Source organism: Caballeronia sordidicola, assembly GCF_002220365.1.
Lineage (GTDB): Bacteria > Pseudomonadota > Gammaproteobacteria > Burkholderiales > Burkholderiaceae > Caballeronia > Caballeronia sordidicola_C.
This window is the reverse complement of the sequence record NZ_MTHB01000110.1, coordinates 228,513-326,816: the sequence shown is the minus strand read 5'-3', so window position 1 is coordinate 326,816 and position 98,304 is coordinate 228,513. Positions and strand designations below refer to the sequence as shown.

Here is a 98,304-nt window from a genome sequence, read left to right as displayed (position 1 = left end):
ACTGGGTCTCAGACCGGCGATTTGGCGGCAGATTCTCGTTCGCGGGTCCGTTGAGCTTTCCAGGCTTCACGTCATCTTGCTCATGACCATGGGGTGGGACGGTGGCCACGTGCATGAGTACGTCATTGGAGACAAAAACTATGGGGAGGTCGATCCGCTCTTCCGACCCGATGTCCCCGACGATCCGCCTGTGTTAGACGAAGCCAAGGCAACCCTCGCGGTGGCACTTGGTGATCGGAAATTGTTCACCTATATCTACGACTTTGGCGACAATTGGCAACATCGCGTCAAAGTCGAAAAGATCTTGCCGCCTGATCCCGACTTACGCTCGCCGATCTGCTTGGCTGGCCGCAACGCCTGTCCGCCCGAAGACGTCGGTGGTGGACCCGGGTATATCGAATTCTTAGAAGCTATAGCCGACCCGTCTCATGAAGACCATGAGCAACTGCTCGAATGGTGTGGCGGCAGTTTCGATCCCAATGCTTTTGACCTCGCTGCCGTCAACGAACGACTAGCGGAATTTGAGTTCTGAACGGTCGGCGCGGCCTCTGCATGACGCTTACGAAGTAACCACCCCAAGGCTGGACGGCAAGCGGGGTGGTGACGTTCGCGCCCTGGCTTAGTCGTTCGAATAACTGGTTTGTCTGGGCGCGGTTATCCAACATGAGGATGTGCGCCGAGCCACGCATGGGCTCGGCGTCGTCATTATCTGAGGCGTAGAAAAGAACACCCGGCCCTTCGAACCTGGCATGCATGATCTTGCCTCGCATCGACTCATTCGTGTGGGGCAAGTCGGCTGTGCCGTAGCGCAGGACTTCGACGACCTTGCCCAGACCGCACTGAGTGTAGAAGTCGAGGGCTTGCTCGCACGCCGTAGTGAAGAACAGATAGTTTGATAGCTGCATTACCGTTACTCCCGGAGTGTGTCTCATTGCATCCGACAGGCACGTTTCATCTCGCGCCTTGCTGTATGGCCTCGCCGATCTCGGCGTTGGAATACGCTTTACCCCCGATGCCCCAGGCACCATCAACCGCATACGTCACGTTGACAAACGTCCGGTCACGCGGATGAGCGGCGGCCTTGAACTGGTCGATGATGTCAGTGACCGCGCCAACAAACGCCTGCTTGACCTCGGCATTCGGAAAGGTTGCCGACGGAACCTTCACCTCGACAATGGCCAGCGACTGGTGCTTGCCGCCGACATAACTCCCCGACTGCGGGCTCACAACCAGATGACCGATGACGTTCGGGGTCATGAACCGGTTGCCAATCAGGCCGTGTGTGCGCAGCAACGCGTCCGCAACGAGCGGGAATACTTCACGCTCGCCTTCGCGGGTGAGAAGACCTTCGGTAACGTAGATTGAAATAGGCATTTAAGCCACTCCTTGATGACGGCGGGTCGAATCAGAGTTTTCTCACTTACATAACGGTCGTTATATAACGATCGTGATGTGGCGATAGTTTCATATCAATCGTGATATCGTCAAGCATCAAATATCGATCGTTATCTGGAGGGCGTGGACATGGCAAATCGGGCGGATCAGAAGGAAGAAAGCAAGCTGAGGATTCTCCAGAGTGCGGGTCGGGGGTTTCGCAGCCTTGGATTCGGCGGCGCGGGCGTAGACGGACTGGCGAAGGATGCCGAGGTGACATCGGGCGCGTTCTATGCGCACTTCAAGTCGAAAGCGGCTGCGTTCCGCGAGGCGGTGACGGTTGGGCTTGAAGAACTGAAAGGGGGTATCGAGCAGACACGCGAGCAATTGGGAAGCCGCTGGCGCGAGGGGTTTATCAACTTCTACCTGGGAGACCGCCGTACCTGCGATCTGGCTGAAAGTTGCGCGTTACAAAGCCTTTCGAGCGAAGTCGCTCGCGCCGATGACGAGACCCGGCAAGCCTACGAAACGCAATTGTGCGCGATCATTGAAGCAGTGGCTGGCGGACTGGAAGGAAAACCTAAGGCCCGGCGCGAGGAAGCGACCGCGCTGCTCGCGATGCTGGTTGGCGGGGTAACGCTCGCTCGCGCAGTGCAGGATCCCACCATCAGCAACGACATTGCCACCGCCGTTCGCAAGGCCGCGCTCAAGCTCGGCGTTCAAGCTTAGAGCGAGATAGCCGTTTCGAATGGGCGCTAGGTAAGCAAACCTAAATCACGGAACGGCTTTTCCCATCGACGTGGCGGATCGGGACCTTAGTCGGAATCGCATACCACGAGTTGATCAACATCAGCTTGCAGCGAGAACTTGATGCTGCCGCAATGGCATGAAGCGAGATACTGGTTCATCATCACCCCTTGTCCGCAGGCGTATTTCCATGCCGCTGCGCAAGCTCAGGACCATCGCAACACACCGTCGCGAACATATTGTGCGAATGCCCGCGCCGCCGCTCCACAGTTGGACGGTAAATGCAGACTGATCGCAAAGTTCGGCAGCGCCGGCATGCCGGTACCCGCATCGAGGATATCCAGGTCGGCCGGAACGGTGGACGCCAACCATGCGGTGATCGCCAGATCGCTTCTCACGGTCGCGGTCGTCGCCTCGATGTTGCCACTCTCGAACACGCTTCGCCATTCGAGGTTCTTTTCGCGCAGCGCTTGTAAAACCACCGGCCTGAACGCGCAGGATTCCGCCACGATAGAGACCGGCAACGGCCGCTTCAGATGCGCCATTCCGCCTCTTGCGCCCACCCAGACAAGTCGTTCGACCCGCAGGCATTCGCCCGCCGCTGCGTCCGTGGCGGCTTCTATGACTGCCAGGTCGAGCGAGCCGCTCGCAAGCGCTTTGGAGAGATCTGGCGACGTCGCGCACATGAGCGATATCTCCACATAGGGGCAGGCTTCCGAGAACGCCTTGAAGATGGGCGGGAAGCACGTTCCCACGAGGTCATACGGCACGCCGATCCGCAGCGGTCCCTGCAGCGCACGCGTTGCCATATCCGCCCAGATTTCGTCGTTCATTCCAAGCAGGCGTTTGGCCTTGCCCAGAAAACGTTCGCCGATACGGGTCAGCTCCAGCCGGCGTCCCTCTCGCTCGAACAGACTGCAATCGAACGATTCTTCAAGCCGCTTGATCTGCTGGCTCACCGCCCCTTGTGTCAGATGAAGGCTGTTCGCGGCCACGGTCATGCTGCCATGGTCCGCCACGGCGACGAAGGTCCGGACGAGATTGATGTCGAGATTCTGGGTCATGGACACATTATGTCTCGTAATGCGTTGCATCAATAAGTATCGTTTTTCTAATGCGACAGGGCGGAATACAGTGCGATTCACCTAAACAATTCGGCGGATGGACCATGACAACACAGACGGTCGGTTTCATCGGACTCGGCGCGATGGGGGAAGCGATGGCGCTGAATCTCGCGAAAGCCGGCACGCCGCTAGTGATCTGGAACCGCACGCCGGCGAAAACCGGGACCGTCGTCGCGGCCGGGGCCCAGCCTGCGCATGATGCGGCCGAGGTGTTCGCGCGTGCCATGACCGTCATCCTGATGCTGGTCGATGGCGCCGCCATTGACGCGGTCCTCGACCGCCGCGGTCCCACCTTCGCGTCCCGCGTGCACGACCGCACGATCGTCCACATGGGCACGACTTCCCCAGCCTACTCGCGTGGCCTGGAAGGCGACATCCGCTCGGCTGGCGGGCGCTACGTCGAGGCGCCCGTCTCGGGATCGCGCAAGCCCGCCGAAGCGGGGCAGCTCGTCGCCATGCTGGCGGGCGATGCGGATGCCGTAGAAGCCCTCCGTCCGCTGCTTGCCGCGATGTGCCGCGAGACCATGGTGTGCGGACCTGTTCCGAACGCCCTTCTCATGAAGCTATCGGTCAATCTGTTCCTGATTGCACTCGTCACCGGGCTGGCCGAAGCCGTTCATTTCGCCCAGCGCAACGGCCTCGATCTCAGCCGATTCCTGGCCGTGCTGAACGCCGGCCCCATGGCGAGCGATGTATCACGTGTGAAGGCGCCGAAACTCATCGACCAGGATTTCGCGGTGCAAGCCGCAATCTCCAACGTGCTGGAAAACAACCGCCTGATCGCCGAGGCGGCGCGTGAAAGCGGTATCGCCTCCCCGCTGCTGGACGTCTGTCACGCACTCTATGGGGAAGCACTTGAACTTGGCCTGGGGGAAGCCGACATGGTTGCCGTGCTCAGGGCAATCGAAGCGCGCAGCGGCTCGCAACAATGATCGGTTTCTTCCTGCTCAGCCTGCCGGTCTTCGGCGTCATCGGGGTGGGATGGGCAGCAACGCGCGCGCATCTCCTGGGCTCGGGCGCGCTCGATGCGCTGAACGTCTTCTCATTTCGTTTTGCGCTCCCAGCGCTGGTTTTGCGGCTCATCGCGGGGCAGCCGTTGCGTCAATCGTTCAATCCCGGCTTCTATGCGGGCTACCTTGCATCGGGTGTGGTTGTCTTCATGCTGGTTCTGGGCGTGTCGCGTTTGACCGCCGCGCCCACTCTCGCGGCGGCCGGCGCGCACGCGACTGCGGCCACGGTGAGCAACCTGGGTTTCCTTGGGCCGCCATTGATGCTCGCCTTCTTCGGCGAGCGTGGAGCGGGCCCGCTGGCAATGGCGATCCTGGCGGAGATCATGGTGCTTCTCTCCCTCGGCGGCGTGCTCATGGGCGCGAATGGCGACGCCAGGCGCGGCATCGGTGCTCAGATCCTGCGAGGCACCGCGTTCAATCCGGTTGTTGCGGCAATCGTGTTGGGCGCCGTGCTGGCGGGCACGGGACTCGCGCTGCCTGAGCCGATTACGCGCTTCCTGGCGTTCCTCGGTGGCGCGGCGGGTCCAACGGCGCTCTTTGCGCTGGGCGGTGCCCTCGCCTTGCAGCGTCTTGATCGCGGCACCGCTGTGGCTTCATGCCTGATCAGTCTGGTGAAACTTGTCGTGTATCCGCTGTTCACGTGGCTTGTTCTCAGACACGTGATGACGCTCGATCCGTTCTGGGTGCAGGCGGGCGTTTTGATTGCGTGCTTGCCCTCCGCCGGGAATATCTATGTGTTGGCGCAACGGTATGACGCCGATCCACGGCGGGTGTCGGCGGCCATTCTCCTGTCCACTATCGCCAGCGTGGTGACTTTTCCATGCGCCGCGTGGCTCGTCCTTCGCTAAGGCTCACGTGAACCTGCGCAGTAAATTGGTGAGCGACCGTATATTCAAGCTATCGACGAACTCGCCCGATAAGAGCGTCAGGCCGACGCCCGCGGCTCCCACGCCAGCTCCATGAATACTTGGCACAGCGCTTCCATTCCCTTGGCATCGTCCGCGTCGAAGCGGCCAACCGAAGGGCTGTCGACATCCCAGACGCCGGCCAGGCTCCCGTCCTTGGCAACCAGGGGCACGACGACCTCAGATTGCGAAGCCGAGTCGCATGCAATGTGTCCGGGAAACGCGTGAACATCCTGCACAACCTGTGTAAGCCGGGTTTGCGCGGCAGTTCCGCATACGCCTTTTCCCAGCGCGATGCGAACGCACGCCGGTTTGCCCTGGAAGGGACCGACAACGAGTTCGACGCCATCGAAGAAATAAAAACCGCTCCAGTTCAGGTCGGGCAACGTGTGATACACCAACGCCGAGAAGTTGGCGGCATTAGCAATGCGATCGGTTTCATCGCTGAGAAGCGAGCGCGCCTGAGCGATCAGTTCGTCGTATTGCGCAGCTTTTGAACCAGTGGATTGGTGAACGGTGAAGGACATGATGGCGATGGTGTGCGCCATGACCGGCTGGGTCATGGCTGTTGAAAGAAGGAAGTCATTCGACCATAGCACGGCGCGCCAGATCCGGCTTACATGCGCCTTCAGGACCTGGAAGTGACGCCGATCTATTTCGGCGCTTGCAGCGTTACTGTCGTCATGCCCGGATCGGCGGCTATGGCTCCTTCGGTGAACGGAAAACGCAGCCATTGCTTGCCAGCGAAGCGCCGGGTTGCATCGCCGAAATGGGGCGAGGCGGGGTCGTCGGATTCCGAATGCGCGAGCATGGTGTCCGCCTGCACGCCGTTCGCGTCAAACGAAACCACTTGCAAGTAACTCGCGCCGTGGCCGCTGCGATCGACCGCGTAGCCGCCTGCATCGACCGGATGAAGCACACACACCACCGTGAAATAACCCGCTTCGTCGCAACCACCAAAGAGCGGCACACGCTCACCGTTCCGGTCGGCGTGCAGCAGTTCGCCCCGCGTGGAGTCGAGCGCAAAACCGTAACGCTGCATGGCGAGCACCGCGCCGCCGAGCGCCTGCTGAAGGGCGGGTTTAAGCGCGGGATTGGAGGCATCCAGACCGCGCGGCGTCGCAAGCGGCGCGGCCGGATCGAACGCCACTCGGTAGAAATGCTCCAGCCCTGCCCCGTTCAGGCGACGCCAGAATTCGTCCCAGAGATTGGCGCCGCGCGCTTGGGTGTTGGCAGTGCCGTCCCATTTACGCAGGACCTTGCACGCCGGCGCCAAGTCCACCGTTTGGGATGTATTGCCTGGCGTGACTGGCGGAACTGAAACCACTGAAGCTGACGCATCGGTGCAGACCGCGTCGAGGATCGGCTTGCGGAACAATTGCTCCGACATCGACCGGCTATCCAGCACCTTCGTCTCGAGTGCAAGCCGCGTCACGCCACCCTTCTGCGCCTGCAACTCAGCCGCGAGCATGTGGCCAAAACGCGTGCGCAGCGACTGCTCCGTGCCGGTAATGCCAGCCACGTGCGGATAACCGGTCGTTGGCGCATTGGCGTTGGTCAGCCAGTAACTGCCGTTGAAGTTGCCCACATAGTCACCGCGCGCCATGCCCGGCAGCTCGGAGACCGGCAATGCTTTTGCTTGCACGCTCGAAGCTTCGACGCGCCATTCGCAGGCACTTTTCGAACCATCGAGAAACGGCACGCCGGGCGCTTTCGCATCGAACGCCCGGCCAAGCGGCGTCGTGCAGGCCGCTGCCAGCGAATCAGGCACGTCAGGCACAGCGCCGAAGTCGGCGAACCAGACACGCGGATCGTCGCGACCGATCGCCAGAGTGTTGACCCACGGCGTGGCCGCGAGACGCTTCTGGATCGCGATGAAATCGTCGAGAGAGCGCGCCTGATCCCACGCCAGGAAGTTCTCGAAGGCACGCGTGTTGCCGGTATTCACGTCACGCAGCGCGAACGCGTGTTGCGCGTTCCATGCGAGCGCCGGTGACATCGACGAGAGATCCACGAGCGGACCAAACCGCGAGCGGTAAAGCGTGCGGGTGATCGGTGTCAGGCTGCCGTCGGCGTTTCGGCTCTGGACCGTGACGGGCACGGGTGTCATCGGCTCGCTGACGCCGTCGTAAAAATAACGCGTGGGATCGGCGGGATCGAGCGACAACTGGAAGATGCCGAAGCGCCGCGCGCTCGACACGGTATGCGTCCACGCGATGTCGTTATTAAAGCCGATCATCACGACCGGAACACCAAGAAACGACGCGCCCGCTACATTCAACCGGCTCGGGATGGTTAGCTGTGCTTCATAGAATCGGTCAGGCCCGCGCCAGAACCAGTGCGGGTTGCCGAACAGGAGGCTGCGGCCTTCCTGCGTGAGCGGAGCACCAAACGCCAGTGCATTGCTGCCGATACCCCGCTGCCCGCCTAGGTCGAATTGCGAGGGCGCGATGTCGACGGCACCAGTCTGCACGGCTGGCGCCGTCGGTGCGGGTTTCGCAGGAGGCTGCGCGCGAGCTATCTGCGGCAAAAACCGTACGGCGCCCCCTGCGAGATTGGCTGCCACGAGCCGCCGGTACACGTCGTCGGAGCTGATCTTGCCGACCCAGGGCTTGCCTCTGCACACCGCGTTCTCCCCGCCCATGCGTCCCGCGTCCAGCTCGTCGACGTAGCGGTCATAGCCCGCCGCGAAACCATCTATCAACTCGCGAATGGGCGCGGACTGAGCGGATCGGTATCGCTCGACCGTGCTCGCGTCGTCGACAAAACGAAAGAAGAAATCGGCCTCGAGATTGCGCGGCTGTCCGAAGGAAGCGGCCGTTGGCGGCCGAGCATCAGCACCGAAATTCGCGGAGCGCTCGCCGCGAAACGTGATGAAACCATCGGCGAGCGTGCACAGGTTGTCTTGCGCCTGAACGTAACCGTAGCCATAGCCGAGGCTGGCCCAATCGTCGGCCTTGATATGCGGGATACCGTCTTGCGTACGGCGTATCTCGACGCTAAAGGGCGCCTGCGCGCTCGCCAGGTTTCGGGGCGACTGCATGCAGCCGCTCAACGTGACTGCGGCGAACACCAAGGCCGCCGCGAACCTGACAACTTGCTTCATGAGATCGAACCTTGAATCAATGGGCGAAGCTGATTGGTGAACCGCCGTGAGGGTGCGGGACCGTGCCCATCGGAATACCATAAATCGCGCCGAGTGTCTCAGCGTGCATCAACTCCGCGGGGGTGCCCGATGCCAACAGGCGGCCGCCCTTGAGCGCCAGGAGATCGTCACAGAAACGCGCGGCCATGTTGACGTCGTGCAGCACCACCACCACGCCGAGCCCGCGCTCGATGCTCAAGGTCCTTACCAGTTGCAATACCTCGATCTGATGCGCAATGTCCAGCGCCGAAATGGGTTCGTCAAGCAGCAGGCATTCGCTGTCCTGCGCAACCAGCATGGCGAGCCACACGCGCTGACGCTCACCGCCGGACAGGCTGTCCACCGTGCGGTGCGCAAAGCGCTCGACGTCGGTCAGCCGCATGGCCTCTTCCACCTTCGCGCCGTCTTGTGCACTGAAGCGGCCGAGCGCGCCGTGCCACGGATAACGCCCCAGCGCGACGAGTTCGCGCACCGTCATGCCGTCGGCGGCGGGCGGTTGTTGCGGCAGGTACGCGACCTGGCGAGCGAACGCGCGGCCTTCCCAGTCGTCGAGCGGCTTGCCCGCGAAGCGCAGCGTGCCGCTGCCGGGCGCTTGCTGGCGCGCGAGCAGTTTCAACAGCGTGGACTTGCCGGAACCGTTGTGCCCAATGAGCCCGCATACGCGGCGCTTGGGCAGCTCGAGCGACAGCGGATGCAGCAGCACCCGCTCGCCAATCCTGAACGAAACTTCTTCGAGCGAATACATGGACTCTCGATCGGTCACGCGTTCTGCGTCCTGATCGAGAAATGCAGGGATGGCGTTCATATTGGTTATGCCGATGCAACGGGCGCAGACGCAGATGCAAATGCATGAGCCTGCGGATGAATCGCATTCGGATGATCGACTTGCAGGTCTGCGCCACGGCCAAGTTCAACAACCTGACCGTAGTCGAGCTTGATATAGCGATCGGCAAGATGGTAATAGCGATCGTCGTGCGTGATGACCACGACAGTCTTACCCTTGGCCTGAAGCTCCGGCAGCAACTGCTTGTAGAAAACTTCTTTGAAGGTCGGGTCCTGGTCGGCGGCCCATTCGTCGAAGACGTAAAACGGCCGGTCTTCCAGATACGTGACCAGCAACGCAAGACGCTTGCGCTGACCCTGTGACAGATCGGTCGTGGAAAACGCGCCGTTCTTGATCGTAACCTTGTGATCGAGTTGCAGGTGTTCAAGCAACAACTTCGCTTGGGCGTCGAGCCCTTCCACCTTCATGCCGAACAACGTGTCGAACAGGTAGAAGTCGTTGAAGACGACCGAGAAATGCTGGCGATAAATATCGCGGTGCGATTCATCGACCGGTTTGCCGTTGAGCAGGATCTGCCCGCCTTCGGGTGCGTAGAGTCCCACGAGCATTTTCGCGAGCGTCGTCTTGCCGCTGCCGTTACCGCCGATCAGGTAGATCAGTTCGCCCGGCTTGAACGTCAGGTCGATGGGACCCAACGTGAAGACTTCGTTCTCTTTTTCGCGGAAGTATCGATGCGTCACCTTGTCGAACACAATGCTGTCGAAGGACTTGGCCGGTGTTTCATGCAAGGTATCTTCGAGTGGCAATTCGGCATTGACCTGTTCAATGCGCTCCATCGCAACCTTTGCCGAACTGATGTTCGGGATGGCGGACAGCAGCCCTTCGATCGGCATGATCATGTACAGAAAGATCATGGCGTAGCCGGACATCACGTGCGTGCTCACCGGAAACAGTCGCGCGAGCACGAACAGCGTAATGCCGATAAACGCAAACAGGATGAAGCTGCCCCAGCTCGCGGCCGCTGAGTACAGGATGTAACCGCGCGTGCGCTGGACGCGTACTGCCTCCACGTTGGTTTCCAGCGTGTCGGTCACGAACGCATTCTTGCGCTCGCGATGCAGCTTGAGCTCTTTGGCGCCGTCGAAGAGCGCGCGGAAATGCTTGACGAGATCGTCCTCCTTGCGCCGCGACCCGCGCAGATGAAACAGCGCTTTCGTGTTGGCAATATGAAAACCGAGAGAGCCGATGAAAATCGTCAAGACGGCGAAGAGCAGGATCTGCCATGACAGATAGCCGAGATACGCGAGGCAGCCGGCGATCACCGCGCCGTGCATGGCAAGCGCGGGCAGGCTCACGAACAGGATGACGATCGTATCCAGGTCTTGCGTCAGCACGGTGAGCGCCTTGGAAGCCCCCTGCTTTTCCAGATGCTGATACGACGCTTCGGCAATGCGCCGGATGGTACGCATGCGCAGCGTTGCCTTGGCGCGCTGGCCGAGCTGCATGAATAAGGTTTGTGACAGCGTTCGTGTGCCGAGCACCACTACGCCCACGATCAGGAATTGCCAGCCGAGTTCGACGAGCGTCGTATTCGACGCCCCAAGTGCCTGGTTAATCAGTGCTATGAGGGCCGCATTGCCGAACCCGCTGACGAGGCTCGCCACCACCGCGACAGCCAGCACCCAGCGTGAATTGCGGACAAGATACAAGAACAGCGACATGAAACTCCTTGTGGGGCAACGAGTGAAAACCGAACGTAATCCCGCGAGCGAAAGGGCGGCCCGAAGACGGTCCGACCGCGTCACAGAATAATAAATTTGACAAGTGAAGTCAATTAAATGCGAATCATTTGCATTTGACGAGGTTCGCCGATACGGGAGAAAGGTCGCTGTGGAGTGGCGCGAACTTCCAAGCAATCACCTTCGACTTTGCCCAGCTAGATCGTTGGTCTATCGTCAAGCCAGGCCGCCCGCAGACGGAAGTGCATGCCGATGTTCGCCCTGATGAGGCGTTTAGCTTGGTCGATTTCCAGAGATTTTCCTGCGGCTTCGACGGAGTTGGAGCCCGGCCTCGGCTATTGACGACCGGCTAGGGGAAGTGTGGGTCGGGAGAAGGTCATCGGGACTATCGATGACCTTTGAGCACTACATCACTCAGCATTCCTCATCGAGCGCGTTCTGCTTTCGCCATGACCGCTTCAACGATGCTCATGATCTGCTGACTCGCGACTTTCACGTGGGTCTCGAGCAACCTGGTACCGAGTTTTACATCGCGATTACGGCAGGCATCAATGATCGCCATGTGTTCCGCATGCGATTGCTCACGGATCGGTACCTTCACCACTTGAAAGCGGAAATAGCGATCGCAACGGTCATGTAAGACGCGAAGCATCTGAAGCGTGATTTCGCAACGTGCGGGACGATAAAGCGTTTCGTGAAGCTTCCAGTTCAACGAGCCCCACTCTCCACCTGTCGCCTTGTCCATGTCCTTGACGATCCGCTCTGCCTTGCTGATTTCCGCGTCTGTGATCAGAGGAATGGCCTCGGAAAACACCCACGGCTCGAGGCGCAGACGAATGTTGAATGTCTCCCGCACCTCGTCAACCGACAATTCCTGAACGTACGCTCCCTTATGCGGGACCACATTCAAAAGGCCCTCGGAATGGAGTCTGGAGATCGCTTCGCGGACCGGCACGCGGCTCACGCCCAGCTCTTCGGCCAACACTTCTTGACGCAGAACACTGCCCGGCGAGATCCGCCCACTCAAAATCATCTGCCGGATTTCGTCAGTGACAAGTTCCACCGCGGTAGGGCGAACGATCTTTCGCGTTACGCGCTCCACAACGTCCGGTTCCGGAGAAATCATCGTCTTGGAAGGTCTTTTCTTGTGAGTTGCCGTGGCCATTGCGGACTATCTGATTGGAGGGACAATCAAATGTACCATGAATGGGCTTTCGTATCCAAAATCCAATCAGGACGCTTTGAATGCCGCGCGTCGTATCCACGAACCGTCTTTCATGACGGCTGCGATCCGTTCGCCTTGGCCCGTCAGCACGCTGATATCCTCCAAAGGATCGCCATCAACAATCAGCAGATCAGCGAACGCGTCCTTCGCAACAACGCCCAGCTTGCCTTCCATTCCAACAATTTCGGCGCCGATCCTGGTTGCTTGGCATATGGTCTCAAACGCACCTACGATTGCGGCGCGAATGGACAATTCGTCGCTTTGGAACTCATGCATGTCACCCAGCAGATCCGTTCCCAATCCAATCTTTACGCCGTTGCGTTTAAGAATCTCAAGCGCTCGCAAGCCCTGTATTCGTACGTCCTCGTTCTTCTTCAACGCGCTCTCGGGGACACCGGACTTCGCTCCGACTTTACTCATTGCGTCGTAGGTCACCAAGGTCGGAACCGCATAGGCACCGTGTTTCGCCATCACGGCAGCCGCTTCATCGTCGATCAAGTTGCCGTGCTCAATGGTACGAACACCCAGTTCAACCACGCGCTTGATGGCAGCACCGGTGTAGGCATGCGCCATCACATAGGTCTGATGCGAATGAGCTTCTTCTACTGCCGCCTTGACTTCGTCCACGGAAAACTGAAAATTGCCGATCGGATCTGTGGGCGACGCGACACCGCCTGACGCCATGATCTTGACGTGGTTTGCGCCGGCGCGCATTTCCTCGCGCACAGCTTTGCGCATTTCGTCCACGCCATCCACGATGCGTCCAATTGCGCCGAGATTGCGATTGCACCCGCACGGATCAGGATCGGTGTTATCGAAACGATCGCGAAAATCTCCATGACCGCCTGTTTGAGACAGCGCTTTCCCGGCAATGAAAAGGCGCGGCCCCGCAATGACACCTTCATCGATCGCTTTTGCCAAGGCATAGTCCGCACCGCCGGCGTCCCGCACGGTCGTGAAGCCCCGGTTCAGCATGCCTTCAAGGATTGGCACCGCCTTGAGCACCGCAAAGGTGTTGGGCAAGCGACTGTTGGAGCCTAAATGCGCTACTGACGCAATCACGTGTACATGGCAGTCAATCAAGCCAGGCATGACCGTGCGACCAGCCACGTCAATGATCTCCGCGCCTTGTTCCGGAACCGGCTCGCGCGACACGTCGGTGATCAGGTTTCCCTCGATCACGATCGAATACAAGGCCTTGTCGAGTTCATGATTCGCATCCAACACCCGCGCGTTCTTCAAGATGATCATTCGATACTCCATTGCAAGCAGGCCGCTGAGCCCACTTGATTTATTTGAGCAAGAAACCCTTGGCAAGCGGGTCCCGATCATCCACAAAGATAGTGTTAAACCCTGTGACCCGGGCCCAGCCTTCGATGCTTGGAACAATCGCGTCGTAGTCCCCCACCTTCGTTGCCTCGGTCGCAATGCCGTTGAAGAGTGTGCCAATAATGCTTTCGTGGACGAAAGCCTCACCAATCTTGAGCCTGCCCTTGGCCACCAGGTGCGCCATGCGAGCGGACGTGCCGGTTCCGCAAGGCGACCGATCGATCGCCTTGTCGCCGTAAAACACGGCGTTGCGTGCGCTTGCGCCGGCAACTGTCGGCTCACCCGTCCACATCACATGGCTTAAGCCACGGATCTCAGGCTTTTCTGGATGAACGAACTGGTATTTTTCATTCGCCTTCTGCCGAAGAATCGGGCTTAGCCGCTGGATATCCGTTGGGCGCAAGGTGTGCATGCCCGCGAAGTTCTCTTGTGGCTCGATGATGGCGTAGAAATTTCCGCCATAGGCCACATCGAAACGGATCTCACCGAGCCCTTCCAGCTCCACGTTAAGGTCGGTCGAGTGCAGGAACGAGGGCACGTTTGTCAGTTGGACTGAGTCGACGTTATCCCCGTTTAACTTGTAGCGAGCGACCACAACCCCGGCTGGCGTGTCGAGCCGAACGACGCCTGGCTCACGCGGACGCACAAGCCCGTTCTCGATCGCGGTAGTGACCGTTCCTATCGTTCCATGGCCGCACATTGGCAGACAGCCGCTGACCTCGATGAACAGAATGGAGATGTCGCAATCCGATCGAGTCGACGGATAGAGAATCGAGCCAGACATCACCTCATGCCCGCGTGGCTCAAACATCAGGGCTGTGCGGATCCAGTCAAACTCCTGCTCGAAATAAGCCCGTCGCTCAATCATGTTCGCGCCCTGGAGCACGGGAGCGCCACCCGCGACCACGCGCACGGGGTTACCGCATGTGTGACCGTCGATACAGAAGAAGGTACTTTTCATTGCATGGTTCCAGTTCATCGTTCAGGCTTCGGTCGAGGCCCTGCTACCGCTTGCCGCGACGCTCAACCTCGAATCGTCGTTGCCATGTCTACCCAGGCATAGCAGAGAGCACTTTTAAGGACAAGTGCCAGGGCGAAAGAGATCCCCTTTTTGCCTGCGCGGCCCGGGTGCACCGCTATTCCCGGGACCGTTCCAACGCATGCGTGAAAAACTTACGCGAAAGGCTTACGCGAAAGGCTTACGACAACGCCTTCAAGTCGTTCATCGTCTTCTCGATGATGGCAACAATCTTTTGACGCTCTTCACCTTCAAGTTTAAGACGCGGAGCCTTCAGATTTTCCGAGTAGCCAGCGGTGATATTTTCAGCGAGCTTGATGTATTGAACCAGCTTGACATGGACGTCAAGGTGAAACAAGGGCGTGAGCACACGATACAACTTGCGAGCCTTCTCGAAGTCGCCCTTGACTGCCAGATCGAGTAGCTCAACCGATTCCTTCGGCACAGCGTTGGCCATACCCGACACCCAACCCGTTACGCCCAGCGCAGCCGATTCAAGCACCAGATCATCGACGCCACAGAACACGATGAAGCGGTCCCCAAACTGGTTGTACAGATCGGTCACGCGCGTCGTGTCGTACGACTCTTCCTTCACGGCGACGATATTGGCTTCACCCTTCAGTTGCTCAAGCAGATCCGTGCGCATGTCCACGCCGTAGCCGCGCGGATTGTTGTAGATCATGATGCCAAGTTTGGTCGAGCGGGCGATTGTGCGATAAAACTCAACCGTTTCACGATCATCGGACTTGTACGTCAGGCCCGGGAACACCATCAAACCCTGTACGCCAATCTTTTCGGCATCTTGCGCAAATTGAATCGCGCTGTCCGTATTCGTTTCAGCAAGACCCGACACGATCGGCACGCGGCCGTTGACCGTTTCAACGGCGATCTCAAGGACGGTGCGCTTTTCGTCTGGCGTCAGTTGGGCGTTCTCGCCGACCATGCCCATCATCACAACACCGCCCACACCATTGTCGATCAGGCGATTCAGACCAGCCTTGATAGCTTCCTGATCGAGCGAACCATCGTCCTTCAACTTCGTCGTAACTGCGGGGAAAACACCTTTCCAATTAACTTGCATGACAACACCTCTGAGAATGAATGAAAAAGCTTAAACGGGTTTGTCGCGAAAAACCGAGGTCACGTGGACGCCTCGCTTATTTCCGGAACCGTTCGATGGAATACTCGTCGAGCGATGTCCGTGGTGTTCTGTTCACTAATAAGTCTGCTACCAATGCGCCCGTTGTTGCAGATTGGGTTAGCCCGAGATGCCCGTGACCGAACGCATATATCACTGACGGTGCCGAAGGCGATTTGCCAATGACAGGTAGCGAGTCCGGTGTGGCCGGCCGATGTCCCATCCACTGCACCGCGCCTTGATCTTGAATTCCGGGCAAAAATCGCTTTCCTAGTTTGAGCAACGCTTCGCTACGCTTGTAGTTGGGCTCCGCCTTCAGACCGGCGAATTCCGCCGCTCCTCCGATCCGGATACCGATATCAAGAGGCGTTGCCACGAATTTGCGCTCCGCAAAGATCACCTCTCGCGACAGGGAGATGCCTGGTTGGGGCAACGTCGTGTTGTACCCGCGCTCGCTATCGAGCAACACCCTGTCCCCGACAGACTCTGCCAACGACGCCGACCATGCTCCTGTGGCGACCACTATCTGCCGCGCTGCGATTGATGCTCCGGTCTGAAGAACTGCAAATGGCGCCTCCGGTTTCGTTACGTCCAGCTTGGTTACCCCCCCTTCAACGAAACGAGCGCCCAGCGCCTTAACCCGTGCTCGAATCTGCGAAACCAATTGCTTCGGATTCCCAATATGCGACCAGTCTTCAAGGAACACTCCGTGCTTGAACACAGGCGCAAGCGCAGGTTCTAATTCTTGAACCTCTTGTTGGTTCAGGGCGCGCCAGCGAACGCCGAGATCCTTTTTAAACTTCCACTCTTCTGCGTCAGCCTTGAACGCCTCGTCGGTTTCATATAACGTCAACGCGCCGCGGCGATAGAACGCACTCATTGCGCCAACATCTTCAAATAGCGGAATCAGATCGTCGTAGACGCGGTTGTTCAGCGCGGCCAGTGCTAATGAAATCTGCTTGAACCTCGCAGGACTGCTAGCACGCCGAAACTCCATGAACCACGGCAGAGCACTTGGCACATGTTTCCAATCAAGTGCGAGCGGGCCCAGTGGATCGAATAACCACTTCGTCGCTTTGAAGAAAAGGCCTGGCACCGAAATCGGCGTACTTTCGGTCACTGCGATACCACCCGCGTTACCGTGGGAAGTGCGATCACCGTCGAAATCGCGATCAATGATCGTGACGGACAACCCCTCCTTGAGTGCAGACCATGCGCAAGCAAGCCCGACCACCCCCGCTCCAATTACGAGGACGTCTGAGGTGCTTGCGGTCAGCGTCATTTGGTGAGCCATTACTTGTTCAGCCCCAACAAGACATTCTGAGTCTCGGCGTGCGCGCTGCCGACAACACCCAGTGCACTGATTGAAGCAACTGCTATCAAGGACAATTGAGTGACCATTGTTGAGTTTCCGGAAGTTCTGTCATTTCGACCAACAGTTGCGTCTGAATCTGTTTTTTGGATCCAGGATACTCTTAGAAACTTGATGATGCCGCCCGTGGTCACTGATGTCAATTGGATTGTTCAACAACCACTGCTTGGCGACCAGCGCTTCCGGCCGCGTACTCGGAAATTTACACATGCTCCAGATCGCCGCTGTCTGTGCTGTCAAGTTGGAGCGTTTCGCGGCATGCTTCCAACGGGGTGACCGCGAGCTGAGCGAACACGTAGGCCTGCTCGATCCGCGCTTCGTTATAGTGCCCCGCCTTATCGAGGAGATTGAGCGAGCCGATGACAATTCCTTGCTTACGGATCGGGATATTCAACACGCTCTCACAGCCGATCGACCACAACACCTCGTAATCAGAGAAGACCGCCTTGATGTCTTCGCGCGTTGCCCCACGAAAAATTTTCCCGTCCTCAAGCACTTGCTTCGTCCAAGTGCTCTTCGTCACACGCTTTCGGCCACCCACGGGGTTGATTTGCTGCTGCGTGCTGTACACACGACCCAGCAGCCCGCTCGAAGCGTCGTACGCCAGTACCGTGAAGAGTTTGTGGCCAAACGCATCCTGCAGGCCGCGATCCAGCTCTTTCCAGAAAGTCTCAACCGGCTCGCCCCGATGCAAGGAAAATGCTAGCGAGCTAATGATCGACATCGAATTAGGTTCATCCATATCTATACCCTCGCCTTCGCTTGCCGGAGGCTTGCGCCACGTTCGTTACCGATGCCATATTCATCCGCCGTGATCTCTTCCAGCGTTTTCCCGCTGGTCGACACGCCCAGAAAGATGACTGCGAGTGCCCCGATCATCAAAATGACGGTAGTCATTCCAAATACGCCTGCGAAGCCCCAGATCGGGTAGATGTAGCCCACCAGCATTGGGGAGCAGATCGCGCCGATGCGACCAAACGCGGATGCCGTGCCCATGCCCGTCGCCCTGAGATGCGTCGGGAAGACTTCAGGCGTATAGGCATATTCACCAGCATTTACGCCATTCATCGCGAACGACATGAAGATGGACGCGAGCACGACGGCGGTGTCGCCCTGCGCGAACGCCAACCAGATGCCGGCGAGGCAGGCAAGTCCCATATAGGTGACGATCGTCCCCTTGCGGCCAATCTTCTCGCAGAAGTAGGCGGACGAGTAGTAGCCCGGAATTTGCGCCAGATAAATCAGGATCGACACGGAGAAGCTCTTCGTAATCGTCATGCCGCGCGCCACCAGCAGTCCCGGGATCCACACGAAGAACGCGTATGAGCAGAAAGTGACGGCGAGCCACAAACACCAGGACATGGCAGTCGTCTTGGCCAGAGGCGGCTTCCACAGAAGCTTCAGATTGCTAAAGAAGGAGCCCGACTCGCGAGGTTGAAAAATGTACCCCGGGACCGGAACAACCGGAGGCAGTGCCACACCAGAGCGTTCAATACGACGTTCGATGTCCGAGACAACGGCATCCGCTTCGTCGTGCCGTCCACGCATTTCCAACCAGCGCGGTGATTCGTGCAGCGAACGGCGCCACCACAGCAAAACGACAACGGGCAATGACACGACTATCAGCGAAATGCGCCAGCCTTCGGGGCCGAGCGGAATCACAAAGTAGCCAATCAGTGCTGCGGCAACGAAACCGAAGGAGAAAAATCCTGCGAGTGCACCCGTGAAAGCGCCGCGATAGCGGTTGCTCACAAACTCGACAAGGAAGGGGGCGATGATTGCGCCTTCGGCACCCATGCCGATGCCCGAGATGGCGCGCAGCAGAGCGAATGTGTGCCAGTCATTTACAAACGCATTGGCAAACGTAAGCACGCAGAAGAACGTCAGCGCCCACATCATGACGACCTTGCGACCAAAGCGATCGCCAAGCAACCCAGCAAATAGCGCACCTACCAAAAAGCCTACGTAAGTGCTACTGCCGAGGATGCCAGTTTCAAAACTGGTCAGATGCCACTTGATGCGTACCACGGGAAGAATGAAAGCGATGATGCCGGCATCAACGGCTTCGAACATGAACCCCAGACCACCCATGATGAGCAGTATGAGGTGGAAGCGGCTGAACGGGAGCCGCTCGAGCCGCGCTGCTATTGGTGACATAAAGACTCCGCAGTGAAGGAATCGCTGAACAATCTTGAACAACGACTGCCGGATCAATCATTAGTGCGTCCAATATCTTGGATCCAAAATCCGGTGTCAAGCTGGGGCACGCCCTATTACACTTTTAACCGGGTAAACCCTTGTCAATCAGAGGCTTTGGAGAAGCTGACCTTCGTGCAGGGAATCGTCGTACTAGAACGTGTGACGCACACCAACGCGAACAGCGATCTGGTTTGCCGTGCTTGAGGGCGTCAGGAACGACAGCGCAGCGACGGCTTGCTTCCCCGTCGAATCAGTGCCGGTAGCATGTTCCCAGGCCGTAATCGCGTAAAATAAAGTCCGCTTTGAGAGCGAGTACTCCGTGCCGAAATTTACTTGGCTGTACTTCGCCGTCTCTGCCTTCGTATAGTCATACGAGACACCCATCAGCCACGCTGGCGTGATGTTGTAGGCGCCGAGCGCCTCGAAATTGTTGAAGGTCGCAGTCCCTGAAAAAGGCGTCGACGATGTGCGAACGACGTCTTCGAAGCGGGTATTGGTGTAAATAAATCCGAGCTGTGCCGCCCCGATTTTGTAGTTCACGCCCGCTCCTGCCACCTGCAGGGTCTGAGCAGAGGTATAGCCGCTAAATGTCGGATTCGTGATTGGATTGACGAACGTCGTGCCTGCGGCCGGATTCGCGGTAGCGTCGTAAATAGACGTGCCCGGGTTCCTAACGCGCGAAAACACGGCGCTTGCGCTCAGTGCGTTATAGCCGTAGGTGACGCTCAGTGATTCCTTGCGGCCATTAGCGAAATCGCCCGCCACCCCACCTAAGCTGAACAAAGCCGATAGCTTGAAGCCGCCGTAAACTGGCGACAGATATTTGATCGAATTGCTAAGCGAATAGTCGCCCCACATGTTGTCGACGTCTGCTGCGTGAGTTCCCAGAATGCCGGCGAACTTGAAGGCGCCCGACAGCGGAAGCAAGGAATCCAGCACGAGGTCATATTGCCGCCCGAGCAGGACCGATCCAAAGGGGCTACCAAGACCCACGTAGGCCTGCCGCCCGAACTCGCGGCCGCCGTTGTTGAACTTCCCGGTGTTCACGTCGAACCCGTTCTCAAGGCGTGCCACCGCGCTGTAGCCGCCCCCCAGGTCCTCGTTCACGAAAAAGCCCCACTTACTGCTCCCCAAGGCTCCGTTGGATGCCTGGTAGTCCTGGTGACCGCCTTGGTTGTTGGTAAAGGTAATACCGTCGTCCACGACGCCGTAAAGCGTGACCGTACTTTGCGCATGGATCGCGGCGGAAGAAGCCATCAGCACAGTCATTCCAACAAGCTTCTTTTTCACAAATTTCTCCTGGAGTTTGACAAGATTAATTGAGGATTACTGTGTTATTAAGGTGGCTCGAACGAGACCTTCACATCCTTCCTGAGCGCTCGAAACTCGCTTGGAAGCAAGTATTTCCGGTTACAAGTTATGCGCGCTTCGCCGGCTTGACTGTCGCAAGAGGATTGGACTGAAGCGTTCATAGGGGGACGAAATTTTCATTTCGCGTTCAATATCTTGGATCCAATATCAATGGTCAAGTAATTTTCGCCGGGCGTTTTCGCTAAGTTGTTTTTGGACGAAATAAGCGAATATCACGTATCCTGTGAATGGTAACTCGCCGTTTGGAGCGGTCGCTGGTCCTGCGCAAACAACCAATTTTTGTCAATTGCATATTGTATCCAATGTTACATGAAACCGATTTACCGCTTGAATCACTCTTTGGATCGACATGGACAACATGGTTAATTTGACTCTGGCGGAGCTATCCGGGCTCTCCAACCGGGTGCTCACGGCAAACGGAATGGCGGCCGATCACGCTCAGGCGATCGCGGAAGTGATCGTCGCAGGACAGCGTGACGAATGTCAGTCACACGGAATCTACCGGTTGATTGTCTGCGTCAACACGTTGCGCAACGGCAAGGTGGTTCGCGATGCAAAGCCTGAACTGATCGATGTTTCGCCAGCGCTGGTTCGTGTCGATGCCAAGTTCGGCTATTCCCAGCTGGCGTTTCAGATGGGAAGCAAGGTGCTGGTTCAAAAGGCTCGGCAGGTCGGAATCGCAGCGTTGGCGATTAACCATTGCTTCCACTTTTCGGCGCTGTGGCCCGAGGTGGAATATCTCGCCGGCGAGGGCCTCGCAGCTTTGGCAATGACGCCCAGCCATAGTTGGGTTGCACCGGCAGGCGGGACCAAACCTCTGTTCGGCACAAACCCAATCGCCTTTGCGTGGCCTCGACCAGGGCGCTTTCCCTACGTGTTTGACTTCGCGACAAGCGCAATCGCGCGCGGGGACATTGAGCTCCACCGGCGGGCCGGCAAGACAATCCCTCTGGACTGGGCTGTAGACGCAACAGGTCAGCCGACTGACGATCCCGCCGCTGCCATGCGCGGCGCAATGATGACATTCGGAGGCCACAAGGGCTCCGCCCTCTGCGCGATGGTCGAATTGCTAGCTGGACCACTCATTGGAGACCTTACGTCTGCCGGGTCGACGGCCTACGACCAAGGCGTTGGCGCAACACCGTGTCACGGCGAATTGATCCTTGCGTTTAATCCATCCATGTTCTCAAGTGGCAACAGTGATGACGACCTTCAGCGTGCCGAAGCGCTTTTTGGCGGCATTGTCGACCAGGGTGCTCGCTTGCCATCACAACGGCGGTTCGACGCTCGTCTTAGAAGCGAAGCAAACGGTGTAGAAGTGCCCCGCCAACTTCTCGCCGATGTGTTGGCCCTGATACCGGGCTGACCCATTGTTGTCTGCACGCACGCGTTGTCCTTCCCAACGATTTCGTTATGAACCGGACGCATCACGCGGGTTGCGTTTGAACATCGTGATAATCAGGTACACGCCGCCCAGCAGTGTCGCCATCACGCCCGCCGGCATTTCCTGCGGGAACAGGACCCAGCGGCCGAGCCAGTCGGACGCGACCATCAGCGCCGCGCCCAGGGCCGCCGAAATGAACAGCAGCGGCACAGCCCGCCGGATACCGAGCATGCGTGTCATGTGCGGCGCCATGAGGCCGATAAATGACAGCGGGCCGATCACCAGTGTCGCCACCGCCGTCAGCAGCGCGCTCAACAGCAGCAGCGCAAAACGCGCGACGGCAACGTTTACTCCCAAGCCTCGCGACACGGCCCCGCCCAACGGCAAGATTTCAAGCCAGCGCCGGCAAAACGGCACCGCGCCAAGCGCCGCCAGCGCAACCACGGCCACGAAACCTGCTGCATCCGCGCTGACGTTATATGTCGACCCTGCGAGCAGGTTGTAGAGAACGATCACGCGGGGATCGTCGCTGGCGACGGCAATCGTCGACACTGCCTGGAAGACGGCGCTGATTGTCACGCCGGCGAGTATCAGCGTGTCGGGTGCATAAGAAGATTTGCGTGCAAAGAGCAGCAGCGCGCCCAGCGTAATCACAGATCCGCACGCGCACCAGACAAGAAACGTCGGCAGCCCAGGACTGGCCGTGAGGAAAAGTGCCCCGGTGAGTCCCATCGAGCCGCCGGCCGTGATGCCGAGCAGGTCGGGACTCGCCATCGGATTGCCGGTCATGCGCTGGACAATACCGCCCGCGAGCGCGAGCAGCACGCCTACGCCCATTGCCGCGACTACGTGTGGCAAGCGCAGGAACAGCAACGCAGCGATCTCGTCCGGGCGGCTGACATGCCAGCCTTCCAGACCTCGCCCCACACCAAGCGACAAGCCGATGACCACCAGCAAGAGCAGTACGCAGACGCCCGTCGTGAAAACCAGCGCGCGCGATGACAGCGCCTCTGAATGGATCGCGGGCGCATGGTTCAGGTCGGGCCGTCCACGCAAGCGCCGCAACATGACCAGCAGCAGCGGTGCGCCCAGCAACGTGGTGATCGCGCCGGCCGGAATCGTGGTTCCGTACCGCCCCGCGAATTCCCGCGCGATCTGATCCGCCAGCCACAGCAGCGCTGCGCCAAATAACGGCGACCACAACATCCGGTCGCGCAAACGGCGCGCGCCAGCAAGTCGCGCAAGCGTCGGTGCAGCGAGTCCAATGAAGCCGATCACACCCACTGCGCTCACCACGAACGCGGTCACGAGCAAGGTCAGGAAGAGCGCCGCGCCGCGAGTCATACGCAACGACACACCCAGGCTGCTGGCGACGGTGTCACCCAGATCGAATACGGCCATGGGCCGCGTGCACAGCAGCAGCAACGCCACGCATGGCACGAGTCGCACGAGCAGCGCCAGCGCGACGCTCCAGTCGTGCTGGCCCAGCGAACCGCCGCCCCAGATCATCAGGGCGCTCAACAAGTCATAGTGGGAGATCGCGAGCGCGAAACTCAGCGCGCCGCAGCACAGGTTGACGATCATGCCGCCGAGGATCAGCGCGAGCGGCGAGATGCCGCGTCGCGCAGCCAACGCGAAAACAATCGTCAATGCCACTGCGCCACCGGCCAGCGCAACCCCGTCGCGGCCCGATATCAGCAAGCCGGGGGCGTAGACAGTCGTTATCGAGAGCGCAAGATAGGAGCCGGAGAAGATCCCGAGCGTCATCGGTTCGGCAAGGGGGTTGCGCAGCACCTGCTGGGTGGCCACGCCCGCAATCCCGAGCGCCGCGCCACACAACCACGCAACCGCGATGCGCGGCAGGTCGCCGTAGTGGACAAGCAGCTGCCGCAGATCCGTGGGCGAAGGAGCCGTCAACGCTTGCCACCACAATGACGCCGGCAAGCGCTCCTCCAGCCTGTGCAGCGACAACAGCGCGGCCAGCACGATCACAAGACAAACCGGAAGGAGTGGCCAGCCTCGTGCGGGCGCCCCGGGGACGGTCGCGACGCTTTTCATGCGTGCTCCTTCGCGGCAGTGGTCTGCTCGCCGGTCTGCTCGAAGGCATCGACAAGCACGCGGGCGAAGAGCATCGCGGATAGGACGCATCCGTCGGGCGGAACACGCGGCAGGCCCACCATGCGGCCCTCGTTAGTGAACGGCATGGCGTGCCACAAGGGACTGGTTTTCATCATGTTCGCAACGGAGGACGCAAGCGGCTTCATGTAGAGCAGGGCCGCGTCCGGCACGCTGCCCAACACGTCGAAACCGGTGGTGGAGTAGGCGCCCGAGTGGACCGCGTTTCGTAGTCCGAGCGTGGCCATCAGTTCGCCGTAGAAGCTGTTCGGACCGAACACGCGCACGTGCGCTTCATCGATAAAATTCACCATGTAAAGCGGCCTGCCCTTTTCACTACCTGCACCACCTGCGCCGCCCACACTACTTACACCTGGCAGCGCGGCAAGCGCCGTGCGCGCGTGGTCGAGCGCCGTGTCCGCTTGCATGAGCAGTGCTTCGGCACGCGCTTCACATCCCAGCAAACGCGCGAGCTGCAGCGTTTCGGCACGTGCCGCGCAATAAGGTGCTTCACTCGAACGGTAACGCCCGAGCGTGACGGTAGGCGCAACCTGCTCGAGCGCGGTCCGAAGTCTCGCATGAGCCGGCGAGATGACGATCAGGTCAGGCTTTAACGCGAACAGCAATTCCATGTTGGGCTGGAACATCAGGCCGAGATCGACCACCGACGCGGGCACATCGCATGCCGTAAAATTTCGGCGAAAGTCCCGGGTATTCGCGATCCCGACCGGCACCACGCCAATCGACAACACCATCTCCGTCAGTCCCCAGTCGAGCACGACAATACGGCGCGGCGTAGCGGCGGAACCCTCACCAGCAAGTGCAACATCGGACAGTGCGGTTGCGGCAAGTGCGCCGGCGCCCAGCAGCGCGGAAAGCATGGCGCGTCGGTTCATTGCATGAGGTCGGAAAGGATGGATTGCATGTCGTCGGTCAAGCGGTCTTGTCCTTGTCCTGCTGCCGCCGCGCGCGCTCGCGCCGTCGAGACGACGGCGGCAAATGCCTCGAGCGTCGGCGCAGCGAACAGCGCCGCGAGTTCAACTTCGACTGATAACTGCCGCGAAATTCGCCGCTGGACCTGGAGGCTGAAAATAGAGTCACCGCCGAGTTCGAAGAAGTTGTCGCGGCGGCCTACCCGTTCAATTTGTTCTATACCAAGCACGTCGGACCAGATCCCCGCGATAACCGCTTCTACTTCGCCTTGCGGTGGTTCGTAATGCCTCGCGACGAGAAGTTCGGGCGATGGTAGCGCATGCCGGTCCACCTTGCCATTGGGCGTCAACGGCAACGTGTCGAGCACGACTATCAACGCGGGAACCATGTAGTCGGGCAGGACGTCGTGCAATGCGGCTTTCAGGGCCGGCCCGTCGATCACCGTATCGGTCTGTGCGCTCACGTATGCAACAAGACGCGTGTTGTCGTGAAGGATTGCTACCGCGGCCCGCACGCCGGGTAACGCAAGCAGCGCCGTCTCGATCTCGCCCAGTTCAATACGGAAGCCGCGCAGTTTCACTTGATGATCGATGCGTCCGAGGAACTCGAGCTGCCCCGAGCTGTTCCAGCGTGCCAGGTCACCGGTCCTGTATAAGCGCCCGCCTCTGTTGGTCTTATCTAACGGATCGGGTACGAACCATTCCGCCGTCAGCGCCGCACGGCTCAGATAACCCCGCGCCAGTCCCGCACCGCCCATGTAGAGTTCGCCCGCCATGCCCTGCGGCACGAGACACAGCGCCGCGTCCAACACATACGCTGTGCGCTCGCCGACAGGGACGCCGATCGGTGCATACGCGCTGTGGAATTCCGACGCCCCGTCGGCGCTCCACACAGTCGACGTGATCACCGTTTCCGACGGCCCATACGCGTTGAAAATCCGCTCGGGTTTCAGGTGTTTCTTGACGGTTTCGAAGCCGCTTCGCGACCAACCTTCCCCACCGACAATGCACGTTCTGACCGACACCGTTTCGGGCTCGATCTCCTGAGCAAACGCATTGATATACGCAGGCGGCAAATCCAGTATCGATATGTTTTGCGCCTCTATCTCGGCCGCGAGCCGCTGAGCCGGCCAGACGGTGTCATCGCGCAATACGATCGCCGCGCCACTGAGTAGAGGAGCCAGCCACTGCTCAGCGGCGGCATCGAAGCTGATAGAAGCGAAGTGAAGTTGCCGGTCTTCCGGGGTGATGCCGTAGCGAGATGCAATCGCCATGCAATGCATCGACAGCGCTCTGTGTGCCACCGCCACGCCCTTGGGCTTGCCAGTAGAGCCCGATGTGTAGATCACATACGCCAGGTTCCCGCCGGCGAGCTTTACCGACGGATTGCTTGCCGGCTCCGCCGATACATCCAGCGTGTCCAGATCGAGCCGTGTGAGTCCCGTTTCCGAAGGCAACCGTCCATGCAAATGCGACTGCGTGATCAGCAAAGTGATCGCGCTGTCGGCCACCATATGAGCGAGACGTTCGACGGGATACGCCGGGTCCAGCGGTACGTATGCGCCACCCGCTTTCAGGACAGCCAGGAGGCCCACGATCATATCAACCGAACGCGCGACTGCAAACCCGACCCGCACCTCCGGTCCCACGCCTTCCCGCATCAAACGATGCGCGAGGCGGTTTGCCCGTGAATTCAGTTCGCCGTAACTCAAGCGGAGATCACCGGCCACGAGCGCGAGTGCATCGTGTTGCTGCTGTTCGCGCGCTTCAATCAACTTGTGCACCGGCTGCGCGTTGTCTGTTGACGCAGCCAATGTGTCGGCATTGCCCAACGTCAGTAACGCATGCCGCTGCGCGCCATCGAGCAGGTCGAAGTCAGCAAGCAGCCGGTCCGCTGCGCCCGCAAACGCGTCCAGCAGGCGACCCGTTTGCTGTGCAATGCCTGCTATGTCGCGGTCGGAGAATGCCTCATGCGCAAACCGGCAGTCCAGCTTCAGGGTATCGGCGAGCATCACGCCCAAGGTCAGCGGATAGCTGGTTTCATCGCAGGCACGTACGTTGTCGATCGTCAGGCCACCGGGCGATGCATCCTTCAGCGCGGTATCGACGGGATAGTTCTCAAAGACCACGACGGTATCGAACAGACCCTGGGGCGTTGCACCGGCCCAGCGCTGGATCTCGTACAACGGAGTGTGCGCGTGTTCCTGCGCCGTCATGCCTAGCAGCTGTAATTCGCGCAGCCAGCCGCCCAGGCGCTTGCCGGCATGCGGCTGCGCGATCACCGGCAGCGTATTGATGAAGAGGCCGAGCAACTGCGATGCACCGGCGAGGCCGGCAGGCCGGCCAGCCAGTGTTGCGCCGAAGGTCACTGTGGGCTGGTTCGTGTAGCGATGCAACAACAGCGCCCATGCGGCCTGAACCAGCGTGTTCACCGTCACCCGTTCTTGGCGGGCAAATGCAACGAGACGTGCGGTCGACGGCGCATCCAGTTCAAACGTATGCTGGCCGTAGCCCCCGTCCGTCCCGCTACCGCTACCGGTGCGCTCATAACGGCTCGCGACTGCTGTAGCCAGCCGCGTTGGTTCCTCGATTCGCTTTACCTGCTCGCGCCAGTGCACAGCGCTCGCGTGCGCGTCGTGCTTCTGCAACCAGCCGATATAGTCACGATACCGACCCCCGTGCGCGGGCACGCTCTGTCCGCTGTAGTGGCGCAGCACTTCGCCGAGCAATTGCGCGACACTCCAGCCGTCCATCAGCACATGATGGTGCGTCCAGATGAAGTGATAGCGATGTGTATCGACACGCACTAGCGCCAGCCTTTGCAACGGCGCACGCGTAACATCGAAACCTTGCTTGAGATCGGCTGAGGCCAGATCGTCCAGCGCAGCAGCGAGGTCGTGCCGGCCACGCAAGTCGTGGTGCTTCAGCGGTAGTTCCACGGACCGTGCCACCCATTGCAGCCAGCCCTCGCCCTGCGGCACAAAGCCCGTTCGCAGGATGTCGTGCCGCGCCGTTACCGCGGTCCACGCCGCACTGAAACGCGCGACATCCAGTCCATCGATATCCGCCCGTAACTGATTCAGGTACACGCTGCTGCCGGGCGCATACAGGGTGTGGAACAACATGCCCGACTGCATGGGCGACAGCGGATAAATATCTGCGACGTTGTTCATCGTCAGTGGCAACCGGTCGAGTTCTTGCTGCGTCAATGAAATTAACTCGAAGTCCGACGGTGTTACGCCAGTGTTGCCGCTCGTGCAATGCTCGATCACGCTTTCCAGTTCTGCGCGGATTACATCGATCAGCCCTTCAACCGTGCTCGCCCGATAACGCTCGCCGCTATAACCCACGCTTAACGTGAGCGCGCCGTCCAGCACCTTGCCGCTGACGGACAAGTCATGCGGCAACGGCGCACCTTCGTCTTGCGAACGGCCAGCCGCTTCGGGCGCGGGTTGCCATGCCGACGTTGCATCAAAGCTCTGGTCGAACTGGCCGAGATAGTTGAACACTACCCGCGACGGTTCGATGCTGCCAAGCGCGTGCCGGTCCGCGTCGTCACCGAGGTATTTGAGCACGCCAAACCCGAGGCCCCGGTCCGGTACCCGGCGCAGCGCTTCCTTGACGCGCCCAAGCGCCGTGCCCACATCGCCCTGCGGCTCGAGAGAGAGGGGATACAGGCTCGTGAACCAGCCAACCGTGCGACTCAGGTCGACATCATCGAACAAGTCTTCACGGCCGTGCCCTTCAAGGTCGATGCGGATTCGCTCCCCTCCAGTCCAGTTGCAAAGCGCGCGGCCCAGTGCAGTCAGAAGCAGATCGTTGACATGCGTGCGGTACGCAGCAGGCGCCTCCTGCAACAGCCGCTGCGTCCAGGCGCGGTCGAGTCTGAGCGTAGCGTGCTGCTGATGGGCCACGATGTTCGCGCCAGTCGGAAAATCGCAGGGCAAGCCAGCCGGTGTGCGTGCCATGTCCAGCCAGTAGTCGAGTTGCGCACGCAGCGCCGCGCTCGTTGCGTGGCGAGCGAGGCGTGTCGCCCACTGATCGCATGAGGTTGTCTTCGGCGGCAACGTGACGGCATCGCCGGCCTGCAACCGCTCATAGGCCGTTTGCAAATCCGCCAGCAAAATCCGCCACGACACGCCGTCCACCGCCAGATGGTGGATCACCAGCAAGAGCCGCCAGCTTCCGTCGGCAAGATTGATCGCCAGCGCTCTGAGCAGCGGTCCGTGCCCGAGATCAAGGCTGCGTTGAGCTTGATCGCATGACGTCACGATGTCAGCCGGCGTAGCCGCTTCGCGGACCCATAGCAAGTCAGCCGACGGTTGCTCGCTAGCCAATGTCCATCGGCCGCTTGCGTCTTGTGCAAGCCGAAGCCGCAGCGCGTCGTGGTGCTGCACCAGCGCATGCAGCGCGCGCTCCAGCAGCGCAGTGTCCAGCGGCTCGCGACTCGCCAGCAGCACCGCCTGGTTCCAGTGATGCCGCTGCTTCATAGGCAGGTCGAGGAACCATGTCTGCATCGGCAAAAATGCCTTGGTGGTGTCCTGTATTGCCGCGTTAGTGCCGACTGCGGTTGCAACAACCGGCTCGGCGACGGCGGCCAGTTGCACCACGGTCTGACGCTCGAACAGTTGACGGGGAGTCACCTTCCACCCGGCCAGCCGTACACGCTCCACAATCAGCAGGCTCAGGATCGAGTCACCGCCTAACTCGAAGAAGTTATCGTCGCGGCCGACACGTTCGACACCCAACACCTCCTGCCAGATGCGTGCCATTGCCGCTTCGATGTCGCCTTGCGGCGCTTCCCAAACTCGTTCCGTTTGAGCAGGCGCGGGCAGCGCACGGCGATCCACCTTACCGTTCGGCGACAGCGGCAGACGCTCGAGTTCAACCCACGCGGGCGGCACCATGTATTCCGGCACGACGTCGTGCAGATTCGCAGCCAGTAGATCGCGCCGCAGCACATGACCCGCACGCGCCGTCACATATGCGACCAGCCGCTTGCCGCCCGGCCCGTCCTGCGCCACGACGACGGCTTCATCGACACCCGGCAAGGTCTGCAATACCGCCTCTATCTCACCCGGCTCAATGCGAAAGCCCCGGATCTTGACCTGATGATCGAGCCGTCCGAGATAGTCGAGTGCCCCATCCTCACGCCAGCGCGCAAGATCACCCGTGCGATACAGCCGCTCACCATCCACGCACGGATCGGGCACGAAACGCTCTGCCGTCAGCCCCGGCCGGTTGAGATAACCGCGAGCCAGTCCCGCGCCACCCAAATAGAGTTCGCCCGCGACACCCACCGGCAAACGATTCATCGACTGATCAAGCACATGCGTGCTTACGTTCGCGATCGGCCGGCCGATCGGCACGACCGGATCGCCTGCTTGACAAGTCCAGTGCGTGACGTCGATAGCTGCTTCGGTCGGGCCGTACAGGTTATGCAATTGAACCTGCGACAGCCGTTGCAGCGCACGATCCTGCAGCGTGGCCGGCAACGCTTCGCCGCTGCAGATGATCTGGCGCAGGCTCACGCAAACGGCGCCGTCACCATCGAGTGAAGCGATGAAGGCCTGCAACATCGGCGGCACGAAATGCAGCGTGGTCACCTTGAAGCGGTCGATCAATTCAACCAGACGTGCAGGGTCCCGATGATCGCCCGGCCCGGCTACCGCCAGACGCGCGCCGAACATGAGTGGCCAGAAGAACTCCCAGACCGACACGTCAAAGCTGAAGGGTGTCTTTTGCAGGACGGTATCGGTCGCGTCGAGCCGGTATGCGGCCTGCATCCAGGCCAACCGATTGAACAATGCGCCGTGGCGATTCGCCGCGCCTTTGGGACGTCCTGTCGAACCTGACGTATAGATCACGTAGGCCAGGTTTTCCGAGTGAATCTGAACATCAGGACGAAGCTGGGATTCACCCGACGTATCCAGCACGTCCAGTTCGAGCACGGTGCACGCGTCGTCCGGTGGCAAATGCTGGTTCAGGCGTTCGCGCACAGCGCGCTGCGTAAGCAACAGCCCTAAGCCACTGTCGCTGATCATGCAGGCTAGCCGCTCGGGCGGATAATCCGGATCGAGCGGAACGTAAGCGCCACCTGCCTTCAATATCGCCAGCAAGCCGACCACCATCTCCACCGACCGCTCAAGGCCGATCCCGACCTTCACTTCCGGTCCAACGCCAAGCTTCACTAGCCGATTTGCGAGTTGGTTAGCCCGCTGATCGAGATCGCGATACGTCAGTACTTCGTCGACGAACAATAGCGCGGGTGCATGCGGTGTCTTTATCGCATGGCGTTCGAATAAACGGTGAACAGGCTCTGCTTCGCCAAACGCCGCAGATTGCGTGCACCAGGCCAAAAGGCGCGACAGTTCCTCTTCATCGATAAACGCAATCTCCGCCACCGGCCGATCCGGATCGCGGCACAGGCCGCTCAGCATTGCTTCGTAGTGGCGGCCGAGCCGCGCGATGGTCTCAGGACGATACAATGCGCCGTCATAGCGTGCGGTACATGCGATGACGTTGGCGCTTACGCGTATGTCCATGCTCAGGTCAAACTTAGCCGCCTGACTTTCCGTGTCGACGATATCGACCTCGAGACCGGCCAGTTGTAACTTCCCCGAAGCGGCAGCGGCCTGCACGTTGAAGAGCGTCTGGAACAGCGGGTGACGATCGGCTTCGCGCTTCACGCCCAACGCATCGACGAGCGTGGCCAGCGTGACGTTGCCATGATCGAGCGCGGCGCGGGTGTCGTTGCGTACCGCCTGCAGCAGCGAGCGTCCGCTCATGGACGGCTGGACACGCGCGCGATACACCTGGGTATCGACAAAAAGACCAATCAGGTCTTCGCTTTCCTCACGGGTTCTTCCGCTCGTCGGCACGCCGATACAGAAGTCGTCGCTGCCGGAATGGCGCGACAACACCAACTGCCACGCCGCCATCAGCACGCCAAACAGCGTGCAGCGCTCGGCCTTGCAGCGCGAGCGCAGGGCGTCAGCAGTTGCTTCAGTCAGCGTAAAAGTATGGGTACGCGCCAGACGTTCCTGAGCCGGGGCTCGAGTGAAATCGACTGGCAGTTCGAAACCTGCATTCGGCGAGCCGATGTACTCGGTCCACCACGCCACGTCGGCGCGGGCTTTTTCGCCTGCCAACATATCGCGTTGCCAAGCGGCGAAATCGGCGTACTGCCACGTCAAGTCTGGTAATTCAGAAGCCGCTTCGTCACGCACGATCCGGCCGTAAGCGTGGGCGAGCTCACGCGCGAAGATCGCGGTAGACGTTCCGTCCGAGACAAGATGATGCGCCACGACAGACAGCACATTCCATTGCGCCGACATCACGAAAACCCGCAAGCGGATCGCCCCTTGCGTGGTGAGCTCGAATGGCTGCCGAGCCTCATGAGCAAGCGCTTCTGACAGCGCTTTGTCACGTGCATCGGCTTGAAGCGAGGAAAGATCGGTCAATGGCAACGACACATCGGCCGGTGCATCGACGATCTGAAAAGGCTTGCCATCCCGTTCCGTAAAACGGGTACGCAATACTGCCTGCCGTGTACGTACGACATTGAGCGCCTGTTCGAGCGCGCTGATATCGGCAAGTCCGCGCAAATGAAAAACGCGCGCCAGATGGTAGGCGGTGGACAGCGGCGCGAGCCGCTGCATGAACCAGAGTCCTTCCTGCGCAGGAGACAGCGGCTGGGGTCCGGCCTGCTCGCCGGGCGTCGTTAAATCTCTCGTCGAAAAAAACCGCATCGGCGCCGTGCCTCCTGATGAATTACCACTGATACTTCAATCCCGCGAGGACGAGCCGGCCTTGAGCCCAGTTGCACGAGCCATTGCTGCACGACGCCATGTAACGGCGATCGAGCAGGTTGCTTGCATTGAGCGAGCCGGTCCAGCCGTGCATGGAAGGGAACGCGCGACCGAGGTCATAACGCAGCGCGAGGTCGACCAGCGTTGCCGACGAGGTCAGGAGCGTGTTTGCCGTATCGCCGTATGAACCGCCGATATAACGCAGGCCCGCGCCAGCTTGCACACCGTTGAGCGGCCCGCTGGTAACCGTATAGTCCGCCCACATGGAGGCGGTATTGCGCGGAATGCCGAGCGGCACCTTGTCCAGGTTCGACGTATTGCTCTTCGTGTTGAGCAGGTTCGTGTACGTGTAGCTGAAGATCAGTTGCAGGTTGCTGGTCAGGCTCGCATGGGCTTCAACCTCGAAACCCTGGGACCGCACTTCGCCGGTCTGCACCTGGAAGTTGATGTTATTCGGGTCCGTGGTCAGCACGTTTTGCTGCGTCAGGTGAAACGCCGATACCGTGACAAAACTGTTGTAACCCTTCGGCTGATACTTCACGCCGACCTCGTACTGCTGGGCGGTAGTCGGCGAGAACGACGTACCCGAGAAGGTCGAGCCGACTTGCGGCTGGAACGACGTCGTATAGCTGGCATACGGTGCAAAACCGTTGTCGAACTTGTACACACCGCCGGCACGCCAGGTGAACGCGCGGTTGAACTGTTTAGTTTGCGCACCCGTCACGTACGACTGACTATCTTCGTTCGTCCAGTCTTCGCGCACGCCCAGCAGGAACGACCACCGGTCGATGTCAATCTGGTCCTGAGCGTACGTACCAAGCTGCTTGACCGACTGCTTGTTCGAGGTGCCCAACTCGAAGGTTGGGTACGGAATGTACTGGCCGTATTGCGGATTCGTAATGCTGAGCGACGGCACATTATTGTCTGCCGATGCGAAGAAAACGTGGTCGAACTGCGTATTCTGGTAGTCGACACCCACGGTCGCCGTATGGGACACAGGTCCCGTGTTGAAACGCGCGGTCGCCTGGTTGTCAAGCGTGTGCGAGTTCAACCGGCCGCTGTTCAAGTACGCCTCGCGCGCCAGCTCCGTACCATTGTTGATATAGCCCAGGTCGTCGGCCACATATTGAACGGTCTGGCTGTTATGAAGGAAACGATAGCTCTGCTTGAACGACCAGATGTCGTTCAGACGATGATCCAATTGATACCCGATAGACTCTTGTGTCTTGCGGAAGCTGTCGAAGGTCGGCTCGCCCGGATAGAAACTACGCGGCAGTTGCGCCACGCCGGTCTGGATCGTGCCCACCACCGGTACGAAGTTATAGATACCCGCCTCGGGGTCTGCCTGATAGTTCGCAAAGACCGTAAACGTCGTGTCTTTTGTCGGCTTCCACGTGATGGTCGGCGAAATAGCGAAACGCTGCTGGTTCACATAGTCCGTTTGCGTGCCGGTATTAAAACCGTCCGCTGTCAAACGGTAGAGCACCTTGCCGTCTTGATCGATAGGACCACTGAAGTCGAAAAACCCTTGCAAGCGCCCGTAGCTGCCGGTCTGGAATCCGACTTCGTGCAGCGGCTCGGCTGTCGGCATCTTGCTCACGAGATTCACCGTGCCACCCGGCGAACCCTGCCCGTACAACACCGACGCCGGTCCGTGCAACAACTCGATCCGCTCGAACATGTACGGATCGAAGCTCGTCACGTTGTAGCCGAAACCGCCGGCCGGGCCGGGCGTGCGCAAACCGTTCCAGAACTCGTCGACGAGAAAACCTCGTGCGTACAGGTACTCGAGCGAATCCGTGTTGGTCCCGCGCTGCTCCGGGTTGATACCCGACGTATAGCGCAGCGCTTGCGCCACGCTCTGCACGTTCTGAATGTCCATCTGGTCACGCGTCACAACCGAGATCGCCTGCGGCGTCTTGATGATCGGCGTGTCGGTCTTGGAACCCGCCGTGCTCTGCTTCGCCACGTAACCCTTCACCGGTCCCGTGCCTGTTTCCGCATCGCGCTGACCTTTCACCACCACAGCCGGCAACTGTTGACCCGCGGCGGCTGCAGCCGGCTGGCCTGATCCGTCCGCCGGTACGACGGCATCACTTTGCGCCAACGCAGAGGTCGCCAGGAACACGCCCGCTGCGATCGGCGCGAGCCGCCAGGGATTCCTTGCGCGCCCGCGCGCCCGGATACGGTCTGCGCCGCGTCGTTCTGATTGTTGTCGTGCCATGGTCTCTTGCAGTTAGTGTGGTTGGATTTGTGAACGCTAATGCGAATGCGAATGATTATTAATCACAGATTATATCGAGGAGCTATTTCTTTGTGTGAAATTTCCCTACTGTCGTGTGGATCTGTCGTGTGGATCTGTCGTGCGGGATCGTCGATCGGGTCAGTCAGGCATGGCCGAGAAAGCGGGCGAGGCTGGCAACGCTCGGGTGATCGAAGACGTCGCCGGGTGAGACTTCATGGCTTAATGTGCGGCGAATACGGGCCACTAGCTTGATGACCAGCAGCGAATCGCCGCCCAGTTCGAAGAAGTCGTCATCGTCGCCGATCGCACCCGGATCGATCTCCAGCAGCGTTGCGAAGAGTGTGCGTAGAGCTGCATCAAGGGCGGGCTCCTGGAGTTGGGGGGTCTGTTGGTCCATGTTCGTTGGGTCTGCCGTCTGTATGGGATATGGGAAACGGGGGTGGGTCATGCGCCTGCGGAACGTGCGAATTGCGAGCGCTCGACCAGCTCGCTCATCGCCACGACAATCTTGCGAGGTCCCTGATAGGGATCGCGAGCGTGCGCGACAAGCATGTTGTCGAGCATCAGCACATCGCCTGCGCGCCAGTCGAAACGCACCGCACAGCGCTCGTACGCTTCACCGATCAGGGCGATGTCGTCGTCGCTGATCGCGCTGCCGTCGCCGAAATACGCGTGCCGTGGCATACGTTGGAGCCCGACCGTATCGAGCAGATCCATCCGGAGATCCGGTGCGAGGCAGGCGATGTGATGCAACTGCACCTGATTGAAGAACGACCGCTCGCCGGTCAGCGGATGCACGATCACCGCCGGACACACGGTGCGTGTCTGCAGCTCGTCGTTCGGCAGCCATTCGTACCGCACACCCGCCGCGTCGCAGCGTGATTCCACCGCGCGCCGGTCGTCGGTATCGAAGAATTCGCGCCACGGCACATCCAGACCGCGAGTAAAGGTGCGCACGTACATCAACTGCTTGCGCTCGAACGTATCGATCAGTTGCGCCGGCAACTGCCGCAGCATCTCGCGGCAATCGACAATGGGCGTAGCGCCGCCCAACGCAGACGCCAGTTCGCAGAAGAAAAATTGGCGACGCGGCCAGCGCGACAGGTGCGAGCTTTCGTTGTGGTAAAGGATCATCTGCCGCTCGGGGTACGGCGTGGAACGGTAGGTATTGCGGCCGCCCTCCTTCTTTGGCAGGTCGCCATATTCGCCATACAGCGCCGGTGAAATGGCTTCGGCGAAGGCTTCGAAAGCAGCGGGTCCCGGCAGGCCAAAATCGCGGAACAGAATGGCGCCGTGGCGGGCGAGCCAGGTCTCGAGTTCCTCGCGATGCGCGTCGATCCAGCCGGGTAAATTGTTAATCGGAACGGTTGGTGTCAGGACGATGGGCAAGCGTGAGTCGGCGTTGAAAAAAGAGGTCTCGACGCAAGCATCGGCGATCGGGGTCGCGTTCATAAATGAGTGGTCTCGTTCATTGCGAAATGGTTTCCCGTACCCGATGGAGCACGGCGTCGGGCGAGTTGTCGGGAAGCGTCCGGTCGAGATCGAGCCGTGCATCCGGATTGGCCGATACCTGATCCAGCAAGTCACGCCACAATCCGAACCACCGCTCCACCGTGGACCTTACGAATAGCGAGGATGCGTACACCCATTCGACCTCGTAACCGCCATCGGCTGGTTCCACGAACAGCGCCATGTCGAATTTCGATTGGGTTCTCTGCGGGCGCAACAGTTCGATCGCAAGACCCGGCACGCTCGCGTTTTTGCGCGGCAGGTCGCGCAGTACGAACAACATTTGCAGCAGCGGATTTGCATCACGCCGACGCGACACGGCAAGCGCGTCGACAATCCGGTCGAACGGCAACGCCCGATGTTCAAGCGCTTCCCAAGCTGAATGCTTCGCGGTGTCTAGCCATGCGTTGAAGCTCGACGTGCTCACGCCGTCTGCGGTTATGCGAGAGCGGACCGGCAACACGTTGATGAAAAAGCCGATCAGCCCTTCGAGCTCGGTGCGCTCGCGCCCTGCTACGTCGGTTCCAATCAGAAGATCGGGCTGGCCCGTCAGCTTGTGCAGGAACAGTTGGAAACTGGCAAGCAGCACGCCGAACGGCGTCATACCTCGCGCGCTTGCGAGCGTCCTGACCCGCCCGCCCGTCTCTTGAGATAACGACAGTCGCGCAGTGCCGCCATCGTGAGAAGCGACCGGCGGACGCGCACGGTCAGCCGGCAAGGCCAGGAAATGCGGAGCATTCGCCAGATACGTGCGCCAGAAGTCCTGTTCGTCACGCACCTTCACAGGAGTCAATTGTTCGCGCTGCCACGCCGCGTAGTCCGCGTACTGGACCCGCAAGGCCGGCAACGCGGGCGGTATGCCGCTGCGCCGTGCGCGATACCCGGCGCACAGCTCATCGATAAGAACATGCACCGACGCACCATCCGCCACGATGTGATGAAGTACAAGAATCAACACGTGATGGGACGTATCGAACCTGAGAAGCAACGCACGCACCAGCGGTGGCGCAGCAAGGTCGAATGGACAGTTCGCTGCATCGGTCAGGTAACGGGCGACGGCCTGTTCGCGCTGCGCATCGGGCAATGCGCTGCAGTCGACCAGCGGCATTGATACATCAATATGATCTGCAATTGTCAGGAAAGGATCGCCGTCATGCTCGTCAAACGACGAGCGGAGGACTTCATGCCGGTCCACCAATGACGCGAGGCTCGCATGCAGGAAGTTTGGATCCAGGTCACCGCGCAGGTCCAGGCCCGCGGCCATGTTGTACGACGCGAGACCACAGCCCGCCAACTGGTCCACGATCCAGATGCGTTGCTGCGTGAGCGATAGCGGCATCTCCTGCTGCCGTTCGACGATACGGATCGTTGACGTCTCGCTTCTGACCGGGTGTGCATTGCACGATAGTTCATCGATACGCACAGCGAGCGTCTGAAGCGTCGGTGCGCTGAACACTGCGCGCAGCGGCAACTCGATCGGCCACTCGGCTCGCACGCGCGACACCATCCGCATGGCGGCGAGTGAATGACCGCCGAGCGCGAAGAAGTTGTCGTCGCGGAGGATGATGCTCTCGGGTTTACTTTCGGGTTTGCTTTCGGCCAGTCCCAGCACCTCGGCCCAGATACGCGCAAGTGCGATTTCGGTTGCGCCCTGCGGCACGCGGTGAACGCTAGCGCCGCTTTTTGTCGCTGTGCGCGCCAGTTCGCCCAACGCCTGCCGGTCGAGCTTGCCGTTGCGGTTGAGCGGCAACGCGTCGAGCACGCGCAAACTTGACGGCACCATGTAGTCCGGCAGGGCAGCTGCGAGTTGCTTCTTCAGCAGGGCGGTATCGAGCGTACATCCACCCTTTGCTGTTGCAAACCCAGCCAGACGCCCCGCTGCCGAGACAATCACCGCTGCATCGAGCACGCCATCCAGCGCACGCAACCGCGCAGCAATCTCGCCCGGCTCCACGCGATAACCGCGAATCTTGACCTGATCGTCAATGCGCCCAAGATATTCGATAGCGCCATCCGCCAGCCGGCGTGCCCGGTCGCCACTGCGATACAACCGCGCGCCTCTTGTGTAGGGATCGGGAACGAAGCGCTCCGCGGTCATTCCAGGCTGGCCCAGATAACCCCGCGCGACACCCGCGCCGCCCAGATACAGTTCGCCGATTTCGCCTGCACCGACGGGGTTCATGTGTGCATCGAGCACCCATGTCGCAGTGTTGGCGAGCGGCGAGCCAAGAGGCAACGTAGCCGCGCGAACGTCCGCATCCGCCGCGTGTTGCGTCAGGATACCAACGGTTGTCTCGGTCGGGCCATAGTGATTGATCACGCGGCATGATGGCTTGAGCGCGCGAATCTTCTCGAGCAACGGCCAGGCTGTCGCCTCACCGCCCAGCACCAGCGTGTGGGCTGGAAGCACGTCCGCAGCGTTCCGTGTCTGCAGCAACGCATTCAGATGTCCTGGAACAATCTTCAGTATATCTATGCTGTTATCAGCCATATACTGCGCGAAGCAATCCGCGTCCAGCGTCTTGTCGCGGTCGATCAGATGCAGCGTGCCACCGGATGCGAGTGCGCCGAACAACACCGTGTGGCCAAGATCCGCAGCCACGGTCGACACCATCGCGAACGTCGCGCGCGGCGGTAACATGAGACGGTCAAGCACAGCTTCCACGTAATTGCTCAATGCAGCATGCGGTATTACTACACCCTTCGGCGTGCCGCTTGAGCCCGACGTGTAGATCACATAGGCCGCTTCCCGTGAGTCGACGCTCGGCAGCACGCGGGTTAATGCATGCGCATGTTGTTGCGCGTTATCGATGGTCGTTTGCTGCAGAACATCAAACGCAAGTCCAACCTTTTCCGACAGCACAAACTGCGCTGCGCAACCGCGCAAGGTCTGTTCAAGTCTTTGCGGCGGATTGCCCGCATCGAGGGGAACATAAGCACCGCCTGCCTTCAACACACCGAGCATCGCAACGACGAACTGCGCCGAGCGGTCCGCGACTATGGCAACGAGCTGTCCAGCCTCAAGACCGTGATCGAGCAACCAGCATGCGATCCGTTGCGCGCGTTGGTCGAGTTCGCGATAGTTCAGACGCTCCTCTCCATCGATCACCGCCAGCGCTTCCGGCTGGGCTCGTGCATGGCTCGTGACGCGCGCATGCACCGGCTGCTCGCCGGAGAGGTTTGTTTCCATGCCGCGGCTTGTGGCCGCCACGCGCTCCTGCTCTTCAGGATCGAGCAGCTCCAGCTCTGCGAGGGTCAGGTCAGCAGCAGGGTCATCAGAGAGCAACGCCGTGGCAAACGCTTCAACTACCCGCTGATATTGCGTGGCCATCCGCTCAACGCTCTTCGCATCGAATAGATCGCTGGCATAGGTCAAGTAAGCACGCATTCCACCGTCCCCCGATTCGCGCAGGTCCAGTGCGAGCGGAACCTTCGCGTGTGCTTCTTCAAGCTCATAACGCAATGCGGTGAGCCCCGGCAGACGCGCGAGTGCCGGATAGTCATCGGTGAGATAGTTGAACGTCGTCTCGAAGAGCGGCAGACTTTGCGCGCCGCGCGCCGGGTTCAGCCGCTCGACCAGCACATCGAACGGCAGTGCCTGATGCGTCTGCCCGTCGATCGCGGCCCTGCGAAGCGCGGCCAATAAAGCGGATACGCTCAGCGACGCCCCGCAGACGCTGCGCAGCACGATGGTGTTGGTGAAAAAACCAACCACGCCGTGCATCTCAGGCCGGTGTCGATTCGCTACCGGCACGCCGGTGCGGATATCGGCCTGCCCAGTCACGCGATACAACCACGCGTGATAGGCCGCGAGCAGCAGGATGAACGGCGTGGCGCCATGCCGGTTCGCTGCATCGCGGACCCCGCGTGCGAGGCTTGCCGGAAGCGCGAACGGCATGCGCGCGGCAGCCAGGCTGCCGGTACCGGCAGCGGGCGAACGATCGAATGGCAAAGCCAACGCAGGCGCTTCGTCGCCGAGTTGGCCGCGCCAGTAATCGAGCTGGCGCTGCGCTTCGCTGCCGTCAAGCCAACGGTGTTGCCACGCGGCGTAGTCGGTATAACCGAACTGCGGCGCGGCAATCGTGGTGGGCGTGTTCGTAACAGCAGCGCGATAGTGCGCGACGAATTCATCGACGATGATCTGCATCGACCATCCGTCGGTGGCGATGTGATGCAGTGCCAGCAGCAACACGTGTTCATTGTCGCCGTAGCGGACAAGGCCCGCGCGCAACACGGGTCCATGCGCAAGATCGAAGGGCTCGGCGGCGAAGCGCTGCGCGAGCTTGGCGAGCGCTTCTTCGCAGAAGTCTTCATCAAGCAGATCAGCGCGCATCCAGTCGAGTGGTCTTGCCGGATGGATTTGCGGCACGTAGACATGCGCCGTGCCCGGTGTCTCGACAAAGCTCGTGCGCAACACAGCATGACGTTCGACGAGACTGTCGAAGCTGCGGCGCAGCGCGTCAATATCGAGTTGGCCACGCAGCCGTATGCCGGTAGCAATGTGATAAGCGCGACTCTGCGGATCGAGTTGCCATGCGAACAGTTGCCGCTGCTGCGCGTGCGATACGACAAGCTCGTCGCCGCGTTCGAACTGGGTGGTATTGGCTGGCTCGAACGGCGGCTTTTCAAGCGCCTGAGATAGCACTTGAGTCATGGCCGCGAGTGTCGGGAATTGGAAGACCTGCCCGATCTCGAACGGTCGTTGCCAACGTTCGCAGATGCGTGCCACTAACCGTGCCGCCGTCAGCGAACTGCCGCCGGACACGAAAAAATGCGCGTCGCGTGTAGCGATCTCGTTTTCGAGCACATCGCTCCAGAGCGCTGCGAGTTTCTTTTCGAGGCCGTCGAGCGAAGCGTGCTGCGGCGTTTGGACCCCGCCTTCACCCACGACAAAGCGACCATGCTCCCAAAGCGCATACGCATCGAGCGCTTGGTCCTGCCAGCCTTGCCGCGTAGCCGCGCGCTGCAACTTCCCGCTTGATGTCTTGGGCAACGCCGCAGGATTGAGCAGCACGACAGCGACGGGAACCTCACCGCACGCGTCGAACACGCAGCGATTCAACTGCGCCAAGATAGCAGTCGCCGTGAAGCGCTTCTTCATCATCGGCGCGATTTCGAGTGCGAGCGCAGGACCTTCGACGCCATCGATATCGGCGGCAAATGCGATGACCCGACCTTTGCGCACGAACTCGCAGCGCGCCTCAACAGCCTGCTCGATATCCTGCGGATACAGGTTCTTGCCGCGCACGATGATCAGGTCCTTGCAGCGGCCGGCAATATAGAGCTGACCGTCGTGCATGAAACCCAGGTCGCCGGTACGTAGCCATCGCATCGCGCCATCGGTACGAAACGTCGATGCGCTAGCATCGGCGCGTTGCCAATAACCGTGCGCCACGCTCGGCCCGCCTACATGAATTTCCCCGATATGGCCGCTGGTGAGCCTTTCCCCATTCTCCGGATCGACGATCTCAATCAGGTGGCCCGGTTGCGGCGCGCCGCATGCGACCAGCACCGTGCCCGGCTCACTCTCCGACGTGACGTCCACGCGAGCGGCAGACAAAGCGTCGCTCTCAAACCTGGCCGATACCAACCCAGCGCCGCGCCGGCCACCCGTCACGAAGAGCGTTGCTTCGGCGAGGCCATAACACGGATATAGCGCGGCGGCATCGAAGCCGGCAGACGCGAAGCGCGCGACAAACGCATGGAGCGTGTCGCGCCGCACGGGTTCCGATCCGGAGAAAGCAAGCCGCCAACTCGAGAGGTCGAGTTGCGCGACCGCGTTGTCGCGCATGCGTTCGGCACACAATCGATACGCAAAATCAGGTGCACCGGAAATCGTGCCGCGATGCCGGGCGATCGCCTGCAGCCAGCGCATCGGACGTTCAAGAAAATACTGCGGCGACATCAGCACGAGAGGAATGCCGCTGAACACCGGCTGCAACATGCTGCCGATCAACCCCATGTCGTGATAGAGCGGCAGCCAGCTCACGAACACGTCGTCGCTCCGCACGCCGAGGCCCGCCTTGATCGCTATCTCGTTCGCGATCAGATTACCGTGGCTGACCATCACGCCTTTCGGCGTTCCGGTCGAACCCGACGTGTATTGAAGGAACGCGATATCGGCAGGTTGCACGTCATGCAGCGCGAAAGCACGGGTATCGGCGGACGCACTCGTCGCGCACAGCGTATCCACCGCGATGATCTCGGCGTCCGGCGCCAGTTCACCGTACTGGTCCGCGAAGCGCTCCTGCAACGCCGACGTGGTCAGCACGTAACGCACGCCCGCGTCCTGCGCGATCCCGCGTAGCCGCGCCAAATGCTGCTCGCGTTTCGATTCCGGCGGATAGACCGGGACGGCGACGACTCCGGCATAAAGACAGCCAAAGAAGGCACTCACGTAGTCGACACCGCTGTCCATCAAAAGCAGCGCGCGTTCACCGGCCGCCCGTCGCTTACCGAAGTGCGCTGCCACGGACGCCGCTCGGCGATCGAGCTCGGCATAGTCATACTGCACTTCCCCCGTCGCGTCGATCGTGGTCAAGGCGACCGCGCCGGGACGTTCGAACGCCAGCGTACAGAGGTGCGTAACCATCCCGGCCTCACCGGGTTGCCATGTGCTCGTCAGGTCGTGCGCGCTCATGACAAGTGCTCCGGCCGATGGTCATGATCACTCGAAGCACTGGATGCGAGTGCCCGCGCGAGGTCATCGAAAAGGTCGTTGTGCCGCACGATATGCGTATGGTCCGCGTCGATCTCGTTGGCCACCGACACGCGGCCCGTCGAGTGCGCCGACCACATAGCCGTCGCTTCGCGTGCTGGGCGGTAGGGCCGGTGCCGTGCCCACCAAAGCTTCAGGTCGACCGGCAATGGCGCGCGCTCCGTGTGGCGGACGATATGACCCAGGTGCCGCTGGAACAACATCACCTTGCTGAGCAGCGCGCGAGTGCCGGCATCGGACAATTCACCTTGCATTGACGGCCACTTCTTGCCGGCATCGTCGAGCACCTTCTGCAGTTCATGATCCGTGGCGCGATACGTGCGCATTTGCTCGTGAGTCACCTTAGCTTCATCGCGAATCTCGCGATTGTCCTCGACCCTCAACACGTGTGCGTCGATCAAGCCGACGAACGGCACATCACCGCCGTCGCGTGCCAGCACACGTGCTACTTCGGTCGCGATCAGGCCACCCACCGACCATCCGATCAACCGGTATGGCCCGACCGGTTGTACAGTGCGAATACGCGCTGCGTAGTCGGCAGCCAGTTCTGACAAATCACCGGGCCACCAGTCCTCCGTATAAAACGGCGCCTGAACGCCGTACACGTTGGCGACGCCATCGAGGGCTGCGGCAAGCGGCCGGTAGTCGGCGACCAGACCCGATGCCGGATGGATTGCGAAGACAATCGGCGCGTCGGTACGCTCGCTCATCGATACAACATTCGCGGCATGTCCCGCGTCCTCTGCCCCGGCCTCGCGCTGTGCGGCCAGATACGCGGCGAGCGTGCGAACCGTGGCGTGCTGGAACAACGCTTCGAGCGTCAGGCTGGCCAAGCCTGCCTGCGCACCCTTGGCGAGGACCTTTAGCGCGAGCAGCGAATGTCCGCCTGCTTCGAAGAAGTTATCGGTGACGCCGAGGTCATCGCGCGCCAGCACTTCATGCCAGATGCCAAGCAACTGCGTCTCAAGGGGCGTACTTGGTGCGGTTCTCTCAGCGGTCTTCCGGTCGCCCGGCTCGGGCAGCGCGGCACGATCGAGCTTGCCGTTCTGCATGAGAGGCAAACGCTCGAGCCAGACCAGCACCGACGGCACCATGTAGCCCGGCAAACGGCTCTCCAGCACGGCGCGTACGGCTGCTTCTTCGAACTGGTCACGATCCCCGACCACGTAGCCGACAATCCGCTTCGCATCACCTTCACCGTGCAGGGTAGCGACCGCTGCCTGAACACCGGACGACTCCCGCAACACCGCTTCGATCTCCCCCAGTTCAATGCGCAAACCGCGCAGCTTCACCTGGCTGTCCAGCCGCCCGAGAAAGTCGATGCTGCCGTCCGCGCGCCGCCGGCACAGATCGCCACTGCGATACACACGCGCCCCTGTCGTATGCGGGTCCGGAGCGAACCGTTGCGCCGTCAACCCGGGTCGATCCAGATAACCGCGTGCGAGCGTAAGGCCACCAATGCACAACTCACCCAGCGCACCGACCGGTGCTTCGTTACCGTGCCGGTCCATCACATAGACTCTGCGCGACCCATACGGCTCGCCGATCGATACGATCGCCTGTGCCGTATCCGCAGCGCAGGTCTCGCGATACATGCACGCCACCGTCGTCTCCGTCGGGCCGTACAGATTGTCCAGGCGGATACGGGCGAGCGGCCCATCGCGCCACTGCGCGAGCGCATCGCCGGGAAGTCCCTCGCCGCCCACGGTGATTTGCCGCAACGAAGCGAGGTCGTCCAACGGCGGCGGCGTGCGCAACCATTGTTGCCAGTACGCGGTCGGAATCCGCGCAAAGGTGACGCGGCCGTCCTTCAGGTGGCGGCTCGTCGTCTGGATGTCCCATAGCTGCGGACCCCGCATTTCGACCTGACCGCCCTGCATCAGCGCCGGCAGCATTTCATGCAGCGCCACGTCGAAGTTGATCGTCGACGATTGCAACTGGATGTCCGCTGCATCGATTCCATATGTGTTGATGAAATCCTCCAGATGGCGGCTCAGCGCAACATGACTGATCGCCACGCCTTTGGGCCGTCCCGTCGAGCCTGATGTGTAGATCACGTACGCCAGTTGTTCGGGATGAATGGGGACATCGAGCGGATTGTCAGGCGATGATTCAAGCGCGTTTATGTCGATGATCTCGCGGCCCGCGAAGAGCGGCCCGCATGACGCAAAGGTGGCTGCATCGCCGAGTACACACGACAGTTGCACGTCATCCATCATGGTCCGCAGACGCTCGGCCGGATAGGCTGGATCGAGCGGCACGAACGCCGCGCCGGACCGGAGCACACCGACAAGTGCGGCGACCAAGCCGACCGAGCGCGTCAGACACAGTCCTACGCGAGTCTCGGCACCTATTCCTCGTGCATTCAACGTTCGCGCAATGCGGTTCGACCAGACATCGAGTTCTCCATAAGAAAGGCGCATACCCTCGCAATGCACGGCCGGCGCCTGAGGCTGGCGACGAGCCTGCGCCGCGATGCGTTCGCCGGCCGGCACGAACGCGTGAGCGCTGAGCGCAGGTCGGTCCACTTGGACATCTAGCACGAGCTCAGCCAGATACGCTTGATCTTTCGTCGCAATCTGCTCAAGCAACGAGACGTAGTGGCCAAGCATCCGTTCCACCGTCCGAGCGTCGAACACATCGCGTGCATAGTTCAACGAGACCGTGATCCCGTCGTGCCGTTCGCGGGCCGACAGCACAAGATCAAAACGCGCCGTACCAGTCGACGTTTGGATCGGCGAGACCCGCAGGCCAGGCAAGCTGAGCTTTTCGCTTTCCGTGCCGTGGTCGTAGTTGAACATGACGCTGAAGAGAGGCGTCTGCGTGAGGCTTCGGCCAGGATTCAGCGCATCGACAACCCGCGCGAACGGTACGTCCTGATGCGCCTGCGCTTCGAGCACGCGTTCGCGAACATGGCGCAGCAGCATTTCGACGGTATCGAGTCCCGTCATCTCCGTGCGGATCACCAGCGTGTTCACGAAAAAGCCGATCAGCGATTGCGTCTCAAGCCGGTCTCGCCCCGCGACAGGGACGCCAACGCGGATATCGGCTTGCCCGCTGTAGCGCGCGAGCAGGACATCGAAGGCCGCCAGCAGCACCATGAACGGCGTCGCCTGATGTCGTCGGGACAGCGCTCGCACGGCATCGACGACCGGTGCTGCGAGCCTGACGTCGACCCGTGCGCCTGCCTGATTGCGCGAAGCCGGCGGCGAGCGGTCGAACGGCAGATCAAGCACCGTCAGTTCACCGCCAAGCCGCTCACGCCAGAACGCGAGCTCCGCGTCGGCGCGTGCCTGCTGTTCCGCATCGTTTTGCCAGAGCGCGTAGTCGGCGTACTGGACCGGCAACGCCGCAAGTTGATGCGCGCGGCCTTGACGGATCGCTGTATAAAGACGCGAGAACTCGTCGAGGATGATCCGGTTCGACCATGCATCCGAGATGATGTGATGCGTCACGAAATGAAGCACATGTTCGCAGTCGCCAACCCGGATCAACGTGACGCGAAACAATGGCCCTTGCTCCAGCGAGAAAGGTGCACGGGAGATCGCGTTCACGGTGTCGGCTACGCGCTGGGCTCTGCTCTCCTGCGGGACGTCCTCGAGATCGAGCACCGACCAACCTGGCTCGACGACATCGACTTGCTGCATCGCCACGCCATCGACCTCAATGAAGCGTGTGCGCAAGCTTTCATGACGTGCGGCGAGCGCCGCGACTGCTTCACGCAGGATGTCGCGGTCGAGCGCGCCTTCCAGCTTCACCGCTCCCGTCAGGTTGTACGCAGCACTCTGCGGACTCAGGCGCGAGAAAAACCACAGCCGTTCCTGTGCAGGCGAAAGCTTTATGCTGAGCATTCCTTCTGGTCTTGCGGAGATTACGCCGCGTGGCGCGGCGGGTGTAACTGGTATCGCGCCCGGTATGTCCCTCTCGATCGCACGCGCCAGATCCGCCAGCACTGGAAAAGCGAACAACTTCTGCACCGGCAACTCAACGTTCAACGCCTCACGCAGCGCCGCCATTGCGCGCAATGCCAACAGCGATTGCCCACCCATCTCGAAGAAATTATCGTGACGGCCAATACGTTCGACACCCAACACGTCCTGCCAGACGCGTGCGAGCGCCGGTTCTATCTCGCCTGTCGGCGCTTCCCAGATTCGTTTGGTTTGCTCGGGCAACGGCAACGCGTGGCGATCGACCTTGCCGTTCGTGTTCAGCGGCAGACGGTCCATGACCACGATAAGACCGGGCACCATATAGTCAGGGAGAACCGCGATCAGCGTTTCTCTTAACTGACTGGCGAGCGCGGCAGCGTCGGCATGCTGCCCGGCCCGACGCGACACATAGGCCACCAGCCGCGCACCGCCGGTTCCTTCGTGCGCCACGACAACGGCTTCGGCAACCTCCGGCTGCGCGAGCAACCGCGCCTCGACTTCCCCCAGTTCGATACGAAAGCCCCGGATCTTCACCTGATGGTCGATACGCCCCAGATACTCAAGGCGACCGTCGCCCCGCCACCTCACTAGATCTCCTGTCCGATACAGACGCGCGCCGTTGCCGTTGATCGGGTCCGCCACGAATCGCTCTGACGTCAGCCCACCCTGCCCGATATAGCCGCGCGCCAACCCGACACCACCGACATACAACTCGCCCGGCACGTTGGGCGGAACGAGCGCCATGCTTGAATCGAGGACGTAGAGTTGCGTTCCCGCGATAGGACTGCCCAGACCCGGCGCTGCATCCAGCACGCGCGAGGCCGCCGACCAGATTGTGGTCTCGGTCGGGCCGTACATGTTCCATAGCTCGACGCCCTGCTCGTTGAGGTCGCGTGCCAGATCCGGCTGCAAGGCCTCACCTCCGCACAGTCCCTTGAAGCGCACGAGCGGCGCGTGCGGCCAGCCACCGGCCCGCAGCAGCCGCCAGCCGGCAGGGGTCGACTGCAACACCGTTGCCTTCGACTCCTGTACCAGCCGTGCCAGCGCCGCGCCGTCCCGGGCCACTTCTCGCGTCGCCAGGACAATCCGCGCGCCGACGACTAGCGGCAAGTACAACTCAAGCGCGGCAATATCGAATGACAACGAGGTCACCGCAACCAGTACGTCGTCTGCTGCCAGGCCGGGCTTCGTCTGCATGCTGTGAATGAAGTGGCTGAGCGCGTGGTGGTGAACCATCACCCCCTTGGGCTGACCGGTGGAGCCCGACGTATAGATGACGTAGGCCAGGTTGTGTCCACGCACGTCGACATGCGGCTTGTACGCCGGTTCATCGTCAAGATTCAGCGCGTCGAGTGCCAGCAGCGGCGGGGTCTGCCCGTCCGCGCTGAAGCGCTGTATAACGGCTCTTTGCGTGAGCAACAAACGCACGTCGCTATGGGCCACCATGTAAGCCAGACGTTGCGCCGGATACTGCGGGTCGAGTGGCACATAGGCACCGCCCGCCTTCAATACGGCCAGCAAGCCGACCAGCATCTCTACGGAACGCTCCATGCCGACGCCAACCTTCACTTCGGGTCGTACTCCCAGCCGCACCAGTTTGTGCGCGAGCCGGTTGGCCCATTGGTCGAGTTCGCGGTAGGTGAGCGTTTGATCACCGAACACCAGCGCGAGCGCATCCGGCGTCTTCATCGCCTGACGTTCGAACAAGTGGTGCACCGGCTCTGCCCGCACAAATACCTGGTCGTTGCGGCCCCACGCGGTGAGTTGCTGCTGCTCGCGATCTCCCAGCAGCGGCACCGCACGCGTGTCCGGCCGGCTCGCGATTGTCTCCAACACAGCGACGTAACTGTCGAGCAGACGTGTGGCCGTCGTCGGGTCGAAGAGATCGGTTGCGTAGTTCAAAGCGACCCGGAGGCCCTCGCCACTAACCGATACATCCAGCGACAGGTCGAACTGCGCCGTTCCCGTTCCGCCAGTCAGCGTGCTCACTTCGATGCCGGGTAGTTCAACTTGCGAGCGCGGCTCTGCGCTGTAGTTGAACATCACCTGGAAAAGCGGTGTGTGACTGATGCTGCGTTGTGGCTGCAGCAGTTCAACCAGCTTCGCAAACGGCACGCCGGCATGCGCCTGCGCGCCGACCATCCGGTCACGCACCTCGGCCAGCAACGCGCTGAACGGCTCGGTCCGGCGCGTCACCATGCGGATCACCAGCGTGTTGACGAAAAAGCCTATTAGCGGCTCGGTCTCGAGGCGGTCGCGGCCCGCTACCGGCACGCCCACACGGACGTCGTCCTGTGCGCTATAGCCTTGCAGCAGCGTGCCATAGGCAGCAAGCAGGGTCATGAAACGCGTGGCGCCATGGTCGAGGGAGCATTTCTCAAGGGCATCGGCCAGCTCAGCACCGAGCGATCTTTCAATGACTGCACCCGCACTGCTGCGCGCCCCATGACAAACCCGGTCGACAGGCAACGCCAGCAGCGGCTGTTCGCCGCCGAGTTCGCGCTGCCAGTAGGCGTAGTGGGTATCGAGTGCGGCTTCGTTCCGGGGGCTGCGCTGCCACAATGCGTAGTCCCCACATTGGATCGGCAGCGGCGCCAGATCGGCCACTTCATTGCGACTCGCCGCTCGGTACAGTTGCGAGAACTCTCGTAGCAAGATAGCTTGCGACCACGCATCCGACACCACGTGTGGCATCGCGAAATGCAGCACGGTCTCGGTCTTCGAGCGTGCCAGCAAAGTGACGCGCAGCATTGGCCCATGTTCGAGATCGAAGGGCTCGCGGCCCAATTCAAGCAAGCGCGCGTCGAGTTCATCCTGAGCGCGAACGTTTTGTTCGCGCCAGCCATAGCGGCCATGAGACCCATCATGCGCCGCGTTATCGACGACTTGCCACGGCTGCCCATCCTCTTCGACAAAACGCGTGCGCAGGCTTTCATGCCGCTCGAGCAAGCGATCTAGTGCTCTGCGCATCGCTTGCCGATCGAGCGCGCCGCTCAGGTTGACGGCGCCGGTAATGGTGTAAGCCGCACTGTCCGGTTCGAGCTTCCATAGGAACCACAAACGCTCCTGCTCGTGCGTCAACGGAATCCGGGCCTCGTGCCCACGCGGTGAAATACTGTCTGCCGCACGCGCTTCGCGTAACGCCAGTTCCGCCGCCAGACTTTCAAGCACGGGGTGCAGGAACAGCGTCTGCAGCGAGACGTCACGGCCCAATTCCTGACGAATGCGCGATGCCACCCGCATCAGCAGCAACGAGTGACCGCCGATCTCGAAGAAGTTGTCGGTCATGCTCAGACCGTCACGACCGAGCACCGATTGCCAGATCGCCAGCAACGCCGCTTCCAGTCCGGTACGTGGCGCAATGCGCTGGCGCGCCGCTTCCACGCCTGGTTCGGGCAACGCCGCGCGATCCACCTTGCCGTTCTGCATCAGCGGCAAGTGCTCCATCCATACGAGCGCCGACGGCACCATGTAACCCGGCAGACGACTCTGCAAGATTCGTCTGACCACCCCGTCGTCAGCGTCGCCGACCACATAGCCCACAAGCCGTTTCGCATCGCCTTCGCCGCGCAACGCGGCTGCCGCCGCCAGCACGCCGGGCGCTTCCCGCAGCACCGCCTCGATCTCGCCCAGTTCGATACGATGACCACGCAGTTTCACTTGCTGGTCCAGTCGCCCGAGGAAGTCGATGCTGCCATCTGCACGGCGGCGGCACAGATCGCCCGTCCGATAGAGCCGGCTGCCGGACGGACCGTCGGGATCCGGTATAAAACGTTCGGCGCTCAGCGCGGCACGCCCGAGATAACCGCGCGCCAGCGTATGCCCACCGATGCACAACTCCCCCAGCGCGCCAGCCGGCGCCTCATTGCCGTCCGCATCGCAGACCTGCACCGAGCGCGACGGATAAGGACCGCCAATCGATACGATCGCCTGCTCCTCGTCCTGAGCACGTGTCTCGCGGTACATGCAGGCGATGGTCGTTTCAGTCGGACCGTACAAGTTGTCGAGCCGGATGGAGCCTAGTGGACCGTTGCGCCATTGGCGCAGCGCGTCGCCGGGCAGTCCTTCACCACCCACTGTGATTTGCCGAAGCGCTCCCAACGAAGCAGCCGGCGGCGGCTCCCGTAACCACTGCTGCCAGTAAGCCGTCGGGATGCGTGCGAACGTCACCTTCTCCTCGATCAGATGACGGCTCGTGGTCTCAGGGTCCCAAAGCTGCGGGCCGCGCATCTCGACCTGACCGCCGCTCAACAGCGCGGGCAGGAGTTCATGCAGGGCGACGTCGAAGTTGATCGTCGATGATTGCAGCACCTTGTCGGCCGCACCAATGCGATACGTGCCAATGAAGTCGTCCAGATGCCGGCTCAGGGTGCCATGGTTGATCGCCACGCCCTTCGGACGCCCCGTCGAGCCCGAGGTATAGATCACATAGGCAAGTTGTTCTGGATGAAGCGGCGCGCAAAACGCGACATCGGCCTCGTCATTGGCGGTCGAATCCGCTTGCAGCGGCCTGTCATCAGCCACATGGATCGGCTCGCGGCCGTGCAGCAATTCGCCCAGCCGCTCAAAACCCGTGTGATCGACGAGCACTCGCACGATGCCGGCGTCGTCGAGCATCGCGGCGAGTCGTTCGAGCGGATAAGCCGGATCGAGCGGCACAAATGCAGCGCCCGATTTCAGCACGCCGAGCAACCCCGCGGCCAGCGCGGCCGAGCGTTCCACGCACAGCCCAATGCATTCATCGGGACGAACGTCCAGCCGGTTCAGGCGGCGTGCAATACGGTTCGTCCAGCGCTCAAGCTCGCCGTATGAAAGGCGCTCGCCCTCACAATGCAGCGCGGGCGCTAGGGGATGTTTCGAAGCCTGCCGGCTGAAACGCGGCCCGACCGGTTCGAATGCAGTGCTTGCCACTGGCCGCTGCGTCGCGCCACGCGTGCCATCGCGGCTCAGTACGATCTGAGCCAGCGACTGGTCCGCCACCGCAGTCACTTGCCCCAGGATCTCGACGTAGTGCTCAAGCATCTGCTTGACGATGGTTTCGTCGAACAGGTCCGCCGCATAGTTGAAGGAGAGCCGCAACTCATCGTCGCGCTCGACAGCATTCAGCACCAGATCGAAGCGGGCTGTCGGCACGTCGTTCGCCACCTCCGACACGCGCAGTCCAGCAACGTTGATGTCCGTCCGCTGCGCGCGGGTGTGATTGAACATCACCTGGAACAGCGGCGTCTGCCCGATGCTGCGTTCAGGCTGCAATGCCTCGACAAGTTGGGCAAACGGCAGCGCATCGTGACGATGCGCTTCAAGCACACGCTCATGAAGCTGGCTCAGCAAGGTCCCGAACGACGCGACGCCGGCAAGCTCTGCCCGGATCACCAGCGTGTTGACGAAAAAGCCGATCACCCGTTCCGTCTCCAGCCGGTTGCGTCCTGCAACCGGTACGCCGATACGCATATCCTTCTGACCACTGTAACGCGCGAGCAAGACCGCGTAGGCCGAGAGCAACAAGGTGAACAGCGTCGTTTGGTGACTGGCCGCCGCTTGCTTGAGCGACCGGGCGAGCATCGCGTCGAGCGCGACACTCACGCGCGCGCCTCGGGCGTTGCGCGTTGTCTGAACACCTCCGCGGCTGCGCACGACCGGCAGTTCGAGTACGGGCTGTGTCCCGCCCAGTTGCCTCACCCAATAAGCATGATGTGGGTTGTTCTCGCCATCGACAGCCCACTCTTTCTGCCAGGCGGCGTATTCGCCGTACTGCACAGGCAACGGTTCGGCCGTCGGCGCCGTTGCATTGCATAGTTGCTCGTATGCCGCGATGAACTCATCGAGCAGCAGCTTGACCGACGCGTGGTCGGAGATGATGTGATGCATCGACACATGCAGCACGTGAGCGCCGGTCGCTTCACTCAGCAGCGCGACGCGCAGGAGCGGCCCGCGCGTGAGATCGAACGGTTGCAGCGACAACGCTTGCAAGCGTCCTTCGAGCGGACTTGCTTCTGCCGAATCGATATCGGTCCAGCCGTAGCCAGCTTCGCCCACGACCTGCCACGCCTGCCCATCAGATTCCATAAAACGCGTGCGCAATACTTCGTGCCGTTGCACGACGTGAGCGAGCGCCGCACGCAGCTTGTCGATGTGCAGCGACCCTTCAAGCCTCAGCGCGCCCGACAGGTTGTAGCTCGCGTCGTCCGGATCGAGTTGCCACAGGAACCACAACCGCTCTTGTGCCGGTGACAGCGGAAAACGTCCTGAACGGTCCCCAAGCGCAACGATGGGCAACTGGTCGCCCGACATGCCGCGCTCACGCAAACGCAGGCGAAACGCCGCGCGTTTTTCCGGCGGCAAGGTCGCATAGGTTTGAGCGACGGCTTGCAGGCCGCCTCCTGCCGGTTTGGCGTCTTGCGCATCAGGTACCGCGACTTCAGGCTTCGCGGCAATCGCCCCAGGCAGGTTCTTGCGCGCCTGCCGTTTCAGGAATGGACAGACGTCTTGGGCGGCGACGTTCTTGTCGTCGAGGAAATACTGCTTCCATTCGAGATTGCCTGCATCGCCGTAGAAGCCCAGGTCAGGATGCGCAGGGGTTTCGTCCCAGGTCTCCAGGCGTTTGCGAACCTGGTTGCGAGCCTCTCGGCCGATGACCTTGTTGGTGATCGTATCGACAAACACACTGCGCGGCTGGAACAGCAGCACCATGCCCGGGCCGAGGTTGCGGCTGTGACGCAGCTTGAACGAAGGACACGCGCAGACCACGAACATCTGCACGCCCGCGAACGAAAATTCCCACTCTTCATGCGACGGCTCGGGCTGCTGGTCCGCGGCAGGATCGGGGTCGACGTCGTGAAGATGCTGGAGCGTCTTCCAGAATAGTTCGTGATACTCATCGTGTGAAAGCGGTTTAGTGTCGGGCTCGAAAAACACCGCGATGTTGTTCTTGCGATACTGCGGCAGCGTTGCGAGTTTCGCGAAAGTCTGCATGGTTGCGGGCAAATCGCGGATGTTCTTGTCGTGGCCACTGACGAACGAGTAGAACATCTCGCCGCGCCGTTCCGCCGTCGTACCGAAGAAGCACGGATAGGCCGGATGCATTACCTGCTCGCGCAAGGTCTCATACGCGCTGTCCAACCACCCGGGCAGATCGACCTCGGCGCCGGTCGAACGGCCCACGATGATGCGGCTTTTCCAGTCGCCCGGATCGAACTCGGGGCTCCTCCCCGATGAACCCGATGAGCCCACGGAGTCCGGATCATCAAGCGACTTCGCCGGCTTGGCGGGATTTTGCTGCGTCGTCTCTTCGTTTGTCAGCATCTTCATTCCTCTCGTTCATCACCCAACCTCGCACCCAACCTCGCACCCAACGTCGCACCCAACCTCGCCCTGACGCGCATATGCCGCGCACTGCGCGACACAAACGGCGGGCGAGCCGGTACCGGCCCTGTCATGGGCACTTGCCATATCCGTGTTTTTCGTGGGGAGAACCGGCGCCTTCGAGAGAGGCGCCTGGACAGCGAAGCGCAACGCACTCCGCTTGATGCTGGCCAGCGCGGCTAGTGTGCCGCTGGCGCCTTCGCGTCCAGCTCGGCGACCAGTGCCCGCACCCAGTCGTCCGGGATGATCGGCTGGTGGTACGTGCACTCACCCGATACCACCGTCGAGCCATGCAGGCGACCGTCAGGAATCAGGACCATGTCGCCTTGATGCATCTTGAGCTGCATGCCGACGTTGCCCCAGAACAGCATGTCGCCTTCCTGAATCGTGACAAGCCGATGGTCGTTATGCACATGCGTCGTCGAACACATTTCATGCGGCTCGATAAACGTCTCGCGGTCAATGTCAGGGCACTCGACATCTATCCGCTTGCTGATGCGGCGCGCGAACTCACAGTATTGAGGGATCGCACCAAGCCATTGCAATTGCTCGCCCAGATCCCAACGGCCGCGTTCCGCCAGACGCTCACCCGCTGCCGCACCCGACACGCATTGCTCGAACGCGGCATCGCCATAGCGATCCGCCACGGTTTGCAGCGCGGTGGCGAAACGCGCGACCAATGCAGCCTTGCGCGCCCCGGCTTCGCCGGGGCGCCGGCCCGCGGGCTGCAGCCAGGCGCACGCGCGCTCGAGTGCAAGACCGAAAGCCAGCCACTCGGCCTCGGCCGCGAACACCGCGCCAGTCAGCGCAAATGCGCGATCCGGACGCCGGGCGAGCGCATACAGCAGATTGGTTTTCGCCATGCTCGTCGGCAGATAGAACTGCCAGTACGCATGCTGCTGGCGTGTCACGCCGCAAGTAGCGGCCACACGTTGCAGCAAGGCGTCGTCGGGGAGGTCGCCTTCGAGCGTCGGCCACGCGTCCTGCGGCAACGCGTCGAAGTAACCATTCGCCGCCGCCCGCGCCACCGCGCGCCGCTTCGACGGCGCGAGCGCCCAACGCTGGACCATGATGAAGCGCAAGCCCTCTTCCAGATAGTCATTGCGCATCAGGCGCGCAAACGTTGTATCCCAGAACGTGCTTTCATCGTCGATGATGCGTGCAAGCCGCGCGCTCGCAGCCGCCACGCTTTCCCCTGCCGGCGACGCATTACTCAGGTACGTGAACGCATACGCTTCGAGGAACGGCGTGAGTTGTGCACCCAGCGTCCTGACGTCGTCACGATAAAACTCGGTGAAACGCTGCCAGTCCGCCGCTTCGCCGCTGCGCGGCATGCGTGCAGCCTCCAGCTCGTAGATCGACAGCAGCGTGCGGTTCGACGCCAGCGACGGAAGCCGGCTGACATTGTCGGCGCGCACTGGCTTCATGAACTTGAGGAATTCGAAATCTTCCGGACGCAACGGCCGGCGATGATAGTCGTCGTCGAGCAGTAATTCATCGACGGTGGCACTGCGAAACGGATGCGCGGCCGCGAACTGCCTGATCAGCGCCACGAACGCTTCGCTTCGTCCGGCAAAGGGCTCGAAGTCGAACAGCGCAGGATAAGAAAACGTCATGAATGGAAACTCCTTGGACCGGCCGCGCCGGCGGAATCAGTGGACGCAGTGCGGGAAACTGCGCTTGGGGCACCAGTGGCAACGGCGCGCAAGTGTGCGATGCCGGCATGAGGAAGCGGATGCGCGACGGCGGTGTGTTCCGGGACGGGCGTTAAAGCTGCCGCCAGCGAAGCCACGACCGCATCGATCAGTTCGGCGCGCGCCGTATCGATGAAAAAATGGCCGCCGTCGAACACTCGCTGAGTGAAACGCCCCGACGTCTCGTGCATCCACGCCGACAGGTTCTCCGGTTGTTCGGACAACGTATCGTCTCGACCGCCGAGCGCCAGCAAAGGACAGGCGAGCGAAACACGCACTGCGTTGCCGGTACGAACGTATGTCGCGCACAGATGGAAGTCGGCGCGTAGCACGGGCAGCGCAAGATCGAGGAATCCACGATCGCCGAGCAGTTCTTCGGGCGTTGCGCGAAGACGCCTCAGTTCATCGATCATCGCTTCGTCGGTGCAATCGAGCCAGGTTGCGTCGAGCGTCCGGCAGGCCGGCGCCGCGCACGCTGCCGCACCAAACCACACGGGCATGAGGCCATGGGTGCGATGCAACCAGTGCGCCAGTTCGAGACCGGTCAGCGCGCCCATGCTGTAGCCGAAGATAGCGAAAGGTCCGTCGATCGCCCGCAAGGCTGCGCGTCCCAGTGCGTCCGCCACGTCCGGCCAGCGATACAGCGCAGGCTGCGCGCGTTTCGCACCGTGGCCGGGAAGGTCGAGGGCGTGAACGCGTATCCACGATGGCAGCAACGCGCCCCACTCCCGATAAACCGCCGCGCTTGCGCCGGCGAACGGCAGACAGATCAGCGTGACGTTCATCCGCGACCTGTCTCAGCCCGCTTTGGCGCTAGCATCGGCCGCCGCATTCGCTGCTGCATCGGCTGCCATCGCCTGACGCAGGCTGAGCGGGCGCATATCGGTCCACACTGCGTCGATATACGCGAGGCATTCGTCCTTCTTGCCGGTCTTGCCCACAGCAGTCCATCCTGCGGGGAGCGCCTTGTAGTCCGGCCAAATTGAATACTGTTCCTCGTGGTTCATCACAACGTTGTAGGTCGTGTTTTCGTCGCCCCAGCTCATCGAAAGCTCCTTAATGCGAATGAGAATGACTATTATTACAGTTTAATTCATTTGATGCAAAGATCGCTTGTCAGCGCTGGGGCAACAGGCTCAGATGCCGAATGCCAGCGCGCCCAGATAGCCGTCCAACTCATTCAGGAAAGCGAAACGCAACGCCGTCGGGGCTTGCGCGCAGGTCACATCGATTGATTTCAGCCCCTCGCCAATGCCCGCGCCAGTCGCTTTCAACAGCGCCTCTTTCGCAGTCCAGCAGCGATAAAACGCTCGCACGGTCCCGATCCGCCGCGCCTCTTCGGGCGCGCAGACCAGGTCGAGCAACGCGCGCCAGTCGAGAGCCGGATCAATCGACTCGATATCCACACCCACCGTTCTGAGCGCTGACAAAGCGATCAAAACGCGCTCGCCCGAGTGCGATACGTTGAACGACAACCCGGGATGCGCAACCAGCGACGGCCGCCCGTATTTGCCCACCTCGAACTGCAGTTGCGCCGGATCGCAGCCGAGATGCGCGCCGAGAATCCCCCGCAGGACCGAGCGGGCAACGGCGAAACGCACCCGGTCCGCATGCTGCGCGTAGCGTGTCATCCGCTCGATCTCGCTTGCGGCAAGGTAGCGGCCTGCGCCCGCCGTATCGGCGTCCACGCTCAACTCCACACGCCATAACTCGACGTCAGCGGGCCAGCGCCCGGCTGTCGGAATCGGGATCGGCGCGGGGGTCATCGACGGAAAATCTCAAAAATTATGAACAGGACCGAAGCATAGGCATCTACCCTGACAAAATCAAGTTATTGAGAATCATTTGCAATACGGCGAGTTTTTCGCGATCATGGATGCCTTGAGAAAGCCTGGACCACTCCATGGAAACGATGAATCCCGGCGTCAATGCCGACGCCCTGAACGTGCTGATGACACGCCAGTCGCACTGGCCGCTAGCCGAACCCGCGCCCGACGATTCCCAGCTTCAACAGATTTTCGATGCCGCCTTGCGCGCCCCCGACCACGGCGCGTTGCGGCCGTGGCGCTTTGTACTGATTCGCGGCGACGCGCGGCTGAAACTCGGCGAATTGCTGGTCGATCTCTCCTGCGCCCGGGCTCCCGGAGAGCCGCGTTCGGCGCATGAGCATCGTGGGCGCCGCGCGCTCGCGGCGCCCGTTGTGATAGCGCTTGTGGTGTCGCTGACACGCGAGACGAAGGTCCCGGAGCTCGAGCAGGTGCTGTGCGTTGGGGCGGCGGCCATGAACATGCTGAACGCGATTCATGCGCTCGGTTTTGGTGGTTTCTGGGCGACCGGACCGGATAGTTACGAGCCGCACATGCATCGCGCGCTTGGGTTGACCGAGCGTGATCGTTTGCTTGGATTCTTGTTTGTCGGCACGCCGCCCGACGGCGTGCGCGCGGTGGAGCGCCCCGCAAGCGGACGCTACGTGACCGAATGGCTCGAAGCCTGCGCCTGAGCGGTGGCCGACAGAATTAGTGCGAAAGGAACGGCGACATCAACGCCATTTCCGTTCGAGCAGACATCGACGCAAAGATCTCGGCGGGATTTTATCGATACCCTCGATGCGACGATCCAGCCTCCTGTCTACGAAACGCAGCCGCAATTCCTGCCGCTTCGCATGAACGAAACGCTTTCGCTCAAGCCGTGCACGCCGGCACCGGGCGAGATCCTTGTGTTCCGGTTCCGCAGTCAATGGCAACGCGTGAGTGCACACGATTCGGCGCAGTGGCTGACTCAGGATGAAACTCGGCGCGCGGCCTTGTTGCCGAGCCCTGCGCTACGGTACCGGTATATATCGAGCCGCGCGGTGTTGCGCCTGGCTGTGGCCCGGATGCTCGGATGCGAGCCCGATGCGGTTGATCTGCGTGACGACGCCAAGGGTCGGATGTTCGCGCAAGACGCCACAGGGGACGCCATTTTATGCGCCGATATAGCGTATGCCGGTGTCTGGATCATGCTTGGCATCAGCGCCAGTCATCTGGGTTTGGGAACGTCGCTGCCTTCGTACAAGATGGCATCCGATGACGAACCATCGCCGCCAAGCCGCGTATCGAGCCAGATCTCACCGCCATCGGATAGTTTGCTCTTTAGCAAGCAACGAGCGCGCGACAACAGTTTGCTTAGTGCCGCCGGACATCGCTCGGCTATCGATCATTCGGCCCTTGCGCCAAGCGAGCCCGCCCCAGCTTTGGCTAGCGCGTCCAGGGGCGAGTCCTGGTATGTCTTTGACTTGCCTATGCCTGGACAACTCTGCGCTTCGGTGTGCAGTTCAACGCCGCTAAGTACCATTCTCGCTTTCGGGTGGAGCAAGCGTAACGACGCTTAGCCTTTGATGCATGCCCTTGCGTGCCTTGGCGGTGCTTAAGTGCCCGATGGACGGGCAGCCGCTTGCTGAGCGTGCTGGCGTGCCAACGCGTCTTCCTTGGCTTTCTCGCTCGCCATATGGTGACCCGCGATGCACCCCCCGGCTGCGCCAAGCACTGCATGGCCTTTGCCGACATAGTGCCCAGCCACGCCGCCCACGACAGCGCCCTTCATGCATCCTGCAGCCTGAACCTGAGCGGCGAAGCTCGCTGCTGAAAGCGCGACGGCCAGCATTGCAAATTGCATTTTCATTGAATACCTCATTGTTTATCAGGGCGATCCTTAATGTTCCTAAGGTCATTAAGGGACGCCCGGGTTCTCTTGGCCAGGCAACTTTGTAAGCTCACCGTTAGCGCCATGCATCGGCGCTTCGGCAATAGGGCTTAACGCGCATGACACATGGGATGCAAATGCTTCATCTGTGCGCCACGCTAATCAATGGGGTCGACGACCACGCATTTCAAGCCCGCTTAAAGCACCGCCGGCCGTGAGCGCAAGCCCAACCATCCCGCCACACTCGCAACCACCGCGCCGACCAAGAGAATCAAGACCGATCCCCACGCCGCCTTCGATACCCCTCGCGCCGCGGATGCCGCCGCCTCACGCGCCTGCTGCTCCGCCTGCGTTTTCAGTTGCTGATACTTCGCGAGCGCTGCGTCATAGGTTTGCGCGTAGTTATCGACGATCGACTGCGCTTGTTCGTGCGACTTTCCGGTACGCGCCGCCACGATGTTCACCAGCGCATCCTTGTCCGCTGAATCGAGCGCGGGCTGAGCCTTTGCCTTGACGCGCGCAAACCATTGCGAGAGATCGTCGCTGCCGTTTTGCGGCGTCGTGCCCGCTTGTTGTGCCGTTTGAGTCGCGTCGCTGGCAGCGCTTTGCGCCGTCGCTTTCAGTTGCGAGGGCTGCAAAGCGGTCTTGCCCGAATCACGCAGCAGGCCGTTCAATTGATCCTGCAAGCTGGTCCAGTTGAAGTCGATGCCGCTTTGCTGAAGCTGGCCCTTCACCCCCGACGCAAGATCAGGCGCGGCGGCAGCTACCCCGCGGCCGACCATCGACAAACCGCCGCCCACCACGTTAGCGGCAGCGCCCGTCACGCTGGACGCGAACGAAGCGAGCAACCAGGTGGTTGCGACCGTCACGACCGACCACGTCAGCAAGCCGTGCAAAACGCCTTGGCGGGGAGCCGTGCGACCGCTGACAAATGCACCCACGAAAATGGAGATCAACGTCGTCACCGCGAGCCATATGCCAACGCCGGTTCCCGCGCCGGACAACGGATTCTTGTCACCGATGGGATCGACAGCCGAGGCGCCGATCGCCGTGCCAAGCACGGTTAGAAAGAGATAAACGACGAGCGCGAGGAAAAAGCCGGCTATCACGGCGCCCCACGAGATGCTCCAGGGAAGACGAAAGCTCACGCGTTCCACGTGCTCGGCGCGATCGATGTCGCTGCTTCGATTGCTTGGATAAGGGGTATTCATGTCGCTCCAGTATTTCCGATGTTTCGATGGTTGAACAAAAGCTGCGGACCGCAGGCGGACCGGCTTGATGGAAGTCTAGGAGCGCGCATGGCGCAACACATGATGCAGTTGCACCATTGCACCTAGTGCATTAGCTACTGGCACGCCGGACGGATTCAGGCGATTCTTCGTTCGTGCAAGCTTCCTACGCGTGCGCTCACGCGCGCGAACCAAAAAAATGACCGTAACGAACCACGCCGCATTGCAGGACGATTCACCTACACGCTCGCAAACCGACCCGACCGAGATCGCCGACGACAAGGTGCTCCGTGCCCAGACCGACCGCCGCCAGTTGCAGCAGATCATCACGGGCCTGACCGAGGGCGTGATCCTGATCGAACCGGACCAGACCATTCTCTGGGCCAATCAGGCCGCCCTCGATATGCACGGCGTCACGGAAGTGGCGGAACTTGGCGCAAACGTGACCGAATACCGCGAGCGCTTTCGCCTGCGTTACCGGAACAATCACCCGCTTCAGGCGGGCACCTACCCGATCGAGCGAGTGGTCGCGGGCGAATGTTTCAGCGACGTGATCGTGGAGGTTTATCCCGCTCACGACGAAGAGACGAACTGGGTGCATCGTGTGCGCAGCCTGGTGCTGACCAATGCGCAAGACGAACCGGACTGTCTGGCGCTGATCCTTCACGACGCCAGCGAATGGGCCAGCGCCGAGAAGCGCTTCGAGAAGACTTTCAATGCCAATCCGGCGCCGGCCGTGATCTGCCGGCTGAGCGATCAGCGCTACATCAAGGTCAATCAGGGTTTCCTCGAGATGACCGGTTATGTCCGCGAGAACGTGATCGGCCGCTCGGTGTATGAGCTCGATGTCTTCGAGAATGCGGACCGGCGCGACCTTGCCATCGAGCGTCTGGGCGAGGGTGCAACCATCCCTCAAATGGAGGCCGTGCTGCGCCTGCCCGAGGGCGGCACGAAGTTCGTGGTGGTGGCGGGGCAGCCTATCGATATCGGCGAAGAAGGCTGCATGCTGTTCACCTTCATGGACCTGGAGCCGCGCAAGAAGGCTGAGAACGCACTGCGCCAAAGCGAAGAGCGCTTCGAGAAGTCGTTTCGCATGACGCCTGTGCCAACTGCGCTATTCACCGCCGATAGTTACCTCACGCTCGACCTGAACGACGCGTTCACTGCCACCACGGGTTACTCGCAGGAGGAACTGATGGGCAAGCCTATCGATGAGGCGGGCCTGTGGGTTGGCGATGCACGCAAGCGAATCAGCGCGTTGTTGATCGAGTCCGGCAGCCTTCGCAACGTCGAGTTCCAGATTCGGATGCAGACCGGCGAAGTGCTCGATTGCCTGGTGTCGGCGGAAGTGGTGGGTATTCACGGCCAGGATTGCGTGCTGGTGGCCTTGCAGGATATTACCGAGCGCAAACGCTCCGAGATGGAGTTGGTGAGCGCGGTCGAGACGGTGATGCAGGATGCGTCGTGGTTCAGCCAGACGTTGATTGAAAAACTGGTGAACGTACGGCGCGCCAATGCACCCGACGCGGGCGCTCATCTTGCGGATCTGACCGCGCGGGAACGCGATGTTTTCGCGTGCTTGTGCCGCGGCCTCGCGGACAAGGAGATTGCAAAGGATCTGGGGCTGGCGCCGAATACCGTACGCAACCATGTCTCCACCATCTACGCGAAGCTCGATGTGCACAGCCGCAGCGAGGCGATTGTGTGGGCGCAGTCGCGCGGGCATTTCGGACTGACGCCGTCCAAAGCGCCGCAGAAGAAGTTGCGCAAAACCGCGGACTAAGCGCCACGTATTGCCGGTACCGGGAACGGATTGTGCTCACTGACTCCGGCGCTTGGAAGGTTCTGTATGTTTTGCCCGTCATCTACGGCGCGGCGGCACTTCAAATGCACCAGGCGGACTGATGCATTTGCGACTGTCAGCAATTGAACTGAATGGGCACAATGAAAGCGTTCGTCGGGTTGAAGGTAGTCGAAGTAAATCATCGCTCGACGTACGTCTAGCACGTTGATAACGCAAGTTCTCTAAAGGAAAACGTCATGGATAAGAATCGGGTTGAAGGTGCAGCCAAGCAAGTGACAGGCTCCGTCAAGGAAGCGATCGGCAAGGTCACAGGCAACAAGACGACGCAGGCTGAAGGCGCAGCCGAAAAGGTCGCGGGGAAGGTCCAGTCGAAGGTCGGTGAGGCAGCCGACGCCGTGCGCGATAAATTCAAGAAGTAACTGGAAAATCCGCACGATGAAGGCCGACCTGAACCGGTCGGCTTTTTTTGCCTGGCGTTTAGGTAAGGAGCCTCATTGCACGGCCCCGTCCACCACATGCCTTGAGGCCAACCGCCCGGCGATGCCCATTGCGTCATAGATCAGAACGGCGAGCAATCCAACAATAACGCCGCCTTGCAGGATAAACGCCGTATTCGAGGTCTGCAAGCCGGCAATGATGACATCGCCCAGCCCCTTCGCCGCCACGGTCGACCCGATAGTTGCTGTCCCCAGGTTGATCACCACGGAAAGGCGCAGGCCCGCGAGAATCACCGGCAGCGCAAGCGGCAGTTCGACAGCAAGCAACTGCCGCGTCGCGCTCATGCCCATGCCTCGCGCCGCATCGATAGTCGCGGACGGAATCTCCTTCAGACCCGTGATGGTGCTCTCGAAGATCGGTAGGAGACCGTACAGAATCAGCGCGACCAGGGTCGGCTTCACACCAAACCCGACCACGGGCACCGCAAGGGCCAGCACGACCACCGGGGGAAACGTCTGCCCGATATTCACCACGCTGCGCGCGAGCGGCAGGAATTCCGCGCCCGCCTCGCGCGTGACGAAAATCCCGGCAAGCAATGCGATCACCGCACCCACCAGACTGGCGCCCGCCACGATCGCGAGATGCGCAAGCGTGAGGTCCAGCAGGCTCGCCCGGTCATAGAGGGCCGGCGCGCCGTTTTCAGCGAGCGGCGCAAGAATTGGCTGGAACACCTGCGGCTTGAACAGCAGCAAGAGCAGCACGGCAAGCGCAACGATACGCGCTATCCAGGCGGCCGATTTCATGCGGACCTCTCGGCTCGCGCCAGGATCGATGCGAGCGAAATACGGCTCTGCACCGCACCGTCCGCCGATGCGACCGGCAAGCTCTGCGCGCCACGCCAAAGCAGCTCGGACAGGGCATCGCGAAGGCTCTGCGTGCCGGCAATGGGGCTACCCTCGGCGGCGCCAGTCTCAGCGATTTCACTAACAGGAATCAGCGACAGCAGCCGGAACGGCCGGTCGACGCCTGCGACCAATCGCTCGACAAACCCCGGCGCGGGCCGCTGCAAGATCTCGGCGGGCGTAGCCGCCTGAAGCACCCGGCCACCGTCCATCACCACAATGCGGTCGCCCAGATGCAACGCCTCTTCCATATCGTGCGTAACGATCACGACCGTGATCCCCAGTCGCCGCTGAAGCGCGAGCAAGTCTTCCTGCGCCTTGGCGCGAATGATGGGATCGAGTGCGCCGAACGGCTCGTCCATCAGCAAGATTGCAGGCTCCGCCGCCAGCGCCCGCGCCACACCCACACGCTGCTGCTGTCCACCGGAAAGCTGATGAGGATATTTGTGGAGGTACGCATTGGCGTCGAGATTGAAGAGTGTCAGCAACTCGCGCACGCGCTGGTCGATCCTGGCCGCGCTCCATCCCAGCAAGCGCGGAACCGTCGCGATGTTGCGGGCCACCGTCCAATGCGGAAACAAGCCGTTACCCTGGATCACATAACCAATGCCGCGCCGCAATGCCTCGGCCGGCACGGTTGCGGTGTCGCTCCCGTCTATGCGGATCGTGCCGCTCGTGGGCGCGATCAGGCGGTTGATCATGCGCAGGAGCGTGGACTTGCCACTGCCCGACGTGCCGACAAACGCGGTGATGGTGCCGCGTTCGATGGTGAGCGAGACGTCGTCGACAGCGACGATATCGCCGAAACGCCGGCTGATTTTTTCGATTTCGATCATGCGTGGCGTCCTTAGTGGCGTCTTTTAGCGAGTTCGGTCACGGCGTTGAACACGATTGCAGCGGCGAGACCGAGCGCGATGGTTGGCACGGCACCGAGCAGCACGAGATCTGTCGCCGCTTGCCCGAGGCCCTGGAATACGAAGGTACCGAATCCGCCTCCGCCGATCAGCGCGGCCACCGTCGCCAGCCCGATGTTCTGGACCAGCACGATCCGCACACCCGTCAGGATGACAGGCAACGCAAGCGGCAGTTCAATCGCAAAGAGCCGCTGGCGCGGGGTCATGCCCATCGCCACAGCCGCTTCAACACTCTCGCGCGCAAGCTGCGCAAACCCCACCACAACGCTCGCCGCGACCGGCAGCAGCGAATAGAGGAACAACGCAATTCCCGCAGGCGCGACGCCGATACCGCGAATGCCAAGCGCATCGAGCAGCGGGAATCGGGCGGCAAGAAGTCCTAGCGGAACCATCATCAAACCGTACATCGCGATACTCGGGATAGTCTGGACAATGTTCAGCACCGGTAACGCGACGGCACGCAGCGCCGACCACTTTGCACACGCAACGCCAAGCGGCACGCCGACCAGGACTGCCGCCGCAACCGAGCCCGTGACAAGTTCGATATGGCGGGCCGCTTCGAGCCAGAAGGTATCGGCGTGATTCGCATACTCCAGCATGACCGACAGCCCGCTCCACAGTCCGCTGCTCAGAATGGCGGCAATAGCGGCCGCAGCCAGTGCAAGCGCAAGGAGATGTTGCACCGGTCCGAACGAGAGCTTGGCGATAGCGTCAGTGACCAGCACCGAGAACGCGAAGAACAAGATCCAGAAACCACCGGCGGGCGACACCCGCGCCAACGGGTTATCGGCAGTGACGAGATGCGCGGGCACAAGGCCGAGTAACAAACAGAGCGTCAGGAGCAGGACAACGCCGACCACGAACCGAAGTGCCGGGCGGCTACGCAGCAACGCGAATAACACTCCTGTGGCGAGTACCGCAAGAAACGCCCACGCCTGCCCGGCTGTGAAGATGTCGGTCAACCCGAGACCTTTGCCCGACACGATCCGGTTCGCACGAAAGGTCACGAACGGTTCGAACACCAGCGCGAGCAAAGCCAGCGCTGCAATCAGCGCACCGACCTTGTCGATACGCAAGCCGCCTGCACCGTGTGCGGTAACGGGCACAGCCCGTGTCTCCTGGACCTGTGTGTCAGCCCCTGTCCCGGCAATCATTTAACGAAACCCTTCGATTTCAGATAGCTCGCCGCTACCGTTGCGGCCGGCTCGCCGTTGACCTGAATGCGGCTGTTCAACGTCTGCAGGGTCTTCAGATCAAGGCTGGCAAATACCGGCTTCAGATAACCGGCAATTTCCGGGTGTGCTTTCAACACGCTTTCGCGAATCAGCGGCGTGGGCGCGTAGACGGGTTGCACGTCCTTGTTGTCCTCCAGCACGACCAGGCCCGCGGCCGCTATGCCGCCGTCCGTGCCGTAGACCATGGCAGCGTTGACCTTGTCGGTTTGCTCGGCGGCCGCCTTGATCGTCGCCGATGTATCACCGCCCGAGAGCACGAGAAGTTGCTCAGGTTTCAGCTTGAACGCATAGGTCTTTTCGAACGACGGCAGCGCGGCAGCGGTATTGACGAACTCAGCCGATGCCGCGAGCTTGACCTGACCGCCTGCCGACACCCACTTGCCAAAGTCTTCGAAGGTCTTGATCTTGTTGGCCTTCGCAACGGTTCCCAGCAGGCCTACGGCCCAGGTGTTGTTAGCCGGGGCGGGCGTCAGCCAGACGATCTTGTTGGCCGCGTAATCGAGCTTGGCGGCTTCCTCATAGCCTTTGGCCGCATTTTTCCAGAGCGGGTCATCAGCCTTGTTGAAGAAGAACGCGGCGTTGCCGGTGTATTCCGGATAGATGTCAATTTCACCTGTCGTGATGGCCTTGCGCACGATCGGCGTGGTCCCGAGGCCAATCTTGTCGGAGACCGCGATTCCATGCGACTTCAGCACCTGCGCAATGATGTTCCCAAGCAGATTGCCCTCAGTGTCGATCTTCGATGCCACCGTGACCGAGTCCGCTGCATAAGCGGTGGAAGCCGTGGACATGGTCAGAACGAGCGCGGCGGCGCCCCATGCCTTGATTGATTTTGCGATTCCCATGGGGATGTGATCTCAGTTGGTTTTAAAGGAAGCAATTTCTTCGCCGCATATCAGCCACTTATTCGGCCGCTTAAGCGCGGGGTCGACATTATCGACCAGTTAGCAGTGAATCGGCTGCAATAGCTGAGGAGAGTAACGGTACGCGAAACCATCACAAACCAACAAATCCCGATTTGCTAATAGGTATCGATGGAAATGCGTCTATGTCACAGAAAGTATGCGACGTGAAAAGATCCTCGCCGTAGCCCGCCAGCGCGTTCAAGTTGCACACGCCATGGAATTCCGTCCATTGCCCCACCGCCCGGCTTGCCCATGCAACAGGCGCGCTTAGCCGCTCGCAGTCCGCTCGCAGTCATTTGCATCCACTACACGCTGAGATAGCGGGTAGGCGAGCGACCGAACAACGCAGCAATGCGCATCGCCAAGTGTGAAGCGGGACTTCCCTGCTGTTCACCGGGAACGCAAAAGGTTTCCGGGGCGGCAATCCATCGGGACAACCAGTCAAAAATTAATTGCCTTGCTAACTACTTTGTGATTTAATGCGTCCATGTTCGATCACTGCCTTTACTTCAACTCGGCTGCCCTCGCCCGTCTCGTGGAGCGAGAGTGGACAACTGCGTACGCAGAATTCGGACTGACGCCGCCACAGGGATTTGTGCTTCGGGTCGTGCTTGCAACGCCCGGCTGCCTCAGCAGTCAGGTGGCCGAAATCCTTGGCATAGCGCGCCCCACCGCAACCAGGCTTATCGACAGTCTCTGCGAAAAGCAATTGGTCGAACGGCGCCAAGCCAGGGAAGATGGTCGTCAGTGGACGGTTCATGCAACTCCAGCCGGTCTGGCGCTCGATCGGCCAATCAACAATGCGAGCGCCAAAATTGCTCGGATCTTGCGAGCAAAGATCGGCCCCGAGTTATTCGAGTCGGCCGTCACGTCCATGCACGGCGTGAGGAAGGCACTCGTATAAGTCAAGCGCGTTTTTTTAAAGCCGATAGTTGTCTTGCTAATCATCATGGAGACAAGCAAATGGATAACGAGTTGCGTCAAATGGCCGTAGTTGACGAGCGCATCGGGTGGCGGTGGTCGCCGGTACGCGCCGCCAGCGCTGTAATAGCAATCCTTGGATTAGCAGCGTTGCTGGTCGCGCTTGCCTGCTCTCTTTCAAGCGGCCGTGCAAACAATGCACGTTGTCTTGAGGCGTTCGCCAACGATGAACACCGCAGTCTCGACGCTTTTTTCCAGGATCCGGCGCTGCAGGATTCGCTTGTCCAGGCGATCGAACAATGTTCGCGTTGAACGTCGCCCGATCATCGTCTTTGGCATGGAAGTGGCGCCGCGAGCATCAATCGTCTTTCAGATGCTTTGCATATAGTCGCGGTCTTCAGCGGACAGCGATGAGAGCCAGGTGTGTTCAGAACCGGGTTCCGGTAGAACGTGGCCATATTCGATCATCTGTGCCGGGGGCAGCTCCGATATATAGGCCCAGACGTATCGCTTGGCAACTTCGGTGGTTTTCGAAATCGCGTCGACAATGCCCTCAAGCAACTCACGCTTGCGCTCTGCGCTGCGACCGGCGCGAATATGTCCGTGCACGAAAATCTGCTCCGAGCGAAGCGGACTTCCACCCACGAAGTGATTGCCTTGAGGCACTTCGTTGAAAATCACCTGAGCGAAGAAAGACTGCGCACCGGTCGCCTGATTGTGAATCCGGGTGATCTCTTTCGCGATGCGTTGCTTGGCATCGGCAGAAAGGCGGCCAGTCGCAGCAGAAACAATATAGGTAGGCATATAGACCCTCCTTGAATAAGGAAACTACGCTTTCGCTATTTCAGCTATCTGTTGTACATACAACCATTATGCAGAAGATAGGCATCGATAGCGTACAGTTGTAGCTACAACTAATCCAACGAATAAGAATGTGATCAGATAGTTGTAGCTACATCTTATTGTTTGCGTGGCCGACCAGATACGCGTGTTTACCCGGCAATCGATGCGACGAACCGTCAACCGAAATCCGCACAAATGTCACTCTTCTCGCCCCACACCTTGAAGCGTTTCGAGCGCCTCCAACAGGCGCTTGCTAGCTGGCCCCTTCATGAACCTTTGAACTTCGCTTTCAACCTGCTTCTGGGCGACCTGCCAGTGAGGCTCCGCACGCCGCAGCATTTTCAAACCCTCCTTGCTCAAAGTGGCGACCTTGAAGCGGGCGTCTTCTTCGCTGCCGACCTTGACCCAGCCGGCATCGATCAGGACTTTGAGGTTTCTCGAGATGGTGGTCTTATCCAGCGCCGCTTCCACCGCGATTTCTGTGAAGGTCGCCGATCCAAGCCGCTCGAGCGCGCGCAGAAGCGAGAACTGCGTGATTTTTAATCCGATGGGCCGGAGCGCGTCGTCGTAGACGCTCGTCAAAGCGTTCGCTGAGCGACGGAATTGTGTGCAGTAGCAGTCCGTGAACATGACATTCCAGAATCGATTAGCGGCGAATAATCACAAGCCGTTGCACCAGCGCAAGTAACCACCCTCATAGCACCGGGAAAAACGTCGTTGACGCCAAATCAGATGCATATGCAACTGCTTGAGTATAGCTCGCATCTCGCGTAGTGCGTCAATACGGGAATGGAGGAAGTGCTTCGTCGATCAGAACGCGCGACGCCCGACCCGCCCGCTTATCGACATCGGGCGAAGGCGTCAATTCGTCTTCAGTGGGGCCTTACGTGTCGCTCAAGCTTTTCACCCGGACGTCGGGATTTTTTGGAATGCCGCGAGCGAGGCTTGCCCGCTTTGCGTAATCGCATGGCGCACCGCCGATGCGTCGATGCCCCACGCAACGATACCGGTTCAGGCAATTACCAGGAACTCGTCACGGTTCTTGTCGACGATCCAGTGAGGAGCCCGGCCACGTCCCGTCCAGGTCGCACCGCTCACTACGTCACGATATTTTGGTGCGCCCGTTGTCGCGGCCACCGCTGCAACCGCCTTGACTTGAGTGGTGTGTCCCATCAGTTCGGCAAGCGATATCTTATATTCGCCCATCTTTGCGACTATTTCAGCGAGGACGACTTCGGCCTGGCGCTGTCGAGCGACGTTCAATTGATCTTGAAGTGCTTCGCGTTGCGCGAGCAGTTCTTTAAGGGTGGGCATTTCCGTTTGCATTATAAAAAGTCGTTCTTTGAAGTTGTATGGATGTTCAACTGCGTATTGATCAACGAAGGTCGGCGCAGAGTGTTCGCTTTTTAATGGCTTGCGCGCCGCAAGGTCTCAGTCAGCCTGTCCGATCGGCGAACAGACCACGTCTGCCTGATTAGCGGCATTCCGGCCTGCGAACTTCGTCGGAGTCTTCGTAGCGGTGACGCCGCGAACGGCAACATGCTTTACCAGCCGGCGATTAAGGAGGGGCTGCCTGCACGCAGGGATGGTTCCCTCACGGGCCTATTCGCTGAAACAGTTACTAGTGTACGCGCATCACGACGGGTCGCATCGGAAACAGCCGCGTTGCAGGTCAATAGGACACAAATACCACGCCTAGCCCAACAGATCCAGGCATTGATATTAACGATATCTTACACGCAGGGTCAGACTCCGAAGCGGGTGAAACAATTCGGTCACCGGAATTCCGGCTCATTAAAAAACGCGTATTTGCAAGCGTGCGATCTTTCAGGCTGCCGAGTGCAACGTATTGCTGGAGCGATACGCGCACGGCAATATTCTGGTTCTATTCGCGTTTTCCGTTGCGCATTGACCAGCGTTTCGCCGGAAGCTTATTGAAAGCAGACGGTGGAGGAGTTAAATCGAAGGGACTACAGGATTCACGCAGTCGCCAATCGATCGATAACCAGGTCAAGCAGCGCCCGCAGCCTTCCAAGCCGGCGCAGGTCGCGATGATAGCCGAACCAAACGTCGCGGCCGGGCGGCGTCTCTCCCAGATCAATGCGGTGTATGCCGGTCGTATTGTCGCCGAGCGCGCAGGGGAGGACCGCCAGTCCGCCACCCTCCGCACACATCCTGGCTTGCGCGCCGCGGTTGTTACTGCCAAACGCCACGTGCGCTTTCGGCAAAACGCGTCTTACCCAATCGACATCGGGCAGCGTTCCAAATGCGCTGTCCATAGTGACGAGGTTATACCCCTCACCGTCGCCCAGCTGTGGAGGAACCATGTCGACCGGAGAGTAAAGCGCATAGTCCATGTGCATGAACTTACGCTGAATCACGTCGGCCTCGTCGAACTGCGTGATGCGAAACAGCAGGTCCGCGTCACGCCTTGCAAGATTGAATTGGCGGGAATCGGTCACTAGTTCGATGCTCACGCGCGGATTGGCCTCAAGGAATTCAGCGAAGAGCGGCGTCAGGACGTGAATGCCAAACCAGTCCGATGATGACACCCGCAGCACGCCAGTAAGATGCTGCTCCTTGCCGGCCAAAGAGCGCTCGAAGGCGAGTGCGTCCTCCTCCATACGCTCCGCGTGCATTAGAACGGCTGCGCCTTCATCTGTCAGGACAAAACCGTCCGTGGTGCGTTGAAACAGGGTTTGGCCGACTGCCGATTCGAGCGCTCGCAGCCGCCGCCCCATTGTCGGTTGTGTTTGACCGGTCCGCTTAGCGGCCGCGCCAAGCGAACCCGTGCGGGCAATCGCCAGGAAAATCCGAACATCGCCCCAGTCCATTTTTCCTCATGCATAAACGTTTGGTCGCCGTGCAATAACGTCGATTGTCGTAATTTCCCGCATGGACGAAGATGAATCAAGCAAATTCGCTCGATTTCCCGGGAGAAACACCATGAACATGCAAGCGCTGGTTCTGAACCGCTATAACGGCCCGCTTGAACTGACGCAGACTCCTCAACCGAGCGTGCAAGCCGGCCAGGTGCTGGTCCGTATTAAGGCGAGCGGCCTGAATCCGCTGGACACCAAGATTCGCGCCGGCAGCGCAGCACATGCCAGGCATCCACTGCCTCTGGTGCTGGGTATCGATATGGCGGGCGTGGTCGAAGCAGTTGGGCCGGGCATCACTCAGTTCAAGGTGGGTGATGAGGTGTACGGAATGACTGGCGGTGTTGGCGGCATCCAGGGCTCGCTCGCTCAGTGTGCAGCAGTCGATGCGCGGCTGATCGCGTTGAAGCCTTCCAACCTGTCGATGAAAGAAGCCGCAGCCCTGCCGCTCAGCTTCATCGCTTCTTATCAGGGGATCGTGGACAGGGCGCAGGTGAAAGCGGGGCAAACAGTGCTTGTACAAGGCGGAGCGGGTGGTGTCGGGCATGTATCGGTGCAACTCGCGCAAGCATTGGGCGCGCGCGTTTTTGCAACGGTGAGCAACGGTGATGCCGAACTCATGGGGAGCTATGGCGCGACTGCTATCGACTATCGTGAATACTCGGTGGAGCAATACGTTCAGCAATACACGGGCGGAGAAGGTTTTGACCTGGTGGCCGATACGGTTGGCGGGGCAACGCTGGACGCGTCCTTTTCGGCGGTCAAGCAATTCGGGCATGTTGTGAGCGCGCTCGGCTGGGGCACCCACGCCCTCGCACCGCTGTCATTCCGCGAAGCAACGTACTCGGGCGTATTCACGCTCGCACCGCTGCTAACCGGCAAACACCGTGAGCATCATGGAGAAATCCTGCAGGTAGCGACGCAACTCGTCGAAGCGGGAAAGCTCGTGCCCAGAGTAGACCCACGCGGTTTCGATCTGGCTAGCGCCGACCTCGCTTACCAGGCTATTGCAGCGGGAAGCAACAAGGGAAAAATAGTCGTCGACGTTCAATAGCGGCATCGGATAAGGATGGATCGCCGCGGGTAAATAAAAAGAAGGTTTCCGGGCGGTCGTGATGAGCTTGCCCAGGCTCAACCAGCGCCGAGCCGCGCTCATTGCGGCCGCCGGGAATACCGCCGGGAATACACTAACGCGATAACACGGCATTCGACGGTCGCGCGAACCGCTTGGCGCCGACCACACACAGCACCACCGCCGTTGCAACGGCCACCATCGGCCAGCCGACCGGCTCATGCAACAACGTCGCGGCAAGCACGAGCCCGAAGAACGGCTGCAGTAATTGCAACTGCCCCACCGCCGCAATACCACCCTGAGCCAAGCCTCGATACCAGAACACGAAGCCAATCAACATGCTGAACAAGGACACGTAGGCAAGTCCCATCCATGCCGATTGACCCACGTCGGCCCACGTCGAAGGCATGGTGGCCAGTGCCAGCGGCGCCATGACAGGCAGCGACAACACGAGCGCCCACGAGATCACCTGCCAGCCGCCAAGCTTGCGCGAAAGCCTGCCGCCTTCTGCATAACCGAGCCCGCAGACGATGATAGCCGCGAACATCAGCAGATCGCCTACGGGTGATGCCCCCGTTCCTCGAACCAGCGCAAAACCCGCTACAAGCAAGGCACCGAAGCCAGAAAACAGCCAGAACGCAGGACGGGGGCGTTCACCTCCACGCAGCACGCCGAAGATCGCCGTCGAAAGCGGCAGCAACGCAACAAAGACAACCGAATGAGCGGCGGTGATGTGCTTGAGCGCAAGGGCAGTGAGCAGCGGAAAGCCGACGACGACACCGAACGCCACCACCGCGAGTGAAATCAGATCACCTCGTTCGGGCCGCTTTTGCCGGAACACCAGTAAGAGCGCAAGACCCAACAAGCCCGCAATTCCAGCACGCGCAACCGTGAGGAAGACCGGGTCGAAGGCCGCGACCGCGACGCGTGTCGCGGGCAATGAACCACTGAAAATCAGCATCCCGAGGAAACCGTTCATCCATCCGCTTGCCGTCTTATCCATCATGCTCCCCTATTTCAGCTAGCCAGTATCGGCCCACAAAGCATGGATTTTCCAGAGACAGTGCACTACAGTCAGGGAAAACTGTATGGGTTAAAAATCAGTACACATGGAAGACACCACTTTTTTTGACACCGACGCTGGCACACTGGTCGAGCGTGTCATGCAGGCCATCCGGCAGCGGATTGCCGGACGTACCCTTGCGCCCGGTGCCAAGGTTCCATCCATCCGGGGCTTCGCCGAAACCTTGCAAGTTTCAAAGTCCACCGTGGTGGAGGCCTATGATCGCCTCGCTGCGGAAGGGGTCATCCAGTCACGCCGCGGTTCGGGCTTTTACGTCGCCGGACACCTGCCGCCGCTGTCGCTCGCTGAGTTGGGCCCGCGCCTGGACCGCGTTGTCGATCCGTTGTGGGTGTCGCGGCAATCGCTGGAGGCCGGCGCGAATGCCCTGAAACCCGGTTGCGGCTGGCTGCCTGCATCGTGGCTGCCCGAGGCGGGGCTGCGCCGTGCATTGAGATCCGTCGCGCGCACCGACGCGGCCGTGCTGGCCGACTACGGCACATCCCTCGGGCTCCCGGCGCTGCGGCAACTGCTTGCCCGCCGCATGGCGGATCGCGGCATCGAGGCGGCGCCCGATCAGATCATCCTCACCGAATCCGGCACGCAAGCCATCGACCTGTTATGCCGTCTGCTGCTCGAACCGGGCGATACGGTACTCGTCGATGACCCCTGTTACTTCAATTTCCTCGCCTTGCTGCGTGCTCACCGGGCCAAGGTCGTCAGCGTTCCGTATACGCCGGCAGGTCCCGATATCGAGCTGTTCGCGCAGGCACTCGCGGAGCATCGGCCGCGGCTCTATATCACCAATTCGGCGCTTCATAACCCGACGGGCGCAACGCTTTCGCCGGTCGTGGCCCATCGGCTTCTGAAGCTCGCGGACCAGTCGGGTCTAACAATTATCGAAGACGATATCTTCGGCGACTTCGAGCACGAATCCGCGCCTCGTCTGGCAGCGTTCGACGGTCTGGAGCGAGTCGTTCATATCGGCAGCTTTTCCAAGAGCCTCTCGGCGTCGGTACGCTGCGGTTTTATCGCGGTGCGACGCGACTGGGTCGAGCGATTGATCGATTTAAAGATTGCCACCTCGTTTGGCGGCGGACGTCTTTCCGGCGAACTCATCCTCGGCGTGCTGAAAGACGGCACGTACAGAAAGCACATGGAGAACTTGCGAGAGCGGCTGTCCCGTGCGATGGGTCAAACAAGTGCGCGGCTGGAAGCACTTGGTATCGAACCGTGGATCGAGCCGCGAGGCGGGATGTTTCTCTGGTGCAAGCTGCCCGAAGGACTTGATGCAACGGACGTTGCCCGCCGGGCACTGGCCGAGAACGTCATCCTTGCGCCGGGCAATGCGTTTAGCGTCGCGCAGTCCGCCAGCCATTTCCTGCGCTTTAACGTCGCTCAGTCGACAGACCCGCGCGTTTTTACCGTGCTCGAGGCAGCGATGCATGGGTGAGCGCTTTTAACGCATTGTCCGCATGAAACACGCAGCGTGAACGTCACGGCAGCACGTCAAGCCTGGGCCATCTTCGCCAGCGATTCGCTGATCAACACGCGCGTCAATTCGCCCGCAGGCAGTTCACGCCCAAGCCGAGCCGCTTGTCCCGACCACAGGCTCGTGAAGTCGCCCTTCCCTGCCTGCTCTGCCTTGGCCTTGAGCGGCGCCAGCGCGGCGCCAGCAAGTGGAAAGGCAGGCGCCACACTGGACAGCGGGCCCAGTTCGCGGATCGCCCGATTGATGATGCCGCGAGCCGGCCGGCCCGTGAATATGTTCGTCAATACAGTGGAGTCATCCTGGCACTCGCGCAGCGCTATACGATGCACCTCCGGCACTTTCGCCTCCGGGCAAAAGAGATAGGCGGTCCCCATCTGCACAGCCGACGCGCCCAGCGCGAACGCAGCAACAATTCCGCGCGCATCGGTTATGCCGCCGGCGGCGATCACGGGAACGCTGACGGCATCCGCTACTTGCGGCACCAGCGCGAATGTGCCGACCTGAGCGGCATAGTCCTGCGTCAGGAAATTGCCGCGGTGCCCGCCTGCTTCAACGCCCATCGCAATCACAGCGTCACACCCGTGCGCCTCGAGCCAGCGCGCTTCCGCTACGGTCGTAGCCGACGCGATGACTTTCGCGCCAGTCGCCTTCACGCGATCGAACAGGCTTTTATCCGGCAGTCCGAAATGAAAGCTCACGACCTCGGGTTTGAATTCTTCCACGACCGCGCAAAAGTCGTTGTCGAACGGGCGACGGCCCGCCGCGGGCGGCGTCACTTCCGGATCGAGTCCATATTCAACGTAATATTCCGCCAGACGCGCGCGCCATGCCATGCTGCGCGCTGCATCGGTTTGCGGCGGAACATGACAAAAGAAATTGATGTTGATCGGGCCACGCGTTTTCGAGCGGATCAACGCAATGCCGTCACGCGCCTGCTCCACGCTGAGCAGCGCGCAAGGCAGCGATCCCAGGCCGCCTGCTTCGCATACGGCGATGGCCAATTCGGGCGTGCCGGGGCCTGCCATGGGTCCTAGAACAATAGGTGCTTCAATACCAAACAAGTCGAGAATCCGACGATCGCGCCAGGTGCCCATGCTCTTTCTCCTTGATGATGTTCGCGGTGCCTGAGTGGCTTAAGGTCATTCGTTGCACGCGGCTTGACCCAACGCGCGGCACGGCTGCACCACGGTTAAAAGCGTACATCACTGCCCCATTGCTTTTCGATAGAACCGCCTGCTTTCCACTTAAAGACTGCCTTTAACCCGCGCCGTCAGCAGCGCAAAGCTTAGCAAGCTTTCAAGGAGCGAGCGGCGCTTTGATGTGATAATTGCTATCACTTTTCCCGATATCGAGAGTCGACATGGACGCAGCCGATTTACGCATATTCGAGTCGGTCGCGCGAAACGGCAGCATGAATCGCGCAGCCCTGGAGCTTCATACTGTTCAGTCGAACGTCACGGCGCGGGTTCGCTTGCTGGAAGAAGAATTAGGCGCACCACTCTTTCACCGGCACCATCGGGGCGTGGAACTGACGGCTGCGGGCCACAGGCTATTGCCTTTCTCCAGACAGATGGCGCGGTTACTCGACGACGCACGCAGCGCCGTCAAGGATGACGGCGTTCCGCGCGGGCCACTGATCGTCGGTACGCTGGAAACCACTGCCGCGCTGCGCATGCCCGACGTGCTCGCGTCGTTTGCGCTGGCTTATCCGCAAGTGGACATGGCGCTGCGGACCGGGACCACGGCGAGCCTGATCGACGACGTCCTGCAATACCGGCTGGACGGCGCGTTTGTCGCGGGTCCCGTGCATCACGAAGACCTGTCCACCGAGGCCTTCTTTCGCGAGGAAATGGTGCTCGTGACAGCGCGTCATGTTCACTCTATCGCTGAGCTTGCGCGGTCGGGCGAAGTGAAGACGATCGTATTCCGGATTGGATGTTCGTATAGAACACGACTGGATCTCGTGCTGGCGCGGCACAGCTTGCGAGTCAGCACGCCGCTGGAATTCGGCTCGCTCGACGCCATGCTCGGATGTGTGGCCGCAGGCGTAGGCGTGACGCTGCTGCCGAAAGGCGTAGTCGCCACGGCGTGGCGCGAGGGCCGCGTGGCGATGCATGATGTGGCACCCGAAGATGCTCACGTCGACACCATGTTCGTGCGTCGACGCGATGTGTATGCAAGCACCGCGCTTAACGCTTTTCTCGAGATTGCGCGTCCTCTTGCCACGCCCGCGCCCGCACCCACGCTTGTGCTAGCTTGAACGATGCGGGCGTGAGCGATGCGGGCTGAGGCTTCAAGAATGGGCACTTGCGTGACCCCGCTCAGACGTGATCGCGGAAAACTTCCTTCGCGGCGAACAAGCCATTGAGCGCAGCCGGGAATCCCGCATACACGGCCATTTGCATGATGGTCTCGACAATCTCCTCGCGGCTGATACCCACGTTAAGCCCCGCGGCAATATGAACCTTAAGCTGGGGCGTTGCATTGCCTAGCGCAGTGAGTGCTGCAATGGTGGCGATTTCACGAGCACGGATGTCCAGGCCCGGTCGCGAATAAATATCGCCGAATGGAAATTCAAGCAGGTACTTCGCGAAGTCCGGCGCAATATCCGCGAGCGAGTCGATCACCTTCTCCCCGGCTTCCCCGTCGATTTCCGACAACACCCGTTTGCCCCGTTCTAGGCGACTTTCCTGATTCGCTTGGCGTTCGATCGTGTCTTGCATTTTTCAGTCCTCAGTTGAGCATTGGCGTAACCATCTATCTTGTTGTCGAGGACGAGAAGGCATGCCTGAAGTTCCGCCACCCTGAGTCGGACCTGATCGCGGTGTTTTGCCAGCAGCTCGCACCGGGCTTCCTCGGTCGCCTCGCCTTGTGCGCGAAGCCCGGCATAACGCAGCATTTCCTGAATCGACATGCCGGTTGTTTTAAGCCGGCCCAGAAACTCGATCCATGTGAGGATGGAAGCGTCATAGACACGTTGACCCGTACTGTCTCGCGGCGCGAACGGGAGCAATCCGATCCGTTCATAGTAGCGAATCGTATGGGCCGTGAAGCCCGTCTGCTCGGCAATATCACCTATCTTCATGGCTGCGTTCTCGTTTCGACAAAGAGCATGGTAGGACTTAGAGCGCACTCTAAGTCAAGCGCTTTTCCGCATTGTGCCGCTAACGCGGCGCAATGACGGCGGGCGTCGTGTTTCAAGGCTTGATCGCGGGAACAGCGCTCATGACCGGATCGTTTTTCGCAAAGCCGATCGTCGTCCTCATGGCGCCATCGACGTTCAAGTGGCTAGCGGACGGACTCAAGCTGTCGTCCGGTCTCTCGTTACTGTGGGCGGCGGCCGGCCAGTAAACGCCAATCGTCTATCTAGTTGCGGTGCAATAGATCGCCCGGTAGTCGGCCGCGTGGCGCGATGCGCACCGGTTCGCACGTGGCGAAAACCGTACCGTTGCTCAAGCGCCGCATGATCGACGCGGAAAACGATTTTCGTGGCGTAGAGCGTTCACAACGGCCGCCAAGCGCGATAACTTCTCGGTTGCGACCACATCAGGATTTCACGCACACCGATGAAACCTTCGACCCAAACGCTCTCCCGGAAAAGACGACGTCTTTTGCAATTCGCAGCCGGCCTCCCATTTTTGTCCAGTATCTGGGAATGGATGCCCATGCCTGCCCATGCGGCGGCGTCCAATGCACTTTCTCGCGTACGCCCGGGTGAACCGGGCTGGCCAACTGACGCACAGTGGAACGAACTGGGCCAACAAGTCGGCGGTGCGTTGGTCAAAGTGCAATCACCCCTGGTGACCTGCCTGAACGCACCCGAAGGCGCTGACTGCCAGCAGCTATTCAAGGAACTCAAGAATCCCTACTTTCTAGGCGACGAAGCCGGCCTGACGCAATCCCTCGGCTGGGTCGACGCCTGGACATCGATGCCCAGCGTCTATGCGGTGGCTGCCCGCAATACGAACGATGTTGTTGCTGCTATCAACTTCGCACGCCGTAATAATCTGCGGCTGGTCGTAAAAGGCGGTGGCCACAGCTACCAAGGCACGTCGAATGCGGATTCCCTGCTGGTCTGGACGCGAAAAATAAACGACATCACCGTGCGAGACGCATTTGTCGGCACAGGATGTGAGGGTCATGCATCACCGGTGCGGGCAGTCACGGTCGGTGCCGGCGCGCTTTGGGCGCACGTCTATGATGCGGTCACCACGCAGGCGGGCGGTTACGTCCAAGGCGGCGGCTGCATGACGGTCGGCGTGGCCGGCCTGATCCAGAGCGGCGGGTTCGGCAGCTTTTCCAAGGCCTATGGACTGGCGGCGGGAAGCCTGCTCGAAGCCGAAGTTGTTACCGCGGACGGTGTCGTCCGGATCGCCAATGCCTGCAGGAATCCCGATCTGTTCTGGGGGCTGAAAGGCGGCGGCGGCGGCAGCCTGGGCGTGGTCACACGGCTGACGCTGCGGGTTCATGATCTACCCGAGAAATTCGGCGCGGTGAACATGGCGATCAAAGCCACGTCGGCGCCCGCATTTCGTCGGCTGATTGGACTGATCGTGGACTTCTATCATCAGGACCTGATGAACCCGCACTGGGGCGAACAGATCAGGTTTCGTCCCAACAACGTCCTCAATATCTCGATGGTTTTCCAGGGCCTCGGCCGCAGCGAAGCGCAAGCGATCTGGCAACCGTTCATGGAGTCGCTTGCCTCGACCCCGGATGATTTCAAGGTCGAGTTCTCGCCACTGAAGATCCTCGCCCTCTCGGCCCAAAGTTTCTGGGCTCCAACGATGTTCAAGAAGCTCCTCGGCTTCATCAGCACCGACGACCGGCCGGACGCGCCCAAGGACAATATCTTCTGGTCGGGTAATCGCGGAGAAGCGGGACAAGTGCTGCACGGCTACGACTCCGCGTGGCTCCCTGCGGCGTTGCTGCACGATGACCAACGTCAAACGCTGGCCGACATGTTGTTTGCCGCGAGCCGCCAATGGAGCGTGTCACTGCATGTCAACAAAGGTTTGGCAGGCGCGCCGGCCGAGGCCGTCGCCGCAGCGAGAGACACGGCCACGAACCCGGCTGCGCTGGATGCGTTCGCGCTGCTTATCGCCGGGATGGAGGGGCCACCCGCCTATCCGGGCATCCCGGGCCACGAACCGGACACAGAAGCAGCGCGCAGGAACGCGCGGGCCATCGGGCGCGCGATGGACGAAGTACGCAAGCTGGTTCCGGATCCCGGTTCTTACGTCGCCGAAAGCAATTTCTTCAACCCCGACTGGCAGCGGGCTTTCTGGGGTTCGAATTACAGCAGGCTGCTCGCCGTGAAAGATCAGTATGATCCCGATGGCTTGTTCTTCGTTCATCACGGCGTAGGGAGCGAACGCTGGAGCGCCGACGGTTTCACGAAACTTCTATAAGACCGATGCCGGTTGAACAGTCGCACAAGCGCCGCTCGAGATGCCCCGCCTACCTTTTTAGAGTCACTTCAACGATGCCATCCAATACTACTCAATCGTCATCCGATGAGGCATTCGCGCCTGGGGCACCGCATCGCCGGCTGGTGTTGGGTGAAAACCGGCATGTCATCACGCACGGCCTCCAGACCTACTTCTGGCAGGACATTTACCACATCGCACTGACCGTTGGATGGCCGCTGTTCTTTGTGGTCGCGGCGCTACTCTTCCTGTTGCTCAACTTCGGGTTCGCGTTGTTGTACCTGCTGGGACATCACGCAATTGCAAACCAGGCTCCCGCAGGTCTGCTAGGCGCGTTCTTCTTCAGCGTGGAGACGCTTGCAACGGTGGGTTACGGCGACATGCATCCGGATACCATCTATGGCCACAGCGTCGCCACGTTAGAGATCTTCGTCGGGATGTCGGGCATTGCGTTGACGACCGGCATGATCTTCGCGCGGTTTTCGCGGCCCCATGCTCGTATCCTGTTTGCCAAGCGCACCGTGGTGCGTCCTATCGACGGTCGGATGACGCTCATGGTCCGCGCCGCCAATGCCCGTCAGAACGTGATTGTGGAAGCGAAGGCGAAGATGCGGCTGATGCGTTCGGAGACCACTCCAGAAGGATTCTATTTTCGCAAGGTGTTTGATCTTCCGCTGATCCGCGAACAGCACCCGATCTTCACGCTCGGCTGGAGCCTCATGCATGTCATCGATGAAGAAAGCCCGCTCTTTGGGCAGACGCTCGAGTCGCTCAAAGCGAGTAACGCCGAGTTGATGCTGATGGTGGAAGGCCTGGACGAAACAACCGCGCAGCCCATGCAGGCACGTTATGCCTGGCCGCCTGAATGTATTCTCTGGCAGCATCAGTACGTTGATCTGATGTCCGAACGGGACGGCGAAACGCATCTCGACTACGGCAAGTTTCACGATGTCGCGCCGCTCTGAAACGGCTATCGGTTCGCCGCGCTGCGCCGCGCTTCAACTGATCCGGCGGTTCATGCAGTCACTGTATCTGTCGGGCGGATTTTTTAGCGGATAAGCTAAAGCACGCTGTTGCGCTTGATTTGATGCATCACCATCCGATACTTGCCATGGAAAGAACCCATGACTGCCGCTAACAAGACCGTCCGAATATTGACCCGCTATAAAGCCTGGGCCAACGATCTCACCTTCTCCATGCTGAGGAACATGCCGTACGAAGAGGTTGTCCGGCCACGGCAGACACGCTTCGGAAACATGGTCCACACGCTGAATCACATCTACGTCATAGACGCCGTGTTCCAGGCCCATCTTCAGGGACGCGAACATGGTTACTCGGCACGCAATACGCCGAGTCATCCGTCTCTGGAAGAACTGTGGCAAGCGGTCCGGACGCTGGACCAGTGGTATGTCGATTTCGCCGAGGGTCTATCGGCCGACGATCTCGACCGGTCAATTCACTTCAAGTTTATTGGCGGTGGCGAGGGTGTCATGACCTGCAACGAAATGATCCTGCACGTGGTCAATCACGGTACCTATCACCGCGGGTTTGTCGGCGACATGATGTATCAGGCAGGGGTCACGCCATCCGCTACCGATCTTCCCGTGTTCCTGCGCGACGTGGTGCAGGAAGCTTAGTACCTTCGTGGATGGATTTGCGATTGCAGCGACGCTGCGAGCAGAGTCACCCGAGGACTTCCGCCTGCTATGCGAGCACCCGGTTGAGTTCTGGAACAAGGCGCCGCAGAGCGACTATCGCAGCTATGCACCTATTATTGGCCTCGACTCGCGCGGCGAGGTGAGCGAGATCCGGCTGGCGAACTGGCTTCGTGCGCCCTTCACCTTGCCGGCCTCCGAGATGGGCGCGTTCTATCGCGCGTACCGGCGCTTTTGCGCGCTTACCCGGGATTCGCGATTCATGGTGAGTCGCCGCTTGGAGGCTGGCCAAATGTGGTGCTTCGATAATCGCAGGACCATGCATGCACGCAAGGCCAGTACGCGCCCGTCAATCAGCGCCGCTTAGCGATCGTTAAGCGTCCTCACTCGCCTTGCTTAGACGGCGCAGCGGCCCATCGTCGCTGCATCGCTTCTACCAGATGCCGCCATAGGAATTCGGCAGCCGGGGAAAGGCGCCGGCCGACGCGCCGGATTGCCTGGCTGCTGAATTCGCGCGCAATCGGATGCTCCAGTTCGAGTGCAACCAGGCGCCCCGCGTCAAGGTATTGCCGCGCCGCATCCGTCGACATAAATGCAACGCCCAGTCCCGCTGCGGCAATGGCCTGGGCAGCCGAGAACAGATCGCAGCGGTACGACGGCGTCAGGTTCAACCGCTCCGCCCGAATGATGGCATCGAGATATTGTTGAGCGCCGAAGCGCTCGGGCATGAAGATGAGCCGCTGATCGCGCAACTGTTCAAAGCGGATACGCCGCTCGCCCGCCAAAGCATGGCGTGGACTGACGAGCGCACAGAACTGTGCCGCGCGGAACGTGCGGGCGCGTATGGCGGGGTCGCTGCCGCCGCCCGCGCATAAGCCAAGATCGACGTCGTCGTTGCGGACCATCGCGATGATTTCGGACGTCGCGCCACTGCGCAGTTCCACCACGATGTCAGGAAACTGCAAGCTGAAGCGCTCCAGTACGGTGGCCAGAAGGTTCTCGACGAACCCCTCGCCCACGCCAATGCCCAGCCGCCCGCGCCGCAGGCTCCTGAAATCTTCCAGTTGTGCCAGCATGTCCGCATCACGGCGGCAGCTCTCACGGAAATGCTCGACGAGGCTTAGCCCGATCTCAGTCAGCACCGCGCGCCTGCCGCGCCGCTCCAGCAGCACTACGCCGTGGTCGCGTTCGAGTTGCGCCACTTGCCGGCTGATCACGGAACCGTTAATGGCTAGCGCGTCGGCCGCGGCACGGACTCCGCCGTGCAGGTCGATTTCATGCAAATAGCGCAGGCTCCGGGCGCTAAGCAAATTCTCGCGCGCAAGCGTATTGTCTTTAGGCATATCGTTATCTGTTGACATCCAGGTCAACATTATCGGTCGACGAACGTCATTGATTAGCGGATTTTGCAGCAGAATACTCCCCCATTAGATTTCTTACAGAGAGACACCCGCGACCATGGAAAATACCAAGGGCTTTTGCTCACTAGACGACACGATGGATCTGCGCGATGAACTAAGCGATATCCGTCATCGCCTGCATCAGAATCCGGAGCTTGCGTACAAGGAGTTTCAGACCTCCGACCTCGTTGCGCAAAGCCTGGAAAGCTGGGGTTACAAAGTGACGCGCGGCCTGGGCGGAACTGGCATGGTCGCGTCGCTCACGGCGGGTACGGGAAGCCGTGCCGTGGCCGTACGCGCCGACATGGATGCGTTGCCGATTGCCGAGGAAACCGGTTTGCCGTACGCCAGCCGCAATGCGGGCCTGATGCACGCGTGCGGCCACGACGGCCACACCACCATGGTCCTGGGCGCCGCGCGCCACCTCTCGCGCACTCGCGCATTCAACGGCACGGTTCATCTCGTGTTCCAGCCCGCCGAAGAGATCGGCGCGGACAGCGGCGCCATGCGAATGATTGCCGACGGTTTGTTCGAACGCTTCCCCTGCGAGGCCATCTTCGGCTTGCACAATCATCCCGGCTATCCAACGGGCACGTTCATGTTCCGCAGTGGCCCCTTCATGGCGGCGTCGGATACGGTCAACATCACCATCCACGGCCGTGGCGGCCACGCAGCGCGCCCGCATCTTGCCGTGGACCCGGTGGTCATCGGTGCCGGATTGGTGACTGCCTTGCAGACGGTAGTCGCGCGCAGTATCGACCCCATGCAAACGGCTGTGGTCACGGTCGGCGCTTTCAACGCAGGTCATGCCGCCAATGTGATTCCTGAGTCGGCGCGTTTGCAGATCAGCGTTCGTTCGTTCGACCCCGCTGTGCGCAAACTGCTCGAAGCACGTATCCGCGCCCTGACGGACGCTCAGGCAAGCGCCTATGGCGCACGCGTGGAGATTGAGTACGTTCCGGGTTATCCGGTTGTGGTCAACAGCCAGGCCGAGACGGAACTGGCATTGCAAGTGGCACGCGAACTGGTGGGCGACGACCGGGTTGTCGATAACTTCGGGCCGATCGCAGGCAGCGAAGATTTCGCTTATTACCTGCAGAAGAAGCCGGGATGTTTCCTTCGCTTGGGCAACGGTGAAGGCGCGCCGATGCTGCATAACGCGTCCTACGACTTCAACGACGACAACCTCACCGTCGGCGCAGCCTACTGGACGCGTCTGGTCGAGCGTTTCCTCGCGCAGTAGGCTTCGCGCGGGTGAGTCGGTAGCGCTTCAGTAGCCAATCGGTAGCAACGCAAAGCTTGCGCAGCGTGCGATGCCTTGGCATCGCGCTTAGCCGTGCGCAAGACCCAAGCATCCACGGGACTTCCATGTCAGTCATTACAGCCCAGCCTGCTAAAGCGGTATCGCAAACCAAGATCGTGATCGCCGCGATCATCGGCAACCTGCTTGAGTTTTACGACTTCACCGTCTATAGCTTTTTCGCGCTCACGATCGCCAAGCTCTTCTTCCCGGCGCATGACCCGGTTGTCTCCACGTTGCTCGCGCTGTCCGCGTTTGCGATCGGCTTTGTCGCGCGTCCGGTCGGCGGCTTCGTGCTGGGCCACTACGCGGACAAACGCGGCCGGCGCGCTGCGCTGACGCTGACCATCTTCCTGATGGCGATCGGCTCTGCCATGATTGGACTGGCGCCGAGCTATGCAAGCATTGGCCTCGCCGCTCCAGCGCTCATCATCTTTGCGCGACTGTTGCAGGGCTTCGCGCAAGGCGGCGAATTCGGCGCCGCCACCGCGACGCTGCTCGAGACGGGTTCGGCTAAAGGCCGCGGTTTTCGGGCCAGTTGGCAGCTCGCGAGTCAGGGTGCTGCTGCATTGATGGGCTCGGGCATTGCCGCACTGCTGACTTACCAGTTAAGCGGCGAGCAACTGCTCGACTGGGGATGGCGCGTGCCGTTCCTGATCGGCACGCTGATCATGCCGGTCGGTGTGTATTTGCGTCGGCATATTGTGGAAGAGCCGCCGAAGCAGGCCAAGGCAGCCAAGTCCAATCGGGAGCCGGGCCTTGTGCGCAAGTGGTTCCTGACCGTCTTCGCCATCATGGGCATGACGGTGGCAACCTACGTCCTCATGTACTACATCCCGACCTATTCGATCCAGTACCTGAAGATGCCGCCCAAGCTTTCCATGCTGGTGTCGATCTTCGCGGCGATCGTTTCGTTGACACTTTGTCCGCTCTGGGGTGCGCTATCCGACAAGATGCAACGCCGCAAGCCGCTGATCCTCGCGGGACGCGTTGCGCTGATCGTGCTGCTTTATCCGGCGTTCTGGTTGATGAACCAGTTTCCTTCGTTGCCGGTCATGGTGGGATTGATCGTGCTGCTGATGCTCTTCTACACGATGGGCTCAGCACCGGCTTACGCACTCATGCCCGAGAACTTTCCGAAGCATGTGCGCGCGGGTTATCTCGCGAGTGCGTATGCGGTGGCGGTGTCGGTGTTTGGTGGCTCGGCGCAGCTAGTTGTGGCGTGGCTTATCAAGGTGACTGGCAATACGATGGCCCCCGCTTGGTACATGATCGTGTGCGTGATCATTTCGCTGATCGCCGTTTCCATGCTCGATGAAACCGGTGGGCGCGAATTGACCTGACGCCCGGGAAATAGCGGTAGAGGTTACTGAACCTGCATAAAACGCGATTCAACGATAAGGCTGGGCGCTCAGGCGTCCAGCCTTTTTTCTTTCGTTTTGAGCGAACCCTTCGGCGAGCTGGCCCGCTTAAACCTTCTTCGTCAACATCCTAGTATGTGGATTCGTTGCGCTGCGGCTTGCACCGTTTCCACTACCGGTCCTAAGCTCATTTGCATAACATCGGAGCCGGACGGGCCCAGATTGGTTACCACTACTTAGGTAACCAAAATAGTAGGAGACGATCATGACAATGCGAGCAGTTGGCCTAGTACATGTTGTACTCGTTTTCGTTTTGCTGGCGAGTTGCGGAGGCAACGGCTCAGACGGAGGCGCAGTTTCTTCCGGCACACCCGATCCCGGCATCGCAAAAACTACCGTACGCTACGCGTTACCTCCCATGGGATGGAATTCATGGAACACCTTCGCGTGCAACACGAACGAAAACGTCATCAAGTCGGTGGCGGATACCATCGCCGCAAGCGGCATGGCCGCGGCGGGTTATCAATACGTAACGGAGGATGATTGCTGGGTAGGCGGACGCGATCCCGCCACCGGCCAGCTCTCTGCAAATCCCACCACGTTCCCAAGCGGCATCAAGGCGCTTGCCGACTACGTCCATAGCAAAGGCCTGAAGTTCGGGCTCTACACATCCGGTGGCACCAACACCTGCGCCGCGCTTGCGCACGGCACACGCCCGCCGACCTATCCGCCTGGAGTGGGCGCCGGCAGCCTGGGACATGAAAGTGTCGACGCAGCCACCTTTGCGAGCTGGGGTGTCGACTACATCAAGCTCGACTATTGCGGCGGCAATCTCAGCGCATTCCCGGCCATGCGAGCAGGCATCGCCGCGACCGGCCGGGCGATGTACCTAAGCATCAACCCCTACAGCGCGAATCAAACGCTGCCGACCAGCTTCGCCTCCGACGGCACGTTATACGTGCCCGCGTACGCCGATACGTCGCGCATCTCGCAGGACATCACGAATACCTTTACGTCGGTGACATCGATCGTCGATATCAGCGCGCAGGACGCATCGTGGACGATTCCAGGCTACTTCAACGACATGGACATGCTGGAGGTAGGCCGCGGCATGACCCCGGACCAGGACACCGCCCACTTCGCGATGTGGGCAATCATGTCAAGCCCGCTGAACGCCGGTAACGACGTCCGCAGCCAAAGTGCCAGCACACTCGCGTTGCTCACCAATACCGGTGCGATCTCGGTGAGCCAGGACGCGCTGGCCTTGCAAGCCGTGCCGGATGCCGCCGATAGTTCCGCCACGCTGCAGGTCTGGACCAAGCCACTGCAAGCAAGCGGCACGCGCGCCGTGGCCCTGCTCAATCGCGGATCGACCGCTGCGACCGCTACGGTCAACTTTGCCAACCTTGCGCTGAGTGGACCGGTACAAGTGACGAATCTTCTCACCGGAGCGGTCTTGTCACCGGCTGTGTCGACGGGGAGTTTTAGCGCAAGCGTGCCGGCAACCGGCGCGGTGCTGCTGAAGCTGACCGGAACCGATCCACTCGCGTTGAATGCCCCACTCGCGCTTCAGAACTGGATCTGGGCTAGCACGCAGGCCGGGGCGGTTGCCGTCAAGGTTTGGCCCAGCAATGATGCGCTGCCGGTCGGGGCGACCGCGGCGGCTGCGGTCACTGTCAATGGGACGTCATACCGTGATGGCCTCACGGTGAACGCACCAGCGCAGATGGTCTATCGTCTCGGCGGCCGCTGCAGCACTTTCCAGAGCGATATCGGACTGGACGCTGCAGCAAAGGGAGCGGGTACCGTGGACTTCCAGGTTTGGGCCGACAACGTCATGCTCTATGACAGCGGTGTTATCACCGGGTCATCACCGACGAAGACCGTCCGCGTGGGCCTGAACGGCTACCAGACCCTTCGGCTTGTCGTGACCGACGGACAAGACGGGGTTGCCAACGACGTGGCGGACTGGGCGGATCCTACGCTCGTCTGCGGATCATGAGGGGATAAGCAATTACGTGAATGCCTTGCCAGCATCGAAGCGAATGTTCGCGGTGGCAACTGCCTTTTATGGTCGGGCCGGAGCTACTGATATCCGGCTCTTCATGTGAGGAAGGCGAGCCCCGCCGTGCAGGCTGGGACTCGCGCAATATCACATTGGAAGATCAGTTCGAGGCAGGTGCCGGAGCGGACGCCGCAGGCTTATGTTTGCGCGGCCCCGCATGCCTCTTCGCGTGATCATTTCGGAACAGCGGGTCGGCAATTTTCTTCTGCTCGTCGGACAGCGTGGCGTAAAGGGCGCTAAACGACGCAGACAGCTTTTGCATATTGTCCGCATGCAATTGAGCCAACTCGGCGTAGGACTTCATGGCGTCATCTGCATTCTCCGAAGGCAGCTTGTGCGCACGATCGTGGAAAGCCTGATCCGTCTTGGCCGCATTGTCACGCATCGTTTGCGCAAAAGCATCCCACTGCGGCGCTTGCTGGCTTGTGATCTTCATCTGTGCGTGCAGGTCGTCGATCCGTTTCTCCACAAAATCTGCGTGCTTCTGTGCATGGCTAACGGGCGCCGACGCGGCCGAGGAAGGCGCTGCGGATGAATCGCTTGCCGCCGTGGTCTGCGCCCATGCGGAAGTCGTGAAGCAGGCAAGTGCCAGCAATGCTGGTGCAACAGCAATACGAATGGATGGTTTCATGTTGGGAGGCTTGAATGAGTTGTTAGATTCGCGACGTTTTTATCAGTACGCGTTGTGGTCTTAGTGCCGGCCGATGTGCCAGATGAGCTCGATGTGCTTTCGGCGAGGTCGGCAGGCTCTGGGTGCCAAGTTCAGTAACCAGGAGGATAACTGTTCGGGTAATAAGCGACGCCCGGAGGCGGCGGGGGCGGCGGTGCCGAATACACCACGGGAGGAGGTGCCTGTGTGGCGGCGCCCACGATAGCCGCACCCGCGACAACACCCAGCAGCGCGCCGACGAGCGCGCCACCACCACCGCCGCCGCCTCGATAACCACCACGGTCGCCGCCGTGACCACCACCATGGTATCCACCTCGGCCACCGCGATCATCACGGTGCTGCGCTTGCGCCGGTAGCACGGACGTTGCAGCGATGGTCGCTATGGCGACCATCGCCAACCGGCGATACAACAAACTTCGGGAACGCTGCGTCATCAAGCTCGTCTCCTTTCATGTAAGAGGTGAAGTGTCTGCATCGACAACCGCGGCAAGATTACCGATGGAGGACGATCGGGGCCAAGACGACCGGCGATCGAATGCAGAGGAGAAGTGGCTCCCCGTTATTGCGCGACCAGCTTAGCCCCCATTACTTACAGTTCCATCGCGCGAAACCACCGGCGCCACCGACGGTCCTCGTGCGTCTGATAACCCGTCGCTCAAAAAAGTTTCCGAAACGAAAGCGACTGGCCGATCCATCCAGTGAATCTCATGGCCTGAAAAGGATTCAATCTCACTCCGATACCCGCAGGAACCAAGCCAGTCCGCCCAAAAACCGAACGGACGTTCGCCCGCTCTTCTAACTCGCTAACTAAATAAAAATTCAGGCCGGAGCCGTGGTCCTTTACACCCACGAAGTAACGATGAATGAGTTAGCAGGCCCTTGTCAGCGACCTATAATCGTCGCAGGGGCTTGTTCGTTGTCAGGCGCGCGGAGCCGTCCCGGGCCCTTCTTTGTCACTTAACCCCGTACTACGTAATTGGGGGATAACACCATGACCCGCAAATACATCGACTGCCGCGAGTTTCCTAGCGAGATGAACTGCACCATCGCGCTGGCTGCTGACTCCGATCAGGAACTCCTGGACGCCGCCGTCCAGCATGCCGTGTCTGTTCATAAACACACCGACTCACCCGAATTGCGTGCCCAGTTAAGCACGCTGTTCCATCAAGGCACTCCGCCGGTCGATTCACCGAGAAGCGCATGACTTGCTGTTGAGCGATCGGAACCCTATTCTCCTCAAGTGGCGCAGATAACATAATAAGTATGACGAACAAAAGCAACTAAACGCCCTTCATTTCACACGGGATGCTTTTAAGGGAGCATGTCATGGCAGTCGACCAGTCAAAACTCGATGCATTCATGGGCGGGTTTGTCCACGACCTTGGCGCCGTGATGCATGCGGCCACTGTAGTCGTCGGCGATCAACTCGGGCTTTATAAGGCGCTTGCCGCCAAGCCGCTAAGCGCGGAAGAACTCGCGCAGGCGACCGAGACGGACGCCCGTTATGTTCGCGAGTGGCTAAGCGCCCAGGCCGCGAGCGGCTACGTCACTTATGATCCTGCGTCGGAGCGCTTCGGCTTGAGCGAAGAACAGTCCTTCGCGCTCGCCGAAGAAGGCAGCCCGGCGTTCATACCCGGCGCGTTCCAGATCGCCGTCGCGCAGTTCAAGATCATTCCGAAGATGGTGAAGTCGTTCAAGACCGGACTGGGCGTTGGATGGCATGAGCATGATGTCTCGCTCTTTCACGGCACGGAGCGTTTCTTCCGACCGGGCTACGCAGCGTATCTCGTGAACGACTGGATTCCGTCGCTTGGCGGCATCGAGGCGAAACTGAAAAACGGCGCACGCATAGCTGATGTTGGCTGCGGACATGGTGCGTCCACCATCATCATGGCGCAGGCTTATCCGCAATCGACATTCGTGGGTTACGACTATCACGAAGGGTCTATCGAGCATGCTGGAGAGTCGGCGGCAACGGCAGGCGTGAGTGACCGCGTGAGTTTCGAGGTTGCTTCGGCCAGTGATTACCCGGGGCGTAACTACGACTTCGTCACCATGTTCGATTGTCTTCACGACATGGGCGACCCGCTCGGGGCGGCGCGTCACGTCCATGAAACCTTGGCTGACGATGGCACGTGGATGATCGTCGAGCCGTTTGCCAACGACACACTCGAAGGAAACCTGAATCCCGTTGGAAGGATTTTCTATTCGGCATCTACGTTGATCTGTACGCCGGCCTCGCGAGCGCAAGCAGGCGCCATGTGCCTCGGCGCGCAAGCGGGCGAGCGGCGGATTCATGACGTGGTGACAGAAGGAGGGTTCCGGCAGTTTCGCCGGGCGACGGCTACGCCGTTCAATCTCATCTTTGAGGCGCGGCGATAAAACGGGGCCAGGATTTCCTGCGTTGCGTGACGGGGACCCGCACGCAGCGCCCCCTCTGCTACTCTTTCGCGGCAGCCGCCGTACGTTTGCGGGCCAAAAGTTTCTTGGGCGCCGTCTTCACGACGGGTTTCTTGCGTGCACTCGATTCTGGCTTCTTGGCCATTCCCTCCCTGCTCCATTGCTCAAGCAAGACCTGCGTCTGCGCACGTACCGTCGCCTTGAGCAAGTCACCCTTCGCGGTGTCTATGTCGTTCCATCCGAGCAACGCAAGCGTCGTGCGCGGCGCGACATGGAACATCAACAGTTGGCCATGCAAACTCAGCATTCGGATCAACGTAAGCTGATCGTCGGGTTTCGTACCAGTGATGCGCGCAATCAACCTCGAGCCAACGTCATTCAAGGGCTGCCGCACACGCCGCATCATGATCTCCGATGCAATGCTCGGCTCATGGCCGGCTTGTTCACGCGTAAAGAAGAGCCGCTGGTTAGACGTATCGCAAGCCTTCGCGAACATACGGTCCGCAATCGCTTCCTGAATGCGAATGAAAGCATCGATCAGCACCGGAATATCACTGTCCTTGCTCAAGACATCGGCTGCGTGGGTCACCACCGGCTCAAGCGTGACCCAGGACGAGTCGGCGAGATATTCCGCACACGCCCGATACACCCCCTCTTTATTCTCGAAGTAATACTGCAGCGCGGGTGCATTGACGCCGGCGCGCGCGGCGATATCACGCGTGGACGCGCCCTCGAAACCATGCTCCCCAAAGGACTCGATCGCCGCTTCGATGATTCGCAGCCTTGTCTCGTCGCCTCGCACATATCCGCCGGCCGACGGACGGCGTAGCCGTTTCGTGTCGTTCATTCGTGCTTCTCCCTTCAACGAAACAAATATATCACTTGACACAATTTTACCAACTGGAATAATTGTTCCGATTGGAATAATTTGGATCAAAGATGTCAACGACCGCCGGGGCGCCTCCGCACGAAGTACCGCAAGATTCCGCCGCTTCGCCCACGCGACGATCTGGAAGACGCCTGTTCCTGATCGTGCTTGGGATTATTGCGCTCATCCTTGCGGGGATCTGGCTTGCCCGCTGGTGGACAGTGGGGCGCTTTATTGAAAGCACTGACGATGCCTATTTGCAAGCTGACAGTGTCACTGTTGCGCCCAAGGTCAGCGGCTACGTGACCGATGTCTACGTCGGTGACAATGCCACGGTCAAGGCCGGCGACCCGCTGGTCCGGCTCGATACCCGCCAGTACCAGGTCGCGCTCGACCAGGCACAGGCGACCATCGCTGCACGTGCCGCGGACATCCAGCGCGCGCAAGCTGACATCCTCCAGCAGCACGCCAACATTGAACAGGCCAAAGCGCAGCAGCAAGTCGCACGAGTCAGCGCCCAGCATGCCCGCGACGAAGTCCAGCGCTACGCACCGCTCGCCGCCACCGGCGCTGAAACCAGCGAACGGCTGTCCGAGTTGACCAGCACACGCGATCAGGCGCTGGCAACGCTGGCGGCCAATGGCGCCGCGGTCGATGCCGCCGAGACGCAGATCGCCGCCACCACCGCGCAGATCGCCCAGGCGCGCGCCCAGCTCGAGGCAGCAGAGGCAAGCGCGCGGCAAGCGCACCTCGACCTGCAGGACACGGTCGTGCGCAGCGCACTGGCGGGCAAGGTTGGCGACCGCTCGGTTCGTGTCGGTCAGTACGTACAGCCGGGCACGCGGATGCTGTCGGTGGTTCCGGTGCAAAGTACCTATCTGACGGCTAACTTCAAGGAAACGCAGGTCGGTCACATGCGCGTTGGCCAGCCCGTGATCCTGCACGTGGATGCGCTGCCGGGCACCGACCTGCACGGCGTGGTGGACAGCTTCGCTCCCGGCACCGGCGCCCAGTTCGCGCTGTTGCCGCCGGAAAACGCCACTGGCAATTTCACCAAGATCGTCCAGCGAATTCCCGTGCGCATTCGCCTCGAGACAGGGCCGGAGACACGCAGCGTGCTGCTGCCCGGCCTGTCGGTGACTGCCGATGTCGATACGCGCTCCTCCCGCGAGGGCGACCAGCGCATCAAAGCCGAGAACGACCATGGCTGAGGTAACCACGCCAGCCGCTTCCTCGCCTGCGGCGCCCGCACCGGAAGCGGAGCGCGCGAGCGCGGCGGACTGGCTCGCGGTTGCGGCCGGCTCACTGGGCGCGTTGATGGCCACGCTGGATATCTCGATCACCAATTCCGCCTTGCCGCAGATCCAGGGCGAGATTGGCGCAACCGGCACCGAGGGTACGTGGATCTCGACCGGCTACCTGATGTCCGAGATCGTGATGATCCCGCTCGCTGCATGGCTCACGCGCGTGTTTGGCTTGCGTAACTTCCTGCTCGCCAATGCCACGCTGTTCATCGCGTTCTCCATGATGTGCGGATGGTCGCACAGCTTGCCCATGATGATCGCTGGACGCATTGGCCAGGGCTTCGCGGGTGGCGCGATGATCCCGACGGCGCAAACCATCATTCGCACCCGGTTACCGCGTTCGCAAATGCCCGTCGGCATGACGATGTTCGGCTTGATCGTGTTGCTCGGTCCGCTGCTGGGGCCCGTGCTCGGTGGATGGCTGGCAGAGAACATCAGCTGGAGCTGGTGCTTCTTTATCAACCTGCCCGTATGTATCGCGCTGATCACCTTGCTGATCGTCGGGCTGCCCTCGGACCGGCCGCAGTGGAGCACTTTTTTCAAGGCGGATTGGGTCGGCATTATCGGCCTCACGATCGGCCTGAGCTCGTTGACCGTGGTGCTCGAAGAAGGTCAGCGCGAACGTTGGTTCGAATCCAGCATGATCATCTCGCTGACCTGCGTGTCGCTCGCCGGCATGGTGCTGATCGCCATTTCGCAACTCACCGCGAACCGGCCGATCATGCGTCTGAACCTGATGCGCAATCCGCGCTATGCCAGCGTCATTGTTATTGTGTTTGCGGTGGGTGCGGGGCTGTATGGCGTGTCGTATCTGCTGCCGCAGTTCCTCGGCATAGTGTCCGGATATAACGCGCAGCAGTCGGGCGCCATCATGCTGATATCCGGCGTGCCCGCGTTCCTGATCATGCCGATCCTGCCGCGCATTCTCGGCAAGCTCGACTTTCGCATGCTGGTGATCGCCGGACTGTTGTTGTTTGCGTTGAGCTGCATGCTCGATATCGACCTGACCGCCCAGAGTGTCGGCCACGACTTCTTCTGGTCCCAACTGATCCGCGGCTTTGCGCAAATCCTCGCGCTGATGCCGTTGAACCAGGCGTCGATGGCAGCGGTCTCGCGCGAGGATTCAGGCGATGCGGCCGGTCTCTACAACATGGCCCGCAATCTTGGCGGCTCGGTCGGGCTTGCGATCATCGGGACCGTGATCGACCGGCGCACCACCTTCCATACCGCGATGATCCGCGAGTCGCTGACGGCCAACTCGCTGGTGGGCCAGGAGCGCGTGGCGTCGAGCGCCGCAAGCTGGTTCGCGCAGACAGGCGACCTGGCCTACGCCAAAATGCGTGCACTCGGCCAGATCGCGGCGCAGATCCATATGCAGGCCACTGTCATCACGTACTCTGAAACGTTCTACCTGCTCGGTCTCGCGCTGCTTGCCTGCGTGCCGCTCGCGCTCCTCCTGAAGACTCCGCGCGGCCCTGTTTCGCCGTCCGCCGGCCATTGACGGCAAAGACACTATCCACGATGTTCGCTCGCCCTACTGCCTCTCTCCTTCTTACGCTGCTGGCGTCCGCCTGCGCGCTCTCGGCCTGCACCGTCGGCCCCGACTATGCCGGTGCGCCGCAGGTCGCGCCCGACGCGGCGCATGCCTCCAACTTCGTCCGCACGCCCGCGCTCGGCATGGTCTCAGCACGCGCACCCAGTCAATGGTGGCTGTCGCTCGACGACCCGCAACTTAACGTGCTGATCGACGCCGCGCTCGCGCATAACCCGGACGTTCACGCGGCGCAAGCGCGTCTGCGCGAAGCGCGCGCGCAGTTGCAGCACCAAAAAGCGAACGGCATGCCGACCGCCTCTTTCGACGCCGCCGCGTTGCGCATGCGCGAGCCCAACCTGAGTTCGCTGTCGTCGTCTCAAGGCAGTTCCGGTAGCTCATCCTCGTCCGGGGGAGGACCGCTACAGCTCTATACAGCGGGCTTCGATGCATCGTGGGAGATTGATCTGTTTGGTGGCACGCGCCGCGCGGTCGAAGCCGCTACAGCGCAAGCCGATGCGGTCGATGCCGATCTCGCCGACACGCAAGTGTCGCTCGCCGCGGAAGTCGCGCAGGCTTATGTCGATCTGCGTGATGAGCAGGAACGTCTGACGCTTGCACAACGCTCGGCTGAGCTGGAGCAGCAAATGCTCACGTTGACGCAGCAGCGCCGCGCGCACGGCACGGCGGCCGACGTCGATGTCGAACGCCTGACCACGCAGGTCGAGAACACCCGCGCGACGTTGACGCCGCTGGACGAGCAAGTGGCCGAGTCGCTCGATCAGCTCGCCGTCTTGACGGGCCAGGCTCCGGGCACGCTCGATCAGGAGTTATCTGCGCAACGCCCGTTGCCGGCCTTGCCGGCATCCGTGGCTATCGGCGACCCGGCTTCAATGCTGCAGCAACGGCCCGATATTCGCGCGGCGGAACGGCGGCTCGCTTCCAGCAACGCTCAGATCGGCGAGCACAAGGCTGACTTTTTCCCGAAGGTGACATTGTTCGGCGATATAGGCTATACCGCGGCCGATCCGGGCCACCTTGTCCGCAAGAACAACTTCAGCTGGATTGGCGCGCCTTATCTGCAGTGGAACATACTGGACTTCGGCCGCACGCTCTCGAGCGTTCATAGCGCCGAAGCGTCGCGCGACGAGGCCGATGCGAAATACACGCATACGGTGCTCGCCGCGTTGCAGGACGCGAATACCTCATTGTCGCGTTATGGGCATCAGCGCGAACATCTGGCAACGCTGCAGCAGGTGCAGGCGTCGGCGGACCGCTCGGCTACGTTGATGCGTCAACGTTATACAGCGGGTGCATCAAGCCTGATCGACCTGCTCGATACCCAACGCACGCAGTTCAGCGCGCAGCAGAATGTGGTCTCTGGACAAGCCGAATTGCTAAAGGATTTTGTCTCTTTGCAGAAAAGTCTGGGACTCGGCTGGCGCGTACAAGGGTGACGCGAGTGCTCCGAGGATATCGCCGCCGCTTGGGCGGCGATATCCTCATCCGGCGTTAGCGCGCCAACCTCTATAGATTCAAGTCGGCACAGCGTGGACCTAACCCTGGACGATGCCGGGAATATCCACCTTCAGGTTGACATCGGCTTCATAGTCAACCCCGGCGATCTCGAACCCGAACAGCCGTAGAAATTCGCTTTTATAGCCGACGAAATCGGTGAGTTCGTAAAGGTTGTCGCTAGTGACTTGATCCCATAGTTGCTGCACGCGAGCCTGGACTGACGGGCTGAGTTCCTTGTAGTCCGCGCGCAATCGGCCCTCCTGATCCATGCACGGCGAATTGCCGTACAAGCTGTCTTTGTATAGGCCATAGACCTGTTCGATGCAACCCTCGTGCGTCCCCTCTTCTTTCATGACCTTGAACAGCAAGGACAAGTACAACGGCATCATGGGGATGGCTGAGCTTGCCTGCGTGACAACCGCTTTCAATACCGAGACGCGCGCATCGCCACCGTGACCGGACAGGCTGCTGCGGATCGCCAGGACCTTATGATCCAGGTCTTTCTTGGCAGCACCTATGGAACCGTTCCAATAGATGTCGTGAGTGATCTTCTCGCCGAGGTACGTAAACGCGGTGGTCTTCGCGCCCTCTGCCAGAACGCCGGCTGCACGCAATGCATCAATCCACATCTGCCAGTCTTCACCGCCCATCACGGCCACGGTGTTATCGATCTCGCTTTGCGTCGCCGGTTCCAGCCTGCTTTCCTTGACAATTTCCTTGTCGGTATCGAGCCCGCGCAATGTAATGGCCTTACCAACGGGTTTCAGTGTCGAGCTGAAGACCTCGCCGGTCTTCGGGTGCGTGCGTCGCGGTGACGCGAGGCTATACACGACCAGGTCGATCTTCCCGAGATCTCGCTTGATGACATCGATGGTCTTCTGCTTGATTTCGTCGGAGAAAGCGTCGCCATTGATGCTCTTTGCATACAGGCCCTTCGCAGCCGCGAATTTGGCGAATGCTGCGGTGTTGTACCAGCCGGGCGAGCCGGGCTTGTTTTCTTCCCCGGCACGTTCGAAGAAGACACCGAGGGTCTCTGCGCCGCAACCAAATGCCGCCGTGATCCTGGCCGCAAGCCCGTATCCGGTCGACGCACCGATCACCAGGACTTTTCGGGGTCCTCCCGTAATGGGGCCTTGCGCCGTCACATAGTCGATCTGTTGCTCGACGTTGGCTTCACAGCCGACGGGATGAGTAGTCACGCAGATGAAACCGCGCACGCGTGGTTTGACGATCATGAAGACCTCGCAAT

Annotated in this window: 72 protein-coding genes and 1 pseudogene; 27 read left to right on the top strand and 46 right to left on the bottom strand. The window is 60.7% G+C overall.

What is annotated here, in order from left to right; all coding sequences use genetic code 11:
• Nucleotides 1-532 (top strand): plasmid pRiA4b ORF-3 family protein (locus BSU04_RS18555; protein WP_089161978.1); only part of this gene is annotated, 532 nt, incomplete at its 5' end.
• On the opposite strand, the gene BSU04_RS18550 is transcribed toward BSU04_RS18555, so the two are convergent.
• Together BSU04_RS18550 and BSU04_RS18545 are read right to left on the bottom strand one after the other, a co-directional pair.
• Nucleotides 501-905, bottom strand: a complete 405-nt coding sequence (locus BSU04_RS18550; RefSeq protein WP_256983001.1) for a VOC family protein — start codon at nucleotides 903-905, stop codon at nucleotides 501-503. The two genes, BSU04_RS18555 and BSU04_RS18550, sit on opposite strands and share 32 nt — an antisense overlap.
• 46 nt (nucleotides 906-951) lie before the next feature.
• Nucleotides 952-1,374 (bottom strand): tautomerase family protein, encoded by a 423-nt coding sequence (locus BSU04_RS18545; RefSeq protein ID WP_089161977.1) that lies wholly within the window; start codon nucleotides 1,372-1,374, stop codon nucleotides 952-954.
• A gap of 150 nt (nucleotides 1,375-1,524) precedes the next feature.
• Here BSU04_RS18545 and BSU04_RS18540 point away from each other — a divergent pair, with 150 nt between their 5' ends.
• On the top strand, nucleotides 1,525-2,103 hold the full coding sequence (locus tag BSU04_RS18540; RefSeq protein ID WP_089161976.1) for a TetR/AcrR family transcriptional regulator: 579 nt from the start codon (nucleotides 1,525-1,527) through the stop codon (nucleotides 2,101-2,103).
• Nucleotides 2,104-2,327: 224 nt separating this feature from the next.
• Here BSU04_RS18540 and BSU04_RS18535 read toward each other — a convergent pair whose 3' ends face one another.
• Entirely contained in the window at nucleotides 2,328-3,185 is an 858-nt protein-coding gene (locus BSU04_RS18535; RefSeq protein ID WP_089161975.1) for a LysR family transcriptional regulator, read from the bottom strand.
• Nucleotides 3,186-3,235: 50 nt separating this feature from the next.
• Between BSU04_RS18535 and BSU04_RS18530 the strand changes: the two genes are divergently transcribed.
• Both BSU04_RS18530 and BSU04_RS18525 read left to right on the top strand, forming a co-directional pair.
• Nucleotides 3,236-4,177, top strand: a complete 942-nt coding sequence (locus BSU04_RS18530; protein ID WP_089161974.1) for an NAD(P)-dependent oxidoreductase — start codon at nucleotides 3,236-3,238, stop codon at nucleotides 4,175-4,177.
• Entirely contained in the window at nucleotides 4,174-5,103 is a 930-nt protein-coding gene (locus BSU04_RS18525; protein ID WP_089161973.1) for an AEC family transporter, read from the top strand. Before BSU04_RS18530 ends, BSU04_RS18525 begins: the two co-directional genes overlap by 4 nt.
• Before the next feature lie 77 nt (nucleotides 5,104-5,180).
• On the opposite strand, the gene BSU04_RS18520 is transcribed toward BSU04_RS18525, so the two are convergent.
• The 12 genes from BSU04_RS18520 to BSU04_RS18465 all read right to left on the bottom strand — a co-directional run bounded on the left by BSU04_RS18520 (nucleotide 5,181) and on the right by BSU04_RS18465 (nucleotide 20,399).
• Nucleotides 5,181-5,708: a GAF domain-containing protein gene (locus BSU04_RS18520; protein ID WP_256983000.1), complete on the bottom strand. Its 528-nt coding sequence runs from the start codon at nucleotides 5,706-5,708 to the stop codon at nucleotides 5,181-5,183.
• 104 nt (nucleotides 5,709-5,812) lie between these two features.
• Complete coding sequence (locus BSU04_RS18515) at nucleotides 5,813-8,266, bottom strand: penicillin acylase family protein (protein WP_089161972.1); 2,454 nt, start codon at nucleotides 8,264-8,266, stop codon at nucleotides 5,813-5,815.
• Nucleotides 8,267-8,282: 16 nt separating this feature from the next.
• On the bottom strand, nucleotides 8,283-9,110 hold the full coding sequence (locus BSU04_RS18510; protein ID WP_089161971.1) for an ATP-binding cassette domain-containing protein: 828 nt from the start codon (nucleotides 9,108-9,110) through the stop codon (nucleotides 8,283-8,285).
• A gap of 5 nt (nucleotides 9,111-9,115) precedes the next feature.
• Nucleotides 9,116-10,810 carry a cyclic peptide export ABC transporter gene (locus BSU04_RS18505; RefSeq protein WP_089161970.1) on the bottom strand — a complete coding sequence of 565 codons (1,695 nt, stop codon included), beginning with the start codon at nucleotides 10,808-10,810 and terminating at the stop codon, nucleotides 9,116-9,118.
• Nucleotides 10,811-11,252: 442 nt separating this feature from the next.
• Entirely contained in the window at nucleotides 11,253-11,954 is a 702-nt protein-coding gene (locus BSU04_RS18500; protein WP_089161969.1) for a GntR family transcriptional regulator, read from the bottom strand.
• Nucleotides 11,955-12,059: 105 nt separating this feature from the next.
• Complete coding sequence (locus BSU04_RS18495; RefSeq protein ID WP_089161968.1) at nucleotides 12,060-13,304, bottom strand: metal-dependent hydrolase family protein; 1,245 nt, start codon at nucleotides 13,302-13,304, stop codon at nucleotides 12,060-12,062.
• A gap of 40 nt (nucleotides 13,305-13,344) precedes the next feature.
• Nucleotides 13,345-14,343: a 4-hydroxyproline epimerase gene (locus tag BSU04_RS18490; RefSeq protein ID WP_089161967.1), complete on the bottom strand. Its 999-nt coding sequence runs from the start codon at nucleotides 14,341-14,343 to the stop codon at nucleotides 13,345-13,347.
• Between the two features lie 238 nt (nucleotides 14,344-14,581).
• The gene (locus tag BSU04_RS18485; protein WP_089161966.1) at nucleotides 14,582-15,481 is read right to left on the bottom strand and encodes a dihydrodipicolinate synthase family protein; all 900 of its coding nucleotides are present in this window, start codon (nucleotides 15,479-15,481) and stop codon (nucleotides 14,582-14,584) included.
• Between the two features lie 76 nt (nucleotides 15,482-15,557).
• Complete coding sequence (locus tag BSU04_RS18480; protein ID WP_089161965.1) at nucleotides 15,558-16,820, bottom strand: NAD(P)/FAD-dependent oxidoreductase; 1,263 nt, start codon at nucleotides 16,818-16,820, stop codon at nucleotides 15,558-15,560.
• 292 nt (nucleotides 16,821-17,112) lie between these two features.
• Nucleotides 17,113-17,652, bottom strand: coding sequence for a GAF domain-containing protein (locus BSU04_RS18475; RefSeq protein WP_089161964.1), 540 nt, complete (start codon nucleotides 17,650-17,652; stop codon nucleotides 17,113-17,115).
• A 2-nt stretch (nucleotides 17,653-17,654) separates the two neighbouring features.
• Nucleotides 17,655-19,067: an MFS transporter gene (locus BSU04_RS18470; protein WP_089161963.1), complete on the bottom strand. Its 1,413-nt coding sequence runs from the start codon at nucleotides 19,065-19,067 to the stop codon at nucleotides 17,655-17,657.
• A gap of 192 nt (nucleotides 19,068-19,259) precedes the next feature.
• Nucleotides 19,260-20,399 carry a porin gene (locus BSU04_RS18465; RefSeq protein ID WP_089161962.1) on the bottom strand — a complete coding sequence of 380 codons (1,140 nt, stop codon included), beginning with the start codon at nucleotides 20,397-20,399 and terminating at the stop codon, nucleotides 19,260-19,262.
• 430 nt (nucleotides 20,400-20,829) lie between these two features.
• Between BSU04_RS18465 and BSU04_RS18460 the strand changes: the two genes are divergently transcribed.
• Nucleotides 20,830-21,846 carry an Ldh family oxidoreductase gene (locus BSU04_RS18460; protein ID WP_089161961.1) on the top strand — a complete coding sequence of 339 codons (1,017 nt, stop codon included), beginning with the start codon at nucleotides 20,830-20,832 and terminating at the stop codon, nucleotides 21,844-21,846.
• Between the two features lie 45 nt (nucleotides 21,847-21,891).
• On the opposite strand, the gene fhuB is transcribed toward BSU04_RS18460, so the two are convergent.
• From fhuB to BSU04_RS18400, 12 genes are all read right to left on the bottom strand, one after another.
• A complete protein-coding gene (gene fhuB / locus BSU04_RS18455; RefSeq protein WP_179258355.1) occupies nucleotides 21,892-23,922 on the bottom strand; it encodes a Fe(3+)-hydroxamate ABC transporter permease FhuB in 2,031 nt (676 codons plus the stop codon).
• On the bottom strand, nucleotides 23,919-24,875 hold the full coding sequence (locus tag BSU04_RS18450) for an iron-siderophore ABC transporter substrate-binding protein (RefSeq protein WP_089161959.1): 957 nt from the start codon (nucleotides 24,873-24,875) through the stop codon (nucleotides 23,919-23,921). The genes fhuB and BSU04_RS18450 overlap by 4 nt, the downstream gene beginning before the upstream one ends.
• Nucleotides 24,872-32,662: a non-ribosomal peptide synthetase gene (locus BSU04_RS18445; RefSeq protein ID WP_089161958.1), complete on the bottom strand. Its 7,791-nt coding sequence runs from the start codon at nucleotides 32,660-32,662 to the stop codon at nucleotides 24,872-24,874. Before BSU04_RS18445 ends, BSU04_RS18450 begins: the two co-directional genes overlap by 4 nt.
• Before the next feature lie 22 nt (nucleotides 32,663-32,684).
• Nucleotides 32,685-34,946, bottom strand: a complete 2,262-nt coding sequence (locus BSU04_RS18440; protein ID WP_089161957.1) for a TonB-dependent siderophore receptor — start codon at nucleotides 34,944-34,946, stop codon at nucleotides 32,685-32,687.
• A gap of 163 nt (nucleotides 34,947-35,109) precedes the next feature.
• The gene (locus BSU04_RS18435; protein ID WP_256982994.1) at nucleotides 35,110-35,364 is read right to left on the bottom strand and encodes an acyl carrier protein; all 255 of its coding nucleotides are present in this window, start codon (nucleotides 35,362-35,364) and stop codon (nucleotides 35,110-35,112) included.
• A gap of 47 nt (nucleotides 35,365-35,411) precedes the next feature.
• Nucleotides 35,412-36,419 (bottom strand): TauD/TfdA family dioxygenase, encoded by a 1,008-nt coding sequence (locus tag BSU04_RS18430; RefSeq protein WP_256982992.1) that lies wholly within the window; start codon nucleotides 36,417-36,419, stop codon nucleotides 35,412-35,414.
• Nucleotides 36,420-36,435: 16 nt separating this feature from the next.
• Complete coding sequence (locus tag BSU04_RS18425) at nucleotides 36,436-43,116, bottom strand: non-ribosomal peptide synthetase (RefSeq protein WP_089161954.1); 6,681 nt, start codon at nucleotides 43,114-43,116, stop codon at nucleotides 36,436-36,438.
• Nucleotides 43,113-54,431: a non-ribosomal peptide synthetase gene (locus tag BSU04_RS18420; RefSeq protein ID WP_089161953.1), complete on the bottom strand. Its 11,319-nt coding sequence runs from the start codon at nucleotides 54,429-54,431 to the stop codon at nucleotides 43,113-43,115. The genes BSU04_RS18425 and BSU04_RS18420 overlap by 4 nt, the downstream gene beginning before the upstream one ends.
• 233 nt (nucleotides 54,432-54,664) lie before the next feature.
• A complete protein-coding gene (locus tag BSU04_RS18415) occupies nucleotides 54,665-56,101 on the bottom strand; it encodes a peptide synthetase (RefSeq protein ID WP_089161952.1) in 1,437 nt (478 codons plus the stop codon).
• Nucleotides 56,098-56,964 (bottom strand): thioesterase II family protein, encoded by an 867-nt coding sequence (locus BSU04_RS18410; RefSeq protein WP_089161951.1) that lies wholly within the window; start codon nucleotides 56,962-56,964, stop codon nucleotides 56,098-56,100. The genes BSU04_RS18415 and BSU04_RS18410 overlap by 4 nt, the downstream gene beginning before the upstream one ends.
• A 12-nt stretch (nucleotides 56,965-56,976) precedes the next feature.
• Nucleotides 56,977-57,225, bottom strand: a complete 249-nt coding sequence (locus BSU04_RS18405) for an MbtH family protein (protein WP_089161950.1) — start codon at nucleotides 57,223-57,225, stop codon at nucleotides 56,977-56,979.
• Between the two features lie 90 nt (nucleotides 57,226-57,315).
• Nucleotides 57,316-57,945: a 4'-phosphopantetheinyl transferase family protein gene (locus tag BSU04_RS18400; protein WP_089161949.1), complete on the bottom strand. Its 630-nt coding sequence runs from the start codon at nucleotides 57,943-57,945 to the stop codon at nucleotides 57,316-57,318.
• Between the two features lie 137 nt (nucleotides 57,946-58,082).
• Between BSU04_RS18400 and BSU04_RS18395 the strand changes: the two genes are divergently transcribed.
• On the top strand, nucleotides 58,083-58,679 hold the full coding sequence (locus BSU04_RS18395; protein ID WP_089161948.1) for a nitroreductase family protein: 597 nt from the start codon (nucleotides 58,083-58,085) through the stop codon (nucleotides 58,677-58,679).
• Between the two features lie 3 nt (nucleotides 58,680-58,682).
• On the top strand, nucleotides 58,683-59,549 hold the full coding sequence (locus BSU04_RS18390) for a hypothetical protein (protein WP_089161947.1): 867 nt from the start codon (nucleotides 58,683-58,685) through the stop codon (nucleotides 59,547-59,549).
• A 35-nt stretch (nucleotides 59,550-59,584) separates the two neighbouring features.
• On the opposite strand, the gene BSU04_RS18385 is transcribed toward BSU04_RS18390, so the two are convergent.
• Together BSU04_RS18385 and BSU04_RS18380 are read right to left on the bottom strand one after the other, a co-directional pair.
• The gene (locus BSU04_RS18385) at nucleotides 59,585-59,839 is read right to left on the bottom strand and encodes a hypothetical protein (protein WP_089161946.1); all 255 of its coding nucleotides are present in this window, start codon (nucleotides 59,837-59,839) and stop codon (nucleotides 59,585-59,587) included.
• Nucleotides 59,840-60,057: 218 nt separating this feature from the next.
• Entirely contained in the window at nucleotides 60,058-61,071 is a 1,014-nt protein-coding gene (locus BSU04_RS18380; protein WP_256982988.1) for a YrzE family protein, read from the bottom strand.
• 217 nt (nucleotides 61,072-61,288) lie between these two features.
• On the opposite strand from BSU04_RS18380, the gene BSU04_RS18375 reads away from it, so the two are divergent.
• Both BSU04_RS18375 and BSU04_RS18370 read left to right on the top strand, forming a co-directional pair.
• The gene (locus BSU04_RS18375) at nucleotides 61,289-62,872 is read left to right on the top strand and encodes a helix-turn-helix transcriptional regulator (RefSeq protein WP_089161945.1); all 1,584 of its coding nucleotides are present in this window, start codon (nucleotides 61,289-61,291) and stop codon (nucleotides 62,870-62,872) included.
• Between the two features lie 257 nt (nucleotides 62,873-63,129).
• Nucleotides 63,130-63,312, top strand: a complete 183-nt coding sequence (locus BSU04_RS18370) for a CsbD family protein (protein WP_089161944.1) — start codon at nucleotides 63,130-63,132, stop codon at nucleotides 63,310-63,312.
• A gap of 72 nt (nucleotides 63,313-63,384) precedes the next feature.
• On the opposite strand, the gene BSU04_RS18365 is transcribed toward BSU04_RS18370, so the two are convergent.
• The 4 genes from BSU04_RS18365 to osmF are packed head-to-tail and all read right to left on the bottom strand — an operon-like array spanning nucleotide 63,385 to nucleotide 67,173.
• On the bottom strand, nucleotides 63,385-64,134 hold the full coding sequence (locus tag BSU04_RS18365; protein WP_089161943.1) for an ABC transporter permease: 750 nt from the start codon (nucleotides 64,132-64,134) through the stop codon (nucleotides 63,385-63,387).
• Nucleotides 64,131-65,069, bottom strand: coding sequence for an ABC transporter ATP-binding protein (locus BSU04_RS18360; protein WP_089161942.1), 939 nt, complete (start codon nucleotides 65,067-65,069; stop codon nucleotides 64,131-64,133). Before BSU04_RS18360 ends, BSU04_RS18365 begins: the two co-directional genes overlap by 4 nt.
• Before the next feature lie 11 nt (nucleotides 65,070-65,080).
• The gene (locus BSU04_RS18355; RefSeq protein ID WP_089161941.1) at nucleotides 65,081-66,301 is read right to left on the bottom strand and encodes an ABC transporter permease; all 1,221 of its coding nucleotides are present in this window, start codon (nucleotides 66,299-66,301) and stop codon (nucleotides 65,081-65,083) included.
• Complete coding sequence (gene osmF, locus BSU04_RS18350) at nucleotides 66,298-67,173, bottom strand: glycine betaine ABC transporter substrate-binding protein OsmF (RefSeq protein ID WP_256983009.1); 876 nt, start codon at nucleotides 67,171-67,173, stop codon at nucleotides 66,298-66,300. The genes BSU04_RS18355 and osmF overlap by 4 nt, the downstream gene beginning before the upstream one ends.
• Before the next feature lie 601 nt (nucleotides 67,174-67,774).
• On the opposite strand from osmF, the gene BSU04_RS18345 reads away from it, so the two are divergent.
• Together BSU04_RS18345 and BSU04_RS18340 are read left to right on the top strand one after the other, a co-directional pair.
• The gene (locus BSU04_RS18345) at nucleotides 67,775-68,191 is read left to right on the top strand and encodes a MarR family winged helix-turn-helix transcriptional regulator (RefSeq protein ID WP_089161939.1); all 417 of its coding nucleotides are present in this window, start codon (nucleotides 67,775-67,777) and stop codon (nucleotides 68,189-68,191) included.
• A 59-nt stretch (nucleotides 68,192-68,250) separates the two neighbouring features.
• Entirely contained in the window at nucleotides 68,251-68,520 is a 270-nt protein-coding gene (locus tag BSU04_RS18340) for a hypothetical protein (protein ID WP_089161938.1), read from the top strand.
• A gap of 57 nt (nucleotides 68,521-68,577) precedes the next feature.
• Here BSU04_RS18340 and BSU04_RS18335 read toward each other — a convergent pair whose 3' ends face one another.
• From BSU04_RS18335 to BSU04_RS18320, 4 genes are all read right to left on the bottom strand, one after another.
• Nucleotides 68,578-69,012: a tautomerase family protein gene (locus BSU04_RS18335; RefSeq protein ID WP_089161937.1), complete on the bottom strand. Its 435-nt coding sequence runs from the start codon at nucleotides 69,010-69,012 to the stop codon at nucleotides 68,578-68,580.
• 237 nt (nucleotides 69,013-69,249) lie between these two features.
• Entirely contained in the window at nucleotides 69,250-69,681 is a 432-nt protein-coding gene (locus BSU04_RS18330; RefSeq protein WP_089161936.1) for a MarR family winged helix-turn-helix transcriptional regulator, read from the bottom strand.
• Between the two features lie 381 nt (nucleotides 69,682-70,062).
• Entirely contained in the window at nucleotides 70,063-70,365 is a 303-nt protein-coding gene (locus BSU04_RS18325) for an H-NS histone family protein (protein WP_089162003.1), read from the bottom strand.
• A 665-nt stretch (nucleotides 70,366-71,030) separates the two neighbouring features.
• A complete protein-coding gene (locus BSU04_RS18320; RefSeq protein WP_089161935.1) occupies nucleotides 71,031-71,885 on the bottom strand; it encodes a LysR family transcriptional regulator in 855 nt (284 codons plus the stop codon).
• A gap of 112 nt (nucleotides 71,886-71,997) precedes the next feature.
• Between BSU04_RS18320 and BSU04_RS18315 the strand changes: the two genes are divergently transcribed.
• A complete protein-coding gene (locus tag BSU04_RS18315; RefSeq protein WP_089161934.1) occupies nucleotides 71,998-72,984 on the top strand; it encodes a zinc-dependent alcohol dehydrogenase family protein in 987 nt (328 codons plus the stop codon).
• 133 nt (nucleotides 72,985-73,117) lie between these two features.
• Here the strand turns inward: BSU04_RS18315 and BSU04_RS18310 are convergent, their stop codons facing one another.
• Nucleotides 73,118-74,005: a DMT family transporter gene (locus BSU04_RS18310; RefSeq protein ID WP_089161933.1), complete on the bottom strand. Its 888-nt coding sequence runs from the start codon at nucleotides 74,003-74,005 to the stop codon at nucleotides 73,118-73,120.
• A 106-nt stretch (nucleotides 74,006-74,111) separates the two neighbouring features.
• Here BSU04_RS18310 and BSU04_RS18305 point away from each other — a divergent pair, with 106 nt between their 5' ends.
• Nucleotides 74,112-75,515 (top strand): aminotransferase-like domain-containing protein, encoded by a 1,404-nt coding sequence (locus BSU04_RS18305; RefSeq protein WP_089161932.1) that lies wholly within the window; start codon nucleotides 74,112-74,114, stop codon nucleotides 75,513-75,515.
• Between the two features lie 56 nt (nucleotides 75,516-75,571).
• Here BSU04_RS18305 and BSU04_RS18300 read toward each other — a convergent pair whose 3' ends face one another.
• Nucleotides 75,572-76,648, bottom strand: a complete 1,077-nt coding sequence (locus BSU04_RS18300) for an NAD(P)H-dependent flavin oxidoreductase (protein ID WP_089161931.1) — start codon at nucleotides 76,646-76,648, stop codon at nucleotides 75,572-75,574.
• 266 nt (nucleotides 76,649-76,914) lie between these two features.
• On the opposite strand from BSU04_RS18300, the gene BSU04_RS18295 reads away from it, so the two are divergent.
• Entirely contained in the window at nucleotides 76,915-77,814 is a 900-nt protein-coding gene (locus BSU04_RS18295; RefSeq protein ID WP_089161930.1) for a LysR family transcriptional regulator, read from the top strand.
• A gap of 61 nt (nucleotides 77,815-77,875) precedes the next feature.
• Here the strand turns inward: BSU04_RS18295 and BSU04_RS18290 are convergent, their stop codons facing one another.
• Together BSU04_RS18290 and BSU04_RS18285 are read right to left on the bottom strand one after the other, a co-directional pair.
• Nucleotides 77,876-78,277: a carboxymuconolactone decarboxylase family protein gene (locus tag BSU04_RS18290; protein ID WP_089161929.1), complete on the bottom strand. Its 402-nt coding sequence runs from the start codon at nucleotides 78,275-78,277 to the stop codon at nucleotides 77,876-77,878.
• On the bottom strand, nucleotides 78,232-78,639 hold the full coding sequence (locus BSU04_RS18285; RefSeq protein ID WP_089161928.1) for a MerR family transcriptional regulator: 408 nt from the start codon (nucleotides 78,637-78,639) through the stop codon (nucleotides 78,232-78,234). The genes BSU04_RS18290 and BSU04_RS18285 overlap by 46 nt, the downstream gene beginning before the upstream one ends.
• A 140-nt stretch (nucleotides 78,640-78,779) precedes the next feature.
• Here BSU04_RS18285 and BSU04_RS47690 point away from each other — a divergent pair, with 140 nt between their 5' ends.
• The 5 genes and pseudogenes from BSU04_RS47690 to BSU04_RS18265 form a co-directional block, all read left to right on the top strand.
• Complete coding sequence (locus tag BSU04_RS47690) at nucleotides 78,780-78,905, top strand: hypothetical protein (protein WP_256982979.1); 126 nt, start codon at nucleotides 78,780-78,782, stop codon at nucleotides 78,903-78,905.
• Between the two features lie 314 nt (nucleotides 78,906-79,219).
• A complete protein-coding gene (locus BSU04_RS18280; RefSeq protein ID WP_256982976.1) occupies nucleotides 79,220-80,965 on the top strand; it encodes an FAD-dependent oxidoreductase in 1,746 nt (581 codons plus the stop codon).
• A 74-nt stretch (nucleotides 80,966-81,039) separates the two neighbouring features.
• On the top strand, nucleotides 81,040-81,948 hold the full coding sequence (locus tag BSU04_RS18275; protein ID WP_089161926.1) for an ion channel: 909 nt from the start codon (nucleotides 81,040-81,042) through the stop codon (nucleotides 81,946-81,948).
• Nucleotides 81,949-82,107: 159 nt separating this feature from the next.
• Nucleotides 82,108-82,620 (top strand): DinB family protein, encoded by a 513-nt coding sequence (locus BSU04_RS18270; protein WP_089161925.1) that lies wholly within the window; start codon nucleotides 82,108-82,110, stop codon nucleotides 82,618-82,620.
• Nucleotides 82,619-82,969, top strand: a pseudogene (locus BSU04_RS18265) (TauD/TfdA family dioxygenase); the annotation flags it as partial. The gene BSU04_RS18270 and the pseudogene BSU04_RS18265, both read left to right, overlap by 2 nt.
• 52 nt (nucleotides 82,970-83,021) lie before the next feature.
• Here BSU04_RS18265 and BSU04_RS18260 read toward each other — a convergent pair.
• Nucleotides 83,022-83,981 (bottom strand): LysR family transcriptional regulator, encoded by a 960-nt coding sequence (locus BSU04_RS18260; protein WP_256982973.1) that lies wholly within the window; start codon nucleotides 83,979-83,981, stop codon nucleotides 83,022-83,024.
• 115 nt (nucleotides 83,982-84,096) lie between these two features.
• On the opposite strand from BSU04_RS18260, the gene BSU04_RS18255 reads away from it, so the two are divergent.
• The 3 genes from BSU04_RS18255 to BSU04_RS18245 all read left to right on the top strand — a co-directional run bounded on the left by BSU04_RS18255 (nucleotide 84,097) and on the right by BSU04_RS18245 (nucleotide 88,701).
• Nucleotides 84,097-85,281 (top strand): M20 aminoacylase family protein, encoded by a 1,185-nt coding sequence (locus tag BSU04_RS18255; protein WP_089161923.1) that lies wholly within the window; start codon nucleotides 84,097-84,099, stop codon nucleotides 85,279-85,281.
• A 125-nt stretch (nucleotides 85,282-85,406) separates the two neighbouring features.
• On the top strand, nucleotides 85,407-86,681 hold the full coding sequence (locus tag BSU04_RS18250) for an MFS transporter (protein ID WP_089161922.1): 1,275 nt from the start codon (nucleotides 85,407-85,409) through the stop codon (nucleotides 86,679-86,681).
• Between the two features lie 283 nt (nucleotides 86,682-86,964).
• Nucleotides 86,965-88,701: an NPCBM/NEW2 domain-containing protein gene (locus tag BSU04_RS18245; protein WP_089161921.1), complete on the top strand. Its 1,737-nt coding sequence runs from the start codon at nucleotides 86,965-86,967 to the stop codon at nucleotides 88,699-88,701.
• A 163-nt stretch (nucleotides 88,702-88,864) separates the two neighbouring features.
• Here the strand turns inward: BSU04_RS18245 and BSU04_RS18240 are convergent, their stop codons facing one another.
• Both BSU04_RS18240 and BSU04_RS18235 read right to left on the bottom strand, forming a co-directional pair.
• A complete protein-coding gene (locus BSU04_RS18240; protein ID WP_256982970.1) occupies nucleotides 88,865-89,233 on the bottom strand; it encodes a Spy/CpxP family protein refolding chaperone in 369 nt (122 codons plus the stop codon).
• A gap of 293 nt (nucleotides 89,234-89,526) precedes the next feature.
• Nucleotides 89,527-89,868 (bottom strand): hypothetical protein, encoded by a 342-nt coding sequence (locus BSU04_RS18235; protein ID WP_089161919.1) that lies wholly within the window; start codon nucleotides 89,866-89,868, stop codon nucleotides 89,527-89,529.
• Between the two features lie 557 nt (nucleotides 89,869-90,425).
• Here BSU04_RS18235 and BSU04_RS18230 point away from each other — a divergent pair.
• A complete protein-coding gene (locus BSU04_RS18230) occupies nucleotides 90,426-90,638 on the top strand; it encodes a DUF1059 domain-containing protein (protein WP_089161918.1) in 213 nt (70 codons plus the stop codon).
• A gap of 122 nt (nucleotides 90,639-90,760) precedes the next feature.
• The gene (locus BSU04_RS18225) at nucleotides 90,761-91,816 is read left to right on the top strand and encodes a class I SAM-dependent methyltransferase (RefSeq protein WP_089161917.1); all 1,056 of its coding nucleotides are present in this window, start codon (nucleotides 90,761-90,763) and stop codon (nucleotides 91,814-91,816) included.
• Nucleotides 91,817-91,874: 58 nt separating this feature from the next.
• Here the strand turns inward: BSU04_RS18225 and BSU04_RS18220 are convergent, their stop codons facing one another.
• Nucleotides 91,875-92,681, bottom strand: a complete 807-nt coding sequence (locus BSU04_RS18220) for a CerR family C-terminal domain-containing protein (RefSeq protein WP_089161916.1) — start codon at nucleotides 92,679-92,681, stop codon at nucleotides 91,875-91,877.
• A gap of 92 nt (nucleotides 92,682-92,773) precedes the next feature.
• Between BSU04_RS18220 and BSU04_RS18215 the strand changes: the two genes are divergently transcribed.
• From BSU04_RS18215 to BSU04_RS18205, 3 genes are read left to right on the top strand one after another with little or no spacing between them, the layout of a single operon-like run.
• Nucleotides 92,774-93,913, top strand: coding sequence for an HlyD family secretion protein (locus tag BSU04_RS18215; RefSeq protein WP_089161915.1), 1,140 nt, complete (start codon nucleotides 92,774-92,776; stop codon nucleotides 93,911-93,913).
• Nucleotides 93,906-95,507, top strand: coding sequence for a DHA2 family efflux MFS transporter permease subunit (locus BSU04_RS18210; protein ID WP_089161914.1), 1,602 nt, complete (start codon nucleotides 93,906-93,908; stop codon nucleotides 95,505-95,507). The genes BSU04_RS18215 and BSU04_RS18210 overlap by 8 nt, the downstream gene beginning before the upstream one ends.
• Nucleotides 95,508-95,527: 20 nt before the next feature.
• Nucleotides 95,528-96,994, top strand: a complete 1,467-nt coding sequence (locus BSU04_RS18205; RefSeq protein WP_089161913.1) for an efflux transporter outer membrane subunit — start codon at nucleotides 95,528-95,530, stop codon at nucleotides 96,992-96,994.
• 99 nt (nucleotides 96,995-97,093) lie between these two features.
• On the opposite strand, the gene fabV is transcribed toward BSU04_RS18205, so the two are convergent.
• On the bottom strand, nucleotides 97,094-98,290 hold the full coding sequence (gene fabV / locus BSU04_RS18200) for an enoyl-ACP reductase FabV (RefSeq protein WP_089161912.1): 1,197 nt from the start codon (nucleotides 98,288-98,290) through the stop codon (nucleotides 97,094-97,096).
• Nucleotides 98,291-98,304: the final 14 nt, after the last annotated feature.

Excerpts from the sequence above, each read along its gene's own strand:
- BSU04_RS18320 (WP_089161935.1), bottom strand. The coding sequence starts at position 71,885 with ATGGACTGGGGCGATGTTCGGATTTTCCTGGCGATTGCCCGCACGGGT.
- BSU04_RS18520 (WP_256983000.1), bottom strand. The coding sequence starts at position 5,708 with ATGGCGCACACCATCGCCATCATGTCCTTCACCGTTCACCAATCCACT.
- BSU04_RS18340 (WP_089161938.1), top strand. The coding sequence starts at position 68,251 with ATGGATAACGAGTTGCGTCAAATGGCCGTAGTTGACGAGCGCATCGGG.
- BSU04_RS18540 (WP_089161976.1), top strand. The coding sequence starts at position 1,525 with ATGGCAAATCGGGCGGATCAGAAGGAAGAAAGCAAGCTGAGGATTCTC.
- BSU04_RS18245 (WP_089161921.1), top strand. The coding sequence starts at position 86,965 with ATGACAATGCGAGCAGTTGGCCTAGTACATGTTGTACTCGTTTTCGTT.
- BSU04_RS18430 (WP_256982992.1), bottom strand. The coding sequence starts at position 36,419 with ATGAACGCGACCCCGATCGCCGATGCTTGCGTCGAGACCTCTTTTTTC.
- BSU04_RS18295 (WP_089161930.1), top strand. The coding sequence starts at position 76,915 with ATGGACGCAGCCGATTTACGCATATTCGAGTCGGTCGCGCGAAACGGC.
- BSU04_RS18460 (WP_089161961.1), top strand. The coding sequence starts at position 20,830 with ATGGACAACATGGTTAATTTGACTCTGGCGGAGCTATCCGGGCTCTCC.
- BSU04_RS18355 (WP_089161941.1), bottom strand. The coding sequence starts at position 66,301 with ATGATTGCCGGGACAGGGGCTGACACACAGGTCCAGGAGACACGGGCT.
- BSU04_RS18280 (WP_256982976.1), top strand. The coding sequence starts at position 79,220 with ATGCCTGCCCATGCGGCGGCGTCCAATGCACTTTCTCGCGTACGCCCG.
- BSU04_RS18535 (WP_089161975.1), bottom strand. The coding sequence starts at position 3,185 with ATGACCCAGAATCTCGACATCAATCTCGTCCGGACCTTCGTCGCCGTG.
- BSU04_RS18405 (WP_089161950.1), bottom strand. The coding sequence starts at position 57,225 with ATGAGCTGGGGCGACGAAAACACGACCTACAACGTTGTGATGAACCAC.
- BSU04_RS18395 (WP_089161948.1), top strand. The coding sequence starts at position 58,083 with ATGGAAACGATGAATCCCGGCGTCAATGCCGACGCCCTGAACGTGCTG.
- BSU04_RS18370 (WP_089161944.1), top strand. The coding sequence starts at position 63,130 with ATGGATAAGAATCGGGTTGAAGGTGCAGCCAAGCAAGTGACAGGCTCC.
- BSU04_RS18205 (WP_089161913.1), top strand. The coding sequence starts at position 95,528 with ATGTTCGCTCGCCCTACTGCCTCTCTCCTTCTTACGCTGCTGGCGTCC.
- BSU04_RS18470 (WP_089161963.1), bottom strand. The coding sequence starts at position 19,067 with ATGTCACCAATAGCAGCGCGGCTCGAGCGGCTCCCGTTCAGCCGCTTC.
- BSU04_RS18315 (WP_089161934.1), top strand. The coding sequence starts at position 71,998 with ATGAACATGCAAGCGCTGGTTCTGAACCGCTATAACGGCCCGCTTGAA.
- BSU04_RS18225 (WP_089161917.1), top strand. The coding sequence starts at position 90,761 with ATGGCAGTCGACCAGTCAAAACTCGATGCATTCATGGGCGGGTTTGTC.
- BSU04_RS18445 (WP_089161958.1), bottom strand. The coding sequence starts at position 32,662 with ATGCGGTTTTTTTCGACGAGAGATTTAACGACGCCCGGCGAGCAGGCC.
- BSU04_RS18285 (WP_089161928.1), bottom strand. The coding sequence starts at position 78,639 with ATGAAGATAGGTGATATTGCCGAGCAGACGGGCTTCACGGCCCATACG.
- BSU04_RS18220 (WP_089161916.1), bottom strand. The coding sequence starts at position 92,681 with ATGAACGACACGAAACGGCTACGCCGTCCGTCGGCCGGCGGATATGTG.
- BSU04_RS18300 (WP_089161931.1), bottom strand. The coding sequence starts at position 76,648 with ATGGGCACCTGGCGCGATCGTCGGATTCTCGACTTGTTTGGTATTGAA.
- BSU04_RS18510 (WP_089161971.1), bottom strand. The coding sequence starts at position 9,110 with ATGAACGCCATCCCTGCATTTCTCGATCAGGACGCAGAACGCGTGACC.
- BSU04_RS18330 (WP_089161936.1), bottom strand. The coding sequence starts at position 69,681 with ATGTTCACGGACTGCTACTGCACACAATTCCGTCGCTCAGCGAACGCT.
- BSU04_RS18325 (WP_089162003.1), bottom strand. The coding sequence starts at position 70,365 with ATGCCCACCCTTAAAGAACTGCTCGCGCAACGCGAAGCACTTCAAGAT.
- BSU04_RS18250 (WP_089161922.1), top strand. The coding sequence starts at position 85,407 with ATGTCAGTCATTACAGCCCAGCCTGCTAAAGCGGTATCGCAAACCAAG.
- BSU04_RS18475 (WP_089161964.1), bottom strand. The coding sequence starts at position 17,652 with ATGGATGAACCTAATTCGATGTCGATCATTAGCTCGCTAGCATTTTCC.
- BSU04_RS18480 (WP_089161965.1), bottom strand. The coding sequence starts at position 16,820 with ATGACGCTGACCGCAAGCACCTCAGACGTCCTCGTAATTGGAGCGGGG.
- BSU04_RS18380 (WP_256982988.1), bottom strand. The coding sequence starts at position 61,071 with ATGAATACCCCTTATCCAAGCAATCGAAGCAGCGACATCGATCGCGCC.
- BSU04_RS18435 (WP_256982994.1), bottom strand. The coding sequence starts at position 35,364 with ATGGACCAACAGACCCCCCAACTCCAGGAGCCCGCCCTTGATGCAGCT.
- BSU04_RS18545 (WP_089161977.1), bottom strand. The coding sequence starts at position 1,374 with ATGCCTATTTCAATCTACGTTACCGAAGGTCTTCTCACCCGCGAAGGC.
- BSU04_RS18275 (WP_089161926.1), top strand. The coding sequence starts at position 81,040 with ATGCCATCCAATACTACTCAATCGTCATCCGATGAGGCATTCGCGCCT.
- osmF (WP_256983009.1), bottom strand. The coding sequence starts at position 67,173 with ATGTCCACGGCTTCCACCGCTTATGCAGCGGACTCGGTCACGGTGGCA.
- BSU04_RS18525 (WP_089161973.1), top strand. The coding sequence starts at position 4,174 with ATGATCGGTTTCTTCCTGCTCAGCCTGCCGGTCTTCGGCGTCATCGGG.
- BSU04_RS18530 (WP_089161974.1), top strand. The coding sequence starts at position 3,236 with ATGCGACAGGGCGGAATACAGTGCGATTCACCTAAACAATTCGGCGGA.
- fhuB (WP_179258355.1), bottom strand. The coding sequence starts at position 23,922 with ATGAAAAGCGTCGCGACCGTCCCCGGGGCGCCCGCACGAGGCTGGCCA.
- BSU04_RS18375 (WP_089161945.1), top strand. The coding sequence starts at position 61,289 with ATGACCGTAACGAACCACGCCGCATTGCAGGACGATTCACCTACACGC.
- BSU04_RS18270 (WP_089161925.1), top strand. The coding sequence starts at position 82,108 with ATGACTGCCGCTAACAAGACCGTCCGAATATTGACCCGCTATAAAGCC.
- BSU04_RS18290 (WP_089161929.1), bottom strand. The coding sequence starts at position 78,277 with ATGCAAGACACGATCGAACGCCAAGCGAATCAGGAAAGTCGCCTAGAA.
- BSU04_RS18415 (WP_089161952.1), bottom strand. The coding sequence starts at position 56,101 with ATGACGTTTTCTTATCCTGCGCTGTTCGACTTCGAGCCCTTTGCCGGA.
- BSU04_RS18500 (WP_089161969.1), bottom strand. The coding sequence starts at position 11,954 with ATGATTTCTCCGGAACCGGACGTTGTGGAGCGCGTAACGCGAAAGATC.
- BSU04_RS18210 (WP_089161914.1), top strand. The coding sequence starts at position 93,906 with ATGGCTGAGGTAACCACGCCAGCCGCTTCCTCGCCTGCGGCGCCCGCA.
- BSU04_RS18345 (WP_089161939.1), top strand. The coding sequence starts at position 67,775 with ATGTTCGATCACTGCCTTTACTTCAACTCGGCTGCCCTCGCCCGTCTC.
- BSU04_RS47690 (WP_256982979.1), top strand. The coding sequence starts at position 78,780 with ATGACCGGATCGTTTTTCGCAAAGCCGATCGTCGTCCTCATGGCGCCA.
- BSU04_RS18255 (WP_089161923.1), top strand. The coding sequence starts at position 84,097 with ATGGAAAATACCAAGGGCTTTTGCTCACTAGACGACACGATGGATCTG.
- BSU04_RS18495 (WP_089161968.1), bottom strand. The coding sequence starts at position 13,304 with ATGATCATCTTGAAGAACGCGCGGGTGTTGGATGCGAATCATGAACTC.
- BSU04_RS18410 (WP_089161951.1), bottom strand. The coding sequence starts at position 56,964 with ATGAACGTCACGCTGATCTGTCTGCCGTTCGCCGGCGCAAGCGCGGCG.
- BSU04_RS18420 (WP_089161953.1), bottom strand. The coding sequence starts at position 54,431 with ATGAAGATGCTGACAAACGAAGAGACGACGCAGCAAAATCCCGCCAAG.
- BSU04_RS18310 (WP_089161933.1), bottom strand. The coding sequence starts at position 74,005 with ATGGATAAGACGGCAAGCGGATGGATGAACGGTTTCCTCGGGATGCTG.
- BSU04_RS18485 (WP_089161966.1), bottom strand. The coding sequence starts at position 15,481 with ATGCAAGTTAATTGGAAAGGTGTTTTCCCCGCAGTTACGACGAAGTTG.
- BSU04_RS18505 (WP_089161970.1), bottom strand. The coding sequence starts at position 10,810 with ATGTCGCTGTTCTTGTATCTTGTCCGCAATTCACGCTGGGTGCTGGCT.
- BSU04_RS18365 (WP_089161943.1), bottom strand. The coding sequence starts at position 64,134 with ATGAAATCGGCCGCCTGGATAGCGCGTATCGTTGCGCTTGCCGTGCTG.
- fabV (WP_089161912.1), bottom strand. The coding sequence starts at position 98,290 with ATGATCGTCAAACCACGCGTGCGCGGTTTCATCTGCGTGACTACTCAT.
- BSU04_RS18215 (WP_089161915.1), top strand. The coding sequence starts at position 92,774 with ATGTCAACGACCGCCGGGGCGCCTCCGCACGAAGTACCGCAAGATTCC.
- BSU04_RS18440 (WP_089161957.1), bottom strand. The coding sequence starts at position 34,946 with ATGGCACGACAACAATCAGAACGACGCGGCGCAGACCGTATCCGGGCG.
- BSU04_RS18425 (WP_089161954.1), bottom strand. The coding sequence starts at position 43,116 with ATGAGCGCGCACGACCTGACGAGCACATGGCAACCCGGTGAGGCCGGG.
- BSU04_RS18335 (WP_089161937.1), bottom strand. The coding sequence starts at position 69,012 with ATGCCTACCTATATTGTTTCTGCTGCGACTGGCCGCCTTTCTGCCGAT.
- BSU04_RS18490 (WP_089161967.1), bottom strand. The coding sequence starts at position 14,343 with ATGAAAAGTACCTTCTTCTGTATCGACGGTCACACATGCGGTAACCCC.
- BSU04_RS18385 (WP_089161946.1), bottom strand. The coding sequence starts at position 59,839 with ATGAAAATGCAATTTGCAATGCTGGCCGTCGCGCTTTCAGCAGCGAGC.
- BSU04_RS18260 (WP_256982973.1), bottom strand. The coding sequence starts at position 83,981 with ATGCCTAAAGACAATACGCTTGCGCGCGAGAATTTGCTTAGCGCCCGG.
- BSU04_RS18305 (WP_089161932.1), top strand. The coding sequence starts at position 74,112 with ATGGAAGACACCACTTTTTTTGACACCGACGCTGGCACACTGGTCGAG.
- BSU04_RS18515 (WP_089161972.1), bottom strand. The coding sequence starts at position 8,266 with ATGAAGCAAGTTGTCAGGTTCGCGGCGGCCTTGGTGTTCGCCGCAGTC.
- BSU04_RS18550 (WP_256983001.1), bottom strand. The coding sequence starts at position 905 with ATGCAGCTATCAAACTATCTGTTCTTCACTACGGCGTGCGAGCAAGCC.
- BSU04_RS18450 (WP_089161959.1), bottom strand. The coding sequence starts at position 24,875 with ATGAACCGACGCGCCATGCTTTCCGCGCTGCTGGGCGCCGGCGCACTT.
- BSU04_RS18235 (WP_089161919.1), bottom strand. The coding sequence starts at position 89,868 with ATGACGCAGCGTTCCCGAAGTTTGTTGTATCGCCGGTTGGCGATGGTC.
- BSU04_RS18360 (WP_089161942.1), bottom strand. The coding sequence starts at position 65,069 with ATGATCGAAATCGAAAAAATCAGCCGGCGTTTCGGCGATATCGTCGCT.
- BSU04_RS18230 (WP_089161918.1), top strand. The coding sequence starts at position 90,426 with ATGACCCGCAAATACATCGACTGCCGCGAGTTTCCTAGCGAGATGAAC.
- BSU04_RS18400 (WP_089161949.1), bottom strand. The coding sequence starts at position 57,945 with ATGACCCCCGCGCCGATCCCGATTCCGACAGCCGGGCGCTGGCCCGCT.